This is a genomic window from Nocardia sp. NPDC020380, from assembly GCF_044386975.1.
Classification (GTDB): Bacteria; Actinomycetota; Actinomycetes; order Mycobacteriales; family Mycobacteriaceae; genus Nocardia.
The window spans coordinates 509,971-618,930 of sequence record NZ_JBIRVQ010000002.1 but is presented as its reverse complement, the minus strand read 5'-3'; the positions used below and the strand labels follow the sequence as shown (position 1 = coordinate 618,930).

Genomic DNA, 108,960 nt, shown 5'->3' with positions numbered 1-108,960 from the left:
GGCGCCTTCTTTTTCGAGGATGAGGACGGCCGCGTCCACTGTCCGCATGCGTGCCATGTCAGTTCTCCGTGTTTCGGTATTCGAGCGGGCGCTCGGCCCGGCCCAGCACTCGCGCCGGGCCGGGTGTGATCACCCAGCCCGCGGGTAGGTGGAGGGCACACTGCCCGTGCTCCTCCACCACCCGGAGTTCAGTGGTTGTCAAGCCTTGGAGCCCTTGCCGGACAGCGCTTCCGCGACCAGCAGCAGGGCGGAGTGGTCCAGCGAGCCGTGGCCCATGGCGCGGGCGGCGGCGATGAGCTGCGCGGTGAGCGCGCCCATCGGGATCGACACATCGGCGTCGCGGGCGGCATTCAGGATGATGCCCATGTCCTTGTGGTGCAGGTCGATCCGGAAGCCCGGCGCGAAGCTGCGCTCCAGCATGGACTTGCGCTTCAGCTCCAGGATGCGGCTGCCCGCGAGGCCACCGGCCAGCACGTCCAGGCCGGCCTCGGCGTCCGCGCCCAGGCCCTCCATGAGCAGGATCGCCTCGGCCACCAGGGCGTAGGTGCCGCCGACGACCAGCTGGTTGGCGGCCTTCACGACCTGACCGGCGCCGTTCGGGCCGACCAGCGCGACGACCTTGCCGACGGTCTCGAAGATCGGCAGCGCGGCGTCGAAGTCGGCCTGGCTGCCGCCGACCATGATGGACAGCACGGCGTTCACGGCGCCGGCCTCACCACCGGATACGGGGGCGTCGAGGACCTTGAGGCCCTTCTTGGCGCCCTCGGTGGCGGTCCACCGGGAGGTCTTGGGGGTGATGGTGGAGAAGTCGATGTACAGGGTGCCCTCGGCGGCGTGCTCGAGGACATCGGCGAAGACCGCCTCCACGTGCTCGTCCTGCGGGAGCATGGTGATCACGATGTCCTTGTCGCGCACCGCTTCCGCCGCGCTGCCCGCGGTGGCGCCGCCGGCGGCCTTCAGCTTCTCCAGGCTCGCCTCGGAGAGGTCGAATCCGGTGACCTCGTGGCCGGCCTTGACCAGGTGACCCGCCATGGGGCCGCCCATGATGCCGAGGCCGACGAAACCGATCTTGCGCCCACCCGTCGCCCGGCCGCCACCCCTCACGGAATCGCTGCGCGATGCTTCACTCATTTGATCCACTCCCAATCCAGTTCAGGGTCTTTGTATTCCAGGCCGATGTAGCCGTCGTAGCCGATGGCGTCAAGGGCGCCGAAGAGCTGCGCGAAGTCGAGCTCGCCGCTGCCCGGCCGGCCACGGTTCGGGGAATCGGCGATCTGCACGTGGCCGAACCAGCGGCCGTAGTTCTCGATCACCGAAGTCAGGTTCTCGTCCATGCGGGCGAGGTGGTAGAGGTCGCACAGGAAGCGCACGTTCGGCTCGCCGACCTGCTCGATGATGCGCACCGCATGCGCACTGGAGACCACCGGATAAGCCGGGGACTCAATGGCATTCAGCGCCTCGAGCAGCACGATGGCGTCGATGCCCTGCGCGGCCTTGGCGGCGAAACGCAGGTTCTCCAGGGCCAGCTCGTCCTGCTGCTCGGGGCTCTCGCCCTCGATCCGGTTGCCGTACAGCGCGTTCAGCGCCTTGCAACCGAGCCGCTCGGCAATGCCGACGGCGACCGGCACGTTATCGCGGAACTTGGTCTCTGCCCCCGGCACGGAGACCAAGCCCCGCCCCGCCGGAATCAGATCGATGAAATTCAATCCGACCAGCTGCACGCCGGCGTCGTCGATCGAACGCACGAAGGCGTCGATCTCCTTGTCGCCCGGCGTGGCGTCTTCACCGAAGGGCCACCAGAATTCGACCGCGTCGAATCCGGCCGCCTTGGCCGCCGCGGCGCGTTCCAGCAGCGGCAGGTCGGTGAAGAGGATCGAGCAGTTGACGTCGAATTTCCGGGGCACGCCCCCGGTGGTGAAACTCATCGGATTCCTTCGCGATAGGTCTGCCAGCTGCCGATCTCGGTGATATCGACCAGCTGCGTGTAGGAAACGGGCGACCGGCGCAGCAGCATGGACAGCACCGAGCGGTTGTCGTCGAGTTCGATCACGCCCAGTTCCAGCTCCGGCGGCTCGGCCGGCAGCAGGCTGGCGCGCAGCGTATCCATAGATACATCGAATAACTCACCGGCGATCGAGGCACCGCCGTCGGAGACCGGGTGCAGACCCGGGAACCGATCGCCGACCGAATAGAACCGGTAGCGGGCTGCGGTTTTCACCTCACCGGCGAAGGGCGCGCCTTCGAGCAGGTGGTTCAGCGGACCGCCACGCATGGCGCCGCCATTCAGGAAAATGAGGGGCATTGTAAGGTCCTTCCTCCCCCGTCGGTCGAAATTATGTCGGCGATCACGTGTGGTTCGAAAGCCGTGATCAACCCAATCGTGGAGATTGTTCCGGGGTCGAGTTCGTAGATTCGTCCAGCCGATCGCGTTCGTCATCCGCCGCGGCGAAGACGGAGGCGCCCGAACGATTCCCGATACGCAACTCGTTGAATAGCAAGTTGAGCAGGATCGCCGCGATCGCGGTGCCGGTGATACCGGCATTCATGATCGTCGCGAACCATTGCGGGAATGCGTCCCAAAATGTCGGCGCGGCAATCGGAATGAGCCCGAAGGCCATTGCCACCGCGACGATCACCATATTCAGGTTGTCGTGGAATTGGACCCGCGCCAGCGACCGGATACCGCTGGCCGCAACGGTTCCGAAGAGCACGACTCCCGCGCCGCCCAGTACCGGATACGGAATTCCGGCGACCACCGCGCCGAATATCGGGAAGAAGCCGAGCAGCAGCAGGATGCCACCGCCGGTGGCCACCACGAACCGGCTCTTGATTCCGGTCAGCGCGACCAGGCCGATGTTCTGCGCAAACGCGCTGCACGGGAAGGACCCGAACAGCGGGGCCACCGTCGAGGCGGCCATATCGGCGCGGATGCCGGCCGCGACCCGGCGGGTGTCGACCTTGGTCTCGATGATCTCACCGATGGTGATCACGTCGGCCACGGTCTCGGTCATGATCACCAGCACCACGATCGTCATCGAGACGATGGCGCCGATATCGTAGGTCGGCGAGCCGAAGGGCAGGATCGACGGCAGCGCAATCACTTTCGTCTGTCCCACCGCGGAGAAGTCGGTCTTCCCCATGAGGGCGGCGATGGCGGTGCCCGCGATCAGGCCGATCAGGATGGACAATCGCGAGATCGCGCCCTGGAACAGCCTGCTGACCACCAGGATGATCAGCAGCGTGATACCCGCCAGGCCGATATTGCTCATCGACCCGTACCCGGCGTGGTGCGAATCGTTGCCCAGCGCCCAGGTGAAGGCCACCGGCAGCAGCGACAGGCCGATCATGGTGATGATCGTTCCGGTCACCACCGCCGGGAAGTACCTGATCAGCTTCGCGACGAAGGTGGACAGCACCAGGCCGATCAGGCCGGCGACGATGATCGCGCCGTAGACCGAGCGCAGGCCACCCGTGTGCGAGATCGTCACCATCGTCGACACGGTGGCGAACGAAATGCCTTGCACGATGGGCAGTTTGCTGCCGACCGGGCCGAGGCCCAGCGTCTGCAGCAGGGTCGCCACGCCCGAGACGAACAGTCCGGCAGTGACCAGCAGGGCCATGTCGGGGCCGGAGAGTCCGGCCGCGCCGCCGACGATGAGCGGCGGCGCGATCACACCGCCGTACATCGTCAGAATGTGCTGGGCTCCGTAGGCGATGGTCTTACCGACCGAATAACGCTCGTCTTCGGGCCCGGTATGTCGTTCTCGCCCTTGCAGTTTCACGCCGAACACGGCTCTCTCCTCAGCAAAACCCGGGGACGCCGAGCCAGGCATTGCCGGCGGGGGTCGCATCGTCGCGATTCAGGCTGGCCTCGATCAGGCCGTAGGGGCGGTCGGCGGCGATGAACACCTCGCCCGGGTTCTCCACGTGGAAGGGGCTCAGGTCCACCAGGAAGTGGTGCTTGTTCGGGGCCGAGAACTTGATCTCGGCGACCTCGCGGTGCTGCTCGAGGACGGCGCGACCCATGCTGTAGAGGGTCTGCTGCAGGGCCAGCGAGTGCACCACGGCGAACTGCCGCAGCAGGGTGGCGCGGATGGCGGCGTAGGACTTGTCCCAGTCCACATCGGTGTGGTCGTAGCGCCACCGGGCCACCAGCGAGGTCGCCATGACGCGGTCCTTGGTCGGCTGCAGGGTGGTGTACTTGTCCTCGAAGTAGCCGTTGAACTCCGAGCCGGTGGACTTCAGCAGCACCAGATCCTTGATGCCGGTGACCACGTGCGCCTGGCGCTGCGCGCCGTAGCCGTCGATATTGACGACCGTGGTCCGGGTGCCGCCACCGGCCTTCACGAACGAATGATCGTGTCCCGCACCGTCTACCGGGATCCGGTCCCAGGCGTATTCCTCGATCTCGATGCGCGCGCCGTCGGCGCCGGGGCAGCGGGAGACGAAGTGGTCGGCCAGGTCCAGGCCGAATTCCTCGATGGTGCGGACACCCTTCTCCTTGGCGAAGGCGAAGGCGGTGTTCTTCTGGGTGTCGGTCGGGAGGATGTCCTTCTGATCACCGGTGATGTGCGCGTCCTCGAAGCGGCCGCGCAGCGCGGTGGAGACGTTCAGGTCGCGGATGGTGTGCCGATCGGTGTCGCGGTAGACGCGCACAACCCGGTTCTCGGCCTTGCCGTACTGGTTTTGTCCAAGCTGAATGGCCATGGAAACGAATCAACTCCCTCGGTAGGCAGAACAAGCGAATGGGGACAGCAGCAGCGGCACGTGATAGTGCGCGCGGTTGCCGGTGGGGGTGAAAGTGATGTCGACCTGGGACAGGAAGTAGTCCTGCCCGGTGCGGGCGGCATACGCGGCGACCTCGAAAACCAGCCGGTAGCGGCCGGATTCGAGGTGGTCGGGGCCGAGGTTCTCGATACGGCCGTCGGCATCGGTGACGCCGACGCCGAGCAGGGCCGGGGCATCGTGGCGATCGGGCTCGCCGATCAGTACCAGGCGGACCGGGACGCCTTCGGCCGGCAGGCCCCGGGCGGTGTCCAGCACGTGAGTCGTGATGGCGCTCATGCGGATTCTCCCGTCGTGGCCGATTCGGCGATCGTGGCGCGGCCGGCGGAGACCACCTTCTGCAGGCGCAGGCGCGCGATCTTGCGCAGCTCGGTGGCCACCACCTTGGCCTCGGTGTCCTCGTCGTTGCCCAGCCGCAGCAGCACCGCGTTGAGGATCTCCTGGGAGGTCAGCCCGGTGGCGCAGATGAGGAAGACGCGGCCGAAACGCTTCTCGTACAAGCGGTTCGCGGACGCCAGGGAGGCGATGGTCTCCACGTCGGCGGCCACGCCGGACTGTTCCTCGCGCGACCAGGCGGCGCCGCGGTCCTCGCCCTCGCGGCGTTCGCCGATGCGCGGGTGCGCGGCCAGGGCGCGGTCCACGTCCTCGCGGGTGAACGTGTCGGCGAGCAGATCCGAGGTGTCGAGCAGGCTGTCCAGGTCCGGGAACGGCCGGGCACCGAGCAGGGCGTCGGCCCAAGCGGGCACATCACAGCACTCGAGCAGAGCGGGCCGGATAGCGGCGCCCTCTACCTCGTTGAACTCGTCGACAGTGACCATATCCTGCTCTTTCTCGCATTGCGGAAGTTCTATTCCGACTGACGAAATAGTGTCACAGGTCACGCGCTCACGTCAACAGTTTGTTGAAATCTCTTGAAATGCAGTCAACCGCACAGTCCGGCAACTGTCCAGGAAACGCAGAAAACCCACTGCTGAGCAGTGGGTTTCCGGAAGCGTCGAACGGCCCGGGCGACCGGTCAGGCGCGGGTTCGGTTGAGATAGTTGTAGACGGTGAAGCGCGTGACGCCCAGCGCCTCGGCCACCGTCTCGGCGGACTTGCGGTAACTGAACGCACCACGTTCTTCGAGCAGGCGCACCGCCCGCTGCTTCTCGGCGCGCGGCAACTCCGCCAGCGAGGTCCCGAATTCGGCGGCCACCTCGCTCAGGATCCGGCCGATGCCCTCCGCGCTCTCGGCGGGTTCGGGATCGGCCGCGCCGAGCCGGACACAGGCCAGCGTCTCGCCCTCCCACACCAGCGGGACATCATCGGGCAAACGGTCCTCGGCACGAATCAGCGTGCCGCCCACGCGTTCCAGCAAGGGGGCGAGCAGCACCAGCACGGGGTGGGTGAGGTCCGGCCCGGCACGTTCGCTCATTGCGCCCGCTCCCCATCGCCGGCCTGCTCCACCTGCAGCGTCACCCGGGTCGCGCCATTGGCGAAGGCCACCGCGAGCATTTCCTGCAGGGCCGGCAGCAGAACCGTGCCGGGACCCGCGACCTCGGTGCCCAGCGGCCCGAATTCGCATGTCAGACCGAGCTTCTCGAGCGCGGCGAAGGTCTCGGTGGCATGGGGCGGCGGATCACCTTCGCCGTCGAAGGGTTCGGTGGTGAATTCAGCGCGCAACCGCATGGGCAACAGGCTACCTCCGGCAAGATCGGCGACACGTCGGTAAACTTCCGCTATCCGGAAATCTCGACGAGGCGGGACAGTGACTGAACAAGATTCGGCCAAGGGACGCGGCGGCGTCCAATCCATCGAGCGCGCGTTCGCGCTGCTGGAAACCATGGCCGACGCGGGCGGCATGATGGGTCTCTCACAACTCGCCACCGAATCGGGGTTACCGCTCCCCACCATTCACCGCCTGGTTCGTACGTTGGTCGATCTGGGATATCTGCATCAGGAGCCGTCGCGCCAGTATGCGCTGGGCCCCAAGCTCATCAAGCTGGGCGAGACCTCCGCGCGCATGCTGAGCCTCACCGCGCGGCCGCATCTGACCCGGCTGGTGGACGAACTCGGCGAGTCCGCCAATATGGCCATGCTGGACGGGGATCGGATCGTCTACGTCGCGCAGGTGCCCTCCCGGCACTCGGTGCGCATGTTCACCGAGGTGGGCCGGCGTGTACTCCCGCACTGCACCGCCGTGGGCAAGGCCATGCTGGCCGGAATGCCGCCCGAGCGGGTCCGGGAGCTGTTGCAGCGCACCGGGATGCCACGCTACACCGACCACACCGTCACCGACCCCGCGGAATTCGCCCGCCAGCTGGAGGTCACCGCGCGCACCGGCTTCGCCATGGACGACGGCGAGCAGGAGCTCGGAGTACGCTGCGTCGCGGTCGCCGTCCCCGAAGCCCCTGCCCGGCTTGCCATTTCGATCTCCGGACCGGCAGGCCGGATGACCGAGGAGCTCATCGATCGAGCGGTGCCGCTCCTGTCCGAAGTGGGCCGGAAGGTGTCGGCCGATCTTCGCTAGGCGCGATATCGGCGAATTCGAGCGTATCGGGCACTTCTAGATCCGGGATGGGCACGCTGTCGCGATGCAGCGCCCCCCGGCTCCCGGTGAGCGGCAGTCCCGATCCACCCTTGCGGACCGCGATGATCTCCGCGGCGATGGAGACCGCGGTCTCCTCCGCGGTGCGCCCGCCCAGGTCCAGCCCGATGGGCGAACGCAGGCGCGCCAGTTCGGCTTCCGTCACCCCCGCCTCGCGCAGGCGCGCGAGCCGGTCCTCGTGGGTACGGCGGGAGCCCATGGCCCCCACGAACGCCACCGGCAGGCGAAGGGCCACTTCCAGTAGCGGCACATCGAATTTGGCGTCATGGGTGAGCACGCACAATACGGTCCGGGAATCCACCCGGATACGTTCCAGATAGCGGTTCGGCCATTCCACGACCACCTCGTCGGCGTCCGGGAAACGCGCGCGGGTGGCGAAAACCGCCCGCGCGTCGCACACGGTGACGTGGTAGCCGAGGAACTTGCCGATGCGGGCGGTCGCCGCGGCGAAGTCGATCGCCCCGAAGACGATCATCCGCGGTGGCGGCACATGGGATTCGATGAAGACGGTGACTTCGGCGGCATCACAACCGATGGTGCGGAGTCCGGTGGTGCCGGCATCGAGCATGGCTCGCGCCTCGGCCAGTACGCGTTCGTCGAAATCGGCTCCGGTGGCCCACCAGGTGCCCAGCGCCAGCACGGCGCCGCTGTCGAGGTCGCGGACCAGTGCCACGGCCTCCCCCTCAGCTCTCAGGACCGCCGCCATCGCCTCGCGATTGCCCGCGCTCACCGGCTGGACGAACACCTCGATGGTTCCGCCGCAGGTCAATCCGACCGCGAAGGCGTCGGCATCGCTGTAGCCGAAGGTTTCCCGCGCCGCGGTACCGGATCGCAGCGACTCGCGGCACAACTCGTAGACCGAACCCTCCACACAGCCACCGGAAAGACTTCCGACGACCGTGCCGTCGGCGTCCACGGCCAGGGCCGCGCCGATCGGGCGGGGCGCACTCCCGCCAATCCCGATGATGGAGGCGACGGCGTAATCCTTGCCCGCCGCATGCCATGCCATGAGTTGTGCCGCGATGTCGCGCATCACTTATCTCCCGAATGCTGCTTCTATGCCGTTGATGCCGAAGTAGGCGACGAACACGACGCTGACCACGGCCACCAGCCAATGGATCTCGCGGAACTTGCCGCGCGCGAGCTTGATCACCGTGTAGGCGATGAGGCCCGCGCCGACGCCATTGGTGATCGAGTAGGTGAAGGGCATCAGCGCGATCGTGATGAAGGCCGGCACCGCGACCTCCAGATCGTTCCAATCGATCTTGCGGGCCTGGGTCATCATGAGCGCGCCGACCAGCACCAGGGCCGGGGAGGCCGCCTGGATCGGGACGACCGCGGCGATCGGGGTGAAGAACACCGCGACGCAGAACAATCCACCGGTGAACACGCTCGCCAGACCGGTACGGGCGCCCTCGCCGACACCCGTCGCGGACTCGACGTAGACCGTGGATCCCGCGCCACCGGTCAGACCGCCGATGATCTGGGCGACACCGTCGGTGGTCAGGATCTTGCCCATCCCGGGCACCTGCCCCTGCTCGTCGACCAGGCCGGCCTCGTCACAGACGCCGAAAACCGTTCCCATGGCGTCGAAGAAGCCGGTGAGCACCAGCGTGAACAGCACCACGGTGGCGGTCATGGCGCCCGCGGTGGCGAAGCCGCCGAACAGGTCGATATGGCCGAACAGCCCGAAGTTCGGCGTGGCGAACAGCGATTTCGGCTTCTCCGGCACGACCGTGCCCCAGGACTTCGGGTCGATCTTGACCATGGCGTTGACGACGATCGCCAGCACGGTCGAGAGCGCGATGCTGATCAGGATCGCGCCCGGCACCTTGCGGATGAACAGCCCCAGCATCAGCAGCAGGCCGAACGCGAAAATGAAGGTGGGCCAACCGGACAGGTGACCGTCCACGCCCAGCGTCACGGGCGGACCGGAGGCCGAACCGTGACCCACTACCCCGGAGGACACCAGCCCGATCATGGCGATGAACATGCCGATGCCGACCCCGATGGCGTTCTTCATCGCCAGCGGAATCGCATTGATGATCATCGTCCGCAGCCCGGTGGCGGCCAGCACCACGATGACGATGCCCATCAGCACCACCAGGCCCATCGCCTGCGGCCAGGTCATGTGCGGCGCCGCCTGATAGGCGACGACCGGGACCAGTCCGAGACCGGCGGCCAAGGCGAGGGGCACATTGCCGACCAGGCCCATGAGGATCGTGGTCAGACCGGCGGAGAAGGCGACGGTGGTGGTCAGCTGCGCAATGCTGAGTTTGTCACCGTTGATATCGGTGACGCCGCCGAGAATCAGCGGAACCAGCAATATGACATACGCCATGGCGACGAATGTGGTGATACCGCCGCGGATTTCACGGGTTATGGTTGTTCTGCGCTCGGACAGCCGGAAGAACTTGTCGAGTGCCGAACTCCGCGCTTCCGCTGTGGCGATCGGGGTTTGTGTCTGGGTCATGGCTGCCCTCCTTTGGGCGTAGCCGACCTGCGGCCCGGGTTACAGGGAATTCCCGGGCTGCGGATTCGAGCTGTTTGTTGTGGAGTCTCTACCGCGGAATTGCGGTCTGCCCCTGTTAATCAACGGTTCCGGATGATGTCTTCCGGAGACGACGACACACCTGTGCTGGTGCCGCCGGCGAACTGAATCTCCTCCATAACTGCATTGAGCTGCCGTACTCGGATCGGGTCCATATCGAGCACGTAGGCGAGTTTGTCCATCATCGACTCGTGCGCGGAACAGGCTTGCTTCGCATCGAATCCAGCCATCCCGCCGTCGTCGGTGCTGAGAACCTTTGCGTAGGTGAGCTTTCCGGTCGCGGTGGCGCCGTACTCGTAGCGCATGCCGAACTCGAAATCCTCGGCGATGTGCACGGTGGCGAGGATCCGGCCGATGGACACGTCGCCGCGGGAGGTCGTCATCTCAGCCTCGGTTCCCGGGATCCTGACGCATGATCCGCTTCCGCGCGGCGACGCCGTTGCGGGCGACCTGGTCGTGCGCAACGGTTTTCAGCTCGTCACGCTCCACGACCGTCTTGCCGCCCACCAGCAGGCGGGCCAGCGGCGGCTGCGGTCCGAAGACCAGCGCGCACACCGGATCCTGGATGGCGGCGCGGAAGCCGTCCACCTGCCAGATCGCGATATCGGCCAGCTTGCCCGGCTCCAGCGAGCCGATCTCGTTGTGGCGGCCCAGGTTCCGGGCGCCGCCGAGAGTGCCGACCTCGAGGGCCTGGCGCGCGGTCATGGCCTTGGGGCCGTGCACGGCGCGCTGGAAGAGCATGGCCTGGCGCATTTCCCCGGCCATGGAGGTCAGTTCGGAGGAAGCCGCGCCGTCCACGCCCAGGCCGACCGGCGCGCCGGCGGCGAGCAGATCCTTGACGCGCGCGATGCCCGCGCCCAGCCGGGCATTGGAGGTCGGACAGTGGGCGGAGCCGGTGCCGGTCTCGGCGAAACGGCGAATGTCCTTGTCGTGCAGGTGCACCGCGTGGGCGAACCACACGTCGTCGCCGAGCCAGCCCAGCTGCTCCATGTATTCGACCGGGGTGCAGCCCATCTGCTCGAGGCAGTGCTCCTCCTCGTCGAGGGTCTCGGCGAGGTGGGTGTGCAGGCGCACGCCGTGCCGGCGGGCCAGCGCGGCCGAATCGATCATCAGCTCCTTGCTCACCGAGAACGGCGAGCAGGGCGCGACCGCGACGCGCAGCATCGAGTCGAAGGACGGGTCGTGATACTTGTTCAGGATCTCCTCGGTATTGAGCAGGATCTCCTCGCGGTTCTCGACCACCTCGTCCGGCGGCAGGCCGCCCTGCGACTGCCCGCGATCCATGGACCCGCGGCACGGGTGGAAGCGCAGGCCCAGTTCGGCGGCGGCGCGCACCTCGGCCTCGAACAGATCGCCACGGCCCTTGGGGAACACGTAGTGGTGATCGGTGGAGGTGGTGGTGCCGGTCAGCGCCAGCCAGCCCAGACCGGCGGAGGCGGCGCCGTAGACGACATCGGCGTCCATGCTCGCCCACAGCCGGTAGAGCCCGGTCAGCCACTCGAACAGGGTGGCGTCCTGGAACAGGCCCTGGGTGGCCCATTGGTAGAGGTGGTGGTGGGTGTTCACCAGGCCCGGGGTCACCAGGCAGCCGGTGCCGGAGAGGCGTTCGGCGCCCACCACCGTCGGCGCCGGTCCCGCGCCGAGGGCTTCGATACGACCGTTCTCGCCGATGACGAGATACCCGTCCGGGATCTCGTCACCGACGACCGGTGCGAGGTAAGCGTTCTCGATGACGATCTTGCTCATGCGGCGGCCGCCTCACGCTCTGCCGCCAGCAGGACGGCATCCAGAAACCAGTAAATCAATCCCACGCCGGGCCGGCGGTCGGGACTTCGCGCACCACGGTGCCCTCGATCAGGCCGTACGGGCGATCCGCCGCCCAGAAGACCTCGTTGCCGTTGATCTGGCCGAACGCGGTCAGATCCACCTCGAAGTGGTGCTTGTTGGGCAGCTGCAGCTTGACTTCGACGATGTCCGGGCAGGTTTCGAGCACGCGCTCGCCCATCTCGAACAGGGTCTGCTGCAGCGACAGGCTGTGGGTCTCGGCGAAGGCCGAGAGCAGGCAACGCCGTACGACCTCGTAGGACTTGTCCCACTCGGCGTTGTCGCCGGTGTGCCGCCACTGCGCGTTGACCTCGGTCGCGAGCACGCGATCGGTGGTCGGCTGCAGGGTGGTGTACTTGTCCTTGATGTAGCCGTGGAACTCCGAACCGGTCGAGTTCAGCACCACCAGGTCCTTCAGACCCGAGACGACCCAGGCCTTGTCGCCGTCGTAATGCACCAGGGCGGTACGGGTTTCGCGGCCGGAACGCACGAACGAGTGCGGATGGGCGTTGAGGCCCACCACGTTCCGCTCCCAGGTGTACTCCTCCAGCTCCACGCGGGCGTGGTGGATGGTGGGCTGGGAATCCACGAAGTGGCGCGCCAGCAGCAGGCCGAACGCCTCCGGGGAGGCGATGCCGTGCTGCTTGGCGAAGGCGAAGACCGTGTTCTTCTGGGTGTCCGTGGGCAGCACATTGGCGTTGTCGCCGGTGTAGTGCACCGCTTCCATATCGCCGGACAGCGCCGAACTCACATTGAGGTCGCGGATCTCGTGCTTGGAACCGTTCTTCGTCACACGGACGACGCGGGTCTCCGCCTTTCCATAGCGGTTCGCACCGAGCTTGATCGTCATTGTTCAGCTACCTCGATAGGTGGAGAAGGAGTAGGGACTCAGCAGCAGCGGCACGTGGTAGTGCTCGGCCGCGTCTGTGACGGTGAAATCGATGGTCACCGTGGGATAGAAGGGGCTGATCTCTCCGGTCCGGAAGATCAGCCGGTACGCACCGGGCTCCAGCGAAGGCAGATCCTTGATCCGCCCGTCGGCGTCGGTGTGCTTGTCGGCGAGGATGGTGCCGTCGGCGCGTTCGAGACGCACCGCCAACCCTGCGGCCGGGCGGCCGGTCGCCGCGTTCAGCACGTGGGTGGAAAGACTCATATGTGCCCCAGCAGTTTTCGGATTCGGAGTGCGGTGATATCGGCCAGTTCGATCTTGACCTGAGCCTGCTCCGCGACGGGCGAATTACGCAACCGGCGGCGCAGCTCCGCGAGCATCTCGGCGGCATTGCGGCCGCTGGCGCGAATCAGGAAGACATGGCCGAAGTGGTTCTCGTACTCCACGTTTCCGGCGGCCAGCTCGGCCAGCACCTTGGGATCGGCATCGGCGGCGCCGGCCTGCTCCTGCTTGGACCACTTGTCCTCCTGCGCGGAGGTCTCGGCCTTGGCTTGCCGCTCACCGATCCGGGGATGCGCCGAGAGCGCCTCCTCCACGTCGGACCACTCCAGTTCGGCGACGCCCGTGGCGCCCGCCTCGATGAATGCCGACTCACTCGCATACGGCCGATTGGCCACCATCTTGCGCGCCCAGCGCCGCGAGGCACAGCAGGTGAGCAGCTGCGATTCGGCGTCTTCGAGGGACAGCGACCCGAGCCATTCCAGGCGACTCGACATCCGACCTCCATCCATTGGCGTTCTGCCGGTTAACTAAACCGGCCCGGTACCGGGTCCTGCAGCACCGAGACCTCCGAACCTGTGGCTTGCCTCACTGGCGCTCGTTTGTAGCTACATCCAAGTCCGGTAACCCACATGTCACCGATCGTTAGCGTACGACCCGGCTTGTGTAACGTAGGTCATGCTCCGGCGACCGACCGGTCGCCCCTCGATTGCTGGTCACAGCGATTCCGGCACCGAAACGACGGGATTTGATCTCTCCATCATGCGGTTACGTTCCCTGCTCGACATGACGGATCTGGGCCTCGGGCTCGTCACCGGTGAGGACGAGCTCGATCGCTTCGTGCGCTGGGTCGTCACCACCGACATGCTCGATCCGAGCCGCTACATGTCGGGCGGCGAATTCGTCCTCACCGGGCTGCAGTGGCTGACCCGGCCCGAGGACTGCGAAACCTTCATCGCGAACCTGGCCCAGGCCAAGGTCGCCGCCGTCGCGGCGGGTGACGCGCTGTTCGGGGAACCGCCGCCGGAACTCGCCGCGGCCTGTCGCAAGCATCGGATCCCGCTGTTCCGGGTCGACGCCAAGGTCGCCTTCGCCACCGTCACCGAGACCATCAACCGGCATCTCTCCGTCGGGCGGGCCGCCGATCTGGCCGCCATCCTGGACCGGCACCGGCAACTGGTCGCCGGCGGCGGGCTCGGGTCGGTGCTGGAATTGGTGCATCGCACGCTGGGCACACCGTGCTGGGTGGTCTCGTCCATCGGGCGTGTGGTCGCGGGCACATCGGACGAGCTGCCCGATGCGGTGCGCGCCGCTTTCCTGAGCGCGCGGCGGCTGCCGCACGTGTTTTCCTACGACGGCACCCGGTACTCGCTGTTCGCGGTCGACGCGGACGGCACCTCGCGGATCGCGGACTGGTTCCTGGTCTTCCAGAGCGATTACAAGGACTGGCCCGACGAGCGGCGGGCGCTCACCAGCGAGCTCGCGGCGGTGGTCGCGCTGGAACGCGCGCGGCTCGACGATCGGCAGAGCGCCGAAGGGCGCCTCGCCCAGGAACTCATCGACCTGATCATGTCCGAAGCCAAACCGGCCGAGATCATCTCGCGGCTCGAACTCACCGGGCTCGGGCTGTCCGAGCGCTACCTGGCCGTCGCCGCCACCGCCGACTCCGGGGCCGTGCGGCCCGGTGAGGTGCGCGCGGTGCTGCGCGAAATCCTGTGGGACAGAAGCCCTGCCGTCGGTGTCGTGGACGGCGAGGCCATCGCGCTGGTCTCGGTGGGCGGGGAGCAACTGCTCGATGACCGCATCCATCGCGCGATCGAGACCCTCGAACCCGGATTGCACTCGAGCCGGCTGGCCGTCGGTATCAGCGGCGCGGTCGACGGGGAGGGACTGCGCGGCGCGGTCGAGGAGGCCCGCTACGCGCGGCGCATGGCCGCCGAGCGCAATGAACCCACCAGCATCGTCCGCCACGACGAACTGGCCACGCACATGCTGTTGCTGGCCAGCGTGCCCGACGAGGTGCGGCGGATGTTCCGGGTGCGGCTGCTGGATCCGCTCAGCAGCTACGACAAGGACAACCGGTCGGATCTGGTGCACACGCTGGAGACCTTCCTCGAGGTGTCCGGGTCCTGGACCAAATGCGCCGATCTGCTGCACCTGCACGTGAATACGCTGCGCTACCGCATTCAGCGCATCGAGGAACTGACCCAGCGCGACCTGTCCCGGCTCGAGGACCGCGTCGACTTCTTCCTCGCGCTCGCACTGCGCTGACGGCTCACAGCAGCGTCGCCTTCACGTCATCGAGGAACATGACGTGTGACAGGACGGCATCCATCGGCACATCGAACACCATGCGCGCGACGAGGATCTTGCCCGCGGGCATCCCCGTATAGGTCGGATCGACCGCGTGATCGAGGTTGTAGGTCATGGTGGCCGAATCATCGACCGCGAATCGGCGGCCCTGCGTATCCACCAGTGTCACATCGGAATTCCGGAAATCCTGCGGACCGGTAGTGATGTTCTTGATCCAGAAGGTCGCGATCACGTACGTGCCCGCCGCGGTATTCTGCACGAATCCGCTGCGGCCCACCGACTTCAATCCGGTCTCGACGCCGTGCAGCGTGAATTCGAATCGCTTGTCCCGACCGGCCTGATCGACCCGTACCGTGACGATCGCGGGCGCGGCCGGGCCCGGCGAATGGCTCGCGCATCCGCTCAGGAGGGCGGCCGATGCGAGTACTGCACTGAGGACTGTCCTGCGCATAGGATTCGTCCTATCAGCACATGATCAAGGCCCGCAATCACGCCGATCATTCTCCGATAATTCCTTGATCATTCCTTGACACAACATATTTCAGCGTTCGGCAGCCGTCGCTTCGTCGTGCAGGCGCAAGGCGAGCAGGCCGTGCGCGGTCGCTCCGCCCGCACACACCGCGGCGGCCACGGCACATGCCTCCGCGATCTCGACGCGAGTGGCTCCGGCCGCGGCGGCGCCACGCACATGGGTATCGATGCAATAGGCGCATCGTGCCACAGCACCGCGTGCAGGCATTCGTCGACCGAGCGGACGACCGGACCGGCCGGGGTCTCCCCCGGCTGCCAGAAGGCCCGCCACAGCGGGTCGACGAGATCGGGTAGCCGGATCGACCGGGCGCCGCGAATATCGTTCAGCGACAAACGGTCTCGCCGCGCCAGCGGGTCCTGCGCGGGGACGGCGGCGAACAGCGGGTCCGTGCGCAGCGTCCACAGCCGCAGTCCGGTCTCGTCGAAGGGCGCGACGGTGAGGGCGACATCCACCTGCCCGCGCGCGACACCCAGGGTGGGATCACCGAAGTCGCCCTCGCACAGCCGCACCGCCACCGCGGGGTGCCGGTGCGCGAATTCCCGTGCGATACCGGCCGACACCGACATCTGCCCGGGGCCGAGCACGCCGATGCGCAGCGCGGTATCGCCGGCGGCCGCCAGTACCCGGGAGCGGATCCGCTCGACGCTGCCGAGCAGCCCGCGCGCCTCCTCGAGCAGCACCTCCCCCGCGGCGGTCAAGCGCATACCGGTTGCGCTGCACACGAACAGCGCACAGCCCATATCGGATTCCAGCTCGCGGACGCGCTGACTCAGTGGCGGCTGGGACATGCGCAATCGGCGCGCCGCCCGCCCGACATTGCCCTCCTCGGCCACCACCACGAAGTACTGCAGCCTGCGGAGATTCACAGCTCGACGATACCGCCGGGCGGGCGCGCATTCCGGGTGGATCCACCTGTGCGCGGGAGCCGTTACCGCCGTATGCTGACGGCCGCATGATCAGGATCTACGGGGAGTAGTAGTGCAGGCGAATATCAATGGCAGCACGATGCCGGTGCTGGAGATGCAGTTGGCGCCGGGGGAAGCGGTCATCACGCCGCACGGCGAATTGTCCTGGATGTCACCGAACATCACCATGACCCAGACCACCGGCGGTCCGAACGGTGGCGGGTTCATGAACTCGCTCAAGCGGGTCGCGGGCGGCGGTGGCTTGTTCATGACCCAGTACCAGGCCACCAACGGTCCCGGCCTGGTCGCGTTCGCGGCCAAGGTGCCCGGCCACATCGTGCCGGTCGACATCCACCCGCAGCGCAGCATGCTGGTACACCGCCACGGCTGGCTGGCCAGCACGCCCGGCGTGAATGTCAGTGTGGCGCTGCAGCAGTCGATCCGCAGCGGCCTGTTCGGCGGCGACGGTTTCCGGCTGCAGCGGCTGGAGGGACAGGGCCGCGCCTGGATCGAACTGTCCGGTGAGCTGACCCGCTACAACCTGGCCCCGGGCCAGACCATGCTGGTGCATCCCGGCCATGTCGGAATGTTCGACCAGACCGTGCAATTCAGCATCACCACGGTCCCCGGCATCCGCAACAAGATCTTCGGCGGTGACGGCTTCCTGCTGGTGGCGCTGACCGGGCCGGGCGAGATCGTGCTGCAGAGCATGCCGCTGCCCAACCTCGCCCACGCGCTGCTGCCCTACGTCGGCGCCGAAGCCGGTGGCGGCGCGGCCGCCAGCACCTTCGTCGGGTCCATGCTGCGCAGTTAGGTCAGCGTCGCGCAATCGCCGGCGGCCGCACGGCCCGCGAACAGGTCCGAGGTGAAACCGAAGGCCGCCGCCGCGAAGGGCAGGATCGCCTCGCTGTGATCCAGACCCGCGAATTCGCGGTACTGCACGGGAATTCCGCGGCGGCAGTAGTCGGCGGCGAGGCCGCGGACGTCGTTCACGATCATGATGCCGTCACCGGTGCCGTCGCTGTTGCCGACCCCGAGCAGCAGGGGTCCGCGCGACGTTCCGCTGGCGCCCATGCGCAGCCGCTCCAGCGCCGCCGCTGTCCTTCGTAATCGGAGAGGACGACGGTGAATCCCGCTGCGATATAAGCGGCTACGAGGTTCGCCTCCATGGCCGGCAGCGAGGTGCGCGAGCCACCGCCCTGCAGGGTGAAGGAGGGATCGCATTGCGCGCCCAAGGTGTCGTAGGCCATCTGATACGACACGATCCGCGTGGTCGCGGTCGCGCCCGGGGGCCGGATCACCGTGGCAATCGCGATATCCGGTTGGTCCAGCTGGCCGGTACTGCGGTACAGCAGCTGATCCGCGGCGACCGGTGCCGGAATACCGTCCAGTTGTATGGAGACGGGATGGGACTGCACAACGGTGCCCACGGCATCGTCGGCCTGTGCGGGTGCGGCCGGCACCGCCAGGGCGAGCGAGGCGCCCGCGAGCCACACTCGCAGCAGTAGCCGATATCCGGATCCGCGATCCGCCACAATTGCTCCCAACTCTCGTGCTCCGCCGGCCGAACCGGCTGAAAGGTAACCCGCGCGCCATACCGCCGGGTTCCGCCGCAGTTCCGATCGGCGTGTCCCGCTCGTTGACCGAACTCGAATTACGGCCGGTCAAATATGCTGCGCTCTGTTCAGTTCCGGAATCGAATCGGCACGGGGAAGGGTCGTCGAGAATGACATTGCGACGGTTGGATTATCGGCGCATTGCACTCAGCGGATGCGGCACCGCGGCGAGTTTCGCCATTGCCGCCGCGGTACTGCCGGCGCCGGTGGCGCAGGGCGCATCGGATGAATTCACCAAGCAGACTTTGCATTTCGCTACCATGGTCGGGCCCGATGACAATATTGCCTGTGATGTCGTAGGGGATCTGTACACGCCGTCGGACGCGAGTGCGGCGAACCCGGTGCCCGCCATTCTGACAACGAATGGGTGGGGTGGTTCGAAGAACTCGCAGGAATCCACCGGGACCTATTACGCCGCACACGGTTACACGGTGCTGGCCTATTCGGGTCTCGGATTCGGCGGATCCGGGTGCCGGACACGGCTCGACGATCCGCAATACGACGGGAAGGCCGCGAGTCAGCTGGTCGATTTCCTGGGCGGGCGCGACGGCATCGCATTCACCGATCAGGCGCATACCCAGCCGGTCGCGGGGTTGAATTACGTCGTGCACGACGCGGTCGATCACGCGGGACAGGCGGATCGCTACGATCCGCGGGTCGGAATGGTCGGCGGGTCCTATGGCGGCGGTATCCAATTCGCGGCGGCCTCGATCGATCCGCGGATCGACGCGCTGGTGCCGATGGCGACCTGGAACGATCTGTCGTATTCGCTCGCTCCCAACAGCACCGGGCAGCTGGAAGGGGTGTCGAGCGCGATTTCCGGCGCGGCGAAGTCGACCTTCGGGCTCGGATTGTTCACCGACGGAGCGATATTGAGTCCCCGCTCCGACGGCGCGTACCTGCAGGATCCGGCGCGACTATTGGGTTGCCCGAATTCCGCGGACGTCGCCTGCCAGGCGCTCGGCGCGGTCCTGTCCCCCACCGGGTTCATGCCGCCGGACCTGATCGATCGACTACGCACCACCTCGGTATCGAGTTACCTCGACCGCATCAAGGTGCCGGTGCTGTTGATCCAGGGCCAGCAGGACGCCCTGTTCGACCTCAACGAGGCCAAGGCCACCTATGACGGGCTACGGCAGCGCGGCGTACCGGCCTCGATGATCTGGATGTCCATGGGGCACACCACGACGAAACAGGAACCGGGCTCGAACTTCAAAGCGGTGGATCCGGTCGCGAACTATTGGGATGCCCGGACCTCGGCCTGGTTCGACCACTATCTGCGGGATCAACCGGTCGATCCCGGTCCGGGTTTCGCGTATTACCGGCCCTGGGTACCGTTCACCGGCGATCCGGCGGGCCCTTACGCCACCGCCTCGGAACCCCGCGTCGCCGAGTCGACGACGCTGTACCTGTCCGGTGATGAAACACTGACATCGGATGCCGCGGCCATCCGGCCCGGCACCGCCGCCTTCGACACTATTCCGCTGGGTATTCCCGCCGGCAACGATCTCGAGGCGGTCCGCAAGGCGCCGGGCGCCGATCTCCCCGGCACCTTCGCCTCGTGGACGACCGAGCCCGCCACCACACCCCTGGATGTCGCCGGAATGCCCCGGCTGACACTGCGATTGGCGACCGAACGGCCGCTGAACGGGACGGTGGAGGATTCGCTGGTGCTCTTCGCCAAGATGCTCGATGTGGCCCCGGACGGACAGCAGGCCGTGATCAACGGCCTCGTATCCCCCGTCCGCGTCCTCGACGCGAACCAGCCGGTCACCATCACAATGGAGGGACTGGTCCATCGGTTCGAACCGGGGCACCGCCTCCGGGTGACCGTCTCCGGCGGCGAATCCGCCTTCCGGGGCGGCACCGCACAGCATCGCACGGCGATCGCGGCAGGAACGGACCAGACTCTCGAACTTCCTGTCCTGCAAGGCAACTGAGACGGCTCGAGGAGGGGCGATGAACTGGCGCAGAGTCCTGCTGATCGGCTCGATCGTGGTGTGGGCGCTGGTGGTCGTGGGCGCATGCACGACAGTGCTGCTGCCGAAACTGCCGACGCCGGGCCTGCTGGTGTCGTTCATCGTCACCTCCTACTCGCTGTGGCTGCTGGTGTTCGCGCTGGCGGGTGCGCTGTTCGCGTGGGCGGCGTGGCGCCTGCGGTGGCGCTTGGCGACCGCGGGGGTGGCCGTCATCGCCGTCCTCGCGGCCGTCGGCGGGTTGCTGTCCTGGGCGATGTCGCTCGGCACCGCCAATGCGAACGGCGTGAACCTTTCGCTGCCAAGGTATTTCAGCTCCGGCCCGCATATCGCCGCGCCGACCGCGACCGAGGTCTACGCGACACCGGACGGGCAGCCGCTGCGGCTCGACGTGCGACGCAGCCCGCATCCGGCGCCCGGCCGGCCCGCGATCGTGGACGTGCACGGCGGCGCGTGGATCGAAGGCAGCCGCGGCGATGACGCCATGCTGGGCCAGTGGCTGGTCGATCAGGGCTACACGGTCTTCGACATCGACTATCGGCTCTCCCCGCCGCCGCGGTGGAAAGTGCAGGCCTCGGACGTGAAGTGCGCCATCGGCTGGGTCGCCCAGCACGCGCAGACCTACGACATCGATCCGGGCAATATCACCGTCACCGGCGGTTCGGCAGGCGGCAATCTCGCTCTGCTGGCCGCCTACACACCCGGAACCGGCGCCTATCCACCATCGTGCGCAGTACCCGAACAACCTGTGCGCGCCGTGATTTCATTCTTCGGCCCCACCGCCGTAGGACCGCTCATGCACGACTCCGGTGCACCCGCACTGGCCTCCGAGGTCGAAACAAAGGTCTTCGGCGGCACTCCACAGACCCTGCCCGCCGAATACAGCGCGATGTCACCCATCACCTACGTCCGCGCGGGCCTACCGCCGACCCTGCAACTCATCGGTTCCCGAGACCACCTGGTGCCACCCAAGCAGGCCACGACCCTCGACGACCGGCTCGCCACCGTCGGCGTCACACACCGGACGGTCGTATTGCCTTGGGCCGACCACGGTTTCAACGGTGTCTGGGGCAACTGGTCCACCCAGATCGCCTACGGCGTACTCACCCAATTCCTCGCCGCCCACACGCACTGAACCCCTGCGTGTTCCCCACCCCTCGACAGACTATGACACAAGTGTCATAGTCTAGGCAGGCCACGGAAGGAGAGCGCCCGCATGAAGGCGATCATGGTGATGTTCGACAGCCTCAATCGGCGGATGCTGCCGCCTTACGGCGCGGACTGGACCCACGCGCCGAACTTCACCCGTCTGGCCGAACGGTCGGTCACCTTCGACAATGCCTACGCCGGGTCCATGCCGTGCGTGCCCGCGCGGCGGGAGATCCATACCGGGCGCTACAACTTCCCGCATCGCAGTTGGGGGCCGCTGGAGCCGTTCGACGACTCCATGCCCGAATTGCTCAGGCAGCAAGGGGTTTACACGCATCTGGCCAGTGATCACCCGCATTATTGGGAGGACGGCGGCGCCACCTATCACGGCCGCTACAGCACCTGGGAATTCTTCCGCGGACAGGAAGGCGATGCCTGGAAAGGACAGGTACAACGAGCTGGTCCACCTGCCGCTGTTCGTCTGGGATCCACGCGTACGCACCGCCGGGGAACACCGCGAGGCACTGGTGCAGACCATCGATCTGGCACCGACCCTGCTCGAATACTTCGGCGTCGCACGGCCGGCCGATATGCAGGGCACTCTCCTGCCCGTAGGCACGGAGACGCCGATCCGGGAAGCCGGACTGTTCGGCATTCACGGTGGGCACGTCAATGTCATCGACGGACGGTATGTCTATATGCGCGCGCCGGTCTCACCGGAGAATGCGCCGTTGCACGAACACACGCTGATGCCGACGCATATGCGCGGGCGATTCTCACCCGCGGAACTCGCCGATCTGGAGCTGACGCCACCGTTCGGATTCACCAAAGGCGTTCGGACACTGCGGATGAACGGGCGCACGCTGATCAATCCGTATCCGCACGGGACGCTGCTGTTCGATCTGCTGAACGATCCGGAACAGCGGGACCCGATCGTCGACGACGCGGTCGAACTGCGAATGGCCAACCTGCTCGCTGGACTCATGCGCGCGAACGAGGCGCCCGCCTCACAATACGAGCGGCTGGGACTGCCTGCCACCGGGCCGGTCGAGGACAAGCATCTGCTGGTGCGCGCCCAGCGTGACCGGGCCGAGCTCACCGCGGCGCCGCTGCCGGATCCGGAAGACTTTCCGGCAGGACGGTTTTCGCTGCTGAACCCGGTGCACGAGCTGACCGCCGACCCGGCCGCACGCGAAGTGCTGAGCAAACACATCCCCGGCATTGTCGATACGGAGTTCCTGCAGTTCCTCGGTCCGCTGCGGCTGATCGATTTCGCCGCCACCGCGTCGGGACTGCTGCCCGCGCCGGCGCTGCGCGCGATCGCCGACGATCTCGCGGCGCTCTGAGGTGTCAGCGCAGCGTGCCGTCGAGCAGGTCCGAGCGCAGTTGTTCGAGTCGTTCGATGTGCAGGTCGATATCCGCCGTGCCCCATCGGTGCAGCCGCTCGGCCATGGCGGCGCCCAGCTCGAGATCGAACGGGAAATCGGCGCTGGGCGGGAAGGAGCGGTCCCGATCGCGGAAACGCGCGACCTGATCGCGGCGGGCCCGCAGTTCGATATCGACGAGGCGGAGGATCTGTTCCTCGGTCATGAAACCCGAAAAGCTCAGCCGGGTACCGAATTCCGGATCGGTGAACTTGGTGGGCGGCTGGTACGGGCCGGTGAGCCAGTCGAGGAACACGGTCATGCCCTCCGCGGTCGGCCGGTAGGTCTTGGCATCCTGCGGGCCCGGGCGGGCTTCGACCTCGAAGACGACCCAGCCCTCCTCGGTCATCCGGCCCAGCGCCCGATACACCTGACTCATCTGGGTATTCGAGCGCATGAACCGGCCGTGTTGGTCGAAGAACTTCTTCAGGTCGTAGCCGGTGGCCGGGCGCACGCCGAGAACGCCGAGCAGCAGGTGTTCCAGCTTCACAGTCGAGGCCCTTTCGGAAACACCGAGTGGCCGGTATGCCACTTGTCGGATAGCCTCGCTATGACATTAGTGTCATAGTCTGAGGAAGACAACCGCATGCGTTCAGAGGCGCCCGCCCCCGGGACTTCACCTCCCACCGGCGAGATCGCCACCGGTCCGGCCCGTACCCACAATCTGCGCCGGCTCTTCGTCACCGTGCCCTTCGCGAGCGCCTGCCCGCAGCTCGCCTACGGCATCGTCGGCTACTTCGCGGCCCTGCAGATCCAATCCTTCGACAGCGTGCACAAGATCGAGAAGCTGGCCCTCGTGCACGCGGCCGTCGCCACCGCCTCGATGATCGCGCAGCCACTGGTCGGCGTGCTCTCCGATCGCACCCGCACCCGATTCGGCGGCCATACCGGTTTCCGCTGCGCGACCGACCACGTGGCCTGAGCAACCCTTGCGACTAGACCGATCGATATACTACGTTCACGGAACTATACCGATCGGTTTACATATTGCCGGCCCACGCCAGGCAGAAAGCTGGAGGTCATGACCGAGCCCACCATCCTCACCGAGCGTGACGGCCACATCCTGACGATCACGCTGAACCGGCCCGACAAGCTCAATGCCTTCGACTTCCCCATGCTGCGCGCCCTCGCCGAGGCCTACACCGAACTCGCCCACGACAAGGACCTGCGCGTCGGCGTCCTGCGCGCGAACGGGCGCTACTTCAGCAGCGGCCTCGACCTGGGCGCACTCCTCCCCAAGCTGCACCTGGAAGTCCTGTCCCAGCTCAATCCGCTGCCCTTCGAACTGTTCAAGGGCCTGGTGCCCAAGGGCGGCGTCGACCCGTGGGGCATCGGCGCTCCCCTGTGCCCCAAGCCCGTGGTGACCGCAGTCGAAGGACGCTGCTTCACTCTGGGTATCGAACTGCTGCTGGCCGCCAGCATCAATGTGGCCGACACCGCCGCCACCTTCACCCAGTACGAAGTCAGCCGCGGACTGTTCCCGTTCGGCGGCGGCACCGTGCGCTGGCCCCTCGCCGTCGGCACCCACAATGCCAACCGCTGGACCCTCACCGGCGACGACTTCCCCGCCGCCGAGGCGCATCGAATCGGGTTGATCCAGGAGCTCACCGAGCCCGGCCAGGCCGCGGCCAAGGCGCACGAGATCGCGGAAACCATTGCCCGCCAAGCACCGCTGGGCGTGCAGACCATCCTGCGCAACGGCCGGCTGGCGCAGGAGAAGGGCACCGCCAAAGCGCTGGGCAAGGTCCGGATGGACTTCGCCCGCATTCTGCTCAGCAAGGATGTCCGTCGCGGTTTCCAGGCCTTCAAGAACCGCGAACAGGCCGAGTTCGAAGGGAATTGACGGCTGCCGTTCAAGCCGGCCGCCACCGTGCGGGTTGTGAATTCCTTTCTGCCACAGGAAGAATCATCGCGAGTTGCAGTCCATGGGTTGGGTGGTTTGCGCGATGAGAATTCCGATTTCCCGGAGCAGGTCCGAATCCGCACGCGGCGGCGCGGAGTTCAGTTCGGAGGAACTCGAGGATCGAGCGTCGGAGAGTCACGACGCCGATCTCGGATCCGTGCGGTTCGGCGCGGTGCTGCGGAGGTTACCGGGGCTGATCGCTCAGGTGGCCCGATTGTGCTGGCAGGCCAGCCGGGTGGACACCGCGGTCACCGTGCTGCTCGATATGGCCTCGGGCACGCTGGCCGCGTTCGGGCTGCTGGCGACGAATCGGGTGCTCAGCGCCTTGTTCCTGGACGGGCCCACGCCCTCGCGCCTGGTGGCGGCACTGCCGGCACTGCTGCTCGTCGGCGGCCTCGCGGTACTGCGGGTGGGGCTCACGGTCGGGGCGAGCTGGTCGCAGGCGCGACTCAAACCACTCGTGGAGGACACCGTGGAGCGGCGGCTGTTCGCTGCCGCCACGCGGGTCGAGCTGGTCGCGCTGGACGATCCGCAGTTCCACGTCATGCTGAACCGAGCGCGCGATCGGGGTCTGTCCGAGGCGTACCGGCTGGTCACCACCGTGACCGCCGTGCTCACCGCGAGCATCGGATTCCTTTCGGCGGCAACGGTACTCGGCCTGCTGAATCCGATACTGCTGCCGCTGCTGCTGGTTGCGGCGATCCCCGACGCACTGATCGCGCTGCGCATTGCCAAGACCAGATATCAGGTCGGATACCAGCTTTCGGCCACCCGGCGGCGCAAGCGGATCCTCACCGATCTGATGGCCGATCGGTCCTCGGCCGCCGAGATCCGGGCATTCAATATGCGCGGTTTCCTGCTGGACGCCTACGACCGGCTCGCCGGTCATTCGCGAACCGTGCAACTGCGGCTGGCTCGCCGGGAGACCATGATGACCGTCGGCGGCGACATGGTCGGCGGTCTCGGTCTCGGGCTCGTCTACACGGCCCTCGGATTGTTGCTGTACCTCGGCAGTATGCCGCTGGCGGTGGCGGGCACGGCGACCTTCGCCATCCGTTCCGGGCAGTCCTCGCTGTACAGCCTGCTGTACGCGGTGAACCAATGTTTCGAATCCGGACTGTATTTCGGCGATTACCTCGATTTCTGCGCCGAGGCGCAACGACGCGTCCCGACGCCCGGACGGTCGGCCGAGCCACCGGATTTCCACTCGATCACCGCCTCCGAGATCGGATTCACCTATCCCGGTTCGGTGGTGCCCGCGCTGCGGTCGGTGTCGGTGTACCTCCGCCGGGGTGAGGTGGTGGCGCTCGTCGGCGAGAACGGTTCCGGGAAGACCACTTTGGCGAAGATCCTCGCGGGCCTCTACCAGCCCGACGAAGGCCTTGTGCAATGGGACGACACACCCGTCGACGAGGTCGACCCCGACCGGCTGCGGGAGCGGATCGCGGTGATCATGCAGGACTACACGCGGTGGCCGATGAGCGCCCGGGACAACATCACCATGGGTCGGGTCCTCGACGAGGAGCGGATGACCGAGGCCGCCGGGGCGGCCGGCGTGGACCGGGTCGTGGATCGGCTCGGCAAGGGCTATGACACGCAACTGGATCGGCGCTTCCGGCACGGTGCGGAGTTGTCGGGCGGGCAGTGGCAGCGCATTGCCATCGCCCGCGGCTTCTATCGGGATGCGCCGCTGCTGATCTGCGACGAGCCGACCGCGGCCCTGGATCCCCGTGCCGAGCATGCCCTGTTCGACACGGTGCGGACGCATTCGCTCGGGCGGACCGTGCTGCTGATCACCCACCGCCTGGCCAGCGTCCGCTACGCCGACCGGATCTATGTGCTGGACAAGGGCGAAGTGGTGGAGCACGGCAGCCATCGGGAGCTGATGGCTGCCGACGGCCTGTACGCCGAGCTCTACGCCCTGCAGGCTTCGGCCTACGAACAGTCCGGCGGGGCCGGGCCGGGGCTATGAGATTCGTTCTGCCACAAGTGGATCCGCGAGGGCATCCGCGGCGGCCGGCCAGGCGACGGCGCCGTGGCGGGCGAGGGTGGCCTGCGCCCGCGCGAGCTGTTCGTAGACCAGGAGTACCGGTTCGCCGGGCGCCGCCATCGAAAGAGCCGTGGTGAAGGCATCTTCCAGACCCGCACAGGGCACGGCCCGGACGCCCGAGTCGGCCGCGCTCAGCGCCGCGGTGATCAGTTTGGTCATCTCGCCGGGCTCGCGGCCGCGCAGGTCGGTGTCCTCGTAGACCGCGACCCGGTCGGCCAGGCGGCCCACCGCATAGGCGGCGTCGGAGACCAGTTCGTCGGATCTGTCGCCGGGCAGTGTCAGCGCCACCACCGGGCTGCGGCCCCAGCGGCGCCGCAGACACCTCCGCTCACTGATGCACTCACCGATCGTGCAGGCGATGAGCGGCCATTTCCTGGACCAGTTCGTAGGATGTGGCGTTGCGGGCGAGGTAGCCCTGCCAGTGGAAGCTGGTGTCGGTGATGTTCGAGAAGTTCCACCGAACCGAACTACCGAGTTGAGTACTGCCTTCGAGGACGATGCCGGTGTCGGCAGAGCTTGCTTGCAGGGTGACGTGCAGCCCGGAATGCGGGTCGAGCCAGACCGCGTTCCAGCTGTCCGTGGCTGGGACGTAGCAACGGATCGTGGTGCCCGGGTAGCGATTCGGCGCGGTGGGGCAGTCGAGGACGTCCTGGATCGCCAGTCCGCCCAGCGTCCAGCCGAAGTCCCAGCGCCCGGGATAGCTCGTCCAGTCGCCGTCGGCGTCACGGAGGCGATTGGTTACTCGCCAAGAGCCGACAAACTGCCCGAACAGGGCGAGCTTCCCGACGTGATCAGGGTGAGGGCCTTGGGCGTGCAGGACGTGGGCCAACGCGTCGGCGGACCGGGAAGTCGTGTCCACAGCAACTCCATCTCAGTTATTACAATTGTTTAAGTACTGAGAATGCTAAGGTCGGTGCCGCTGGTCGTCAACGGTGAGGAGGTGAGTGGTGAACGATCTGGATCTGGTCGTGGATTTGGTCAACACTGTCTACGCGCTGGCTGATCCGCCCGATCGATTGACGACGGTCGACCATTTCCGGGTCATCCTGCGCGGCGCGGGTCAGTCGGGCCTGGCCGAGGAGCTCGCCGACGGTGATTTGGATCGGCTGCGCGAGCTGCGGGAGCAGTTGCGGCCCGCGTTCGGCTGCGATACCGACTCCGAGGCAATGAATCTGGTGAATGGACTGCTGCGTGAACACGCCGTGGTCCCGCAGTTGTCGCGGGACACCGCTGGCGCCATTCGGCTGGACGCGGGTGGCGTGTCACACGGGCTCGCGGCGTTGGCGGGCAGGCTGGTCGCGGCCCTCGCCGAACACCTTGTGCGCCACGGCGTTCGGCGGCTCGGGGTATGTGCCGCCACCCCGTGTGAGTGCGTGTTCGTCGACCGCACCCGTCCGGGCACCCGCAAGTATTGCTGTGACACCTGCAACGACCGCGTGGCCGCAGCCGCGCACTATCGCCGCAGGAGAGCGAACCGACGAGATTGACTGCGGCCCTGACCCTCCGGTGAGGAATCTCGCTCAGGCGGCGAAAACCGCGCGAATGAGGGCCTCGTCGCCGACGATCTCGACGGCCCCGAGTGCGCGAGCGTCGCTGAGAGTGAGAGCACCGGCGGCGAGTCCGAGGATGTAGGCGGGGTCGGCGCGGACGGTGGCGTCGAATTCGCGGCCGTCGTGCGGGGCGATCTCGAATCCGGATTCGCTGACGCGGAGCTGGAAGGATGAACCGCCGATGTCGAGGCCGACCGTCGCTGCGGGCCGGTGTTCGACCCGGGTGGTGAGCAGGGCAGGCACGGCGAGGGCGAGCCATTCGGGGCGGAAGGCATCGGCGCCGGGGCCGGGGATCATCAGTGGGGTGGACCAGCGGATCAGGCTCTCGATCGGCTCGCGCAACTGGGCACCCCAGGGGGTGAGCGCGTATTCGACGACGCTGCCCTCACCAGCCAACCGCCGCTCGATCACGCCGGAGGATTCCAGGTCGCGCAGCCGGTCGGCGAGGAGATTGGTGGCGATGCCGGGTAGGCCGTCGAGCAGGTCCCGGTAGCGGGCCGGTGCGAGGAGCAGCTGGCGGACGATGAGCAGGTTCCACCGATCACCCACGACTTCGAGGGATCGGGCGAGTCCGCAGTACTGGCCGTAGCTACGCATCAATTCCTTCAATCGCTTGAGATTCTCAAGTTGGCTTGAGAAGATCAATCATACCGTGATGTCGAGCGTAGGGGGTTCAACCATGGCCGAGGCCACCAGCACCACGCGACCAGACTGGGTCGACGACACTCTGTTTCCGTTCCAGAGCCGTTTCGTCGAAATCGACGGGCACACAGTGCATTACGTCGACGAGGGATCGGGTCCGACACTGCTGTTCCTGCACGGCAATCCGACCTGGTCGTTCTTGTGGCGCGATGTGATCAGCGCGCTCTGCGGCGAGTTCCGCTGTGTCGCAGTCGATTACCCGGGCTTTGGGCTGTCGACAGCGAAGCGTGGTTACCGTTTCCTGCCCGAACAGCACGCGGAGGTGGTGGCCGCGTTCGTCGATGCCCTCGGCCTGGACCAGGTCACATTGATCGGCCAGGACTGGGGTGGACTGATCGGGTTGGCGGTCGCGCAGCGGCGGCCGGGGATCTTCGAGCGGCTGGTGCTGGCCAATACGTGGGCGTGGCCGGTCAACGGAGTCCTGCACTTCGAAGCGTTCTCACGCGCCCTCGGCAATCCGGTGAGCCGCCTGCTGGTTCGCCAGCTCAACCTGCTGGTCATCGCGTTCATCCCCACCGGCCACCGTCGCCGCAAGCCGACCGAGGCCGAAATGACCCACTACCGCCTGGCACTGGACACTCCCGCACGGCGTCAGGCCAGTGCGGTGCTGCCCCACGCGGTACTCGCCAGCCGCGACTTCTTCGCCGAGATCGAGGCCCGCCTGCCCGATGTCGCGCAGTTGCCGACGTTGATCGTGTGGGGTGACGCCGATATCGCTTTCCGCCCCCAGGAGCGGCAACGATTGGAAGCGACCTTCACCAACCACACGACCGTGATCGTCGAAGGCGCCGGCACCTACGTCGAATCCGACGCGCCCGAGGAGTTCGTCACCGCAATCCGCAACTGGGCCAGGGCGTAGGACTCCCCAGCCGGAGGTGTCCGGAGCGGTTTGGTCAGTCGAGCAGGAATTTCAGGCGGTCGTCGGCTTGTCCGGCCGCGACCTCGATGATCTCGGCCGTTACGACGTCGGCCGCGACGAACGGGTCCTGCGCGACACGACGCTCGAGATCTTCCGGGGAGGTGTTGTGGGCCAGGACCGCGCCGCCGACACCAGGTTTGATGCTGCCGACCAGCAGGAACACCTCGTCGTCGAAGCCTTGCTGGATCCACTGCTGGTGGGCGGCCATGTGCTGGGGCGCGTCGGACTTGTGGGTGGAGAACTTCAGCAGAACTACGAACATGGTTGTCTCGCTTCTATTTTCGTGAGCCGTCGAGGTGGGTGTCGAGCCAGTCGTGCAGGCGCTGCACCTCCCGGCGCAGGAACCGCTCGTCATGGAAAGCGTTGGCCAGGGTGGCTACCCCCTGACTGGCGGCCAGCACGTGCATGGCCAACTCGTCGGCGTCATCGCGATGCCCGAGCTGGGTGAACTGCTCGGCGAGCCATTCCCGGAACAGGGTGAACAGCCCGCTGGCGGCATCGAGGGCGGTGTGGTCGAGTTTGGCCAGCTCGCTGGTCAAAGTGCCGACCGGGCACCCATAGTCCTGGATATCGGCGCGATTGACCAGCAGGATGTCGATGAACCTGCGAATACGACCGACTGGGTCGGGTGTCTGCGATTCCCATTGGGCCAGCATGGCGCGGGTCTCGGTGAGGCGGGTCGCGATAACCGCGTCGAGCAGGTCGTCCTTGGCTTTGAAGTGGTGATAGAAGTTGCCGCGCGACAGCTGCACGATCTCGGCGATCGACGCGAACGAGGTCTGCTCGAACCCCCGGTGATAAAACAACTCGTCCGCTGCGGCAACGATCTGCTCGCGAGTCGTCTTGCCACTCAACCGAACACCACCGCGCAGACCGCTTCCCGTGATCGCGGTCCGTACATTGTGCGCCTCCTGTGCCTCACGGGACGCCGCGTTAGGGCACACGTCCTAGACAGGAGGCTAGGACACGCGACCTAACATGGTCAAGGTCTCGGTCGCAAAGTTTCGTGACGCACCGCGGCTGGACTAGAAGACCGTCGCTGCGAGCCACCGATCGAAAATCTCGCGGTCCCCAGTGATTTCGAGGCGCGGGTCGGTGGCGGGAATGCGCCGCATCATGGCGAGGAACACCGAGGCCGACGTGCCGCGGACGGTAACCGTCGCCGCAGCAGGCTCGCCGCCGACGGTCCATCCGATGTTGTTTCCGCGCGGGCGGACCATCCAACACTGTTGCGCGCCATCATCGTCAGCGTCGATGCGCAGCGTTGCCCCCTCCGGTAGCGGTGGCTGCTCGCGGTTCGGGAATGCCAGCGCGGCCTGGAGGATGTCGAGCGACTCCGACAGGCCATCCGCCGCAAGGCCACTCGACAGGCTCACAGCGCGCCCGAGCGCCAGCGCGGCATCGGCGCCATGGACGGTCGCCTCGTGCAAACGCCGCCGAATCCACCAACGAGCCGGTAGCAACCCACCGACCGGTGTCCACACCCGGACCTCTCCGCCGGTCTTCTCGACCGCTTCCAGTACCAGCCGGGCACTGTCGCGCAACCAGACGTCCGCCTCGTCAGCATCGGTGGGGAGGAAACCTTCGGGAACCGCGTCCCAGGTCAAACGCTCGCTAGCGCGATCGGCGATCATCGCTGCCGCCCACCGATGCCCTCGACCGACATGGACGATCAGATCCGACAACGACCAACCAGGACAGGTCGGGACAGGGACGCTCGAGTCGACACCACGGACAACATCGGCCAGACGATCGGTTTCGCCTACAAGGCCCTCAGCCTGAAGTTCAAGGTCAAGATGCACCACGAGATCGACCGTAATTCAACACCATTCAACTCGGCGACCTGTAGCGCACCTCGACCTGACACGGATAGTCATGAGGCCGGAACTTAGGTCAAATCTCCGCCAAGACCAGCATTTCGTCCCGTGTGACCGATGTCCGATCTCCACGAGCGGCGCTCGAGAGGCGTCGAGGTACGCGGCCGCCCTAGCCGAATGCGTGGTAGCGAAGCCAGAGATAGGGGGTTGCGACTGCGACGGTGACGACGGTGACGACGGCTCCTTTGCGGGTGAATTCCCAGAAGGAGATGGGGTGGTCGGCGCGGCGGGCGATGCCGAGCATGACGACGTTGGCGCTGGCGCCGATGGCGGTGAGGTTGCCGCCGAAGTCGGCGCCCAATACCAGTGCCCACCACAATGACTGGGTGTTGTAGTGGTGGTCCATGCCGGCGGCGAGGTCGGCTACCAGGGGGCTCATGGTGGCGACGTAGGGAATGTTGTCGATGACGCCGGACAGCAGTGCCGAGACACCGAGAATGAGCAGGGTGGCCACGAGGGCGTTGCCGCCGATGGCGTGGGTGGCGAGGGCGGCGAGGTGTTCGATGACACCGGTTTTCACCAGTGCGCCGATCATGATGAACAGTCCGGCGAAGAACAGCAGGGTCTCCCACTCCACCGCGCCGAGGTAGTCGCTTTGGGGCAGTCCGGAAGTCAGGACGAGCACACCCGCGCCGAGCAGTGCGACCAGCGAGGGCTCGATGTGGATGACGGAGTGGCAGATGAATCCGGCGAATACCGCGGCCAGCACGAGCCCTGATTTGATCAGCAGTCCGCGGTCGCGGATGGCTTCGCGTTCGTCGAGTTCCATGATGTCGGCGATGCGTTCGGGATCGACGGTGAACGAACCTCGGAACAGCCGGGGCAGCAGCACCGTGAAGACCGCGAGTTCGATCGCGACGATCGGGGTCACGTTGAGCAGGAAGTCGTTGAACGACAAGCCAGCTCGGCTGCCGATGATGATGTTGGGCGGGTCGCCGATCAGGGTCGCCGCGCCGCCGATGTTGGAGGCGAGCACCTCGGCAATGAGGAACGGAATCGGGGAGATCTCGAGGCGTTCGCAGACCAGCAGCGTCACCGGGGCGATGAGCAGCACGGTGGTGACGTTGTCGAGGAATGCCGAGGCGATCGCGGTGATCAGCACCAGCAGGATCATGATGCGCAGTGCGGATCCCTTGGCGCGCTTGGCCGCCCAGATCGCGGTGTATTCGAAGACGCCGGTGTGGCGGAGGATGCCGACGATGATCATCATCCCGAACAGCAGGAAGATGACGTCCCAGTCGACGCCGGTCTCGCGCGAGTAGAAGACGTCCTCGGAGCCGAGGACACCCAGCGCCAGCACAACCGCCGCGCCCCCGAGCGCGGCGATGGTCTTGTGGACCCGTTCGGAGGCGATGAGTGCGTAGGCGACCGTGAAGATCGCGACGGCTATCACTGCCACTGCGACCACCCGTCGCGAGCGGTGCCTGCGGTGCGGGTCTGCGAGGGCCTCGTCAGCAGTCGGACAGTGTCGCGGCCAAAAGCCGTGACGCGGTGATGATTCCGATCAGGTGCTTGTCTTTCATGACCGCGATGAGCGGACTGCGCAGGCGTGCCATGAGCGTGGCGACCTCCACGACGGTGTCGTCGGCCGCCACCGCGGGCACGTTGCTCAGTCGCTCCGGAATGACGTCGCGGACCTTCTTGCCGCGCAGCTTGTGCGTGACCCGGTCGCACACGGACTCCGTCAACACACCCGCAAGTGCTGGATCGTCGAGCACATAGGTGGGGACGATGAACCGCACCACCTGCGAGGCGGGAAGCACGGCCACCGCAGTGCCCGAAGCGTCGGTCACGACAAGGCCCGGTAGGCGGTGTTCGGCCAGCAATCGAGCGGCGTCGAGAGCATCGGTATCGAGGCTGACCGCCGGGTAGTCCTCGGCCAGTTGAGCAGCTTGCACACCCGCAGAATACGTCGCCACCTGTGGCGGTTGCCCCGGGGGAACACACCAAGTTGAACGGGGTGGTCGTCACGCAAAACTCCATGGTCGAGCGACACGACCCGAGGCTTCGGGCCGTGTTTCGCCGACCAGACTTCCCGGCACACCAGCCCTAAAGATGCCGTAAAGGATGTCTATTGATCAAGTTGGGCACGGCAGGTTCGCGTATTGTGCGGCGCCGCCCAGGGACTCACCGTCGAGCGTTGGGCTCGGTGTGACAGCGGGGAACGACCACCGCGCGCGTGAAGATCACCGCGAGGACGATCGAGGTGATCAGTACCGCGACGCCAAGAACCGTGGTCATGGGGCCGTGCCCGGCGTACCGGTCGACAGCGAAGGACCCGAGCAGGCACAACATCCAGACGAGGGCGATCAACGGTGTCGTCACCAGCAGCACCGGGCCGCCGTCGAGCCCCAGTCGGCGATACCCGAAGAGCACCTCGTGCGGCTCCGATTGCGAGGTGCCGACATCGATTCCGGCTACGACCACGATCAGCCAATAGGCACCGACGATCACCAACGCCAGGGTCGGCACCACTGTCGGGAACAGCAGGGTGTCAGCGAAGAACTTGGTCATGACGGTCTACCTGTCGACGGAGATACTGCCGGGCGAGGACGAACACGCCACAAGAGTCTCCAAAGCTCGCACCACCGAAACCCCACGGCTTCGGGCCGACCAGACTTCCCGGCTCTCCAGAACGCCGTAACCATGCCGTAAAAATGGTGGCGGACGCAAGCCCGATCAGGGTGGGCCGCAGAGCGAACCCTTACACTGCACGAATGCCGAAGGCTGGGTTCGAACTCGCGTTGTTGGCGGGTGTGGTGTTGATAGTGGTGGCCCTCGTCGTCGATCGGCTGGGTCTGGCGCTGGGATTGCTGGCCGTCTGGATTGCTGCCGCCGTGATCGTCGATCTGCGCCGTCACCCTCTTCAGGCCGGGCGCGGCTATTTCGCGGACTTGGCGATCCGACTCGAGAGCGGCACTGGCGTCGACCGTTGAGAGCCTCCGACTGAGCCGCCTGATCCAACTGCCGTTCCGCAGATCTGCGCGGTGACGATCCTCGGGAAAGTGCAGCGAACACGCCCACGGAACCGGAATCTGTTGCCATCATGACGATATGGGAACTATCCCGTTCGACGCCCAGGAGCGCGAAGCCCTATGTGATCTCTTCGAGGAACTCGGAGGCGATGCGCCCACCCTGTTGAAGGGCTGGACGGCCCGGGACCTCGCCGCCCACCTGGTCCTGCGGGAGCGCGATATCCTGGCGGGCCCGTGCCTTGTGCTGCCGGGCCCCTTCGCGCGATTCGCCGACCGACGCAGAGTGAATCTGTTGGCGCACAACGAGTTCGGATGGCTCGTCGACCGACTCCGGTCGGGCCCGCCCGCGGGGTTCTTCCGCCTCGGATGGGTGCGCTCGTTTCCGAGTCTCAACGAGTTCTTCGTGCACCATGAGGATCTGCGCCGCGCCAACGGCCTCGGCCCACGGCACGAGCTGTCGCCCGCGCTGCAGGATGCGTTGTGGCGCAACGTTCGTCGCGGTGGTCGTTTTCTGAGCCGACAGCTCCGTGGAGTCCGACTCGAGCTCGAGCGCGTCGGCACCGGCGAATGCGTGATCGTTCGAGAGGACGGACCGTCGGTCCGGCTCCGGGGCGCGCCCGGTGAACTGCTGTTGTATCTGTTCGGGCGGCAAGATATCGCCGAGATCGAGGTCCTCGGGCCGGCACAAGCCGTGGACACAATCAGGCGTATCCGATTCGGCATGTAGCCTCGTGGAATTGCGTGCAGTACAGGGAGATTCGACGGCAGATAATCAACAGTCCGGGTCCGGAGGTACCGACTTCCTGAACCACATTCGGCCCGGGCGGGTACGCAGCCGATATGGCGTGGGTGATGTCGTGGGGCGTGGTGCGGCGGTGCAGCCGAACAGTTTCGCGATCTCGGTGATGGTGTCGGGTTCGGCGAGCACCAGGATCTCGTCGCCGGCGTGCAGAACGGTGTCGGCGGTGACGGTGACCAGCCGCCCCTGGCGGATGAGCACGCTCACCCACAGATCCTCCGACGGCAGCGCGGCGATGCTGGTGCCGTCGGCGGGCGCACCGGCACCGCTGTGAACCAACCGATTTCGAACGCGGTCGGCGAGGCGCGGCCCTGCACTGCACACCTCGGCATCTTCGTGCTCGCGCACTGCGCCCCGGACTACAGTTTCCCCTCCGACCACGTGGCGCTGGCGAGTGCGGCCGCTGCGGGCCTACCTCGGCTACACCATCTCGCCGCAGGCCGACGCAGGCTGGATCGGCGAAGCGGGCCCCGGCCCCTCCTACCTCGACGCGGGCTCCGGCGGCCCCGACAACGACTTCACCAACCGCAACACCACCTTCATGACCTGGAACCTGCTGCACCTGGCCCGAATGCTGAAGGACAACAACGGCATCCCCGTGCACGGCAACCAGCGCTCGGCCTGGGACGCGGGCTGTCGCTTCGACTTCGAGAACCCCGAATACCGCTGATCCCGTGCGCCGGGCGTGTCCGTGATGGGCTCGCCCGGCCGAGATATCCGTGCAGCCGGGATCAACCGACTCGCGCCTCGTAGTCGGCATACCCATCCTCGATGGCGGGGAGGATGAGCTCGACATGGAAATAAGGGACCGACCAGAGCGGAGAGTCGCGCAGTTCCTCCATCAAATCGGACCACGATTGCAGATCATCGGTCGTGGCGGTGAGCACATCGGACGGTCGCGCCGACAACGCCTCGGCATCGAACCAACGCACGCGGACACGGGACTGCTTGTCCAACAAGGGATCGATGTGCTCGGCGATCAACTGCCTGCGCCGCCCGCGAGGCAACGCCAGCCAGGCGGGCTGAGCGGTCAGATGGACGAAGATGGTGAAAACCGTACTCATGGGTGCTCCCGCAGAGATATTTCGAGCCATTCGGATCATCCAGTGGCAGTTAGTGTTTGCGGTAGTAGGCCCGCATGGTGAGAGGTGCGAAGACTGCGGCGACGGTTACCGCGGTGAGCAGTACGGTCGACACCTGACCGATGGTGACGGACCCGGCCATCGCCGCACGAACCGTGCTGACCAGGTGAGACACCGGATTGAGGTCGACGAGGGTATGCAGCCACCCGGGCATGGTGGCGGGATCGACGAAAGTGTTGCTGGCCAACGTGAGTGGGAAGAGCACCACGAAGGCTACGTTCATGATGGCGCTCGGGGTTCGCAGCAGCAGTCCGAGCAGGGTGAAGACCCATGACAGTGCCACCGCGAACACGACCACCAGTACGACAGCGAGGACGCAGCCGGACACTCCGCCGTGCGGACGGTAGCCGAGGGCCAAGCCCAGGCCGATGACCAGAGCCGCCGCGAGGGTGTAACGGAGGGTGTCGCCGAGCAGCGCACCGACGATCGGTGCGGGTCGCCAGATCGGCAAGGTGCGGAACCGGTCGTAAACGCCCTTGTCCAGGTCGGCGTTGAGGTTGACGCCGGTGTACATGGTCGCCAGCAGGACCGCCATAGTGAGGGTTCCGGGCAGCAGGTACTGCAGGTAGCGGTGCGGGGAACCTGCGAGGGCACCGCCGAACAGGTACGTGAACAGCAGCGTGAAGATGATCGGGACCGCGATCACGTCCGAGAGCTGTTCGGGGACACGGCGGATCTTCCACAGCGCGCGAAGCGCGAAAACCCGTGACGCGGTGAGTGCACCGGTCCGGGCCTGTGTGGTGGGGTCACCGATGAGGGCGATGAGCTCGGTGGTGGTCGGCGATGAATTCGTGTCGAGGGACATGGGATTCCTTGAATGGAGGAGGGGCGGTCAGGCCACGGACGGGTGGTGCGGGTTGCCCATCAGGGACAGAAACACCTCATCCAGACTGGGCCGGTCGAGCGCGAATTCACTGGCGGTGAGGCCGTTTCGGCTCAGCTCGGCGAGCACTGCGGCCGCTTGGGCGGCATCGATGTCGTGGACCTGGAGCCGGGCGGAGTCCCCAGCGGTGACCTGTGTGGCGAAACGCCGGGAGAGGATTTCGGCGGCCGTCGCGCGCAGCGCGGGGTCGGCGAGGCTGACGGTGAACACGCCGGAACCTGCTGCGGCTTTGAGCTCGTCGGGGGTGCCCTCGGCGATGAGCCGCCCGTGGTCGATGACGGCTATCCGATCGGCGAGACGGTCGGCCTCATCGAGATATTGGGTGGTCAGCAGGACCGTCGTCCCGCTGCCGGCCAGAGCGGCGACGATGCTCCAGACCTGATTGCGCCCCACCGGGTCCAGTCCGGTCGTGGGTTCGTCGAGGAACAGCAGCCTCGGCGGGGTGACGAGCCCGGCGGCGATATCGAGGCGGCGGCGCATCCCGCCGGAATACGTCTTCACCGTCCGGTCTGCGGCGGCGGTCAATTCGAAGGCTTCCAGCAGATCGGCCGCGCGCTGCCGCGCCGGTCGGGGCCCGTACCCACGCAAGCGCGCGACCACGAGCAGGTTCTCTCGCGCGGTGAGGTCGTCGTCGAGGGCCGCGAATTGTCCGGTGAGGCTGATGCATTCGCGGACCGCGCGCGCATCGCGCACCACATCGAGGCCGAAGATTCGAGCGCTGCCGGAGTCCGGCGGCAGCAGGGTGGCCAGCATTCCGATGGTGGTGGTCTTGCCCGCCCCGTTCGGTCCCAGTACCGCGTAGATGCACCCGGTGGGCACGTGCAACGAGATTCCAGCGACGGCGCGCGTCGTTCCGTAGCTTTTGGCCAATTCCTGTGCCTGGATGGCGAATTCGACTGTCTTGGTCATGGGCGATGCCAACTTTCCGACTTTAACTTGACAGTAGCGTCAAGGTTAAGAAGGAGAGTTAAGCTTGTCAACCGTGTCAAGCCTTCCACCGTCGGCGCAGCGCCGCCGCCGTATCGACGGCCAGCAGAACGCCGCGACCATCCTCGACGCGGCGGGCAAGGTGCTGGCGGTACGACCCGATGCCGGGCTGACCGAAGTGGCCAAGGCGGCCGGAGTCAGCCGCCAGACCGTCTACGCGCACTTCCCTTCCCGGGAGGCGCTGATCGATGCCCTCATCGCGCAGGCCACAGTGCGGGTCGTCACCGCCCTCGAAGCGGCCGACCTCGATCGCGGACCGGCCGATCAGGCGTTGGTCCGGCTGCTCGAGATCGGCTGGGAAGCCCTGGCCATGGACCCATTCCTGTTACAGCTGACCACCCGCGAACAGACCCCCGAGCAGGACCGGGAACGACACGCGCCGATCCTCGGGCACGTACACGCCGTCGTCGAGCGGGGCCAACGCGAGGGCGATATCGACCCGGAGTTGCCGATCTCCTGGGTACTGGCGTCGATCTTCGCCATCGGTCACGCCGCCGGTGAGGAAGTCCGCGCCGGACGGATGACCTCCGCCACGGCGATCGACGTGCTTCGCCGGACCATCCCTCGCCTGATCCGGCCGCACGACTGATCCGGCCGGGTACTCAGCCCAGGCCGCGGCCTCACCCCGGCCGACATCCGTCTGGCGTCCGATGGCTCAGGTCATCCGACCGGCGGAACTCGACAGCAAGTCGCAGGAATAAGACAACGGCTCCAGAACTCAGCAAGTCAGTGCTTCACAACCAATCGAGCCCCGATCCGCGTGCGTCGGTTCGGGGCTCGGTCGGGGGGGTAGTCGCCCACATTGATCGCATCAACGTGTTTGACGAAGGCACGCTACAGGACAACAGCGCATGCGGGCGACGCATTCCTACGCAGGGACCGGCACTGACTGGGAGGATCCAAGTCGCGGCACGCTCGTAATCGCAACGCTGACACGAGCAACACTCCGCAGAGCACCGAGCATCACCGGCAGCACAACGAGATCCCGCGGCGCCTCGGCAATGAGTACTAGCAGCGTGATTATCAGGGTCGCATCGATGAAACACCGCGACCGTTGCTGTAACCAGGAGCGCCTTGGAGGTCTATCGGGTTCGATTGCTGAGTCGCCGCCAGCAGATGAGTGCTGCGGCGAAGTCGAGGAATCCGTGGTGGATTTCGGTGCGGCGTTCCCACCGGATGGCCGGCCGCCGGTATTGGTGGAGCAGGGCGAAGGCTTGCTCGACGATCCAGCGGCCAGCGGTGACTTTGTCGCGGGTGCCGCGGCGGGCGATGTAGCCGGTGATATGTCGTTGCCGCAGTTCGGAATACACGCTCGGGTAGTCGTAGCCTTTGTCCGCGATCAGAGTGGTGATCCGCCGACGGGGTTGGCCGGCACGCCCGTGCAGCGGGCGAACCCGGTCGAGGAGCGTCGGCAACATCAGATGGTCGTTGACGTTGGCAGCCGACAACACGATGGCGAGCGAGAATCCGTTCGCGCAGGTCAGGATGTGGTGTTTGGAATCAGTCTTGGCGCGATCGACCGGGCTCGGACCTGTTGCGGCGCCCCTTTTTTCGCCCGCGCGTGCGAGCCGTCGACCATGACCCGGTCGAAGTCGATCAATCGGGCGGCATGAGCGCGGGCGAGCACGGCCTGATGGATCTGCTCGAACGTCCCGGCGGCGTGCCAGTCCCGTAACCTGCGCCAACAGGTCATCCCGGACCCGAACCCCAGCTCCTGGGGCAGGTCCTCCCAGCCGAAACCGGTGATCAACACGGAAAAGACCCCCTGCAGTACCAGACGGGAGTCCATCTGTGGCACGAACCTGCGCCGCTCCCGATGCCGTCGAGCCGCGATTGGACGTTGGACGATTCCCGCCACGTAGGACCAACTGGGTAGCCGCGGGTCCAACCAATTTTCTGGGCCGCGCTGGGGCCGTCTGGGGGCCGTCAGACGACCGCTACCAACAACCCACAGCAACCAGCAGCCACCCGAAACCCGCAGGTCGGCGGCGTGTTACCGAACACGACACGCCGTCCGAAGTACCATCGGACAATGCGGTCCATTTGGAAGGGCTCCATCGCGTTCGGGCTGGTCAATGTTCCTGTGAAGGTTTATACGGCCACGGAGGACCATGACATCAAGTTCCATCAGGTGCATGCGGCCGATGGAGGGCGGATCCGCTACGAACGGGTGTGCACGGTGGATGGGCAGCCGGTGCAGTATGCGGATATCGATCGGGCTTATGAATCGCCGGAGGGGGATCGGGTGATTCTCACGGACGAGGATTTCTCGAAACTGCCGGCGGCGGAGAAGCACGAGATTCCGGTGTTGCAGTTCGTGCCGTCGGATCAGATCGATCCGATTCTGTACGAGAAGAGTTATTACCTCGAGCCGGATTCGACCACGCCGAAAGCGTATGTGCTGCTTGCGAAGACGCTCGAAGAGGTGGATCGGGTGGCGCTGGTGCACTTCACGCTGCGGCAGAAGACGCGGCTGGCGGCATTGCGGGTGCGCGACGGGGTGCTGGTGTTGCAGACGCTGTTGTGGCCGGACGAGGTGCGGGCCGTCGCCTTCGACAAACTCGACGGGGTCGGCGAACCCAAGGCGCAGGAATTGAAGATGGCGGAGACCCTGGTCGATACGCTGTCCGACGATTTCGATCCCGGCCTCTACGTCGATGAATATCAGCTCGAATTGAAGCGGTTGCTCGACGAGGCCATTGCCAGCGGCAGCAGCAAGGTGACCCGGGCACCGGAAGCGGCCGCACCGGAAATGGACGCCGAGGTGGTGGACCTGGTCGCGGCCCTGCAGCGCAGCCTCGAGGCCTCCGGCCGCCGCGCGGCCAAGGCCACACCCGCCGCACCGGCCAAGGCCACCAAGGCGGCGAAGGCGACACCGGAGAAGGCCGCGGAGAAGAAGCCGGCCAAGAAGGCCGCGAAGAAGGCGCCCAGCAAACAGGCCCGCAAGGGCGCCTGATAGCACGACGGCCGCTCGGCGGGCGCACCCGGAGGGTCCACGCCCGAACAGCAGCTACCTGGCAAACTGTGCGTCATGGAATCCGACATATCCATCCATTCCGAGATCGCCATCGTCCCCATGGGGCTCGGGCATCTGCGCCAGGTCATCGACCTCGGCTACCAAGTGTTCGACACCTACGCCAAGCCCTACACCTCGTGGTCGCTGACCTCGGTGGCCGAGCACCTGGACAGTGCGGGCAAATCCTGCTGGGTGGCGGTGGATTCGGATCGAGTGGTCGGATTCGTGCTGGCCTCCATGGAATTCGAGCTGCGCGAGGACTGGGCCTATCTGGAGTGGATCGCGGTCTCCCCCGATATGCAGGGCCGCGGCGTCGCCGGCAAGCTCATGACCGCCTGCTGCGACACGCTTTTCAAGCACGGCGCGCGCCGCATCGTCACCGATGTGGAGAACCACAATGTGGCCTCGGCGTCGATGATGCGCAAGAACGGTTTCACCGAGGGCACCACGGTGACGCTGTTCGTGCGGCCGAACCCCGATGAGTCGGTCGCCGGTGACGAGCAGGTCACCCTGGGTCCCGGCACCAAACGCGATCTCATCCGCCGCGGCCGCATCGCCGGGGACGGCCGCCACGGCCGGGTGACCCGCTAAGCGTCCTCGGCGGCACGGATGCTAAGCGTCCTCTGCGGCTCTTATACGGCCCTCGCGGAAGAACTCCAGCAGGCTCTCCACCGTCGGCACCTCGGTGCGCGGGCGCATGGCGCCGAAGGGCGCGTTCCAGAATTCGCCGTGCCGCCGGGTCCACGGGCCCACATACGCGTAGGGTTGCGGATTCTCCCAATCCCCCGGGGAGACACCGTAATTCACCTCGTCGACGGCGACCGATAGGTCGAAGTGCTCCGGCCAGAGCACCGGCTGCTCCTCGGCGAAGCGGCGCAAAGCGGTGTCCCCCACCGCGAACCAGTCGTGCACGGTGGAGGCGGCGATATCGTCGACGGTGAACGGTTCGTCCGGATCCATATGGGTGCCCTCGGTGTACAGGCCGTCGGGCGGGCCGTCGGCGGCGAAACCGGCGGCCAGCGCGAGCTCACTGTAGGTGCCGTGCAGGCGGATGCGGCCCTGCGGCCACACCAGATCGGTGCCCGTCACCGACACCGGCCATTTGATACCGGAGAAGCCACCCAAAACGATCCGCATGCGGATGCTGCCGAACCTGCGGTACTGCGGGCCGGCGATCAGCAGCTCGGCCGCCGCGTGCAACGCGAATCGGGTGTCCTCGTAGGTGATGTCGTCCACTACGAAATCATCTCCGGCCGAGCGGCCATGTTGCTGGAAAATGGACGGTAGCAACCAGAAACACCGACCGACCGGCACCCACGGACACGAAAAATCCCGGCCGCTGCCGCGGGCACGGACTTCCGTTCCCACCACCTCGACCGGGATTCACGATCCCGCCGATCTCCGGCGTTCTAGTGTGCGTTGTCCGTGCAAGCGGACAGGATGACCTTGGCCTGGCGCGGCGAGGCCGAACCCGAATCCGGGAAGGACGGCGCGCTCTTGCCCAGCGCGTCGACGGCGGCCGACTCGGCCTCCACCTTGCTCGGCGCCCACGCCCACCCGAAGCGGGTGTCGGCGCCCTGGGCGACAGCACCGCAGGCATTGGCGAAATGCACCACGACCTGACAGTCACCGCCGCCGCATTTGCTGACGGCCGCGTCATCGGCGCCGTCATAACCGCCGTAATTGACCGCGTACGCGACATTCCCCGAGCTCCGGGACAGCGCCAGGGCGCCGTAGAGATCGCCCGAGGTGGCGACGAACACCGGTTCATTGTCCGCCGCGCTGGCGGAACCGGCGGACACCGCGCCCATCGCGGCCATCGATGTGACGGCGAGGCCGACACCGGCCTTGCGCAGCAACGACATTCGATACTCCCCGTGATGAAAGGTGATAACGGGACGAATCATGGTCGAGCGGAACCCGGTTGTCCAATCCGACCCGCCCTTTTGGTGGGGACGATATTCCGCTCACGCACCGATGTCGAATCGGACACCCGCGTCCAGCACCGCCGTCGCCGACGTTCCGAAGGTCTCCCGGAAGGTGTCACTGAAGTGAGAAGGGGACGCGAACCCCGCCTCGACGGCACTCCGGGTCAGGTCATGGCCTGCCGCCAGCCCGCCCACCACGTGCCGTAACCGCGCCCACTGCTGGTAGCGGCGGAAGGTGGTACCGGTCGACTGCGCGAACAACCGCAGGAAATGCGAGGTCGACAGACCCAGCTCGGCCGCGCTCGCGGGCGCCCGGTATTCCCGGCCGGGATCGGATCGAATCGCGAGCGCCAGCGCGGTGATCCGCGGATCCGCGGCCACCACGGCGCCCGCCGCGGCCCGCACCACCAGCGCCGGATCCGCACCCGCCAGGCACGCGATGCTCAGCGCCTGTTCACGCCGATGCCCGAGTCCGAACGGACCGGCGAATTCCCGCATGGCCGCCGCCGTATCCGCGGCCCGCGGCCCCGCCGGATCGAGGAACAACAGCAGAATCCTGCTCTCCGGCGCGATGATTCGATGCGAGGCCCGCGCCGGCGCGTACACACTGCGCGCGGTGGTGACCGCACAGCCGGGCGCCTCCAGCACGATCGGCCCGTCCACACCGACCGTGAGCACCGCGACCGAGGTCGAATGCAGCGCCACACCGAGATCGGGCCCGAAGTACCCGATGGAATCGGGCCGCACCCAGATCACCGGATCACCGCACGTTTCCGGAAGCGCCACACCCACCACCTCAACCAGGCTATTCATCCGACGCGCCCGCGTCGACCGGCCACCGCAGGCGCGAATACGCCACCGCGGCAGCACGAAAGGACTTCCCATGACCTCGCTGCGCAATGATGCCGAGCGGGACGTGCGCGCCCCCGGCAGCTCACCCGGACTGTATCGCGCCGGCACCGGCGAGCCGCTGGTGCTGCTGCACGCACCCAACCTGAGCTGGCACATCTGGCAGCCGGTGCTGCCCGAACTCGTCGCCCGCTACGAGGTGATCGCACCGAATCTGCCCGGCCACCCGCACGCGCCGGAATTCCGCGACCCCGAGCCGAGCATCGCGGGCATGGCCGATGTGTTCGAGAAATACCTGGAAGAGCTCGGGATCGAGGACGCCCATCTGGCCGGTATCTCCGGAGGCGGCACGCTCGCAATGGAATTGGCCAAGCGCGGGCGCGCCCGCAGCGTGGTGGCCATCGGCCCGGTCGGCGGCTGGCCCGCCGGCAGCCTGGACCCGGACCGCATCGCCGACGGATTCGTGAAGCAGCACAAGCTCATCGACCGCACCGCCGGGATCATGCCCGCGGTGGTGGCCCGGCCGTTGCTGCGCCGCTACGTGATGCGCAATTCGTTCCGCCGCGGCGAGCTGGTGCCCGCCCGCGAAGTGCTGCGAATGGCCGAGGTGATGTCCTCGGGCACCTTCTTCGCGACCGATATCGCCATGCTGCGCGGCGACCGGCTGACCGTCACCGACCTGCATCGGGTGGCGGCCCCGGTACTGCTGGCCTGGCCCGAATTCGATCACGTGATACCGAAGGAGACCTGCGCGCAACGCTTCCGGGCCGAGCTGCCGGACGCCGAGTACCGGGTGCTGCCCGGTCTCGGCCACATCGCCACCTGGGACGACGCTCAGCTCGTCGCCGGCACCATCATCGACTGGATCACACGCGCCGCATGACGGACACGACCTTGCCCAGCACCGTGGCCTTGTCACCGTCGATGACGGAGTAGGCGGGGTTGCGCGGTTCGAGGTAGACGTGGCCGTTGGCGCGGCGGTACACCTTCACGGTGGCCTCGCCGTCGATCATGGCGGCCACGATCTCGCCGTTGTGCGCCTCGTGTTCCTGGCGCACCACGACGATATCGCCGTCGCAGATGGCGGCGTCGACCATCGAGTCACCGCGCACCCGCAGGCCGAAAACCGTTCCCCGGCCGACCAGTTCGCGCGGCAGCGACAGCACATCGTCGGTGTGCTGCTCCGCCAGGATGGGCGTACCCGCGGCGATATCGCCGACCACGGGCACCGACACCGAATCCGGGTTCTGCTGCTGCGGCGCGCCCGCCTTGAGGAACAGCCGCACGTCCATGGGCCGGGTCACCGACTCGCTGCGCTTGAGGATGCCCTGATCCTCCAGCGCCTTCAGATGCCGCGACACCGTCGACGACGACTTCAGGCCCACGGCCTCGCCGATCTCCCGGGTGCTCGGCGAATACCCGTGCCGCTGCACCCAATCGCGGATGGTGCACAGAATCCGCTGCTGGCGCTCGGGCAGGGTGGAGGTGTCGAAATGTTCGAACCCGTCGAAGTCGTCGTATCCGGTCACCGGGGCATCCTAATGGCGTATGCGCGGATACTGCCGCAGCGCCGCCTTGAATAGGCTTGTGGCGTGCAAGATCACGAGAAGCTTTTCGACCGGGTACGCGGGGCCATGGTGGGCGGGGCGATCGGGGACGCCCTCGGGTGGCCCATCGAGTTCTTGACGCTGAAGCAGATTCGCGGGCGCTACGGGGCCGCCGGCGTCGTCGACTACCTGCCCAACGTGACGCCGGGGGCGCCGCAGCAGATCACCGACGACACCCAGATGACGCTGTTCACGGCCGAGGGGCTGCTGCGCAGTCCCGCCGACACCGATCCGGCGCCGGCCATGCGGCGGGCCTACCTGCGCTGGTATGCGACACAGCGGCAGGAGAAGCCGGATCCGGACGCCGACGGCTGGCTGGCCGGACTGCCGTTCCTGTACGCGGTGCGCGCGCCCGGCAATGCGTGCCTGGGCGGGCTGCGCCAACAGGTCGAGGAGTATCTGCCGCCGCTGGAGTTCGGCGAACCGGGCCCGGTGAATCCGAAATCGAAGGGCTGCGGCAGTGTCATGCGCGCCGCGCCGTTCGGCCTGACCGGCGCCGGCCCGGATCGCGCCTTCTACAACGCCATGCGCTGCGCGCAGATCACGCACGGTCATCCGACCGGATATCTGGCCGCGGGCGCCTTCGCGACCATTGTCGACAACGTGCTCGGCGGCACGGAACTGCCGATCGCGGTGCGCGACACCATCGATCGGCTCGCGGTGCTGCCGTCGAGCGCCGAAACCGTATCGGCGCTGAGCGGTGCGCTCGCCATTGCGCAGCTCGGCGCGGCCACGCCGGAACGGCTCGAAATGGTCGGTGCGGGCTGGTGCGCCGAGCAGTGCCTGGCCATTGCCGTCTACTGCGCGCTGCACACCTATCGAACCGGGGATATCCGCGGCGGATTACTGCTGTCGGTCAACCACTCCGGCGATTCCGACTCCACGGGCGCGGTCACCGGGAATCTGCTCGGCGCCATATACGGCGTCTCGGCCCTGCCGATGGAGTGGATAGCTCCCTTGGAGGGCCGAGACGAATTGTTCCGTATCGCAGACGATCTCGTCCTGAACTTCTTCTACCAGGACCGTTCCGGTTTCGGTGATCGCTATCCCCTGGACAGCGCGATCCGGAGTTAGACGGTGAAGCCGAGGGCGCGCAGCTGTTCGCGGCCGTCGTCGGTGATCTTGTCCGGGCCCCACGGCGGCATCCAGACCCAATTGATCTGCAGCTCCTCGGCCAGCCCGGAACGCACCAGGGCATTGCGCGACTGATCCTCGATGACATCGGTCAGCGGGCAGGCCGGGGAGGTCAGCGTCATGTCGAGCTTGGCGATGCCGTCCTCGAAGGCCATACCGTAGACGAGGCCGAGATCGACCACATTGATGCCGAGTTCGGGGTCGACGACGTCACGCATCGCCTCTTCCATGTCCTCGAGGTGCTGGATCTCCTCGGCGGTCAGTTCCACCGGCGCCGCTTCCTGGGCCTGCTGCTCGGTTTCGCTCATGATTCCCTACTCCCCGTTGCCTGTAGTGCCGTTGCCCATGGCCTGCTTGGATTCCTCCGCGGAGGCTATCCGCACCACGGCGTCCTTGAACGCCATCCAGCCCAGCAGCGCGCATTTCACGCGGGCCGGATACTTGGCGACGCCGGCGAAGGCCACACCGTCGCCGATCACCTCTTCGTCGCCCTCGAGGGTGCCACGGCTGGTGATCATCTCGTCGAAGGCCTCGACGGTCTTCAGCGCCTGCTGCAACGGCAGGCCGATCACCTGGTCGGCGAGCACCGAGGTGGAGGCCTGGCTGATCGAGCAGCCCTGCCCGTCGTAGGACACGTCCTTCACATCGCCGTTGTCGTCGATGTATACGCGCAGCGTTACCTCGTCACCGCAGGTCGGGTTGACGTGGTGCACCTCCGCACCGAAGGGCTCACGCAGTCCCCGGTGGTGCGGGTGCTTGTAGTGGTCCAGGATGACTTCCTGGTACATCTGCTCCATGCGCATGATCTATGCAACTCCGAAGAAGCTCTGAGCCTTCCGCACCGCGGCCACCAGTGCGTCCACCTCATCGAGGGTGTTGTACACGGCGAAGGAGGCGCGAGCGGTGGCGGCGACACCGAAGTGCCGGTGCAGCGGCCAGGCGCAGTGGTGGCCGACCCGGATCGCGACGCCCTCGTCATCCAGGATCTGCCCCACATCGTGCGCGTGAATCCCGTCCACGACGAAACTCACCGCGCCACCGCGGTTCACGTTCTCCGCCGGGCCGATGATGCGCACGCCGTCCAGCGCGCTCAGGCCCTCGATGGCCGCGCCGACGAGCCGGTGCTCGTGCGCCGCAACGGCATCCATGCCGATCGCTTCCAGATACCGCACGGCCGCGCCCAATCCGACCACCTGCGAGGTCATCGGCACGCCGGCCTCGAAACGCTGCGGCGGGGCGGCGTAGGTCGAGTGGTCCATGAACACGGTCTCGATCATGGAGCCACCGGTGATGAACGGCGGGGTCTGCTCCAGCAGCGCGTAGCGGCCGTACAGCACGCCCACGCCGGAGGGGCCGAGCATCTTGTGCCCGGAGAAGGCGGCGAAGTCCACGCCCAGCTCACGGAAGTCCACCGGCATGTGCGGCACCGACTGGCAGGCGTCCAGCACGACCAGCGCGCCGACTTCCTTTGCCCGGCGCACCAATTCGGCCACGGGGCCGATCGCACCGGTCACGTTGGACTGGTGCGAGAACGCGACCACCTTGGTGGCGGCCGATAGCTCGAGCGAATCCAGGTCGATGCGGCCGTCGGCGGTGATGCCGAACCACTTCAAGGTGGCGCCGGTGCGCCGCGCGAGTTCCTGCCACGGAACGAGATTCGCGTGATGCTCCAGCTCTGTGATGACGATCTCGTCGCCGGGACCGACATGGAACGGGAACCGGTCGTCGGCGAAGGCGTAGGTCACCAGGTTCAGCGACTCGGTCGCGTTCTTGGTGAACACGATCTCATTGGCCGAAACACCCACGAAGCGGGCGATATCGGCGCGCGCGCCCTCGTAGGCGTCGGTCGCCTCTTCGGCCAGCTGATGCGCACCGCGGTGCACCGCCGCATTGTTCCGGATCAGGAAGTTACGTTCCGCGTCCAAAACCTCCATCGGCCGCTGTGCGGTGGCACCCGAGTCCAGATAGACCAGGGGTTTGCCGTCGCGCACCGTACGACTGAGGATCGGGAAGTCGGCCCGGATCCGGGCGACATCCAGGGCGGGCTCCCCGGCGAGCCGGGAATTCTGCACCGTGGTGGTCATCGTGGGCTCCTAAACAGCAGCAGCGGAAGTGAAACGCACGTAGCCGTTCGCGTCGAGTTCCTCGGCCAGCTCGGGGCCGCCCTCGGCGACGATCCGGCCGTTCACGAAGACGTGCACGAAGTCCGGCTGGATGTAGCGCAGGATGCGGGTGTAGTGGGTGATCAGCAGCACGCCGCCGTTCTCCCGCTCCCGGTAGTTGTTGACGCCCTGGGAGACGATGCGCAGCGCATCCACGTCCAGACCCGAGTCGGTCTCGTCGAGGATGGCGATCTTCGGCTTGAGCAGGCCCAGCTGCAGGATCTCCTGGCGCTTCTTCTCACCGCCGGAGAAGCCCTCGTTGACCGAGCGCTCGACGAAGGCCGGATCGATCTCCAGCTCCGCCATGTTCTCCTTGACTTCCTTCACCCAGGTGCGCAGCTTGGGCGCCTCACCGCGGATGGCGGTGGCGGCGGTGCGCAGGAAGTTCGAGACCGAGACGCCGGGGACCTCGACCGGGTACTGCATGGCCAGGAACAGGCCCGCACGCGCACGCTCGTCCACGGACATCTCCAGGACGTCCTCACCGTCGAGGGTGATGGTGCCCTGCGTCACCGTGTACTTGGGGTGGCCGGCGATGGCGTACGACAGGGTCGACTTGCCGGAACCGTTGGGGCCCATGATCGCGTGGGTCTCACCCGACTTCACGGTCAGGTTCACGCCCTTCAGGATCTTGATGGGCTCACCGGTCTCGTCCGGGTTGGCGACCTCGACGTGCAGGTCCTTGATCTCCAGGGTGGTCATCGAATTCGGATTCCTTTGCGGGATGGGAAGTTTGGTTAGACGCCGACTGTGTCTATTTGTCAGACGCCGACAGCGGCGAGTTCGGCCTCGACGGCCGCCTCGAGCCGCTCCCGGACCTCGGGGACGGCGATCTTCTGAATGATCTCGTGGAAGAAGCCACGCACCACCAGGCGACGGGCGGCGTCCTCGGGGATGCCGCGCGAGCGCAGGTAGAACAGCTGCTCATCGTCGAAACGACCGGTGGCCGAGGCATGTCCGGCGCCCACGATCTCGCCGGTCTCGATCTCCAGGTTCGGCACCGAGTCGGCGCGCGCGCCGTCGGTGAGCACCAGGTTGCGGTTCAGCTCGAAGGTGTCGGTGCCCTGCGCGGCCGCACGGATGAGCACGTCACCCACCCACACGGTGCGGGCGTCCGGCTTGCTGGAGGTCGGATCACCCTGCAGCGCACCCTTGTACATGACGTTCGACTTGCAGTTCGGCACCGCGTGATCGACCAGCAGGCGCTGCTCGAAGTGCTGGCCGTCATCGGCGAAGTACAGGCCGAGCAGTTCGGCGTCACCGCCGGGACCGGCGTAGCGGACCGTGCCGGTCAGCCGCACCAGGTCGCCACCGAGGGTGACATTGGTGTGCCGCAGCGTGGCATCGCGGCCCAGCAGGGCGTGGTGCGCGGTGGCGTGCACGGCGTCGTCGGCCCAGTCCTGGACCACGACCGCGGTCAGCTTGGCGCTGTCGCCGAGCACGAATTCCACGTTCTCCGCGTAGGTTCCGCTGCCGCGCTGGTCGATGACCACGGTCGCGACGGCGAAGTTGCCCAGGCGGATCTGGGTGTGGCCGTAGGCGGTCTTACCCTCGCCGGGACCGGTGATGGTCACGGTGATCGGCTGGGCCGCTTCGACTTCCGCGCCGACCGTCACGACGGTGGCCTGCTCGAAACCCGAGTAGGCCTGTGCGGCAACGCGATCGGTCGGGGTACCGGCCTCGCCGAGGCGAGAGTCGGTGCGCTCCACCGTTTCCACGGTGACGCCCTCGACCGCGTTGACCTCGACCGCGGCCTGCCCGTCGCGCACCGCGGTGCCGTCGTGCAGGCCGCGCAGCCGGCGCAGCGGGGTGAAGCGCCACGCCTCGTCGTGCGCCGTGGGCACCTCGAAGGCGTTCACGTCGAACGAGGCGAAGACCTCACCCTTGTTGGCTGCCGGGCTCTGCGATTGGTTCGCTCCGCTCACGCGTGCCTCGGCCGCAACGGCTACATTCTCGACCGTCATCAGCCGACGGCTCCTTCCATCTGCAGTTCGATCAGGCGGTTCAGTTCCAGGGCGTACTCCATGGGGAGTTCCTTGGCGATCGGCTCCACGAAGCCGCGCACCACCATGGCCATGGCCTCGTCCTCGGTGAGGCCGCGGCTCATCAGGTAGAACAACTGGTCCTCGGACACCTTGGAGACCGTGGCCTCGTGGCCCATGGTCACGTCGTCCTCGCGGATGTCGACGTACGGGTAGGTGTCGGAGCGAGAGATGTTGTCCACCAGCAGGGCATCGCACTTCACGGTCGACTTCGACCCGTGCGCACCCTTGTTCACCTGCACCAGACCGCGGTACGAGGCCCGGCCGCCACCACGCGCCACCGACTTCGAGATGATCGTCGAAGAGGTGTGCGGCGCCAGGTGCAGCATCTTCGCACCGGTGTCCTGATGCTGACCCGCACCGGCGAACGCGATGGAGAGCACCTCACCCTTGGCGTACTCACCGGTCATCCACACGGCCGGGTACTTCATGGTGACCTTGGAGCCGATATTGCCGTCGACCCATTCCATGGTCGCGCCCGCCTCGGCCTTGGCCCGCTTGGTGACCAGGTTGTAGACGTTGTTCGACCAGTTCTGGATGGTGGTGTAGCGGCAGCGGCCGCCCTTCTTCACGATGATCTCCACGACCGCGGAGTGCAGCGAGTCCGAGCTGTAGATCGGCGCGGTGCAACCCTCGACGTAGTGCACGTAGGCATCCTCGTCGACGATGATCAGCGTGCGCTCGAACTGGCCCATGTTCTCGGTGTTGATCCGGAAGTAGGCCTGCAGCGGGATGTCCACGTGCACGCCCTTCGGCACGTAGATGAACGAACCGCCCGACCAGGTGGCCGAGTTCAGCGCGGAGAACTTGTTGTCGCCCGACGGGATGACCGAGCCGAAGTACTGCTGGAACAGCTCCGGGTGCTCCTTGAGCGCGGTATCGGTGTCCAGGAAGATGACGCCCTGCTTCTCGAGATCCTCACGGATCGAGTGGTAAACGACCTCGGACTCGTACTGCGCCGCGACACCGGACACCAGGCGCTGCTTCTCCGCCTCGGGGATGCCCAGCTTGTCGTAGGTGTTCTTGATGTCCTCGGGCAGGTCGTCCCAGGTGGCGGCCTGCTTCTCGCTGGACCGCACGAAGTACTTGATGTTGTCGAAGTCGATGCCGTCGAGGTTGGAACCCCAGCTCGGCATGGGCTTCTTGTCGAAGATGCGCAGCGCCTTCAGGCGGAAGTCGAGCATCCATTCGGGCTCGTTCTTCTTGGCCGAGATGTCGCGTACGACCTCCTCGGACAGGCCGCGTTTGGCACTGGCACCGGCGACATCAGAGTCGGCCCAGCCGTACCCGTAGTTACCCAGGGACGCAATCGTCTCCTCCTGGGACAGCGGCTGCACCTGGGCTACGCCATCTTCGCGGCTCGCCGCGGCGGTCGTCGTCATTCGGCACTCCTTCCGGAGTCATCTGTAGATGTCGTTGCGGGCTGTGCAACGGGGGTTTCTGCGGTATTCGATTGGGTGGGCTGCACCGGCATCAGCGGGACATGCGTGGTGCATGCGCAATCGCCGTTGGCGATGGTCGCCAACCGCTGCACATGCGTGCCGAGAATCTCCCGGAAGGCCTCCAGCTCGGCGGCACACAGCTCCGGGAACTCCTCGGCCACGTGCGATACCGGGCAGTGGTGCTGGCAGATCTGTACTCCCGCACCGACTTTCCGCGTGGAGGCGGCGAAACCGGCTTCGCTGAACGCGTCCGCGAGCTCCTCGGCCTTGGCTTCCGTCTCGGCCGGCGTGTGCCGGTCCAGGCGGTCGACCCCGGCGACGATGGCCCCGACCCGTTTCCGGGCGAAATCGGTGATGGCCTGGTCGCCGCCGATCTCGCGTAGCTGTCGCATGGCGGCACCGGCGAGGTCATCGTAGGCGTGGCCCAGGCGCCCGCGACCGGTGGAGGTCAGCTGGTACTGCTTGGCGGGACGCCCACGGCCCTGCTGCTGCCATTTCGCGGACCGGGTGGCCCACGCCTCGCCGGATTCGATGAGCGCCTCGAGATGCCTGCGCACTCCCGCCGGGCTCAGGCCGAGCCGCTCGCCGATGGCGGTCGCGGTGATCGGGCCCTCCTCCAGCAGCAGCTTGACCACGGCTTCGCGGGTGTGACCTTCGCCGGCGGGTGCAGACACGACAACAGCCCGGGCGCCTTGCCGGCGCCCGGACTCCGCCTTCGCGTTCCGCAAACCCACGGTTTTCACAACATCAGTGTGACGGAATTCCATTCCGCGTTCCAGTAAGGGTCCCCTGACCGACTGCGCCGCGACCAGCGACGACGCCGCGGACTGTGACCTGTCACACAGAATCGGCGAGAATATATCGCTGGAATCAGTCGTGGAAAGGGTCGGCGTCGGCGCCCGGCAGCCAGGATCGGCCCGCCTCGGTCCAGCCGTTCGCCTTGACCATCTTGCGGGCGGCCCGCTGATTGCGGCCGATCAGGCGATCCAGATAGAGGTGGCCGAGCAGGTGATCGGTCTCGTGCTGCAGGCAGCGGGACAGGTAGCCGGTGCCCTCGACCGAGACGGGCTCGCCGTGGACATCCACGCCGGTCACCTTCGCCCAGTCGGCGCGACCCGTCGGGAACCATTCGCCCGGCACCGAGAGGCAGCCTTCGACATCGTCGTCCGGATCGGGCATGGTCTCCGGGATCTCGGAGGTCTCGAGCACCGGGTTGACGACGTAGCCGCGGTGCCGCACCGACTGCTGCTGCAGGTCGTAGACGAAAACCGCTCGGGGATCACCGATCTGGTTCGCGGCCAGGCCCGCGCCGCGCGCGGCGGTATTGGTCTCGAAGAGATCCTCGACGAAAGCGGCCAGCTCGTCGTCGAATTCGGTGACGGGGACCGCAGGCGCGGTCAGGCGCGGGTCACCGCAGATGAGAATGGGTCGTACTGCCATTCCACACAGAATAAGGAGGCCCGCGCGGACCGGCGAAGCCAGGGCCTGCGGATATGACTCAGGGGCGTGCGGTAATGCGGCACCCGGACCCGGCGGGACGACGGTCCGGCGGGCGCAGCGCCCAGGACACCACGGTCAGCAGCACCAGCGCCGACAGCAGCGCCACCTCCCAGCGGTCGTAGCGCACGGTCAGATGCGAGGCGATGGCGCCGGTGTAGACGAAAACGGTTCCCGCATAGGCCCATTCCTTCACCAGCGGCCAGCCGGGCAGGACCAGCACGATCGCCGCCAGCATCTTCCACACGCCGAGGATCACCAGCAGATACGTCGGATACCCCAGGTGCACGACGATGTCGCGGACATAGGAGACCCGCGCGATATCCCACCAGCCGCCCACCGCGGCCTCGGCCACCACGGCGGCGGTGGCCGTCCGGTAGAGGATCCGGCGGACCCGAAGAGCGCGGGCAGGCTCCATGATCTGTGTAGTCATGCCCGGGAGACGTCCGGCGGGCGCAAGATATGTCTGTGAGCAATCGGACGTTCCCGGCGGCCCGGTTCGAAGAGCATCGCCCGCGGCTGCGCGCGATAGCCTTCCGCATGCTCGGCGCCTCCGGCGAGGCCGAGGACGCCGTCCAGGAAACCTGGCTGCGATTGCATCGCGCCGACCCCACCGAGATCGAACGCCCCGACGCCTGGCTGACCACGGTCCTCTCCCGCATCTGCCTCGATATGCTCCGCAAACGCCAGGTCCGCCGCGAATACCCGCTCGGCGAGCAGGTACCGGACGTCTTTCCGGACCCCGCCGACGCCGGCCCCGAGGAGCTGGCCGTCCGCAACGAATCCTTGGAACGCGCCGTACTGGTCCTCCTGCATCGTCTTTCAGCCGCCGAACGCATCGCCTTCGTCCTGCACGACATGTTCCAGCTGCCCTTCGACGACATCGCGGCCGTCCTCGAACGCTCCCCCAATGCGGTGCGCCTGCTCGCCAGCCGCGCCCGCCACCGGGTGCTGGAGGATCCGGCCACCACCACCCCGCAGGCCCTGCGCGAAAGACGAATAGTCCGGGCCTTTCTCGCCGCTGCCCGCGCCGGCGACCTGGAAACCCTGCTCACCCTCCTCGATCCCGAGATCACCATTGCCGCCGACCGCTTCGCCACCCCGGCGGGCACGGCCATCACGATCAGCGGCGCCCGCACCGTCGGGCAGCAGGCCGTGGTGTTCGCCGCCCTCTCCGACTTCGGCGAACTCGTCGTGGTGGACGGCCTGCCCGGGGCACTCGTCGCGGCCGGACCGCATCCGCCCTCGATCATGGGTTTCGTGGTGCACGGCGATCTGATCACCCGCATCGACGTGATCGCCGACCCGGATTCCCTTGCCCGCCTGCATGTCACACTCCCGGCCGCGGCGCGGGATGGAGCTAGTAGGTGAGAGCGGGCGACTCGGCGTCGATACGGGTGAGGGTCTCTCGCAACGACTGATCGGCCGCCGATACCGCGTCCGATGTCCGGCCGGCCTCGGATTCGTCCGAGCATTCGTCGCCGGCGGCGAGCGCCTGGGTGATGAACTGCTGCCAGGACGGCTGGATCCGCGGGTCGGGAATTCGGAAGAAGGCGGCGGAATCCTGGGCAATGCCAACCAGTTCCGTGCACAACGCGTGGATGTCGGCATCGGGTGCCGATCGGTCCGACAAGTACGCATCCGATCGACTCAACAGGTCGTCACCGCCGACCAGCAGCCACGCCAGGACTTGCGCCGTACGGGTGCGCGGCGAAATCGGTGCCGGTGCGTCGGCCGTGATCGGCGCGGCGGCGGTCACCACCGTATTCGTATCGGACTGCCGCGCAACAAGTTCGATCCGGAATGTCTGACCGACCGCCGCCAGGGCCACCACCGCCGCGCTGATGGTCAGTGCGGCCCGGTCGTAGGGCAGCAGAGCCGCCACCACGAAGCACCGCCACAGCGCGACGGTCAGATAGGTGATGGTGACATTGCCGCGCCATACTGCCGCTGGTGACCAGGAGAAGGACGATCAGGAGCACGAAACGGATCGTCGTGCCCTGCGGTAACTCTCGCAGGCGCGGCACGCCCCGAGCTCTGAGCATTGCGGGTCAGCCCCGGACCGCGGCCGTTCCCCGGCTGTCCGACTCCTCCGGCGGCGCGTCGATTCGTGCCAGACGAACGGCGAGCGCGTCGGCCAGGGCGGTGGCTTGCTCCGGCGCCAATCCGCGTTCACCGGCCAGCGCCAGCACGGTCGGGCGCGTCAGCGCGATCTCCTCGGTGCTCATGGCGGGCAGCTCCGATGCCCGGGCGCCGCGGTGAAATATCTTGCGCAGCAGTATCTTCGACTCCTTGGTCACGCCGTCTCCGGCGGCGGCGCCGAGGCGTTTGGCGGCCTCTTCGACCGCCAGCCACACCACCGGCGTCGCCAGCGCCGCGGCCTCCTCGACGCCGAATCCGAGCGGATCGTGACCTTGCCGGCGCCGGCGGAAGCGGCGCGACACCGCGGCGTCGCCGAGCCCGGCCAGGCTGTCCACGAGTACCAGTTCCGACGGTGCGGCGGCCGCGATCGTCTCCCGGACGATCATTCGCACCGAGTTCGTTTGCCGGGCACCGCCGCCCGCACCGACGGCCGGAATGTCACTGCACATCGACTACCCCCCGATAGTCCGAAGATTCAATTCGGCTCGGAGCTTACGATACGAATCCGCCGGCCGCCCGCTATTAAATTCCGATCAGTTTGTCGCGACGAGTTTGACCGGACCTTCCAGGAGCGCGTCGATCGAATCCGCCAGCGGGACCGTGCGGGTGGTGACCGGCGACGGGTCGAAACGGCCGCCGGCCACCAGGTCGAGGACGTGCGGAATGGCAGGGCGGGCGTGGGCACGGCCGGTGTGGAAAGTACAGCAGCGGGAATACATTTCGAGCATGGGGAGGGCGGTGTCCTGCATCTGGACGCTGACGCTGGTGCACCAGCCGTCATTGGCGGTGGCGCGGATGGCGGCGATCAGGGCCTCGGGACCGCCCGCGGCTTCGACGACGATCGGGAAGCGGCCCACACGTTCGACAGGGGCGCCTTCTCGAGGTTCGGCGCCCAATTTGGCTGCGATGCTCAGCCTTTCGGGGTCGGTGTCGAGGTAGACGGTGCGGGAGGCGCCCAGGGCGACGGCCAAGCCGGCCGCGTAGAGGCTGATGGAAGGGGCGGCCGGGCCGCCCAGGATCAGGACTTCGGCGGCGGGGTAGGCCTGCAGTTGCGGGGCGACCGCGCGGTAGGCGTCGGGGATATTGTCACTGGCGCTGGCCACGGCGACGGGGTCGACGCCGTCCGGGAGTTTGACCAGCATGGCGTCGGCGTGCGGGATGCGGGCCAGGTCGGCCCACAGGCCACCCCAGTCCAGGCCGCCGAGCGGGCCGAGGCCGAAACTGGACATCAGGGGGTGGGCGGCGCAGTTGCCGGTATTGCCGCGCAGGCAGGGTCCGCATGCGCCGCAGGAGATCTGGAAGGGGACGACGACCTTGTCGCCCGGCCGCACGGTGCGGACCTCCTCTCCCACGGCGACCACCTCGGCTACGCCCTCGTGGCCGAAGGGATAGGGGCCCGCCAGCGGGAACCGGCCCTGCAGCACTGCGGGGTCGAGGTCACAGGTGGCCAGGGCCACCGGGCGGACCAGGGCCTGGGCGGGCGTATCGAGGGTGGGTTCGGGGGTGTCTTCCCAGCGCAGCGCGCCGGGACCGTCCAGCATGAGTCGCTTCATTACTCCATAGTCGCTAGAACGTTCTTTCTAGACAAGCCCTTCTACGATGAATTCTGCTCGGCGGCAGCGGGTTCCACCTGGCCCGCGGCGGCTTCGGCGAGGCTGAGCCGGATCAGCCGGGCCATCGCGGCGGCGACGGTGTACAGCGGCTCGTCCGTGCGGCGCACCCGCGCGAGCAGGGTCGCGCCCTCGTAGGCCGCCACCACGGTGGTGGCCAGCTCGTACGCCTCCCCCTCCGGCAGGCCCATATCCGCCAAGAGTTCGGCGAAGCCCTGCCCCATGGCGTCGAACGCCGAAACACAGGCGGTACGGACCGATTCGACATCGCTGCCGCCGTCGAGCGCGGGCGTGCCCACCGGACAGCCCTCGGTCCATTCGGAGGCAGTGAGTTTCGCCGCCATGAAATCGAACAGACTTGCCGCCGTGCCGAACACGTCCGCGGGAGCCTGCCGGATCATGCGCCCCACCAGCACCCCCGTGCCCGCGATCGCGGAAACCGCGATCTCCTCCTTCCCACCCGGAAAGTGGTGATAGATCGAGCCGTACGGGAGACCCGCCGCCTCGCTCAGCTTCTTCAGGCCGAAACCGTGATAGCCGTGACGGGCGAGCAACCCGGCCGCGGCCACCTCGATTCGCCGTTTCGAATCGGACACCATTCATCCAGAGTATGAGCGGGGTACGACAGCGGCAGCGCGAATCGGCCATGCCCGGCAGATGAGAGGCTCAATACGATTGCCCCGTACGCCGTTTCACGCTCAGCGAACCGGCGTGGGCAGCGGCTCCAGGTGCGCGCGGCGGACCCGCTGCAGGAAATCCTCCAGCGGCGCCTCGTCGGCCTGCTCCGGCAGCACGGTGCGCGCGGTGTCGAATTTCGTTTCGTACTCGGCGATCAGCGCCCGTGCCGTCCGCGCCTCCGGATCCTCCTTGATGCGCCGCCCGAACTCGAAGTACCGGTCCGGATCCGGGACGCGGATCGGCAGCACGCCGGTGGTGTAGAGCTCATAGCCCTGCCACAGCAGCCGCATGGTGTGCCGGGCGTGCTTCTCGCGCCGCGTCTCCAGCGAACCCTGGAAGCGGCCGCGATCCACCAGCCGGTGGAACTGCGAAGTGGCATAACCGAAGAACGAGTCCCGCACCAGCCGCGCCGACAGGAAGCAGCCGCGCAGACCGATCAGCTCGTGGCCGAAATCCGTGGCGGCCGTATAGGTATCGAGCCACAGGATCTCCGAGGCGGTCGGATTACACTTCAGCATGAGCCCCATGGCCTTGCCGAGCTCGTGATACGTGGCGTCCGCTCCCCCGCGGCCCTGCCGGGTCGCATGCTCGCGCGCGGGCGGATGCAGGCCGAGCAGAGCGCTGGTCGGCTGCACGTAGATACCGGCGTAGTCGAGGTCGCTGACGGGGGTGTTCAGACCGTAGGCGGTCGAACCCACGACGCCTTCGAGGAGCAGATCGGTCATGGACGAGTCGGACATCGGTCCACAGTGCCGCATCGGGGGCCGCCGGGCCCAGCGATTTTCACCCGCCCGGCGGGGTACGCGCGGTTATGGCCACCGCGATGAGGGTCATCGGCACCGGGCCCGACTACGCTTCGGCAATGTGGCGGTAATGGAAGGCGCGCGGCGCGGAGTAATGGAGATAGGACGCCGGGCCCTGGGCCTGGACGTCCCGGCCGCCGACCACACCGTCGCCGTCCTGCACAGTGTAGATACCGACCGGCCTGGACTCGACCGGCGAGAAACCCTGCAGCTGATGCGGATCCGCCTGCTCGGCGCGACCGGCGTGGTCATCATGGCCATTTCCGCGCTCGGCGTGGGCGCGCAGCCCGTGCACCAGAACCCCACCTCCGGACTGCGGGTCCTCGGATTCTTCGCCCGCGCGCACACTTCCACGCTTGCCATGTGCCTGATCGGCACCGTGCTGGTGATCATGGCCTGGCTGCTGCTGGGCCGCTTCGCCGTCGGCGGCCTGGGCGGGAATCCGCAGCACCGGCTCAGCCGCTCGCAGATGGACCGCACGCTGCTGCTCTGGATCATCCCGCTCAGCGTCGCACCGCCCATGTTCAGCAACGACGTGTACTCCTATCTCGCGCAGAGCGAGATCGCGGCCCGCGGGCTCGACCCGTACCAGGTCGGACCGGTCGAGGGCCTCGGGCTCAGCAATGTGCTGACCAACAATGTGCCCAATATCTGGCGGGACACGCCCGCGCCCTACGGGCCGCTGTTCCTGTGGATGGGCCGCGGCATCGCGGAACTGACCGGGGACAACATCATTGTCGGCGTGTGGCTGCACCGGCTGCTCGCGCTGGCCGGCGTGGCGCTGATCGTATGGGCGCTGCCGCGGCTCTCGCGCCGCTGCGGGGTCGCGCCGGTGAGCGCCTTGTGGCTGGGCGCGGCCAATCCGCTGGTGCTGTTCCACCTGATCGGCGGCGTCCACAATGACGCGCTCATGCTGGGACTCATGCTCGCGGGCGTGGAGCTGTGCCTGCGCGCGCTGGAGGATTTCCCGAGCTTCGATCGGAAAGCCTGGGCGCTGCTCGTATTCGGCGCGGTGGTCATCACGCTGTCCTCCTCCATCAAGATCACCTCGATCATCGCGCTCGGCTTCATCGGCATGGCGCTGGCGCGGCGCTGGGGCAACGGTTTACGCGGAATACTCTGCGCCGCGGGCATACTCGGGGCGATAGCGATGGCCACCACCTTGTTCGTCAGTACCGCGAGCGGACTCGGATTCGGGTGGGTGAACACCCTCAATACCGCCAGTGCGGTGCGCAGCTATCTGTCGCTGCCCACGGCGATCGGGATCATCACCGGATTCGGCGGCGTCCTGCTCGGGCTCGGCGATCACACCACCGCCCTGCTCGACATCACCCGGCCGCTGGCCGAAGTGGTGGCGGCGCTGATCATTCTGCGCATGCTCATCGCCACCTGGACCGGGCGCCTGCATCCGGTCGGCGCGATGGGCGTCGGGCTCGGGGCACTGGTGCTGCTGTTCCCGGTCGTGCAGCCCTGGTATCTGCTGTGGGCGATCGTGCCGCTGGCGGCCTGGGCCAACCGGCCCGCGTTCCGGGTGCCGGCCGTGGTCATCTCGGTGGTCGTGAGCGTGCTGGTGATGCCGCGCGGCGCGGATTTCTATGTCTTCCAGATCGTCGAATCCGCCATCGCCACCGTGATCGTCGGGCTGCTGTTCATGTTCCTCACCCGAAATGTGCTCCCGTGGCGCAAACAGCCGGGGGTGTCGGCTCGGTCACAACGGGCCACGCCTTACGGTGTGTCTTCGTGACCGCAGCATCCGCACCCGCCGTACGCGTCGACGGCGTCGTGAAACGCTACGGCGAGATCACCGCGGTCGACGGCATCAGCTTCGAGATCGAACGCGCGCAGGTGCTCGCACTGCTCGGCCCCAATGGCGCCGGCAAGACCACCACCACCGAGATGTGCGAGGGCTTCGTCGCCCCCGACACCGGTCGCGTGCGGGTGCTGGGCCTGGACCCGGTCGCCGATTCCGACGCTCTCCGCCCGCGCATCGGCGTCATGCTGCAGGGCGGCGGCGCCTACCCGGGGTCGAAGGCCGGGGAGATGCTGGATCTCGTCGCCTCCTACTCCGCCGATCCGCTCGATCCGGCCTGGCTGCTCGACACTCTCGGTCTGAAGGACGCGCGCAAGACCCCGTACCGGCGGCTCTCCGGCGGGCAGCAGCAGCGGCTCGCGCTGGCGTGCGCGCTGGTCGGACGGCCCGAGATCGTGTTCCTCGACGAGCCGACCGCCGGATTGGACGCACAGGCCCGGCATCTGGTGTGGGAGCTCATCGACGCGCTGCGCCGCGACGGGGTCAGCGTGCTGCTCACCACGCACATGATGGACGAGGCCGAACAGCTCGCCGACCAGCTGGTCATCATCGACCACGGCCGGGTGGTGGCCCAGGGCACCCCGAGCGAGGTCACCTCGCAGGGCGCCGAGGGCCGGCTGGCCTTCACCGCGCCACCCAATCTCGACCTGACACTGCTGGAAGCCGCGCTGCCCGAAGGCTTCGCGCCCAGGGAGAACACGCCCGGCCAGTACCTGCTGCAGGGCGACATCACCCCGCAGGTGCTCTCCACCGTGACCTCCTGGTGCGTGCGAATCGACGTGCTGCCCAGCGATATCCGCATCGACCAGCGCAGACTGGAAGACGTGTTCCTCGAACTCACCGGACGGGAGCTACGCGGGTGACCGAGACGCTCAACCGATTCGCCACCGGCACCTTCGCGCCCGCGCCACGGCCCACCACCCGGGCCAGGATGCTGGCCGCGCAGACCCGCATGGAACTGATCCTGTTGCTGCGCAACGGCGAACAGCTGCTGCTCACCATGTTCATTCCGATCACACTGCTGATCGGGCTGACCCTGCTGCCCGTCAGCGGGCTGGGCGAGCATCGGGTGAACCGGGTGGTGCCGGCGGTCATGATGGTGGCCATCATGTCCACCGCGTTCACCGGGCAGGCCATCGCGGTGGGCTTCGACCGGCGGTACGGGGCGTTGAAACGCCTTGGCGCGACACCGCTTCCGCGCTGGGGCATCGTGGCGGGCAAGTGCGCCGCCGTACTCATCGTGGTGGTGTTGCAGTCGGTGCTGCTGGGCGCCATCGGCGTCGCGCTGGGCTGGCGGCCCTCGCTGACCGGGCTGCTGCTGGGCGCGGTCGTGATCGCGCTGGGCACCGCCACTTTCGCGGCGCTGGGACTGCTGCTGGGCGGGACCTTGAAAGCCGAAGTCGTGCTGGCGCTGGCGAACATTCTGTGGTTCATCATGCTCGGCACCGCCAGCCTCGTCTTCATGTCCAATGATGTGCCGCATGCGGTGAGCCTCATTGCCCGGATCATCCCCTCGGGTGCGCTGTCGGAATGCCTGGATCGGGCCATGCACAACAGCATCGATTGGTACGGGCTCGCGGTGCTCGCGGGCTGGGGCGGGCTCGGCGGCTGGCTCGCCACCCGGTTCTTCCGATTCGATTAACCCTGCTGTGCGCGCACGGTTTCGTCCCAGTCGATGACGAAGCGGTGCACCGGGCCGAACATCTTCTCGGCCTGCAGGAAGGTGCGCGTGGCGATCGGCATGACCAGGCCCATCATGGCCTTGGCCACCGGGCCGGAGGTCTTGCCGTTGTTGGTCTTCGCGGCATTGTCGGAAATGTCCTCCACGCGTGGGCGGCGCAGTCCCTCGTAGGTGGCGAAAGCTGCGGTGGGATCGGCGATATCGCGCAGGCAGCGGGCCAGTTCTATGGCCGATTCGATGGCCAGTGAGGCGCCCTGCCCGGAGCTGGACGAGGGGGCGTGCACGGCGTCGCCGACCAGTACCACCCGGCCGCGGTGCCAGGTGCGCACGTGCGGCATGCGCTCCATCGGGCCGGTGACGATCATCTTGTTCACGCTGGTCTGCGCAAACAGCGATTCGCCCGGCCGGTCGCCGATGTGGGCGGCGCGCAGCTTGTTCAGCCATTCCTGCGGCGGCACGGCCTTGGCCTCGGCGAGGGTCATGGGCTCGGCCTGCGGGAAGTTGCTGAAGAAGACCTTGCTGCCGTCGGGCTGACGCCAGTAGCCGTAGAAGGCGCGCTTGCCGAAGGCGAAGTGCATGGCGTCGATATCGCCCTGGCCGCCGTCGGAAAGGTTTCCCTCGCTGTCGAATTCGCCGAAGCCGAAGCTCATCAGGCCGGTGTATTCGGGCTCGGGAGCCTGCGGGTCGATGAGCCCGCGCACGGTGGAGTGGATGCCGTCGGCGCCGATGAGGATGTCGGCGGTGGCGGTGGTGCCGTCGGCGAAGCGGGCGCGGACGCCGGTCGCGGACTGTTCGAGATCGACCAGGCGCTTGCCGTGCTCGATGGTGATGCCGCCGGCCACGGCGTGATCGTGCAGCACCCGGAACAGGTCCGCGCGCAGCAGGGTGCAGCTCGGGGGCAGGCCGGGCAGGGTGTCGACCCGCATGAGCTGCTTCCCGCTCCCGGCCTCCATGACCATGCTGTGCAGCGGATGCCCGACGGCCTGTACGAGCTTGTCCGCGCCGATGATCTCCAGTGCCGCAAGGCCGTTGGGGGCGACCGTGAGCATGGCGCCCGCCTGGGTCGCGCTGCTGTCGTAAGCCTCGTACACCGTCGCCTGGATGCCCGCCTTCTGCAGGGCCAGTGCGGTGACGGGTCCGGCGATGCCGCCGCCGATCACGAGTGCCGTCCGAATGCCGTTCATGGTCTTCGCCTTTCGAGGAGGTTCGATCGAGTTCTCGACCGCGCACTCATAGTATTCATGAAACTAGTTTCTTGGCAACTAGTTCTTGGAACACCATGGCTCGTGCCGCGCATCACGACGGCGGGAGAATGAATAACGACACGACGTAGTAGGCCGGGTGACAGCGCGATTCACGCTCCCGTTACCATCTACGGGTGCTGAATCGCGCCTTCCAGCGACTTGCCGACCTGTTCCCGATGCCCTCCCTGCGGGTGCAGCGCATCATCGCCTTCCTGGTGGTCCTCTCCCAGGCGGGTATTTCGGTGACCGGCGCCATCGTGCGCGTCACCTCCTCGGGACTGGGTTGCCCCACCTGGCCGCAGTGCTTCCCCGGCAGCTTCACGCCGACCACCGTGGCCGAGGTGCCCGTCATCCATCAGGCCGTCGAATTCAGCAATCGCATGCTGACTTTCGTGGTCGTCGCGGCCGCGGCCGCGGTCGTGCTGGCGGTCACCCGGACCCGGCGGCGGCGCGAGGTGCTCGTCTACGCGTGGCTCATGCCGGGCGGCACCGTGCTGCAGGCCGTGATCGGCGGCATCACCGTGCGCACCGGACTGCTGTGGTGGACGGTGTCGGTGCACCTACTGGTGTCCATGCTCATGGTGTGGCTGGCCGTGCTGTTGTGGGCCGAGATCGGCGAACCGGACGAGGGCATCGACACCGTGCGCGCGCCCGCGCCGCTGCGGTTGCTCACCGGGCTGAGCGGGGTGGCGCTCACCGCGACCCTCGTCGCGGGCACCATGGTCACCGGCGCGGGCCCGCACGCCGGGGACAAGAGCGCCGAGAAGCCGGTCGAGCGTCTGCAGGTCGCGATCACCACGCTGGTGCACGCGCACGCCGAAATGGTCGTCGCCTATGTCGCGTTGCTGGTCGGCCTGGCCTGCGGGCTGGCCGCCGTGGGTATGAGCGGCACCATTCGCAAGCGGCTGATCATCGTCATCGCACTGGTTCTGGCGCAGGGTCTCGTGGGCATCGTGCAGTACTTCACCCATGTCCCGGCCGCATTGGTGGCCGTGCACGTGGGTGGCGCGGCCGCCTGCACCGCCGCCACCGCCGCGCTGTGGGCGGCCATGCGCACGCGGGAACCGGTGCCCGCCAACGTTTCCGAACCGATCCCGGCCTGAGCCTCAGGAGCGGTCGGCGACGACGATCCGGCCGCTGCCCAGGAAGGCGGCGCGATTGCCGTCCACCCCGGCCTCGGTCGCGACCGTGAGCAGGTTCCGGTCACTGGTCGCGGTGAAACCGCGCTCCCGCAGGACCGCGGCCAGCCGTTCGGGAGTCCAGCTGGAGCGCTGGGGTTCTCGTGCCATGGGGCTGGTGCGGCCGCTCACCGAGAGCAGGACGTCCATGGCCTTGCGGCCGTAGTGGTACACCAGGTTCGGGGTCGGGTAGGTGATGATCAACCGGCTGCCGGGCGCGCTGCGCCGGGCGATCTCGGCGATCGTCGCGGCGACCTCGCCGGAGGTCAGGTAGGGCACCACGCCCTCCCAGATCCAGGTGGTGGGTCGCGTTTCGTCGTGACCGGCTGCGGCGAGCGCGGCGCCGAGCACGTCCTTGCCGAAGTCCACCGGCACGAAGCGCACCGCGGTGAGGGCGGTCCGCTCCCCCATGCGTACGTGCTTGACCGCTTGCGAGGCAGGATGATCCACCTCGAACACGGTGACCTCGGCGAGTTCCGGCATGCGCCACGCCCGCGCGTCGAGGCCCGCACCGAGAATCACCAGTTGCGGGGCGCCGCGCTCGCGCACCGCGTCGTCGATGGCCACCGTGCGCGCGGCGAGCACTTCCGCTGTGGTGGACAACATTTCGTATTCCATGCGCGGGCCGAACGATTTCGGCCGCGCACCGGCGCGCACCTCGTCGACCAGTCGCTGTTCATCCGGTTCGAGTAGTTGCAGCGCAATGGGATCGGAGAACCGACCCACCGCCATCCGTCCATCCGCCACGGCGCGGGCCTGGCACACCAGCACCGCCGTCCGACTTGCCTCGCGTTCGGCCATGACCCCCAGTATGAGCGCGACGATCTCCGCGCGCCCGCCGTGCGGAGATCGAGGTTTCAGGCCGGCAGGACCTTCACACCCAGGCTGGTCGCGAGGACGATGGCCTGATGCTGGTCGACGATCGCGCGGCTGATCGTGGTGACCAGCGGATCGAGCGCGGAGATATCGCTGCCGCGCAGGTCCGCGTCGCTGAAATCGGCCTTGCTGAGCCACGCTCCGGATAGGTCGACGTCCCGGAAGCTGGCCTTGGCGCAGCGCGTGAAGGTGAAGTCGGCCTCGCGCATGCGCAGCTCGCTGAAGGAGGTGCCGCGCAGGTCGGCGCCCGGGAAGCCGGTGAACGACCAGTCGCCGCCGGTGGCCTTCAGCAGCGAATACGTGCAGCGGTCGAACATGCTGCCGGTGAGCTTGCACGCGGTGAACTCCGCCTCGAAGAACTGGCAGGCGGTGAAGGTGCAGTTCAGGAAGGCGGTATTGGTGTGCGAGGACTGGTTGAAGCTCACGTTCCGGAAGGCGCATTCGGTGAAAACCGCATTCCGCGTGACGCTTTCGCTCATGTCGACATCGAGGAATTCGACGCGTGTGTGCTTCTCGTCGACGAGTTCCCGTTGGTACCAGTCCCCGCCCCGAATCGTGCTCTCGGTCGGTGGCGCCTGCTCGCCATCTCTTCGATCAGCCACGGCACATCCCGGCATCCGATGTCATGCGGTCACCGTAGAGCAACCCTCCGACAAGTCCGGGTCCGAAGCGATTGCGAGGACGGCCTTCCCGCGCAACCGGCCGTGCGCCATCTCCTCCAGCAAGCGCGGGGTGTGACTCCAATCGTGGCGGTGGCCGATCTCCACCCGCAGCCGGCCGTCGGCGACCAGGGCGAACAGGCCCTCCAGGTCCCGGCCGGCGTGCGGGTTGTCGCCGAAGACGAACTGCCGCAGCGTCAGGGCCTGTCCCGCGCCGAGTACCTCGAAGAAGTCCAGGTGCAGCGGCTGTCCACTGGCCTGCCCGAACCACAGCAGCAGTCCGCCGGGCCGCAGCTTGCGCACGGCGGCCGAGCCCAGCGGACCGCCGACCGACTCCAGCACCAGGTCGGCGGATGCGTCCGGCACCTCGGCGAGGTCGTGGATCACTTCCGCGCCGGTCACGGTGAGGTGCTCGGCGGGTTGGTCCGGTTCGACGATCGCGATCACCCTCGCACCGGCGGCAATGGCGAGCTGGGTCACGAATTGCCCGACGCCGCCGCCCATTCCGGTCCCCAGCACCGTCGCCCCCGCGAGCGGTCCGGCCGCCTGTATTAGTTGTGCGGCAACCAGACCCGAGAGCGGTATCGCCGCCGCCGTGGCCGCGGGCACCGCATCGGGGATGCGTGCGAGCCGGTCCGCGGGCACCGCAGCGAATTCCGCCGCCGCGCCGCCGGACGGCAGGTGAAAGGCCACGCGCGTACCGGGTTCGGGCCCGCTGCCGTCGGCGGCCGCGGCGGTCACGATACCGGCGGCATCGACGCCCGGCCGGAATCCGGTTGTGCCGCTGCGCAGATACAGCAGATCCGCCCGGTTCAGCGAGAACTCGGTGACCTGGACGAGGGCCTCGTGGCCGCCGGGCTCCGGAACGTCGATGTCCTCGATCTCGGTGAGGTCGCCGGGGCGGTGAGCGGGAACCAGTGCACGCATAGGTGATCATCCTCCACAAAACGGTAGTGCTGCTACCGTTTCAACCTACAACACAAAACGGTAGTATTGCTACCGTTTCCTCCCGGAGGTGTGATGACCGAGCCCACCCGCGCACCGCGCAAGGATCAGCTACGCAATCGCCGCAAGCTGCTCGACGCCGCCCGTGCCGCCTTCACCGAGCAGGGCGCCGAGGTCGGCATCGAGGCCATCGCCCGGCGCGCGGGCGTCGGCGCGACCACCTTCTACCGGCACTTCCCCACCAAGGAAGCGATCGTCGAGCAACTGCTCGCCGAATTGACCGAGGGCGCACGCGAAGTCGCCGACCGCGCCGCCGCCATGCCCGACGACCGGCAGGCCTTCACCACCGTCTTCACCGAGGGCTGCGTGCTCGACCCCGCGGACCTGCGCCTGTTCGACGTCCTGTGCCGCACCGGAACCGCCGCGGCCGCACAGGGCCGGCGCGCCACCGTGGACCTCATCGCCCCGGTCGCGCACCGGGCACAGCGGGCGGGCCTGCTACGCGAGGATGTGACCGTCGACGATATCGCCGCGTTCATGCGCATGGCCGACTCCGCGGACACGCCCGAGCAGCGCCGTCTCGCCCACACCATCCTGCTGGCCGGTCTGGCACCGTGATTCGGTGGTGGGGCCCGATCCCGGCGAATAGTGTCGTCCTGCAACCGAAATGAAGTGAGGCATCATGAATACCTTCAGCAGCCTCGACGAGCTGAGCAAGCACGTCGGCGAAGTCCTCGGCGTCAGCGACTGGATCACCATCGAACAGGACCGCATCGACACCTTCGCCGGGGCGACCGAGGACCGGCAGTGGATCCACGTCGATCCCGAGCGCGCCGCGGAGGGGCCCTTCGGCGCGACCATCGCGCACGGGTATCTGACCCTGTCCATGCTGGCGCACTTCTCGTGGGATCAGTTCCAGCTCGAGGGCGCCAAGATGGCCGTCAACTACGGCCTCAACAAGGTCCGCTTCCCGTCGCCGGTCACCGTCGGATCCCGCGTGCGCGCGTCGGGCCGCCTCGACTCGATCCGCGAATTGCCCGAGGGCTGGGTGGAATTGACGGTCACGCAGACCGTCGAGATCGAAGGCGCCCCCAAACCGGCGTGTGTCGCCGAAACCGTGAGCCGAGTCCTCTGGTCCTGAGGGCGAATTCGGAGGTCAGTAGCGGCCGAAGGCCAGGGCTACGTTGTGGCCGCCGAAGGCGAAGCAGTTGTTGATGGCGTAGTCGATCGCCTGGTGGCGGGCGGCGCCGTGGACTACGTCGAGGTCGATTTCCGGGTCCTGGTTGTCCAAGTTGAGGGTGGGCGGGACGATTCCGTCGCGGATGGCGAGGATGGTCAGGACGGATTCGAGGGCGCCGACCGCACCGATCGAGTGGCCCAGCGCCGATTTGGGGGCGTAGACCGAGGCGTGGGCGATGCCGGCTTTGCGGATCGCGTTCGCTTCGGAGAGGTCGCCGATCGGGGTGGCGGTGGCGTGGGCGTTGACATGGGTGATGTCGGCGGTGGACAGCCCGGCGGTGTGGAGGGCGCGCTGGATGGCACGGGCCGCGCCGGCGCCTTCCGGATCCGAGGCGACCAGGTGGTAGCCGTCGGAGGTGACGCCCGCACCCAGGACGCGGGCGATGATGGTGGCGCCGCGGGCCTTGGCGTGGGCCTCGGTTTCGAGGGTCAGCAGAGCTCCGGCCTCGCCGAACACGAAACCGTCGCGGTCTCGGTCGAAGGGGCGGGAGGCGGCCTTGGGGTTGTCATTGCGGGTGGACATGGCACGCATCATGGAGAAGGCCGCGATGGGGACCGCGTCGATGTAGCCTTCGACACCGCCGGCGACGACCATGTCGGCGTCGCCCATGATGATCATGCGCCAGGCGGCGGCGATGGCTTCGGCGCCGGAGGAGCACGCCGAAACCGGCGTCAGCACACCGGCTTTCGCGCCGAGTTCCAGTCCGACCACCGCGGCGGGGCCGTTCGGCATGATCATCTGCACGGCCAGCGGTGAGATCTTGCGGTAGCCCGCGGCCTTCAGCTTCTCGTCCGCGTCGACGAGGGCGTCGACGCCGCCGACGCCGGTGCCGATGGCGACGCCGAGGCGCAGCGGATCGATCTCGGGAGCCCCGGCGTTCTGCCACACCTGCCGGCCGAGTACGAGCGCGAGGCGTTCGATATAGGCCATGCGGCGGATCTCGACCCGGGTGAGCAGGCTGTCCGGCGATACCTTCAGGTGCCCGCCGATGTGGACGGGCAGCTGGTACTTCTCGACGAAGTTGTCGCCGAGCAGCTCGATTCCGCTCTCCCCGGCGAGCAGCCCCTGCCAAGTCGCCTCGACGTCGCCCGCGAGCGAGGTGGTCGCCGCGAGGGCGGTGACCACGACATCGGGGAAGGTCCCGTCGGCGCTGAAGGGATTGGTGGCGGCCGGGCTCACTCGTGGTGGCCTTCCTGGTTCTTCGCCTCGAGTTCCGCGGCGAGTTCGGGGTGTTCGGCTTCCATCTTCTGGACGTAGGCGACCGCGTCGCCGACGGTGCGCAGCCCGGTGAGGTCCTCGTCGGGGATCTTGACGCTGTACTTGTCCTCGAGTTGCACGGCGATCTCCACCAGGGACAGCGAATCGATGTCGAGGTCCTCGACGAAGGCCTTCTCGATCGTCACCTCGGCGGCGTCGATGCCGGTCACTTCCTCGACGATCTCGGCGATTCCGGCGACGATCGTTTCCTGTGAAGTGGTCACAAAGCTCCCCTTGTTCCGACCGAAATGGTCTGTGGTGCAGGGAATTTCACCAGCCCTGCCGTCGTCAAACGTAGCCATGGGGATACCGCCGGGTAAGTGGCAGCGGCCGACAACCTTTGACCCCGATCTTGTGGGAAACCTCCAATGGTCTTGTAGCGCGAGATATCCGATCGTGATGTCCCCTACGTCTGTGACCAGCGTCGTTGCCAGATGGCCGGAATGTCTGGAGTATCGAGGGTGATCGACCGAGGTTGTTCGAGGAGTGTCGGGGTAGGGCTGTCGGGTGCGTGCGCGCCGAGACCCATGGAGTGCCACCGGGGTTCGCGCTTGTCACCGGAAAGGGATCGAAAAAATGACGGACAGCATGATTGACATTCCCACCGCCCGCCTGCGGATTGCGCAGCCGGTGCAGGGACCGCCGCCGCAGGCGTGGCAGGGACCCGTACCGAATCTGGTGCACAGCCGCGGCCAGGGCCCGGCGCAGGGCCCGAACCGGCAGGGCCCGAGCGCACAGGGGCCGGTGCCGAATCAAGGGCACGTGCCGAGCGGCTCGAGTGCCGCGGCGGCCATCTGGCGCGAGGCGAAAACCGTTCTGGTGACCCGGGTCACCGGCCCGCAGCAGTTGAAAACGGTGCCGCGGTTGGTGATTCCGGTCGGCGATACCCAACTCGCCTTCCGCACCTCGTCGTATTCGGTGGAGGCGGAGGAGCTGGCACAGGACGGCCGAGTACTGGTACAGCCCGGCGATTGGCGCGGTAATCCCTCGGTCGGCTCCCATCAGAAGGCGGGCCGGGCGCAGCTGGTGACGGCGGGCACGCTACTACCCCACGTGCACACCGAGATCGAGGCCAAGTACCGGTGGCGGCTGTCGTTCGCCCGTGCGGCCCACCGCATGTCCAACGGCTCGACGCCGTACGGCGATATCGTGGTGCTGGTGACAGTGTTCGAACCGGGCCCGATGGCCCTCATGCCGCCGCGCGGTTAGCGGGTCAGCCGATCCAATCTTTCAGCAGCTGGGTGGTTCGGCCGCTGCGGATCTGGAGTTCCAGCCACCCGTTCACCACGGTGTCGAAGGCGGTGTCGCCGCGCGGCAGCAGGTAGGCCTTGGTCGCGGAGTCGAAGGGCCGGTCCGGGTGCAGCACCTGCAGGTCCGGGTGGGTGCGCTGCCGGTACCGTCCCTCGATGGAATCGGTCACGAACACATCGGCATTGCCCTGTTCCAGCTGGTCGTAGATGGTGAGATTGTCCGGCCACACCGTGATCCGCGCATTCGGGAAGTTGGCGCGCGCGAACTTCTCGTTGGTGCCACCGGGATTCACGATGACCCGCACGCCCGGCTGGTCGATCTCGTCGATGGTGCCGAACGCGTCGCCGGAACTGCGGCGCGTGACCGGTGTCTTGCCGTCGGTGGTGAGCGCGACCGAATAGTCGGCCACCTGACGGCGGTCGGCGGTATCGGAGATCCCGCCGACCGCGATATCGCACTTGGCCGGGAAATCCGTGGTCAGCGTGCCCCACGTCGTCGGAACCCATTGCGGCACAGCGTGCAGGACCGTGGCCAGGTCGGTGGCGAGGGTGATGTCGACGCCCTGGTAGCCGCCGTCCGCGCCGCGCAGGGTGTAGGGCGGGTAGTCCCCCGTCGTGCACACCCGCAGCACTCCCGACTGCGGCACACTCAGCAATCGTGAGGGCGCCGCGTCCGCGGCGGCGGGACCGGTCGATGCGGCGGCGATCAGCCCGCCGACGAGCATCGTGTTCAGAATCGGCCACAGCCGCAGCGGTTTGCGCACGCGCCCCAGATTACTCGAGAGCCGCAACCGGCTCGAGAGCGTCAGAAACTCTGCCAGGACGGCTTGTTCGCCACCGCGAAGCGGTAGTACTCGACGGCCTGCAGTTTCGCGGCCGCCTCCGGGTCCACGATCACCGTGACGTGCGGGTGCATCTGCAGGATCGAGGCGGGGCAGAACGCGGACACCGGGCCTTCGACGGCCGCGGCCACCGCATCGGCCTTGCCGCTGCCGGTGGCGACCATGAGCAGATGATCAGCATCGCTGATGGTGCCGAGCCCCTGCGTGAGCACGTGCGTGGGCACCTGCGACAGGTCGTCCTCGAAGAACCGCGCATTGTCCGCACGGGTCTTCGGAGTCAGCGTCTTCACGCGGGTGCGGGAGCGCAGCGAGGACCCGGGCTCGTTGAACCCGATGTGCCCGTTGGCCCCGATCCCCAGGATCTGCACCGACACCGGTCCGTTCTTGGCGATGCCGCGCTCGTATTCGGCGGCGGCGGCCGGAATGTCGGTGGCATTGCCGTCCGGGCTGTGCACCGAGGCATCGTCGAAGTCCACGTGCGAGGTGAATTCGTCGCGGATGAACTGCCGGTAGGACTGCGGATGACCCACGGGCAGCCCGATGTACTCGTCGAGCAGATACGCCTGCACCCCGGCGAAACTCAGGCCCTCGTCGCGGTACTGCCGGATGAGTTCGCGGTAGGCCCCCAGCGGTGAGGAGCCGGTGGCCAGGCCGATGGCGCGGGCGCCGCGGCGCACATGGTCGGCCATGATGCGCCCGGCCAGCACACCGGCTTCGGCCGCATTGTCGGTGATCACGAGTTCCATGGGCGTCCGTCCTTGTACACGGTGATTGGGGTGAGCAGGGGGTTGGTGACGAGCACGTCGGCCTGCATACCGGCCTGCAGGGCGCCGACGCGATCGGCGAGCCCGAGCAGGCGGGCGGGAGTGGCGGCGGCGGCCGTGGCGGCGGCGGTGAGCGGCACCCCGGCGTGGAAGACGGTGCGGCGCAGCACGTCCGCGGCCGTCGCGGTGCCGCCCGCGATGGCGCCCTCGCCGTGCGGGTCGTAGAGCCGGGATACGCCGTCCTTCACCACGACATCCAAACTACCGAGCTGGTAGCGGCCGTCGGGTTCGCCGGCGGCGGCCATGGCATCGGTGATGAGCGCGAGGTTGTCGGGGCCGATGGTGTCGAACACCATGCGCACGGTGCCGTCGGCGAGATGCACGCCGTCACCGATCACCTCGGCCACCACGTCACCCCGCCCGGCGGCGGCCATGGCGGCGGTGAGGAAGTTGGCGTCGCGGTGCGCGAGTTCGGGCATGGCATTGAACAGGTGGGTGATGGAGACCCGCCGGCCGCGCCGGATGGCGTGTACCGAATGCTCGTAGCCGGCGACCGTATGCCCCAGCGACAGCACCACATTCGCGTCCGCGAGCACGTCGGCGAGTTCGTCGAAACGCTCGGTCTCCGGTGCGATGGTGACCGAGACGATCCGGCCGCCGGCGTGGTCGATGAGCCGTTCCAGCATGGCCGGGTCACCGGGTACGATGCGGTCCGGATTGTGGGCGCCGCGCCGATGTTCGCTGATGAACGGGCCTTCGAGGTGGATGCCCGCGAGCAGGCCGTCGTCGATGGCCTTGCCGAGGATGTCGATGCGTTCGCGCAGTTCGGTTTCCGTGGCCGAGACCAGGGACGCCACCAGGGTGGTGGTGCCGCGGCCGCGATGGAAGTTCGCGGCCGCGAGCACGCCGTCGGCGTCGGTTTCGGGAAAGCCGTATCCGCCGCCGCCGTGGCAGTGCACATCGATGAGGCCGGGCAGCACGATGGCCGGCTCGTCCGCGGGTTCGGGCAGGTCACCGCCGAATTCCGCGGCCGGGCCGACATAGTCGAGTCGCGGGCCGTCGAACGACACCACACCGTCGGCGAGTTCGCCCGCCTCGGTGAGAGTGACGACCCGGCCGCGCAGTGTCGTCCTCACCTATATCGCCCCGAGTGCGGTGCGGGCCGCCGTGGCGGCATCCTCGGCAGTGCGGGCGGAAAGGACCGCCGCGGCCGCGGCTTTGCATTGCTCCAGCGTCACGGCGGCGAGCTGCGCGCGGACCCCGGCCAATGACCGGGGCGCCATGGACAGCGTTTCGACGCCGAGACCGACCAGCACACAGGCGAATTCGGGATTCGATGCCGATTCGCCGCAGACGCCGACCTTCACGCCGTGCTTGTTCGCGCCCGCGACCACCATGGCGATGGTGGCCGCCAGGGCGGGCTGCCACGGATTGTGCAGCGGCGCCAGGCTCGAGGACATGCGGTCCGCGCCGAACAGGTACTGCGACAGGTCGTTGGTGCCGATGGAGAAGAAGTCCACCTCGGCGCCGAGCTGCTCGGAACGGATTGCGGCAGCGGGTATTTCGACCATGATGCCGCGGGAATCGATACCGGCCGCCGCGGCCTCGGCGGCGAAGTACCCCGCCTCCTCCGCGGTGGCGACCATGGGCGCCATCACCTTCACCGTGGCCCCGGTGGCCTTGCGCGCGGCCTCGATCGCTCCGAGCTGATCGAGCAGCGTCCCCTCATCGACGTTGCTCAATCGCAGTCCGCGGATGCCCAGGGCCGGGTTCTCTTCCGCCGGCAGGTTCAGGAACGGCAGCGGCTTGTCCGAGCCCGCATCGAGGGTGCGGACGGTGACGGGCCGGTCGCCCATGATGCGGAAGATTTCGGCGTACTGGTCCGTCTGCTCGGCCACGGTGGGCGCCGACTTGCGGTCCAGGAAAAGGAATTCCGTGCGGAACAGGCCCACACCCTCGGCGCCGAGATCGACGGCGAGTTGCGCGTCGGCAGCGCTGCCCACGTTGGCCAGCAGCGGCACCGCGTGCCCGTCGGAGGTGCGGCCGGGCCCGGTGGGGGCGTCGGCCTGGCGCGCGCGGGCGGCGCGGACTTCCTCGCGGCGCGGTGCGCTCGGGTCGAGTTCGACCGTGCCCGCGGTACCGTCGAGCACCACCTCGGCGCCCTCCGCGATCCCGGCCGCGCCCGGGCAGGCCACCACGGCCGGAATGCCCAGGGCCTTGGCCAGAATCGCGGTGTGCGAGGTCGGTCCACCGGCCACGGTGAGCAGGCCGACGACCTGCTCCGGATCCAGCGTCGCGGTGTCCGCGGGCGCGAGATCCTGGGCAGCGAGCACGAAAGGTGTTGCGCTGTCGGGGATTCCGGGCGGGTCCACGCCGAGCAGTTCGGCCACCACGCGCTGACCGACGTCGCGCAGGTCGGAGGCGCGTTCGGCCATCATGCCGCCGAGCGCGGCCAGCTGTTCACCGAAGTGCCCGACCGCCAGCGTCACCGCATGCGCCGTGGGCTGACCGGATCCGATGCCCGAGCGCACCTGATCCAGCAGCGCCGGATCCCCGGCCAGGGCCGAGGTCATGAACAGGATGTCGGCGGCCGGGCCCTTCGCCTCCAGCGCCTGGGCGGAATAGCGCCCGGACACGGTCTCGAAAGCCTTTTCGGCGCGGGCGATCTCGGCGTCGACGTCGGTGCCGGGCGCATCGTCGGCGCTGGTGACCGGCGCGGACGCCAGCCACTTCACCGGCCCGACAGCCAAGCCCGGGGCGGCAGCAACGCCCCGGATCACCCCGGCCGCCTTGCTCCCACCGACATCCTCGGCGTCACCGGTGCTCGCGCTCTGGCCGACATCTCGGGTATCGCCGACTCCGGTGCTCTGGCCGACGATCTGGCTGCGACCGGCCGCCTGGGTATTGCCGGCGCCGCTGGTATCAGCGGCGCCGCCTTTCTCACCCGTCAAGATCGGTCTCCAGCATCCCGGCCAGCTTGTCCAGCGCCGCGTCGGCGCCGTCCTCGGCGTGCAGGGTGACGGTGTCGCCCTGCTTGACGCCGAGGGTCATGACCTGCAGCATGCTGTTGGCGGCGACGGGATCCTTGCCGTCCTTCGAGATCTGCACGGGCACACCGGCTGCACCGGCGGCCTTCACGAAAAGCGCGGCGGGCCGGGCGTGCAGCCCGCTCTTGGACGCAACGACAGCGGTGCGCGTGATCATTGGGCGATGTTCTCCTTTTCGGTTTCGGCCTCGTCGTCTTCACGGCCGGGGGTGCGCAGGTTCCAGCGCTTGATGATGAAGCTGAAGGTGACGTAGTACAGCGCCGCGTAGCCCAGGCCGATGGGGATGAGCAGCAGCGGATGGGTGGCCTTGCCGAAGTTCAGCAGGAAGTCGATGCCGCCCGCGGAGAAGTTGAATCCGTCGTGGATGCCGAGCCAATTGCACAGCGCCAGTGAGGTTCCGGTGAAGATCGCGTGGATCAGCAGCAGCGGCCAGGCCACGAAGATGAACGAGAACTCCAGCGGCTCGGTGATACCGGTGACGAAGGAGGTCAGCGCGGTCGAGAGCATGATGCCGCCGACCAGTTTCTTGTTCTCCGGCTTGGCGGTACGCCAGATGGCCAGGGCCGCGGCGGGCAGGCCGAACATCATGATCGGGAAGAAGCCGGTCATGAAGGTGCCCGCGTGCGGATCGCCCGCCAGGAAGCGCGGGATATCGCCGTGCACGCCGTGGTAGTCGCCGATGGTGAACCAGACCACCAGGTTGATGATGTGGTGCAGGCCCAGCGGCAGCAGCAGCCGGTTGACGAATCCGAAGATGCCACCACCCACGACGGCATTGTCGGCGACGGTATTGCCGAGCCAGGTCAGGCCGGAGTGGAAGGCGGGGTAGATGAACGACATGAGCACGCCGATGACCACGGCCGCGCAGGCGGTCAGGATGGGCACCAGGCGGCGGCCGGCGAAGAAGCCGAGATAGTCCGGCAATTGGGTGCGGTGATACCGCTGCCACAGGATCGCGGCGGTGAGGCCCATGACGATGCCGCCGAGGACGCCGAAGTCCACCAGTTCCTGTGCGCCCTTGGTGTCGGTCTTGCCCGAAAGCACCACCGGCGACATGGCTTTGAGCACGCCGTTGAAGGCGAGGTATCCGACGACCGCCGCGAGCGCGGTGGAGCCGTCGGCCTTCTTGGCCCAGCCGATGGCGATGCCGACCGCGAACAGCAGGGGGAGGTTGTCGATGAGTGCGCCGCCCGCGCCGGCGAGGACGGCGGCGACAGTCTTCAGGGCCGACCAGCGGCCCAGCATGTCGTCTTGTCCGAGCCGTAGCAACAGGCCGGCAGCGGGTAGCGTGGCGATCGGCAGCATCAGGCTGCGGCCGAGTTTCTGCAGTCCGGATAGATCGAGCTTCTTGCGAACGCTCTGGGCGGCATCGGCCATGGCGGTGGTCCTCGGTCTGTGAATAGGGTCACGCAGTGAATTGGTGACTGGTTATAACCAGAGATATACTGGTTATAACCAGTTTTGTCTACTCGACACGCACGGAGGAACGATGTCCAAAGCTGATCAGATCGTCGCAGGCCTGGGTGGCGCAGACAACATTGTGGAGGTGGAGGGCTGTATCACCCGCCTGCGCTGCGAAATCAAGGACGCCAACCTGGTCGACGAGAAAGCACTCAAGACCGCCGGCGCGCACGGCGTTGTCAAGATGGGTAACGCCGTACAGGTCGTGGTCGGACCGACGGCCGACGCCCTCGCCGAAGACATCAACGACCTGATCTGACCACCGTGAGCATCGATATCCTGGCGCCCCTGGACGGCACCGCCATTCCCCTGTCCGAAGTCCCCGATCCGGTCTTCGCCGCGGAGATGGTCGGGGCGGGCCTCGCCATCGAACCCGCGGATACGGATGACCAGGTCACCGTGGTCGCCCCCATCTCGGGATCGATCGTGAAACTGCACCCGCACGCCGCCGTCATCGTATCCGATTCCGGTACGGGCGTGCTGCTCCACGTCGGCATCGACACCGTCGGCAAGCCCGAGCTCTTCGAGGTCAAGGCCGCCGAGGGCACGCGGGTCGAGGCCGGCGATCCGCTGGTCGTGTTCTCCCCCAATGCCGTCCGCCGCCTCGGCCTCAGCGCCGCGGTACCGGTGGTCGTGATGGACTCGGCGCCGGGCTCGATCCCGGCCGCCGTCACCGGGCCCGTCACCACGGGCGCGGTGCTCTACTCGGTCTGAGCGCCACCCCGAACCGCATATGGGCAAACGGCGGGCCACCTCCCTCTGGAGGTGGCCCGCCGTTTTGTCAATGAACAGTGGTCACCGGAACCGTTGCGGCTCAGGCGTTCTGACTGTCCTCCGCGGAGACGGTCATGTACACCTGGTAGCGGTCGGAGCGATACCAGGACTGCGCATGCTCCACCGGCCGGTCCCGCGAATACGAGATGCGATCGAAAGCCAGTAGCGGAGAACCGGTTTCGGTGCCCAGCCAACCGGCATTGCGCTCATCGGCCGCCACCGCGCGCACACTCTGCTCGGCGCGATCGATGGGGCAGTCGTATTCCTTGGCGAACAGCGCGTACAGCGACTGCGTCAGATCGCGTTCCAGCAGACCCGGCACCAATTCGGCGCGGTACCAGCCGTCGTCGATGGACATCGGCAGGCCGTCGGCGAGCCGCAATCGCACCAGATGGAAGGCCATCTCATTGGTCGCCAGGCCCAGCGCGGACACCGTGGCCTGCGGCGGCACCGCATGATCCGAATGCAGCACAACGGTGCTCGGCGTGCGGCCCAGGCGGCGCATATCGTCCGAGAACGAGGCCATGTGCAGGCGTGAACGCGCCACCCGCTCCGCCACGAAGGTGCCCTTGCCCGGGACCCGGGTGATGACACCGTCGGCTTCCAGCTGGCCCAGCACTTCCCGCACGGTCATGCGGCTGACCTGATAGTCGTCGCACAGCTGGCGTTCGCTCGGCAACATCTCCCCCGGGCGCAGCGTCGCGCACAGAGTGGTGAGTGCCGAGCGCAGCTGCGCCTGTTTGGTCACGCGGCCGGCCACGGTAATCCTTCGATCCTTATCGACCCCACTTGCGGGCGCGGTCACTTCTCGTTGCGCGCCTTGGGGAATCGGCGCTGATGCGCGACCCACCCGGCCATCTTGGCCCAGTGCCCCTTGCGCGGGGTGACCTTGGAAACCAGCTCGCGGTTCCACTCCTCGGTCTCGGTCAGCCCGTCGACGGCCTCGACCAGCGCCTTGGCGGCCTCGAGATCACCGACGACGCGGTCGCCGAGAATGCCGTCCTCGCCGATCAGGGTGACGCGGACGCCGATACGGCCGATGGGCTGCAGCACCGCGGTGGCCGATCCGCCGTGCTCGGCGACGAAGCCCTTCACGGAATCGACAACGGACGGCGACAACTTCGCTGGTGCCGGGGCGGTGGTAGCGCTCATGAGGTGGAGTTTACCCATCGGTAAAACGGAGTCCATGAGCCGCCGCGTATCTCACACTCCGCAGGCGAAGTGGAAGACTCGGATCCATGCGCGCAATCGAGGTTTCCGAGCACGGCGGTCCCGAAGTCCTGCGGCTCGTGGAGGTCCCGGATCCGACGGTCGGGCCCGGTCAGCTACTGGTCGAGACCGAGGCCATCGGGATCAACTTCATCGACACCTACATTCGCACCGGGCGCTATCCGACGCCGGTGCCCTACATCCCCGGGGCGGAGGGCTCGGGCGTGGTGACCGCCGTGGCGCCGAGCGTCACCGACTTCCAGCCGGGCGATCGGGTCGCGTGGGCGGCCGCGCCGGGCAGCTATGCCGAAAAGGTGCTGGTCTCCGCAGCGGTCGCGATTCCGGTGCCGGACGGGGTGCAGCCGGCGGTGGCGGCTTCGGCGCTGCTGCAGGGCATGACGGCGCACTACCTCATCGAATCCATCTACCGGCCCGAACCGGGCGAGGCGGTGCTGGTGCACGCGGGCGCGGGCGGTGTGGGGCTGATCCTGACCCAGCTGCTGTCCGCGCGCGGAGTCCGCGTCATCACCACGGTCTCCACCGACGAGAAGGAGAAGCTGTCGCGGGACGCGGGGGCCTCCGAGGTGCTGCGCTACGACGACGAGATCGCCACGCGCGTGCGGGAACTCACCGGCGGAGTGGGCGTGGCGGCAGCCTACGACGGCGTCGGCAAGGACACCTTCGAGGCGAGCCTGGCCTCGCTGCGGATCCGCGGAATGCTGGCCTTGTTCGGCGGGGCCAGCGGGCCGGTGCCGCCGTTCGATCTGCAGCGGCTCAATGCCGCGGGATCGCTGTTCGTGACGAGGCCGACGCTGGCGCACTACACCCGCGATCGGGCCGAATTGCTGTGGCGCTCCGGCGATATCATGAACGCCATCGCCGACGGCACGCTGCGCATCCGGGTCGGGGCCAGCTATCCGCTGGCGCAGGCCGAGCAGGCGCACCGGGATCTGGAGGGGCGCAAGACGACCGGCTCCATCGTGCTGCTGCCCTGAGCGGTTCGATCGCGCCGCTGCCCGGGCGCTCCATCGTGGCGCTGCCCCGGGCCGCGGCGAGTCCGCGCCGGCTACGGCGCGGACTCGATATCGCGGCCGGTCAGGCCGCGGTACATGAAACGAGTGAGGGTGTCCACGGCTTCGTCGTCAGTCAGGTCGAGGGCGCCCGCCTCCACCGCCTGCAGCAGTGCGGAGGCCGCCAGGTAGCCGATGGCGTCCACGGAACTGGCCGATTTCACCACCGACGCGGGCGGGGTGTCCGGGCCGGCGATCGGGCGCCCGATGCACCGCTGGCCGACCGGAACGACCGGTCTGTCCGGTTGTTCGATGCGTTCCGCGGACCACATGCCACCCTGCTCGTGTTCGGACCCGATGCGAGCGCCGGCGGGATCGAACTGCCGGGTACCGAGACGCGGGCGGTCCGGGTGCTCACCCCGGAAACCACCTCTGACAACGGCGAACTCATCGATTTCGAAGGTCATGCCCGGCGCGCGTACGATGCTGCGGACGGCACTCGGATCCTTGTCCGACCCGACGGATATGTCGGTTTCGTGGCCCGGTGACCGGCCGGTAGCACGCCCCGGGCGCGGCATCCTCCCGGACCATGCAGAATGATCTTGCTGCCGCGCAAGACGATTCGCCGCGACCTGTCACCGGGACACCGTAAGGTGGTCGCGGCGAAGGGTTGGGCGGCCGGCAGGTAGAAGCATCGGTCAGAGGTGGTCCGGTATGTTGGTGAAGGTTCGTAACGACGACCCATCGCGGCTGTCGAACACCGAGCGCACCGTGGTGAACTGGCTCAAATCGTGGAGCGGGCCGCACGCGGTGCCCGGTATCGCGGTGGTGCAGTGCCAGGATGCCGACGTCGTGGTGTGGACGCCGCAGACCTGCGTGGTCGTCGGGGTGCACGGTTTCACCGAACGTGTCACCGGGACCCTCACCTGCGCTCAGGACGAACCCTGGACCGTCGACGGTAAACCCGCCCCCATCGATGGCGATGCCGACCCGCTCGAACGGGTCCGGCGCCAAACCGTCGATCTGGCCCACCAATTGCGTTCCGCGCCTGGACGCGAGCATGTCCCGGTCAGTGGGCTGGTGCTGCTGGTGCCGCAGCTGGGCAGCCGGGTGAAGCTCGAAAAGGGGCCGCTGCCAGCGGGTATCGATGTTCTGATCGGTGACGGGCCGTCCTCGTTGCGGGCCTACTTCACCAAACTCGCCGAGGGCGCGGACCCGTCCTGGGATGCCGCACAGGTCGGGCAGGCGCTGGGCGCGCTCGGATTCGCCGCCGCGGCAACCTATTCCGATCTGGTCTCGGAGGGCTTCCCGGCGCCGGAGACGGCACGTTCCTCGGCTCCGCCGCTCGCCGCGGCGCCGACCGTGGTGGTGCCGTCGGTTCCGGTGCAACCGGTGCGGCCCGCGACACCGCCTGTCGTGCCGGGTAGTCCGGGCTCGCAGGGAGTACCGGTCGAGAGCACCGGGCGTGATGTTCCTGCCGGACAGCAGGGTTCGTCCCCGGGACGGGCCGCGGCGGCGGGAGCGGTCGCTGGAATCACGGGCGCGGCGGCGGCCGCGGCGGCCTTGCGGGCCGTGGCGGGCACCTCCGAATCACGAGAACACCAGGGCACTCCCCCATCCGGTGCGCCTGTGCCACTGGGTGGATACCAGCAGCCTGCCGCCGCTCCGACAGGGTCCGGCGCTCCGGCGGCCGCACAGCCCGCGGGTCCCGGCCAACCCCCGCAGGGCCGTCTCGGCGGCTACGCGCAATCCCCACAGGGCGGAAGTCCCGCCGGATACGGCCGGCCCGCACCGGGCGGGCCACCGCCCGGCTATGCCCAGGCCCCGCAAGGCGGTTACAGCCAATCGCCCGGCGCAGCCCCGGCCGGGTACGGACAGCCCGCGCAACCCGCTGCGCAGCAAGGCTATTCCGCAGCGCCCGGTCCTGGCTTCCCCACCTGGCAGGAGCGGGAGTCCCCCCGAGGTGGAGGCTCCCGTCGCCGGCGTCGCGATCTGCCGGTCGTACTGGGCCTGGTGGTGGCGGTCCTCGTCCTCATCATCGCGGTGGCCTGCACCGGTCACAGCAGCAGTGGTGGCGGCAACAAGCAGAAGCCCGCGAATCAGACTTCTGTCGAACAGGTCACGACGACCACCTCCGCCGACCCGACCATCCCCTCCACCACCGAAGCCCCCGCCTGCTTCCCGCTACAGCCCTGCAACTGAACAAGATTCGGCCGACGGTCAGCCCCCGCACAGCCCAAATCGCCATCCTGGCCGAAGAACTCTCCCGCCCCCTCACCGTCCTCGCCATGACCGACGAAGAAACCTACGCCGACTACCTGACCCAAATGCCCCAGCCCTACGCCGACGCCTTCATGGACTTCTACTCCCGAGGCACCCTCGACGAATCCACAGTCCCCCCACAATCACCAACCTGACCGGCCGCCCACCCACCACCTACCGCAACTGGATCCGAGCCCACAAGCCCGACCTCGAGTCGTAAACCGGCAAGCCCCCTACCCGTCCCCGACAGCACCCGCGCCCGCTAGGCGAAAGGTTCGGGCCCCCTCACGAATCCGTTGGGAGGGGGCAGGTGGGGAGGGAGTCGGGGTTGGCGCGGAGGTAGCGGAGGCCTTGTTTCATGTAGACGCGGGGGTTGGTGTCGAGGTGTTTGGACCAGTGGGGTTTGGGGTCGCCTCGGAGGTGGGTCCAGCAGGCCAGGGCGTAGCCGAACATGGGGGGTGAGAGGTAGCCGAGGCGGTGGGAGCGCCAGCCTCGGGAGTTTTGGGAGAATTGGAAGGCCGCGTTGGCGTTGAAGACGCCCAGGCCCAGGTAGACGGTTACCAGGTCGGTCAGTTGTTCGCCGTCGTGGCGGTCTCGGGTGATGCGGGCTTCGCCGAGGAGGCGCTCGTGGGCCAACTCGTGGGCGACGGTGGCTATCAGGGTGATGGGTGAGCGCATCTGGTCCATGTCGAGCGACACGACGGCGCGGCCTTGTTCGAGGCGGTAGTGGCCGGCTTCGGCGTGCGAGGTTCCTTCCGGGAACAGGGCGTCGGGCAGAATTGCGCCGTTCGAATGCACTTCCACCACAATGCGATCGCGGCGCACCCCCATGTATCCGCACACCCGGTCGACGAGTGCGCGAATTTCGGGCAAGGTCTCGGGATAGGTGCCGGGGAAGAAATCCGAAGTCGGCATGATCACCGGCGACCGCAGGGTCCTGGGCCCGAACTGCGTGACACACCAGCTCGACATCTCTTCCACCCAGAGCCGCTCCAACTCCCCCACGGGGCAGGACGGCCTGAAAATACCCATGCCGCATTATGTCCGGCGCCGGGCTTCGAGGCGCGCCCTGATTTCGGACGGCGTGGCTGCCCCCAGAAGTCGTGGCAGATTTCCGCGACCGGATCCTCCTAGAGTTCTGTGCGTCATCGACGCTAGGAGATTCCGATGAAATCGCTGCTGCGAACGCAAATTCCACCAGTTCTGGCCGGTTTCCTGATCGCGGGTGCGCTCGCGGTCGGCACCGCACAGGCCGCGCCTGTCGCCCTCGACCCGGGTCAGCCCGCGACGACCGCCGTCGATACCGCTGATTCCGGTTCGGGCGCAACAGGTTCGCTCAGTTCGTCCAACCTCGCGATTCTGCGAGTGCTGATTCTGTGCCCGCTCGGCCTGCTGTCCGGCCAGTCCTGCAATCTGATGCCTTAGGCGCGGAGCGGGACACCGACCTCGTGCAGGTGTCGCAGCGCTTCGCGGTAGGACGTGAGCAACCCGGTTTCGTGGTAGGCCACGCCGATTTCCGCGCAATAGTCGCGGACGATCACTCGGGCGTGGCGCAGGTTCGGGGTCGGCATGCTCGGGAACAGATGGTGTTCGATCTGGTAGTTGAGGCCGCCGAGGGCGAGGTCGGTCAATACACCGCCGCGCACATTGCGGGAGGTCAGCACCTGGCGGCGGAGGTAGTCGGGGCGGTCGTCGCCGGTCAGGGTCGGCATGCCTTTGTGATTCGGGGCGAAGATGCAACCCATGTACAAACCGAACAGGCCCTGGTGAACGGCGAGGAATACCAAGGCTTTATCGGCCGGCAGCACCGCGAACAGCGCGGTCAGGTACATCGCGAAGTGGCCGAACAGCAGTGCGCCCTCCAGGCCACGATGTTTCACTGATCGATTCTTCAGTGCACGCGCGCCGGCCACATGGAGATTCAGCCCCTCCAGCAACAGCAGCGGGAAGAACAGGAACGCCTGCGCCCGCCCGATGAGCCGCGCCACCCCGCGGCTGGCCCGCGCCTGCCGTTGCGACCAGACCAGAATGTCCGGCGCGACATCGGGATCGAGTTCCTCATGGTTCGGATTGGCGTGATGCCGGGTGTGTTTGTCCTGCCACCACCCGTACCCCAGCCCGATACCGGCATTGCCGACGATCCGCCCCACCAGCTCGGTCGGCTGCCGCAGCCGGAAGACCTGCCGGTGCGCGACATCGTGCATGACCAGCGCGACCTGCGCGAACGCCACTGCCATGAACGCCGCCACCAGCAACGTCCACCACGAGTCCCCGATGAGGAAGAACGCCGCCCACCCGGCGACGAACGCGATCCCGACCAGACTGAGCCGGATCGCGTAGTAGACGGGCCGCCGCTCCATCAGTCCCGCCGCGGAGATGCGGCGTAGCAGCCGGGTGTAATCACCGTCGGAATCGCGCCGCGGCGGCCGTGGAGTTGACCCTGATACCAGGGCAGGTGTCGTCATGAACCCGAAGTTATCGGCCGGATTCTAGTTCCCTGTAACCCTTTGGTATGGCATGGAATAGGACTACGGAGTGAGATCCCGGCCGGTCAGATCAGACCGTCTCGCACGCGGGCAGTGAAGGCCCGCCACTGCACCGCGGTAAACACCAGAACGCCGCCGTCCGGCTTCTTGGAGTCGCGGACACCCACCGCATCACCATCGAGAAAGGCGACTTCCACACACTGGCCGCCGGATTCGCTGTAGGTGCTCTTGAACCACCGTGCCCGGGACAGGTCACTGGTCATTCGAACTCCTTTGCCGCCTGCCGGAGCAGGTCTCGTGTTTCGTTCTCGCCCAGGGCGGTACCGCGAATGGCGCACGCCAGCTCATCGTAACGCTGTACATCGTCGGGCTTTTCGAGGTAGACGTCACTGCTGGGCCCGCCCTCGAGATAGACGATCGGCGGTTCGACGATGCGGCCCTTCGCATCCGAGCCGAAGCCGAGCAACACGAACTGGCCGTGCAGGATGCCCCAGGTGATGCCCGCACTGTAAGGGCTGATCCGTATCGTGACGTTGGGCAGCTTGCCGATCTCCGCCAGCTGGCGGAGTTGCACCGCCATGATCCGGCGATCGCCGACGACCCGATACAGCGCGGATTCGTGCAGCAGCACCTCGAGTTCGAGTGGTTCGCTGCGGCGAGTGACCATGCGCTGCCGCTTCATTCGCAGTTCAACCCGCCGGTCGATCGCGTCGGCCGCGTCGTCCCGGTAGAACGCGCTGATGAGAGCACGTGCGTAGTCCCGAGTTTGCACGAGTCCGGGAACCTGCTCGTGGTAGACGATCAGTTGCCGCGCGGCGGATTCCAGTCCGATGTACATATTGAATTCGTCGCTGAACAACCCGCCGAAGGCGTGATACCAGCTTCGTGCCCGAGCCTGCTCCGCCAGTTCCACGGCCTGTCGGGTGTTGGCGGCATCCACGCCGTACACCTCGCACAGCGCACGGACATCCGTCTTCCGGATGCGCTGATTGCGCCCGGCCTCCAGCCGCTGCAGCGCTGACTTCGACAGATCCACGAGCTTGGCCGCGGCGTCGATCGTGAGGCCGTTGGTCTCGCGCTCCTCGCGCAGAAACCGGCCCAATTGCCGCCGGGGCAGGGTGGAGGCGGAGATCTCTTGTTCTTCGGTGCCGTTCATCGGTCCGGTCCTCGTCAGCGAACTCGAATCAAGCGCGTACGTGAGATGGATCCGTTGTAACGCGAACATGGGTCGCGCCGTGGCGAAATGGGTCGATTCGAATCGGGATCCCATTTTCGCTGCGGCCGCGCTCACCGTGCTGCTGTGCTTTCCGCATGGACGATATGCGGGACCTCGAAATCCGCGTCCTGCGCGAGGTTATCGAGGCGGTCGAGGGGATGCTCGATGAGGTGGAGGCGGCGGGTGGGGTGGTCGGTATGCCGCGGAGTGAGGTGTACGCGATCGTCATTCAGGCCGTGATCGCGAGCGCGCGGGCGGGCGGGCACTATGGGTTCGGGAGTTTGGTGCGGGCGCCGTTGCTGGATGCGATTCTGGCGGGCGTCGACGTGGAACCCTGGGATGAGGCGGTTTTCACCGTGCTGATGGGTCAGCTCACCAGCCGGTGAGGTGTCAGCCGAAGAAGGTGTGCCCGAGGGTGTGCCAGCCGAGCACCGAGTCCACCGCGAGCCCGCAGAAGACGACGGCCAGATAGTTGTTGGACTGCAGGAACAGTCGCAGCGGCTTGACCGATTCGCCCTTGCGGACACCGGAATACAGCTGGTGGGCCATGAGCAGGAACCAGGCGCCGGCCACGAGGGCGGTCGCGGCGTAGATGGGTCCGGCGGCGGGAACCAGGGCCAGGGTGGCGAGCACGGTGGCCCAGGTGTAGATGACGATCTGCTTGGTGACCACCTCCTCGGTGGCCACGACCGGGAGCATGGGCACGCCCGCGGCCTTGTAGTCCTCCTTGTACCGCATGGCGAGCGCCCAGGTGTGCGGCGGCGTCCAGAAGAAGATCACCAGGAACAGCACGATGGCGGGCCAGCCGATATTGCCGGTGACCGCCGACCACCCGACCAGTGCGGGCATACAGCCGGCCGCGCCACCCCACACCACGTTCTGCGAGGTGCGGCGCTTGAGACCGAGCGTGTAGACGAAGACGTAGAAAAGAATGGTCACCACGACCAGCGCGCCGGACAGCAGATTGGCCTGCCACCACAGCCACGCGAACGACGCGAGCCCCAGCGTCACGCCGAAGATGAACGCGTTCCGCGTGGGAACCGCCTCGCGGGCCAGCGGCCGCTTGGAGGTCCGCTTCATCACCTTGTCGATATCGGCGTCGGCGACGCAGTTCAAGGTGTTGGCGCTCGCCGCGCCCATCCACCCGCCGAACAGCGTGGCCAGGATCAGCCGGATGTCGATGTGCCCGCGATCGGCCAGCAACATCGTCGGGATGGTGGCGACGAGCAGCAGCTCGATCACCCGGGGTTTGGTGAGCGCGATGTAGGCGAGCACGCGCCGAGCGGCCACGGAAAGCGGTCCGGTGCCCGTGACGCGGTCAGCCAGCATCGTCCCGGAGGAGCCGTGAGCGCCACCCGGCTGTTGCCCAATCCCCACTGTTTCTCCTCGCACGCCGTGCATTATCCGATCCGGTCTGGATAGCAGCGTGCTCTGCCGTTCCCCAGACACAGCCCAGTGCGGCGCGGCGCTACTACTACAGAGCATGGTAGACCCCCGATGAGCGTGCTCCCGACCACGTCCCCTCATGGCGCGCAGCGAGACCGGTTCGCGATGCGTTCTCCGGGTAGTCACGAAGCGGTCAGTGGGAAGCTACGAACAACGACACGGCGACCGGTGAATCCGGGTTCCCGCGTGGGCATGAATCGCCCACCTTTAGGGTGGTGTGTGTATCGGTGCGCCGTGTCGCACCGGGATCAACCGCAGCGAACAACCCGCCGCCCACAACCGCATCGTTTGACGAGAAGGTCAGGAGAACCTCGGTCGTGTCAGTTACCGACGACATCCGCGCGCTCACTCAGCCGAACCACCCCACCGACTGGACCGATCTCGACACCAGAGCCGTTGACACGGCCCGGGTGCTCGCGGCCGATGCCGTGCAGAAGGTGGGTAATGGTCACCCGGGCACCGCAATGAGCTTGGCGCCCTTGGCCTACACCCTCTACCAGCGGGTCATGCGGTTCGATCCGAGTGACCCGGAGTGGGTGGGCCGCGACCGTTTCGTCCTGTCCTGCGGGCATTCCAGCCTGACCCAGTACATCGAGCTGTACCTGGCGGGTATCGGCTTGGAGCTGTCCGACCTCGAGGCCCTGCGCACCTGGGGTTCGCTGACCCCGGGTCACCCGGAGTACCGGCACACCCCGGGCGTGGAGATCACCACCGGCCCGCTGGGTCAGGGTCTGGCCTCGGCGGTCGGTATGGCGATGGCGGCGCGGCGTGAGCGTGGGCTGTTCGATCCCGAAGCGGCACAGGGCGAGTCGGCGTTCGATCACTTCATCTATGTGATCGCGTCCGACGGTGACATCGAGGAGGGCGTCACCTCCGAGGCGTCCTCGCTGGCGGGCACCCAGCAGCTGGGCAACCTGATCCTGTTCTACGACGACAACAAGATCTCCATCGAGGACGACACCCGCATCGCCCTCACCGAGGACACCGCCGCGCGCTACCGCGCCTACGGCTGGCACGTGCAGTACGTCGAGGGCGGCGAGAACGTGACCGGCATCGAAGAGGCCATCGCGGCGGCCCAGGCGGTCACCGACAAGCCGTCGATCATCGTGTTGCGCACCATCATCGGCTACCCGGCCCCGAACAAGATGAACAGCGGCAGCGCGCACGGCGCGGCGCTGGGCGCGGACGAGGTCGCGGCCACCAAGAAGATCCTGGGCTTCGACCCGGAGAAGTCGTTCGATGTCGCCCCCGAGGTGATCGAGCACACCCGCCGGAACGCCGCCGATCGTGGCGCGGCCGCCCGCAAGACCTGGAACGACCGGTTCGACGCGTGGGCCCAGGCCAACCCGGAGAACAAGGCGCTGTTCGACCGCCTGCAGGAGCGTCGCCTGCCGTCCGGCTGGGCCGAGGTGCTGCCGGCCCACGAGAAGGCCACCTCCACCCGTAAGGCGTCCGGCGCCGTGCTGGCCGCGCTCGCGCCGGTGCTGCCGGAGCTGTGGGGCGGTTCGGCCGACCTGGCCGAGTCCAACAACACCACCATGCCGAACCAGCCGTCCTTCGGCCCGGAGTCCATCTCCACGGGCATGTGGAAGGCGAACCCGTACGGCCGCACCCTGCACTTCGGTGTGCGTGAACACGCCATGGGCGCGATCCTGAACGGCATCGCCCTGCACGGCCCGACCCGTCCGTACGGCGGCACCTTCCTGGTGTTCTCCGATTACATGCGTGGTTCGGTGCGACTGGGCGCGGTCATGCGCACCCCGGTCGTCTACGTGTGGACGCACGACTCCATCGGCCTCGGCGAGGACGGCCCGACGCATCAGCCGATCGAGCACCTGGCCGCGCTGCGCGCGATCCCGGGCCTGAACGTGGTGCGCCCGGGTGACGCCAACGAGACCACCTACGCGTGGCGCACGATCCTGGAACGCGATTCGGCCGAACGGCATTCGCATTTCCTGGTGTCGGAGCCCGCGCATCAGGACGGTCCGTCGGCGCTGGCGCTGACCCGTCAGGATCTGCCGATCCAGGAGGGCACCAGCTACGAGGGTGTCGCCAAGGGCGGTTACGTCCTGGCCGAATCCTCCACGGCCACACCGCAGGTGATCTTGATTGCCACCGGTTCGGAACTCCAGCTCGCGACCGAGGCCCGCGCTACGCTCGAGGCACAGGGCGTCGGCACCCGCGTGGTGTCCATGCCGTGTGTGGAGTGGTTCGACGCTCAGGAGCAGTCCTACCGTGAGTCCGTGCTGCCGCCGTCGGTGAAGGCGCGAGTTTCGGTGGAAGCCGGAATTTCGATGCCGTGGCACCGGTTCGTCGGTGATGCGGGTGAAACCGTGTCCATCGAGCACTTCGGTGCCTCGGCCGACTACAAGACGCTGTTCCGCGAGTTCGGTATCACCGCCGATGCCGTCGTCACTGCTGCCACCCGCTCGCTTAACAAGGTGAAGGGATAGCCTCCATGACCCAGAACACGAACACCGCGGCACTGTCCGCCGCAGGGGTTTCGGTGTGGCTGGACGACCTGTCGCGGGATCGCATCAAGTCCGGAAATCTCCAGGGCCTGATCGATACTCGCAATGTCGTCGGTGTCACCACCAACCCGACCATTTTCCAGGGCGCTCTCTCGCAGGGCCACTCCTACGACGAGCAGCTGCGTGAGCTGTCCGCTCGCGGCGCGGACGCCGATGCGGCCGTACGCACCATCACCACCGATGACGTGCGCGCGGCGTGCGATGTCTTCGCCCCGGTCTTCGAGGCCAGCGGCGGCACCGACGGCCGCGTGTCCATCGAGGTGGATCCGCGCCTGGCCTTCGACGAGGACGGCACGGTCAAGCAGGCGATCGAACTGTGGAAGATCGTCGACCGCCCCAACCTGTTCATCAAGATTCCCGCCACCGAGGCCGGCCTGCCCGCCATCTCGCGGGTGATCGCCGAGGGCATCAGCGTGAACGTCACCCTGATCTTCTCGGTGGAACGCCACATCGCGGTCATGGGCGCCTACCTGGACGGCCTGCGCAGCGCGCACACCGCCGGGCACGATCTGGCCAAGATCCATTCCGTCGCTTCGTTCTTCGTGTCCCGGGTGGACACCGAGATCGACAAGCGGCTGGAGGCCATCGGCACCGACGCGGCGCTGGCGCTGCGTGGTAAGGCCGGAGTCGCCAACGCGCACTTGGCCTATGCGGCCTACCAGGACGTATTCGACGGCGGCAAGCACACTTCCACGTACGCGCTGTTGTTCTCGCAGGGCAGCGCCAACCGGCAGCGGCCGCTGTGGGCGTCGACCGGTGTGAAGAACCCGGACTACTCCGACACCATGTACGTCACCGAGCTGGTGGCGCCGAACACGGTGAACACGCTGCCGGAGAAGACCCTGCAGGCCGTCGCGGATCACGGCGTGATCGTGCCGGACGCGGCGGTGGGCAAGGGAGCCGAGGCGCAGGCGATCTTCGATCAGCTGACCGCCGTGGGCATCGACCTGGCCGACGTGTTCGGTGTGCTCGAGACCGAGGGCGTCGACAAGTTCGTGAAGTCCTGGGAAGAGCTGCTCGTCGCCACCACGGAGTCGCTGAAGGCGGCGGGAGGCAACTGACAGTGACCGGCGAGGCGAAAATGGTCACGACGGGGAACCCGCTCCGCGATGGGCGGGACAGCCGGGTTCCCCGCATCGCGGGACCGTGCAGCTTGGTGATATTCGGCGTAACCGGTGACCTGTCGCGGCGCAAAGTGCTGCCGGCCATCTACGATCTGGCGAATCGGGGGCTGCTGCCTCCGGGATTCTCGCTGGTCGGTTTCGCCCGCCGGGATATGAGCGACGACGAATTCGCGGCCCTCGTGCACGAGTCCGTGAGTTCGTCGGCGCGCACCCCGTTCCGGGACGAGGTGTGGCAGCAGCTGAAGGAGGGATTGCGTTTCGTCCGCGGCACGTTCGAGGACGACGAATCCTTCCACAAGCTCGCGACCACGCTGAAGGATCTGGATCGGGATCGCGGGACGGGCGGCAATACCGCCTTCTACCTGTCGATTCCGCCCGGCGAGTTCCCGACCGTGCTGGAGCAGTTGTCCGAGAACGGTCTGGCGCAGCCCGCGGATTCGCCTGCGGGACAGCCGAAGTCGTGGCGGCGCGTGGTGATCGAGAAGCCCTTCGGGCATGATCTGCAGAGCGCGCAGGAGCTGAACGCCCTGGTGAACACGGTGTTCCCGGAACGTTCGGTCTTCCGGATCGACCACTACCTGGGTAAGGAGACGGTCCAGAACATTCTGGCGCTGCGCTTCGCCAACCAGCTGTGGGATCCGATCTGGAACGCCAACTATGTCGACCATGTGCAGATCACCATGGCCGAGGACATCGGATTGGGCGGCCGCGCAGGCTATTACGACGGCATCGGCGCGGCCCGCGACGTCATCCAGAACCACCTGATCCAGCTGCTCGCGCTGACGGCGATGGAAGAACCGGTCAGCTTCCAGCCCAAGCAGCTGCAAATCGAGAAGATCAAGGTGCTCTCGGCGACGAAACTCGTTGCGCCCCTTGACGAGACGACGGCGCGCGGGCAATACACCGCGGGCTGGCAGGGCAGCGAGCCGGTGGTGGGCCTCGCACAGGAAGAGGGTTTCGACCCGAATTCCCGCACCGAGACCTACGCCGCCATCACCCTCGCCGTGGAGACGCGGCGCTGGGCCGGTGTCCCGTTCTATCTGCGCACCGGAAAACGCCTGGGCCGCCGCGTCACCGAGATCGCGGTCGTGTTCAAGCGCGCCCCGCACCTGCCGTTCGACCAGACCATGACCGAGGAACTCGGGCAGAACGCGCTGGTCATCCGGGTGCAGCCGGACGAGGGCATCACCATGCGATTCGGGTCCAAGGTGCCCGGATCGTCCATGGAGGTCCGCGACGTGAACATGGACTTCAGCTACGGCGAGGCGTTCACCGAGGACTCCCCCGAGGCGTACGAGCGGCTCATCCTGGACGTGCTGCTGGGTATGCCGTCGTTGTTCCCGGTCAACGAGGAGGTCGAATTGGCCTGGCGCATCCTCGATCCCGCGCTCGAGCGCTGGGCGGAGACCGGTAAGCCGGATCCGTACGAGGCGGGCACCTGGGGCCCGGAATCCGCCGATGAGATGCTCGCGCGCAGCGGGCGGGAATGGCGGCGACCATGACCACACCCACCCAGGAGCCCACCCGATGATCATCGACATGCCCGACACCCACACCAACGAGGTGTCGAAACGCCTGGTGCAGTTGCGCGAGAGCAATGGCGTGGTCACCGTGGGCCGGGTGCTCACGCTGGTGGTGTGCACCCTGGACAGCTCCGAGGCGGAGGAGGCCATCGACGCGGCCAACGACGCCAGCCGCGAACATCCCTGCCGTGTCATAGTGCTCGCGCGCGGTGACCGCAATGCCGAAACCCGGCTGGACGCGCAGATCCGCGTCGGCGGGGACGCGGGCGCGGCCGAGGTGATAGTGCTCCGGCTGCAGGGTGACCTGGTGCTGCACGAGAGCAGCGTGGTGATCCCGTTCCTGCTGCCCGACACCCCCGTGGTGGCGTGGTGGCCGCGGGGCGCCCCGGAGTTCCCGTCCAAGGATGCGGTGGGGCGCTTGGCGACCCGCCGCATCACCGATGCGACCTTCGCGCCGAATCCGCAGGACACCATCAAGGGCCGGCGGCATTCGTACGCGCCCGGCGATACGGATCTGGCGTGGAGCCGGGTCACGTACTGGCGGGCCCTGCTGGCCGCCGCGCTCGACGAGGCGCCCTTCGAAGGCGTTGAGTCCGTGACGGTTTCGGGTCTGCGGGACGAGCCGGCCCTCGATATGCTGGCGGGATGGCTGGCCGCGCGACTGGAGTGCCCGGTGGTGCGCCGGACCGGTGAACTGAAGGTGGAGATGGTGCGCCCCACGGTGTCCATCGCCATCTCCCGCCCGCAGCACGGCCGCACCGCGACCCTGAAGCGCAGCGGTGAACCGGATCAGCGCTTCGCCCTGGCTCGCCGGGAGACCAAGGACTGCCTGGCCGAAGAGCTGCGCCACTTGGACGCCGACGATATCTACGCCGAGGCGCTGACCGGAATCGAAAGGGTCACCTATGAGTAAGTCCGCCGTCGAAACCTTCTCCGGCACCGAGGAACTCGTGCGCGCGGCCGCCGCGCGGTTCGTCACCGAGGTGGTGGAGGCGCAGCGCTTACGCGGGTCCGCATCGGTCGTGCTGACCGGCGGCGGCACCGGCATCGGGCTGCTCGAATGGGTGCGCAAGGCGCCGGGCGACATCGACTGGGCGAACCTCGACGTGTTCTGGGGTGACGAGCGGTTCCTGCCGGTCGGCGACCCGGAACGCAATGAACTGCAGGCGCGTCAGGCGCTGCTCGATCATGTGCCGGTCGATCCGGCGCGGGTGCATCCGGCCGAGCCGTCCAGCGGCGACTACCCGGATCCGCTGGAGGCCGCGGGCGAGTACTCGGCGACCGTGCACGCGTACCTGGCCGAGCACGGCGCGTTCGACCTGCACCTGCTGGGCATGGGCGGTGAGGGGCATATCAATTCGCTGTTCCCGCACACGGATGCCACCCGCGAAGAGCACGAACTCGTGGTGGCGGAGACGCATTCGCCCAAGCCGCCGGCCGTGCGTGTCACGCTGACGCTGCCGGCGATCCGGAAGTCGCGGCATGTGGTGCTGGTGGTCTCGGGTGAGGCCAAGGCCGCCGCGGTGGCGGCTGCGCTGAATGGTGCGTCGCCGCTGGATATTCCGGCCGCGGGCGCCATCGGCAGTGAATCCACCACGTGGCTGCTGGACGAGTCCGCGGCGGCGGATCTGCCGCACTGATTCACCTCTTTGTAAAGGGCGGGCTGTTCGTATGAACAGCCCGCCCTTTGCATTTCGCCCGGGACCGGATCGGCTCTGTGGTCTACGGGGCCAGTCCGCGACGCAATAGCTCCCAGGCGCGGGCCGCGAGTTCCGGGCGGGTGGCGGCGTCGGCGTGGGCGAGCAGCGAGGCGAGCAGGGCCAGGGCGAGGACGAGTTCGTCGGCGGTGAGATCGGCGCGCCAGCGGGTCGTGGGGCGATCGGCGTCGAGTGTGGCCGCGAGCAGGGCGCGGAGGCGATCGGCGAGGCTCAGCATTCTCGGGTCGGTCACCGAGGGGTCGAGGTCGGCGATCACCGCCGTGACCGCGGTCAGTTGCTCGATGACTCGGGTGAGGATGTCCTCGAGGGTGATCTCCGGGTTCGCGGCGAAGGCTTCCAGGCCGGTGATGTTGTCCTCGAAGACGGCCAGCGCCAGGCTTTCCCGGTCCGGGAAGTGGCGGTAGAGGCTGCCCTGTCCGACGCCGGCGCGGCGGGCGACCAGGCTCAGCGGGGCGTGGAAGCCGATCTCGGTGAAGGTGTCGCGGGCGGCGGCGATGAGTGCCGCGCGGTTGTCGGCGGCCGCTCCCGGGCCACGATTCACTCGACGTTCTTCACTCATGGGACTACCGTAGCAACCGGACAGTATTGTCCGGTTGGTTTGCGAAATTCACGGTTCGAGGAGTTGAGATCGATTGAGTACTGACACGTTCGAGGGCAGAGTCGCCCTCGTCAGGAGGTGTGCAAGCTACTGGACCCGGACAGGTTCACCTGCCTCGAGCCGGATTGGCCGACATCCATTGGCCCGGAGCCGAATATGTGGGGTTCCTCGATGGACTTCGCGCTGCGCCGCGGAGTCGCCGCTGCGGTGAAGGCATTACAGGATTCGCCGAATACCTGTGGGTTGCTGAGTTATTCGCTGGGCGGGATCGTGGCGAGCCTGATTCTGGAGGGTGCGCGAGCCGGGGTCTACACGAACATCGACGATTCACCGCTGGACATCGCGTTCGCGGTGAACATCGCCAACCCGCTGCGGCAGGCCGGGGAATCGGTCGGGAATCTCTGCCCGGCAAAGAGTTTCGGGCTGCACGGGCAGCGCGGACACTGGCCGGTCGCGGTCGATGTGCGCGAGTACGCCAACCCGCACGACATCATCACCTGCACCCCCGCCGATTCACCCTTGCGCGTACTCGATCCCGCGCTCTCGCCGTTCGCCCTGCTGGAGGGCGCGCGGATCGGCACGCTCGCACCGCAACCGGACAGTCAGCACATGCTGTACGCCAGTCACACCATGCCGGGCGCCGACGTGCCCTGGACCACGCACGCCGCCGACTACCTCAATACGAATTACTGACCGCCGGAACGGTTTCCGACCAGATATCCGGCGGCACCACCGACACGGCCCGGCCGTGCCCGTCCAGGATGCGGCCGAGCATCTTCTCGTGCCGCAGGGTGATCACCCGCTCGGAGACGGTGAACTCGGGATGCATGGTGGCGAGCTCGTTCTCGAAGCGCGTCACCTCGGCCACCGAATGCAGGTTGGCCTGCACGGCGAGATTGTGGGTGCCACTGACGGCGGCGCAATTACGGGTCTGCGGTAGGCGGATGAGGGCATAGCCGATCTCCGGCAGGGCGGCGGTCGGGGCGGTCGCCCAGAAGGTGACGGCGACCGGCCAGCCACCGAGGGGGCGCGCGAAATCGCAGCGGAATCCGAGCACGCCCAGGCGGGTGAGTTCGTCGATGCGGCGTTTGACCGTGGAACCGCTGATGTCCAGGGCGGCGGCGAGGGTGCGGTGGGCGGCGCGGCCGTCGAAGTAGAGCTGTTCGAACATGGCCCGGTCCAGGGCGGTGACGCGGCGCCGGCCCGCATCGGCGGGTGCGGCGGTAGCCGGGGTGCGCAGCCGGTCGCGCTGGCCGGGGGCGAGCGCGTCGATGCGCCAGCTGCCGCCCTCGGCGAACCAGTGCGTGACGATATGGGCGCGCACGGCGGTGATGTGCGGGACGGCCGGCAGTACGTCGAGGGTGTAGCGGGACATCTGGTCGAAATCGCGGGTCGCCACGGTGGCGAGGATTCGGTTGCTGCCGCCCGCGCGTTCCAGGGTCAGCATGTGCGGATGCGCGGCGAGGGCGCGCACGACGGCGGCGGTTTCGCCTGCGGCACAGTCGATATCGACGTAGGCGGCGCAGACGTGATCGAACAGGGCGGGGCCCGGGGAGACGCAGACCCAGGCCTCGCCGCGCTGTTCCAGGCGTTGCCAGCGGCGGGCGACGGTGACCGGGTCGACGTCGAGGACGCGGCCGAGTTCGGTCCAGGAGGCGCGGGGGCGGAGTTGCAGCGCATTGATGAGGGCGAGGTCGTCCTCGCCGAGCATCTTGGCATCATCCTGCATGTGCATCTATCTCCGTGACGATATCCTGCGATCCGGCAGGTCCGGATGCCAAGTCTCGCACAATGGAGTGGGCGCCGACAGGGGCGCGACGAACGGAGGACGGTCATGGCATTCGGGGATTTCCAGAACGAGATCTATTTCCAGGGGCTGCGCGGTGTGGTCCCGGCGTTCCCGGTGAATCACGCCGAACTGGTCGAGCGGGCGCAGTCGGCGATGCCGCCGTCGGTGTGGTCGTATGTCGCGGGCGGTGCGGGTGATGAGCGCACCCAGAACGCGAACCGGACCGCCTTCGACCAGTGGGGGCTGGTGCCGCGCATGTTCGTGGGCGCGGCGCAGCGGGATCTAACGGTGGATCTGTTCGGAATGACTTTGCCCGCACCGGTTTTCATGGCTCCGGTCGGCGTGATCGGCCTGTGCGCGCAGGACGGTCACGGCGATCTCGCGACCGCGCGCGCCGCAGCACGTACGGGCGTCCCGATGGTGGCTTCGACGCTGACGGTGGACCCCCTCGAAGATGTCGCCGCCGAATTCGGTGACACCCCAGGCTTTTTCCAGCTCTACACCCCCACCGACCGCGACCTGGCCGCCAGCCTCGTCGCCCGCGCCGAACAGGCCGGCTTCAAGGGCATCGTCGTCACCCTCGACACCTGGGTCACCGGTTGGCGCCCCCGCGACCTGGCCACCGCCAACTTCCCCCAACTCCGCGGCCACTGCCTCACCAACTACTTCACCGACCCCGTCTTCCGCGCGAGCCTCGCGAAATCCCCCGAAGAAGACCCCCAGTCCGCGATCCTCCGCTGGATCCAGGTCTTCGGCAACCCCCTCACCTGGGCCGACCTCCCCTGGCTCCGCTCCCTCACCAAGCTCCCCCTCATCGTGAAGGGCATCGGCCACCCCGACGACGCCCGCCGCGCCCGCGACGCCGGCGTAGACGGCATCTACTGCTCCAACCATGGTGGCCGCCAAGCCAACGGCGGCCTCCCCGCCCTCGACATGCTCCCCGACGTAGTAGCCGCCGCCGAAGGCCTCCCAGTCCTCTTCGACTCCGGCATCCGCACCGGCGCCGACATCATCAAGGCCTTGGCCCTAGGCGCCACAGCCGTAGGCATCGGCCGCCCTTACGCGTACGGCTGCGCCCTAGGCGGCACAGACGGCATCGTCCACGTCCTCCGCACCCTCCTGGCCGAAGCCGACCTCATCATGGCGGTAGACGGCTACCCCACCCTCAAAGACCTGACCCCCGAATCCCTCCGCCGCGTGTCGGCCTGACACCCGGCAAATTCCTCCCCGGAAAATAAGTTGCAGCCCCCTCGCCATTCCTGCGAATGTTGTTTCACCGCAAGCTCACCAGAGCAGCGGGAATGGAAGGTTCCAGCCCGAGGGGGCCAGCCGGTCTTGAAAACCGGAGGGACGTATCAGCGTTGGGGTTCGAATCCGACCACCGCCACGGTGATCGAGGCCGAATAGGACGAGGCACCGGATCGTGATTCCGGAGAAAGCGGGTTCAAGCCCCGCCGATCACCCCAATGGCTTGTAGCTCAACGGCAGAGCAGCGCCCTGTTAAGGCGTCGGTTCCAGGTTCGAATCCCGGCAAGCCAGCAAGATTATGTAATTCGAGGACCACTGGCGGCGCAGTAGAGTACCCGTGTGAGCGTGCTGGTTGTGATTCGCGGTAACTCCGGCTCGGGTAAATCGACGGCGGCTCGCGGCGTGCAAGAGCGGTTTCCTCGCGCCAAATGCCTTGTTGTGTCGCAGGATGCGGTCAGGCGGCACATGTTGAGGGAGAGCGATATCCCGGCTGGGGTAAACATTGATCTCATCGAGCACATCGCCGCATTCGGGCTGGCTCGCGGTTCGACTGTGATCGTGGAGGGCATCCTCGACGCTGATCGCTATGGCGAAATGCTCGAACGGATCAGTGGGATGGCGGCGCACGCACTGTTTTACAGCTTTGACCTGGCGTTCGAGGAGACCCTGCTGCGGCATGCTGGGCGGCCGCAGGCGGAGGAGTTCTCGTCGGAGCAGATGGCGGAGTGGTATCACGGGTGGCAGGGGCTGGGGTTTGTGGATGAGGTTCGTATCGGGGGCGATTGGGGAATGGGCGCCGTTGTCGAGCGTATTTACGGCGATGTCGTTGGGTGTTCAGGGGTGGCCCAGTAGGCCGGTTACTAGGGCGCGGATTCCGGGGGTGGGGTTGTAATCGGGGTCTGGCCAGGTTATTTGGTGGAGGATGGCGCCGTCTGTGTGGTCGAGGAGGATGTGGCAGTGGGCGGCGGGGGCTGGGGAGCCTAGGGATTGGAGCCAGGGGGTTATCCAGGTGGTGATGGTTTGGCGGGCTGCGGTGAGGGGGGCTCGGAGGTCTGGGTTGGTGGCTGCTTCCAGGAAGAGGGCGTAGCGGGCTGTGGTGCGGCTGCGGCCTGGGCCCAGGGCGTGGCGGATTACGCCGGACATCGTTTCGATGAGGGCTTCGGGGGTGGTGGGTTGGAGGATGCCGCCTACTGCTCGCCAGTCGCGCTCGTCCAGGTCTACGAGGTGGGTGACTATGCCCAGGAGGAGGGCGTTGCGGGTGCGGAAGGAGTTGGAGGCGGTGCCGGCGGGGACTGAGGCTGCCTTGTCGACAGCTTGGAAGGTCAGGCCGCGTAGGCCTTCGGTGGCCATGACTTCTATGGCCGCGTCCAGGACTTGCTCGCGCCTGCGGGGCATTTCGACTCCTTCACTACATCTCTAGTGTTTTTTACTACGTTTATAGTGTTAGCATGGCGCGTGGCAGCAGGGTCAGCTGCCACGCGTTCAGGAGTCTTCATGTCGGTGTCATCCGTTGCCAGTTTGCCGAGGGGGCACAAGACGATGCTCCTCACGCATCGCGCTATGGTGCGCGACCTCGATCGGGTCGAGCGCACTGCGCGGGAGTTGGCGGGGGCGCCGAATCCGGTGCGGGCCAACGCACTCAGCCGCTATCTGGACAAGCTCGGGTTCGTGATCCAGCGAATGCTCGTCGATGGCGGCCGGATTGCGGGCCTGGCGAGTGAACAACCAGTCGATCAGCAGTCGGATGCGGCCGTCGCCGAGCAGGAGTTCCGGCAGTTCCTGCACCTGATTGAAGGCGAACCACCACAGGAACGAGCGGTCACCGGCCTCGATCACCGAATCCACGTGCTGGTCGGCTTCGGGCAGCAGGCCGAACCGTGGCCAGCCTTCATCGGGGTGCGGAACATCCAGCAGCGCAATCTTTTCCGTGGCGCCGGGGTAGTTGGCCGCGTACGCGTAGGCCACCATGGCGCCGATATCGTGGCCGGCGATGCTCACCGACGCCAATCCCAGATGCGTGACCAGGGCGCGAATATCGGCGGCCATGGTCTTCTTGTCGTAGCCAGCGGCCGGCTTGCCCGAGCCGCCCATCCCCCGCAGGTCGACCGCGATCACCCGATACCGTTGCGCCAGAGCGGGCATCACCTTGTGCCACTGCCACCACGTCTGCGGCCAGCCGCCCAGCAGGAGCAGCGGCGCGCCCGCACCCCCGTCGACGTAGTGCAGACGGACACCGCCGACCTCGGCGAGACGGCTGGTGAACCCGCCCGGCAAGGATGCGGCAAGGCTTGCGTCGGACAGCATTTCGGGCACGCTCGTGCTGGTCATGCGGTCTCCTCACACTATCGCTGAACCGAGCTGTACCACCCGGAGACGAGCGCTATCCGGCTCGTCGACGTGCTCGCCGCACTCGGGCATCCGATACGCCTGGAAATCGTCCACGCCCTGGCGAGCGGTGACGAACGCTTCTGCGGCGAAATCCTGCCTGCCGAACCGAAATCCAGCATGACCCATCAGTGGCGGGCCTTGCGCGAGGCCGGGGTCATTCGGCAACGGCGCGACGGGCGCAAGTTCTACCTCACGCTCCGCCGCGCCGATCTCGATGCGCGCTTCCCCGGCCTGCTCGACCTGACTTTCGCCGAAGTGGCGCGGTTATCGGACGGGTGACACCGCGGGCTCCTCGGCCGGCGCGGCGCGGCGACCCAGCGCCGAATGTGTTCGGCCGTAGGCGAAGTAGACGATTGCGCCCAGCACCATCCAGATGATGAATCGCAGCCAGGTTTCCAGGGACAGGTTGAGCATCAGCCAGAAGCAGGCCAGGGCGGCCAGGATCGGGACGAAGGGGACGAGGGGGACTCGGAAGCCACGTTTCAGGTCGGGGCGGGTGCGGCGGAGGATGGGGACGCCGATGGAGACCAGGACGAAGGCGACCAGGGTGCCGATGTTGACCATCTCTTCGAGGGTGCCGAAGTCGACGAAGGCCGCGAGGACCGCGCAGATCGAGCCGACGATGACCGTCAGGCGGATGGGGGTGCCGTTCTTGCCGGTGTGGGCCAGGCCGCGGGGCAGCAATCCGTCTCGGGACATGGCGAAGAGGACTCGGGTCTGGCCGAGGAACATGACCATGACCACGGTCGAGAGGCCCGCGAGGGCGCCGATGGAGATGATGTTCTTCACCCAGGTGGCGCCGTGGATGGCGAAAGCGGTTGCCAGGGTGGCGTTTCCGCTCTGCAGGTCCTTGTAGGAGACCATGCCGGTCAGCACCAGCGAAACCGCCACGTACAGCACCGTCACGATGGCCAGCGACCCGAAGATGCCGCGCGGGACATCGCGCTGCGGGTTACGAGTCTCCTCGGCGGTCGTTGCCACCACGTCGAATCCGACGAAGGCGAAGAACACCAGGCTCGCCGCCGACAGCAGCCCGAACCATCCGAAGCTGGTGCCACCGGACCCGGTCAGCCACGCGAACAGCGACTGGTGCACCCCGTCCGCCTTGGCCGACGGCTGCGACGGCGGAATGTACGGCGAGAGATTGGAAGCCTTGAAGTAGGTGATACCCACGATCAAGACGAGAGCGATCACGATCAGTTTGATGGCGACCGCGATGGCCGACACCCGCGACGACAGTTTCGTCCCCGTCGCCAGCAGTGTCCCGACGATCGCGATGATCAGCACCGCGCCCCAGTCGAATTGAATCGACCCGATGTGCGCGATCGGCGTCAAGGTGCCGCCCAATACCTCACCGAGGTATTGCGACCACCCCTTGGCCACCACCGATACCGCCAGCGCGAATTCCAGGATGAGATCCCAGCCGATGATCCACGCGATGAGCTCACCGAAGGTGGCGTACGCGAACGTGTACGCGCTCCCCGCGACCGGCACGGTCGAGGCGAATTCGGCGTAACAGAGCGCGGTCAGCCCGCAGGCGATCGCCGCGAAGACGAAGGCCAGCGAAACCGCCGGTCCGGCGACCGTTCCCGCGGTACGCGCGGTGAGGGTGAAGATGCCGGCGCCGATCACGACCGCGACACCGAATATGGTGAGATCTCTGGCTGTCAGATCCTTACGTAGCTTGGAATCCGGTTCATCGGTGTCCCGGATGGACTGTTCAACTGATTTGGTGCGGAACAAACCGCTCGTGATCGCCACTCTGGCCTCTCCTTTGAAACTCCGGCGGCGCGATCAGATGGATCGGGGAATGGCGTCGAGACGCCGTTCCGCGAACCGGTTCGCCGCCGCGCCGGTTCCGATACCTTCGGCCTTCGCCGCCGTGATGATGTCGCGGCAGCGGTCGAAGATGCCCCTCACGTCACCCTCGACCGTTGCCCTGTCCGCGCCCTTCAGTTCACCGGCGACCTGAATCAGGCCACCGGCATTGGCGACGAAGTCCGGTACCCACGTGATCCCGCGTTCGGTGAGCGCCTGCTCCACCGCGGGATTCGCGAGCTGATTGTTGGCCGCACCGCAGACGAGCTTGGCCTCGATGGCCTCGGCGCTGGCCGCGGTGAGCGTGCCGCCGAGGGCGCAGGGCGCGTACACGTCGACGGGTGCGGTGGCGACCGAGCCGAGCAGTCGCACGCCCGGGGTCTCCTGCGAAACACGCTGCAGGGCAGCCTCATTCACGTCGGTGGCGCATACCTCGGCGCCGTCGGCGAGCAGCAGCGCGATGAGCTGCCGGCCCACCTTGCCGACACCTTCGACACCGACCGTGCGGCCCGCCAATGACGCTGTGCCCCAGACGGATTCGGCGCCCGCGCGCATGGCATTGAACACGCCGAGCGCGGTCAGCCCGGCGCTGTCGCCGGATCCGCCGGCCACGGCGCTGCGGCCGGTCACGTGCGAGGTGTAGCGGCCGATCGCGTCCAGGTCGTCGGTGTTGGTGCCCACGTCACCGGCGGTGATGTACCGTCCGCCCAGGGTTTCCACGAACCGCGCGTAGGAGGCGAACAGCTCCTCGCTCTTGTCGTGGGCCGGATCGCCGATGATGACGGCCTTGCCGCCGCCCAGGTCGACGCCGGCGGCCGCCGACTTGTAGGTCATGCCCCACGACAGCCGCAGCACATCGTCGAGCGCCTGGGATTCGCTGGCGTACGGGTACATCCGGGTGCCGCCCAGGGCGGGTCCCAGCACGGTCGAATGGATGGCGATGATCGCCTTCAGCCCGGTCTTGTCGTCCTCGCAGAACACCACCTGCTCATGACCCCGGCGGCTCAGCTCGTGCGAGCGGCCGAAAACTCCTGCCTCGGTGTGCATTGCGGTCACGGTGGATTCCTTCCTGGACGCCGCGGGTCGCGGCGGGGTGCGGTGCCGCTTGTGGCGGCGGGGGTCCGTCGCATGGTTGCGACGGGTCGGGCGCCGCGCGGTGGCGGCAGGTTCGGATTGCCGTGCCGCGGTGGGCACGGCGGCGCCGAGCTTCGCCGCGCGGCACAGCGCGGGATTGCGCTCGTCCAGCGCGGCAAGGCTTTCCGGCAGGAGCGGGCACGCGCCCCGGCAGGCGCGTGCCGGCGGTCAGCAGTCGATGCCGAGCTCCCGCAGACGCGACCAGTACAGCTCGACATTGCCGAGCTTGACGCCCTCGTAGCCGCGGACCAGATCGGTCAGTCCGGCGAGCTCGAGCGCGGTGTCGTAGTTCTCGGCGTTCAGTTCGCGGGCGAGCCGCAGCACCATCTCGGTGTACTGGGCCAGCAGCACCCGCTCGACCTTGCGCACGTGGGCGTAGCCGAAGGGATCCAGCTTGGTGCCGCGCAGCACCTTACCCTTGGCGAGAACCTTCAGCGCCACATGCGATTTCGGTCCGAGACCGATCTTCTTCTTGCGGCCGAGGGCACGCAGGATCGGCGGGTGCAGCTTGTAGGTGAGCTTCTCGCCACCGGGCACCTGGGACTCGATCTGCGACAGGAAGGCCGGGTCGACGAGCAGGCGAGCGACCTCGTACTCGTCCTTGTAAGCGGTGAACTTGTAGAGCCCGCGCGCCACGGCGGCACTGAACTCGGTCCGATCGGTGACGGCACGCTCGGCGGCCCACACGGCCCGCACCGAATCGATGTACCGCCGCGCGATTTTCACGCTCTGGAAGGCGATCAGCTCGCCCGCGCGCAGCTCCACGAGCCGCCGGGTCTCATCGTCGAAGCCGGTGCCCGCCAGCAGTTCCGCGGGTACGGCAATCCGATCGCGCTGTGGCTGTGTCGATCCCACGGCCGCTTCGAACGCCGCCGGCTCCGCGAACGCCACGCGTCCCCAGCGGAAGGCCGCGATATTGGCGGCGACCGCGACCCCGTTGATCCCGATGGCCTCTTCGATCGAGGCCGCGGGCAGTCGCAATCCCCCGGCCTGGAAGGCCGCACCGACCACCAGGAAGTTGGCGGCCGCGGTATTCCCGAACAGCACCTGTGCCGCCGCGAGCGCGTCGAAGTGGGTCAGCGTGCGCGAGACCGCCGCGAGCCGATCCAGCAGCGACTGCGTCTCCGGATACGCGACGGACTTGTCGTACACCATGTCCCCGGTCGGGGTCTGACTGGTCGACGCGACCGAGATCGTGCTGTTGGGACTCCCGTAGGGCAGATTCTTGGTGTCCGTGGCGGTGAGCAGGTCGATGGCGATGACGCAGTCGGCACTACCCGGGGTGAGCCGGTTGGAGGGCTCCAGCGCGGTGGTGGAGAACCGCAGATGCGAGATCACCGGACCGGCCTTCTGGCTCAAGCCGATCTGATCGAGACTCTCGACCGCGTAGCCGGCCCGCAGCGCGGCGGTGGCCAGCACCTGGTTGACGGTGACGATGCCCGTGCCGCCGATACCGGCGAGCAGCACGTTCTGCGTTCCCAGCGGCGCACCGAGACCCGGATCGGCCACGGCGGGCGGCTCGGCGGTCTTCCGCGTCTTGCGGGATCCCTTGGCCTGCTTCGCATCCGGCAGCTGGACGGTCACGAACGACGGGCAGTCGCCGTCCAGGCAGCTGTAGTCGGTATTGCAGGAGGTCTGATCGATGCGGGTCTTGCGCCCGAATTCGGTGTCCACGGGCTGCACGGACAGGCAGTTGGACTTCACGCCGCAATCGCCGCAGCCTTCGCAGACGGCTTCATTGATCACCACACGGGTATTGCGGGTGGGCAGGGTGCCGCGCTTGCGCTGGCGGCGCGCATCGGCCGCGCAATGCTGGTCGTAGATGAGCACGGTGACGCCGGGGACATCCCGCAGCGCCCGCTGGGCTTCGTCCAGCCGGTCGCGATGCCACAGCAGCGTGCCCTTGGCCAGCGCTTTCCTATTGTGCCGCTTGGGTTCATCGGCGCAGATGATGATCTGCTTGACGCCCTCGGTGGTGAGCTTGTGCGTCAGTTCCGCGACCCCGAGCCCGCCCTCCACGTCCTGCGCGCCGGTCATGGCTACGACCTCGTTGTAGAGCAGCTTGTAGGTGATGTTCACCCCGGCCGCGACGCACGCCTGCACGGCCAGCTGCCCGGAGTGGAAGAAGGTCCCGTCGCCGATGTTCTGGAACAGGTGCGGCACATCGGTGAACGGCGCCTGCCCGATCCACTGACTGCCCTCGCCACCCATCTGGGTCAGCCCGGTCACCGCGGAATCCGCGCGCCCGGACATGGTCACCAGCGTGTGGCAGCCGATGCCGCCGCCGCCGATCGAGCCCTCCGGGATGGCGGTGGAGCGGTTGTGCGGGCAGCCGCTGCAGAAGTAGGCGGTGCGCTTGGCGGACAGCACTTCCAGCGAAAGTGGCGGCGGCGGAGCCTTTTTCAGCTCGACATGGTCCCGCAATACCCGGCGCAGCGGCCCGAGTAGTCGGCCCGCGGTGAGTTCGCCGTCGAGCGGGAACAGCAGCGCTCCCTTGGCATCGTGCTTGCCCAGCAGCTGCGGCGCATCGGCGGTCCCGTAGAGGATTTCGCGGATCTGCGTTTCGATGAACGCGGTCTTGTCCTCGACCACGATCACCTCGTCGAGCCCGTGCGCGAACTCGGTGATCGCCTGCGGGCCAACGGGATACGGCATCCCGATGCGCAGCAATCGGATCCCGGCGCGATGCATGACCGCGTCGTCGACGCCGAGGTCGAGCAGCGCCTGCCGGACCGCGTCGAAGGTGGTGCCGGTGGCCGCGATCCCGATCTTCGCCGCGGCCGGATTCACCTCGAGCACATCGAGACCGTTGGCCGCACCGTAGGCGCGCACGGTCGCCCAGCGCGGCCCGTACAGGTCGGCCTCGGCGAGCAGGCTGTCCGCCGGCGCCGCCATGGGCCGCTGCCGGTAGACGAAAGGCTTGCCCTCCCATTCGATCTCGGGCACGGTGATGCCGAGCTCCGATACCGAGGCGTCCACGGTCCAGGCGCCATCGGCCACGTCCGCGACGATCTTCATCGCCACCACGCAGCCGGAGGCCCGCGACAGCGCGACGCCCTGCATACCCAGGGTGATGATCTCTTCGGCATTGCGCGGGAACAGCACGGGAATCCCCATGGCCGCCAAGGACCGTTCGCTCACCGCGGGCACCGTCGACGATTTCGAGGCGGGATCGTCACCCACCAGCAGCAGCACCCCGCCGCGCGGATTCACCCCGTACATATTGGCGTGCCGCAGCGCATCGGTGGCGCGGTCGACGCCGGGTCCCTTCCCGTACCAGACGCCGACGACCCCGTCGTGGGTCGGTTTCCCGGCCGGCAGATCGGCCTGGCTGCCCCACACCGAGGTGGCGGCGAGTTCCTCGTTCATCCCCGGCACGAACACGATGTCGTGTTCGGCCAGCACGCTCGGCATGCCGAGCAGCATCTTGTCGACCCCGCCGAGCGGGCTGCCCTGATATCCGGAAACAAAAGTCGCGACACGGCGACCCGCGCGAATATCGCGCACATGCTGCTCGACCATCATCCGGGCGATGGCCTGGACACCGGTGAGCAGGACCGGCCCCGCACCCGCGCGATAGCGGTCGGCGAGGTCATAGGGCGTGGCTGTCGCCGACGGTTGTAGGTCGGACGGGCAGGCAACGCTGGTCATGAAGAGTCACCACACTTTCCACCAGCCCAGGTCGTGAGCTGCAGACGAAGTAGCAATCGGTGCAGCGAAATCTGCCGTGGTGTGTGATCTGTGTCAACCGAGGCGCGAAAAGTTGATCAGACTGATCAAAAGTGACCTGGCGCACTGTGACGCACGCAGCATTCTGCTCGAGGCCGCGCCGTCAAGGCCCCGTTAAGACCGGTCAGTAGCTTTCGTCAGGTGTTCGACGAGCGGCAGCGACCGATATTCGATCGGCGTCGCCATCGCCAGCATGGTCTCGGTATGCCGCACCCCGCCGATGGAATGCACCTGCTGGATGATCCCGAGCAGATCCTGCTGCGACTGCGCCGCGATCCGGACCAGCAGATCCGCCCGCCCGGTCGTCGCGTGCACCTCGAGCACATTGGGGAAGGACTGCAGCGCCTCGATGATGTCGTCCATCTTGTTCTGATCGGTCTCGATCCCCACGAACGCGTGCACCACGAACCCCAGCGCCTGCAGATTCACATTCGGCGGATACCCCCGCACCGCTCCCGAAGCCTCCAGCCGCTTCATCCGGGCCTGCACCGTGTTCCGCGCGATGTTCAACCGCTGCGCCAAGTCCAGAATCGGCGCGCGCGGGTCGGACGCCAGCTCCGCCAACAACGCGGAATCCAATGCGTCGATCTTGATGGTCATGACGCATTTTCCCACAGTGCGTCCGGCCGGCCGCGCGGCCCGAACCCCGCAGCCGGACTTGACGGATCGGTCAGGCGCCCGGTTCCAGGCTCTTCACGGCCGTGGTGATGAAGGTGCTGACGACCTCCGGACGCTCGAGTTGCACGAGGTGGCCCGCGGACGGAACCTCGATGACCTGACGCAGGTCGGCGACATTGGCACGGAGGGTAACCAGGGGGTCGCGGCCGCTGAAACCTTCCATGTCCGGGTCGTTTTCGCCGTAGAGGAAGAAGGTGGGCACCTCCACCTTGGCGTCGGCGTAGGCGGCGGTGAGCTCCCAGTTGCGGTCCAGATTGCGATACCAGTTGAGACCGCCGGTGAAGCCGGTGCGCTCGAAATCCTGTGCGAGAGTGTCGAAATCGGCCTCGCTCAGCCACGGCCAGGGCAGCGCCGGAGCCTGCGGGAGGGCCTCGAGATAGCCGATGCCGGGCGGGTTCTTCCAGGTGTCGAGGTAGTGGTAGTCGCCGGAGAGCGAGTAGTAGACGCGGGCCAGGAATTCCCTTGGGCGAGCCGCCAATTCGGCATCGGCGACGCCGG

At 67.3% G+C, this 108,960-nt stretch carries 127 protein-coding genes, 2 tRNA genes and 3 pseudogenes (2 of these 132 cut by a window edge); 46 read left to right on the top strand and 86 right to left on the bottom strand.

Translation table 11 applies throughout. The annotated features are described in order from the left end of the window. The 11 genes from gcl to ACH438_RS06630 form a co-directional block, all read right to left on the bottom strand. Positions 1-57: the beginning of a glyoxylate carboligase gene (gene gcl / locus ACH438_RS06680; protein WP_397001969.1), read on the bottom strand. It extends 1,749 nt beyond the left edge of the window; the window shows 57 of its 1,806 coding nt (coding positions 1-57); the start codon lies at positions 55-57; its stop codon lies beyond the left edge, outside the window. 1 nt (position 58) lies between these two features. Then, positions 59-202 (bottom strand): hypothetical protein, encoded by a 144-nt coding sequence (locus ACH438_RS06675; RefSeq protein WP_397001967.1) that lies wholly within the window; start codon positions 200-202, stop codon positions 59-61. After that, on the bottom strand, positions 199-1,131 hold the full coding sequence (locus ACH438_RS06670) for an NAD(P)-dependent oxidoreductase (protein ID WP_397001965.1): 933 nt from the start codon (positions 1,129-1,131) through the stop codon (positions 199-201). The genes ACH438_RS06675 and ACH438_RS06670 overlap by 4 nt, the downstream gene beginning before the upstream one ends. Continuing rightward, positions 1,128-1,925, bottom strand: a complete 798-nt coding sequence (locus ACH438_RS06665; protein ID WP_397001963.1) for a hydroxypyruvate isomerase family protein — start codon at positions 1,923-1,925, stop codon at positions 1,128-1,130. Before ACH438_RS06665 ends, ACH438_RS06670 begins: the two co-directional genes overlap by 4 nt. After that, positions 1,922-2,302, bottom strand: a complete 381-nt coding sequence (locus ACH438_RS06660; protein ID WP_397001961.1) for a gamma-glutamylcyclotransferase — start codon at positions 2,300-2,302, stop codon at positions 1,922-1,924. Before ACH438_RS06660 ends, ACH438_RS06665 begins: the two co-directional genes overlap by 4 nt. Before the next feature lie 67 nt (positions 2,303-2,369). Beyond that, positions 2,370-3,791 carry a nucleobase:cation symporter-2 family protein gene (locus tag ACH438_RS06655; protein ID WP_397001959.1) on the bottom strand — a complete coding sequence of 474 codons (1,422 nt, stop codon included), beginning with the start codon at positions 3,789-3,791 and terminating at the stop codon, positions 2,370-2,372. A gap of 10 nt (positions 3,792-3,801) precedes the next feature. Next, entirely contained in the window at positions 3,802-4,707 is a 906-nt protein-coding gene (pucL, locus tag ACH438_RS06650) for a factor-independent urate hydroxylase (protein ID WP_397001957.1), read from the bottom strand. A 9-nt stretch (positions 4,708-4,716) separates the two neighbouring features. Beyond that, positions 4,717-5,064 carry a hydroxyisourate hydrolase gene (gene uraH / locus ACH438_RS06645; RefSeq protein WP_397001955.1) on the bottom strand — a complete coding sequence of 116 codons (348 nt, stop codon included), beginning with the start codon at positions 5,062-5,064 and terminating at the stop codon, positions 4,717-4,719. After that, complete coding sequence (uraD, locus tag ACH438_RS06640; protein WP_397001953.1) at positions 5,061-5,603, bottom strand: 2-oxo-4-hydroxy-4-carboxy-5-ureidoimidazoline decarboxylase; 543 nt, start codon at positions 5,601-5,603, stop codon at positions 5,061-5,063. The genes uraH (ACH438_RS06645) and uraD (ACH438_RS06640) overlap by 4 nt, the downstream gene beginning before the upstream one ends. Before the next feature lie 197 nt (positions 5,604-5,800). Then, positions 5,801-6,199 carry a helix-turn-helix domain-containing protein gene (locus ACH438_RS06635; protein ID WP_397001951.1) on the bottom strand — a complete coding sequence of 133 codons (399 nt, stop codon included), beginning with the start codon at positions 6,197-6,199 and terminating at the stop codon, positions 5,801-5,803. Continuing rightward, on the bottom strand, positions 6,196-6,453 hold the full coding sequence (locus ACH438_RS06630; RefSeq protein WP_397001949.1) for a thiamine-binding protein: 258 nt from the start codon (positions 6,451-6,453) through the stop codon (positions 6,196-6,198). The genes ACH438_RS06635 and ACH438_RS06630 overlap by 4 nt, the downstream gene beginning before the upstream one ends. A gap of 79 nt (positions 6,454-6,532) precedes the next feature. Between ACH438_RS06630 and ACH438_RS06625 the strand changes: the two genes are divergently transcribed. After that, positions 6,533-7,294, top strand: a complete 762-nt coding sequence (locus ACH438_RS06625; protein WP_397001947.1) for an IclR family transcriptional regulator — start codon at positions 6,533-6,535, stop codon at positions 7,292-7,294. Here the strand turns inward: ACH438_RS06625 and ACH438_RS06620 are convergent. From ACH438_RS06620 to uraD (ACH438_RS06590), 7 genes are all read right to left on the bottom strand, one after another. Next, entirely contained in the window at positions 7,230-8,405 is a 1,176-nt protein-coding gene (locus ACH438_RS06620; RefSeq protein ID WP_397001945.1) for an XdhC family protein, read from the bottom strand. The two genes, ACH438_RS06625 and ACH438_RS06620, sit on opposite strands and share 65 nt — an antisense overlap. 3 nt (positions 8,406-8,408) lie before the next feature. After that, complete coding sequence (locus tag ACH438_RS06615) at positions 8,409-9,845, bottom strand: NCS2 family permease (RefSeq protein WP_397001943.1); 1,437 nt, start codon at positions 9,843-9,845, stop codon at positions 8,409-8,411. A gap of 119 nt (positions 9,846-9,964) precedes the next feature. Next, entirely contained in the window at positions 9,965-10,306 is a 342-nt protein-coding gene (locus tag ACH438_RS06610; protein WP_397001941.1) for a hypothetical protein, read from the bottom strand. Between the two features lies 1 nt (position 10,307). Next, a complete protein-coding gene (locus ACH438_RS06605; protein WP_397001939.1) occupies positions 10,308-11,669 on the bottom strand; it encodes an 8-oxoguanine deaminase in 1,362 nt (453 codons plus the stop codon). A 55-nt stretch (positions 11,670-11,724) separates the two neighbouring features. Continuing rightward, on the bottom strand, positions 11,725-12,597 hold the full coding sequence (gene pucL / locus ACH438_RS06600) for a factor-independent urate hydroxylase (protein WP_397001937.1): 873 nt from the start codon (positions 12,595-12,597) through the stop codon (positions 11,725-11,727). Positions 12,598-12,600: 3 nt separating this feature from the next. After that, a complete protein-coding gene (gene uraH, locus ACH438_RS06595) occupies positions 12,601-12,900 on the bottom strand; it encodes a hydroxyisourate hydrolase (RefSeq protein WP_397001935.1) in 300 nt (99 codons plus the stop codon). After that, a complete protein-coding gene (uraD, locus tag ACH438_RS06590; RefSeq protein WP_397001933.1) occupies positions 12,897-13,412 on the bottom strand; it encodes a 2-oxo-4-hydroxy-4-carboxy-5-ureidoimidazoline decarboxylase in 516 nt (171 codons plus the stop codon). Before uraD (ACH438_RS06590) ends, uraH (ACH438_RS06595) begins: the two co-directional genes overlap by 4 nt. A gap of 265 nt (positions 13,413-13,677) precedes the next feature. Here uraD (ACH438_RS06590) and ACH438_RS06585 point away from each other — a divergent pair, with 265 nt between their 5' ends. Then, the gene (locus ACH438_RS06585; RefSeq protein ID WP_397001931.1) at positions 13,678-15,186 is read left to right on the top strand and encodes a PucR family transcriptional regulator; all 1,509 of its coding nucleotides are present in this window, start codon (positions 13,678-13,680) and stop codon (positions 15,184-15,186) included. A gap of 4 nt (positions 15,187-15,190) precedes the next feature. Here the strand turns inward: ACH438_RS06585 and ACH438_RS06580 are convergent, their stop codons facing one another. The 3 genes and pseudogenes from ACH438_RS06580 to ACH438_RS06570 all read right to left on the bottom strand — a co-directional run. Continuing rightward, the gene (locus ACH438_RS06580) at positions 15,191-15,679 is read right to left on the bottom strand and encodes a DUF4352 domain-containing protein (protein WP_397001929.1); all 489 of its coding nucleotides are present in this window, start codon (positions 15,677-15,679) and stop codon (positions 15,191-15,193) included. Between the two features lie 90 nt (positions 15,680-15,769). Further along, the gene (locus ACH438_RS06575; RefSeq protein ID WP_397002322.1) at positions 15,770-15,967 is read right to left on the bottom strand and encodes a carboxymuconolactone decarboxylase family protein; all 198 of its coding nucleotides are present in this window, start codon (positions 15,965-15,967) and stop codon (positions 15,770-15,772) included. Beyond that, positions 15,961-16,626 (bottom strand): annotated as a pseudogene (locus ACH438_RS06570) (LysR family transcriptional regulator); the annotation flags it as partial. The pseudogene ACH438_RS06570 and the gene ACH438_RS06575, both read right to left, overlap by 7 nt. Before the next feature lie 112 nt (positions 16,627-16,738). Here ACH438_RS06570 and ACH438_RS06565 point away from each other — a divergent pair. After that, positions 16,739-17,479: a TIGR00266 family protein gene (locus tag ACH438_RS06565; protein WP_397001927.1), complete on the top strand. Its 741-nt coding sequence runs from the start codon at positions 16,739-16,741 to the stop codon at positions 17,477-17,479. On the opposite strand, the gene ACH438_RS06560 is transcribed toward ACH438_RS06565, so the two are convergent. Continuing rightward, a complete protein-coding gene (locus ACH438_RS06560) occupies positions 17,476-17,664 on the bottom strand; it encodes a hypothetical protein (protein WP_397001925.1) in 189 nt (62 codons plus the stop codon). The two genes, ACH438_RS06565 and ACH438_RS06560, sit on opposite strands and share 4 nt — an antisense overlap. Further along, the gene (locus tag ACH438_RS06555; RefSeq protein ID WP_397001923.1) at positions 17,661-18,200 is read right to left on the bottom strand and encodes a hypothetical protein; all 540 of its coding nucleotides are present in this window, start codon (positions 18,198-18,200) and stop codon (positions 17,661-17,663) included. The genes ACH438_RS06560 and ACH438_RS06555 overlap by 4 nt, the downstream gene beginning before the upstream one ends. A 191-nt stretch (positions 18,201-18,391) precedes the next feature. On the opposite strand from ACH438_RS06555, the gene ACH438_RS06550 reads away from it, so the two are divergent. The 4 genes and pseudogenes from ACH438_RS06550 to ACH438_RS06535 all read left to right on the top strand — a co-directional run bounded on the left by ACH438_RS06550 (position 18,392) and on the right by ACH438_RS06535 (position 22,752). Beyond that, positions 18,392-20,221, top strand: coding sequence for an alpha/beta fold hydrolase (locus ACH438_RS06550; protein ID WP_397001921.1), 1,830 nt, complete (start codon positions 18,392-18,394; stop codon positions 20,219-20,221). Between the two features lie 19 nt (positions 20,222-20,240). Continuing rightward, positions 20,241-21,392 carry an alpha/beta hydrolase fold domain-containing protein gene (locus ACH438_RS06545; protein ID WP_397001919.1) on the top strand — a complete coding sequence of 384 codons (1,152 nt, stop codon included), beginning with the start codon at positions 20,241-20,243 and terminating at the stop codon, positions 21,390-21,392. An 81-nt stretch (positions 21,393-21,473) separates the two neighbouring features. Further along, positions 21,474-21,764 (top strand): annotated as a pseudogene (locus ACH438_RS06540) (sulfatase-like hydrolase/transferase); the annotation flags it as partial. Between the two features lie 73 nt (positions 21,765-21,837). Next, positions 21,838-22,752 (top strand): sulfatase/phosphatase domain-containing protein, encoded by a 915-nt coding sequence (locus ACH438_RS06535; RefSeq protein WP_397001917.1) that lies wholly within the window; start codon positions 21,838-21,840, stop codon positions 22,750-22,752. 4 nt (positions 22,753-22,756) lie between these two features. Here ACH438_RS06535 and ACH438_RS06530 read toward each other — a convergent pair whose 3' ends face one another. Further along, complete coding sequence (locus ACH438_RS06530; RefSeq protein ID WP_397001915.1) at positions 22,757-23,320, bottom strand: PadR family transcriptional regulator; 564 nt, start codon at positions 23,318-23,320, stop codon at positions 22,757-22,759. A 96-nt stretch (positions 23,321-23,416) separates the two neighbouring features. Here ACH438_RS06530 and ACH438_RS06525 point away from each other — a divergent pair, with 96 nt between their 5' ends. From ACH438_RS06525 to ACH438_RS06515, 3 genes are all read left to right on the top strand, one after another. Then, the gene (locus tag ACH438_RS06525; protein ID WP_397001913.1) at positions 23,417-23,752 is read left to right on the top strand and encodes a hypothetical protein; all 336 of its coding nucleotides are present in this window, start codon (positions 23,417-23,419) and stop codon (positions 23,750-23,752) included. Between the two features lie 99 nt (positions 23,753-23,851). After that, complete coding sequence (locus tag ACH438_RS06520) at positions 23,852-24,673, top strand: crotonase/enoyl-CoA hydratase family protein (protein WP_397001911.1); 822 nt, start codon at positions 23,852-23,854, stop codon at positions 24,671-24,673. 103 nt (positions 24,674-24,776) lie between these two features. Further along, positions 24,777-26,705 (top strand): ABC transporter ATP-binding protein, encoded by a 1,929-nt coding sequence (locus ACH438_RS06515; protein WP_397001909.1) that lies wholly within the window; start codon positions 24,777-24,779, stop codon positions 26,703-26,705. On the opposite strand, the gene ACH438_RS06510 is transcribed toward ACH438_RS06515, so the two are convergent. Both ACH438_RS06510 and ACH438_RS06505 read right to left on the bottom strand, forming a co-directional pair. After that, on the bottom strand, positions 26,700-27,071 hold the full coding sequence (locus ACH438_RS06510; protein WP_397001907.1) for a hypothetical protein: 372 nt from the start codon (positions 27,069-27,071) through the stop codon (positions 26,700-26,702). The genes ACH438_RS06515 and ACH438_RS06510 overlap by 6 nt on opposite strands. Before the next feature lie 52 nt (positions 27,072-27,123). Next, positions 27,124-27,642 carry a hypothetical protein gene (locus tag ACH438_RS06505; RefSeq protein ID WP_397001905.1) on the bottom strand — a complete coding sequence of 173 codons (519 nt, stop codon included), beginning with the start codon at positions 27,640-27,642 and terminating at the stop codon, positions 27,124-27,126. Between the two features lie 88 nt (positions 27,643-27,730). On the opposite strand from ACH438_RS06505, the gene ACH438_RS06500 reads away from it, so the two are divergent. Next, a complete protein-coding gene (locus ACH438_RS06500) occupies positions 27,731-28,270 on the top strand; it encodes a CGNR zinc finger domain-containing protein (RefSeq protein ID WP_397001903.1) in 540 nt (179 codons plus the stop codon). Between the two features lie 33 nt (positions 28,271-28,303). On the opposite strand, the gene ACH438_RS06495 is transcribed toward ACH438_RS06500, so the two are convergent. Further along, positions 28,304-28,930 (bottom strand): winged helix-turn-helix transcriptional regulator, encoded by a 627-nt coding sequence (locus tag ACH438_RS06495; protein WP_397001901.1) that lies wholly within the window; start codon positions 28,928-28,930, stop codon positions 28,304-28,306. Between the two features lie 82 nt (positions 28,931-29,012). Between ACH438_RS06495 and ACH438_RS06490 the strand changes: the two genes are divergently transcribed. Further along, positions 29,013-29,894 carry an alpha/beta fold hydrolase gene (locus ACH438_RS06490; RefSeq protein ID WP_397001899.1) on the top strand — a complete coding sequence of 294 codons (882 nt, stop codon included), beginning with the start codon at positions 29,013-29,015 and terminating at the stop codon, positions 29,892-29,894. Positions 29,895-29,928: 34 nt separating this feature from the next. Here the strand turns inward: ACH438_RS06490 and ACH438_RS06485 are convergent, their stop codons facing one another. The 6 genes from ACH438_RS06485 to ACH438_RS06460 all read right to left on the bottom strand — a co-directional run bounded on the left by ACH438_RS06485 (position 29,929) and on the right by ACH438_RS06460 (position 34,345). After that, positions 29,929-30,216, bottom strand: a complete 288-nt coding sequence (locus ACH438_RS06485) for a YciI family protein (protein WP_397001897.1) — start codon at positions 30,214-30,216, stop codon at positions 29,929-29,931. Between the two features lie 13 nt (positions 30,217-30,229). Beyond that, on the bottom strand, positions 30,230-30,808 hold the full coding sequence (locus tag ACH438_RS06480) for a TetR/AcrR family transcriptional regulator (protein WP_397001895.1): 579 nt from the start codon (positions 30,806-30,808) through the stop codon (positions 30,230-30,232). A gap of 171 nt (positions 30,809-30,979) precedes the next feature. After that, positions 30,980-31,759 carry a maleylpyruvate isomerase family mycothiol-dependent enzyme gene (locus tag ACH438_RS06475; RefSeq protein ID WP_397001893.1) on the bottom strand — a complete coding sequence of 260 codons (780 nt, stop codon included), beginning with the start codon at positions 31,757-31,759 and terminating at the stop codon, positions 30,980-30,982. A gap of 181 nt (positions 31,760-31,940) precedes the next feature. After that, positions 31,941-33,230, bottom strand: coding sequence for an SLC13 family permease (locus ACH438_RS06470; RefSeq protein ID WP_397001891.1), 1,290 nt, complete (start codon positions 33,228-33,230; stop codon positions 31,941-31,943). A 52-nt stretch (positions 33,231-33,282) separates the two neighbouring features. Next, positions 33,283-33,729, bottom strand: a complete 447-nt coding sequence (locus tag ACH438_RS06465; protein ID WP_397001889.1) for a CBS domain-containing protein — start codon at positions 33,727-33,729, stop codon at positions 33,283-33,285. Positions 33,730-33,958: 229 nt separating this feature from the next. Continuing rightward, positions 33,959-34,345, bottom strand: a complete 387-nt coding sequence (locus tag ACH438_RS06460; protein WP_397001887.1) for a hypothetical protein — start codon at positions 34,343-34,345, stop codon at positions 33,959-33,961. 203 nt (positions 34,346-34,548) lie between these two features. Between ACH438_RS06460 and ACH438_RS06455 the strand changes: the two genes are divergently transcribed. Together ACH438_RS06455 and ACH438_RS06450 are read left to right on the top strand one after the other, a co-directional pair. Next, a complete protein-coding gene (locus ACH438_RS06455) occupies positions 34,549-34,767 on the top strand; it encodes a hypothetical protein (RefSeq protein WP_397001885.1) in 219 nt (72 codons plus the stop codon). Positions 34,768-34,885: 118 nt separating this feature from the next. After that, positions 34,886-35,533: a TIGR03085 family metal-binding protein gene (locus tag ACH438_RS06450; RefSeq protein WP_397001883.1), complete on the top strand. Its 648-nt coding sequence runs from the start codon at positions 34,886-34,888 to the stop codon at positions 35,531-35,533. A 45-nt stretch (positions 35,534-35,578) separates the two neighbouring features. Here ACH438_RS06450 and ACH438_RS06445 read toward each other — a convergent pair whose 3' ends face one another. Further along, positions 35,579-35,884, bottom strand: coding sequence for a TrkA C-terminal domain-containing protein (locus ACH438_RS06445; protein WP_397001881.1), 306 nt, complete (start codon positions 35,882-35,884; stop codon positions 35,579-35,581). Between the two features lie 133 nt (positions 35,885-36,017). Between ACH438_RS06445 and ACH438_RS06440 the strand changes: the two are divergent. Further along, positions 36,018-36,275 (top strand): annotated as a pseudogene (locus tag ACH438_RS06440) (flavodoxin family protein); the annotation flags it as partial. A gap of 61 nt (positions 36,276-36,336) precedes the next feature. Here the strand turns inward: ACH438_RS06440 and ACH438_RS06435 are convergent. The 3 genes from ACH438_RS06435 to ACH438_RS06425 are packed head-to-tail and all read right to left on the bottom strand — an operon-like array spanning position 36,337 to position 38,539. After that, positions 36,337-36,669 carry a darcynin family protein gene (locus ACH438_RS06435; protein WP_397001879.1) on the bottom strand — a complete coding sequence of 111 codons (333 nt, stop codon included), beginning with the start codon at positions 36,667-36,669 and terminating at the stop codon, positions 36,337-36,339. A 49-nt stretch (positions 36,670-36,718) separates the two neighbouring features. Then, a complete protein-coding gene (locus ACH438_RS06430; protein ID WP_397001877.1) occupies positions 36,719-37,552 on the bottom strand; it encodes an ABC transporter permease in 834 nt (277 codons plus the stop codon). 27 nt (positions 37,553-37,579) lie between these two features. Next, entirely contained in the window at positions 37,580-38,539 is a 960-nt protein-coding gene (locus tag ACH438_RS06425) for an ATP-binding cassette domain-containing protein (protein WP_397001875.1), read from the bottom strand. 73 nt (positions 38,540-38,612) lie between these two features. On the opposite strand from ACH438_RS06425, the gene ACH438_RS06420 reads away from it, so the two are divergent. Beyond that, positions 38,613-39,206 (top strand): TetR/AcrR family transcriptional regulator, encoded by a 594-nt coding sequence (locus ACH438_RS06420; RefSeq protein WP_397001873.1) that lies wholly within the window; start codon positions 38,613-38,615, stop codon positions 39,204-39,206. A 493-nt stretch (positions 39,207-39,699) separates the two neighbouring features. Here ACH438_RS06420 and ACH438_RS06415 read toward each other — a convergent pair whose 3' ends face one another. Both ACH438_RS06415 and ACH438_RS06410 read right to left on the bottom strand, forming a co-directional pair. Next, positions 39,700-40,101 carry a transposase gene (locus tag ACH438_RS06415; protein ID WP_397002320.1) on the bottom strand — a complete coding sequence of 134 codons (402 nt, stop codon included), beginning with the start codon at positions 40,099-40,101 and terminating at the stop codon, positions 39,700-39,702. Then, entirely contained in the window at positions 40,098-40,415 is a 318-nt protein-coding gene (locus ACH438_RS06410) for a transposase (protein WP_397002318.1), read from the bottom strand. Before ACH438_RS06410 ends, ACH438_RS06415 begins: the two co-directional genes overlap by 4 nt. 234 nt (positions 40,416-40,649) lie before the next feature. On the opposite strand from ACH438_RS06410, the gene ACH438_RS06405 reads away from it, so the two are divergent. Then, positions 40,650-41,573 carry a Ku protein gene (locus ACH438_RS06405; protein ID WP_397001871.1) on the top strand — a complete coding sequence of 308 codons (924 nt, stop codon included), beginning with the start codon at positions 40,650-40,652 and terminating at the stop codon, positions 41,571-41,573. 75 nt (positions 41,574-41,648) lie between these two features. Next, positions 41,649-42,224: a GNAT family N-acetyltransferase gene (locus ACH438_RS06400; protein WP_397001869.1), complete on the top strand. Its 576-nt coding sequence runs from the start codon at positions 41,649-41,651 to the stop codon at positions 42,222-42,224. Positions 42,225-42,245: 21 nt separating this feature from the next. Here the strand turns inward: ACH438_RS06400 and ACH438_RS06395 are convergent, their stop codons facing one another. The 3 genes from ACH438_RS06395 to ACH438_RS06385 form a co-directional block, all read right to left on the bottom strand. Beyond that, positions 42,246-42,869, bottom strand: a complete 624-nt coding sequence (locus ACH438_RS06395; protein ID WP_397001867.1) for a hypothetical protein — start codon at positions 42,867-42,869, stop codon at positions 42,246-42,248. A gap of 173 nt (positions 42,870-43,042) precedes the next feature. Beyond that, positions 43,043-43,498 carry a DUF4189 domain-containing protein gene (locus ACH438_RS06390; protein WP_397001865.1) on the bottom strand — a complete coding sequence of 152 codons (456 nt, stop codon included), beginning with the start codon at positions 43,496-43,498 and terminating at the stop codon, positions 43,043-43,045. A gap of 102 nt (positions 43,499-43,600) precedes the next feature. Next, positions 43,601-44,374 carry a helix-turn-helix transcriptional regulator gene (locus tag ACH438_RS06385; protein ID WP_397001863.1) on the bottom strand — a complete coding sequence of 258 codons (774 nt, stop codon included), beginning with the start codon at positions 44,372-44,374 and terminating at the stop codon, positions 43,601-43,603. Positions 44,375-44,444: 70 nt separating this feature from the next. On the opposite strand from ACH438_RS06385, the gene ACH438_RS06380 reads away from it, so the two are divergent. After that, positions 44,445-45,293 carry an alpha/beta fold hydrolase gene (locus ACH438_RS06380; protein WP_397001860.1) on the top strand — a complete coding sequence of 283 codons (849 nt, stop codon included), beginning with the start codon at positions 44,445-44,447 and terminating at the stop codon, positions 45,291-45,293. Here the strand turns inward: ACH438_RS06380 and lexA are convergent. Then, the gene (lexA, locus tag ACH438_RS06375; RefSeq protein ID WP_397001858.1) at positions 45,277-45,939 is read right to left on the bottom strand and encodes a transcriptional repressor LexA; all 663 of its coding nucleotides are present in this window, start codon (positions 45,937-45,939) and stop codon (positions 45,277-45,279) included. The two genes, ACH438_RS06380 and lexA, sit on opposite strands and share 17 nt — an antisense overlap. Positions 45,940-46,002: 63 nt before the next feature. On the opposite strand from lexA, the gene ACH438_RS06370 reads away from it, so the two are divergent. Further along, a complete protein-coding gene (locus tag ACH438_RS06370; RefSeq protein ID WP_397001855.1) occupies positions 46,003-47,091 on the top strand; it encodes an ADP-ribosylglycohydrolase family protein in 1,089 nt (362 codons plus the stop codon). Here the strand turns inward: ACH438_RS06370 and ACH438_RS06365 are convergent. The 9 genes from ACH438_RS06365 to ACH438_RS06325 form a co-directional block, all read right to left on the bottom strand. After that, positions 47,088-47,459 carry a metal-sulfur cluster assembly factor gene (locus ACH438_RS06365; RefSeq protein WP_397001853.1) on the bottom strand — a complete coding sequence of 124 codons (372 nt, stop codon included), beginning with the start codon at positions 47,457-47,459 and terminating at the stop codon, positions 47,088-47,090. The genes ACH438_RS06370 and ACH438_RS06365 overlap by 4 nt on opposite strands. 6 nt (positions 47,460-47,465) lie before the next feature. Next, positions 47,466-47,954 carry a Fe-S cluster assembly sulfur transfer protein SufU gene (sufU, locus tag ACH438_RS06360; protein WP_397001851.1) on the bottom strand — a complete coding sequence of 163 codons (489 nt, stop codon included), beginning with the start codon at positions 47,952-47,954 and terminating at the stop codon, positions 47,466-47,468. Positions 47,955-47,957: 3 nt separating this feature from the next. Continuing rightward, positions 47,958-49,235 (bottom strand): cysteine desulfurase, encoded by a 1,278-nt coding sequence (locus tag ACH438_RS06355; protein ID WP_397001849.1) that lies wholly within the window; start codon positions 49,233-49,235, stop codon positions 47,958-47,960. A gap of 9 nt (positions 49,236-49,244) precedes the next feature. Then, positions 49,245-50,015, bottom strand: a complete 771-nt coding sequence (sufC, locus tag ACH438_RS06350) for a Fe-S cluster assembly ATPase SufC (RefSeq protein WP_397001847.1) — start codon at positions 50,013-50,015, stop codon at positions 49,245-49,247. A 59-nt stretch (positions 50,016-50,074) separates the two neighbouring features. Next, on the bottom strand, positions 50,075-51,277 hold the full coding sequence (sufD, locus tag ACH438_RS06345) for a Fe-S cluster assembly protein SufD (RefSeq protein ID WP_397001845.1): 1,203 nt from the start codon (positions 51,275-51,277) through the stop codon (positions 50,075-50,077). Beyond that, complete coding sequence (gene sufB, locus ACH438_RS06340) at positions 51,277-52,737, bottom strand: Fe-S cluster assembly protein SufB (protein ID WP_397001843.1); 1,461 nt, start codon at positions 52,735-52,737, stop codon at positions 51,277-51,279. The genes sufD and sufB overlap by 1 nt, the downstream gene beginning before the upstream one ends. After that, positions 52,734-53,564, bottom strand: coding sequence for a helix-turn-helix transcriptional regulator (locus ACH438_RS06335; protein ID WP_397001841.1), 831 nt, complete (start codon positions 53,562-53,564; stop codon positions 52,734-52,736). Before ACH438_RS06335 ends, sufB begins: the two co-directional genes overlap by 4 nt. Before the next feature lie 103 nt (positions 53,565-53,667). Further along, positions 53,668-54,237, bottom strand: a complete 570-nt coding sequence (locus ACH438_RS06330; RefSeq protein WP_397001839.1) for a peptide deformylase — start codon at positions 54,235-54,237, stop codon at positions 53,668-53,670. Positions 54,238-54,295: 58 nt separating this feature from the next. After that, positions 54,296-54,727, bottom strand: a complete 432-nt coding sequence (locus tag ACH438_RS06325) for a DoxX family protein (RefSeq protein ID WP_397001837.1) — start codon at positions 54,725-54,727, stop codon at positions 54,296-54,298. 35 nt (positions 54,728-54,762) lie between these two features. On the opposite strand from ACH438_RS06325, the gene ACH438_RS06320 reads away from it, so the two are divergent. Beyond that, positions 54,763-55,665, top strand: coding sequence for a sigma-70 family RNA polymerase sigma factor (locus ACH438_RS06320; RefSeq protein WP_397001835.1), 903 nt, complete (start codon positions 54,763-54,765; stop codon positions 55,663-55,665). Here the strand turns inward: ACH438_RS06320 and ACH438_RS06315 are convergent. The 5 genes from ACH438_RS06315 to ACH438_RS06295 all read right to left on the bottom strand — a co-directional run bounded on the left by ACH438_RS06315 (position 55,655) and on the right by ACH438_RS06295 (position 59,464). Beyond that, complete coding sequence (locus ACH438_RS06315) at positions 55,655-56,179, bottom strand: hypothetical protein (protein ID WP_397001833.1); 525 nt, start codon at positions 56,177-56,179, stop codon at positions 55,655-55,657. The genes ACH438_RS06320 and ACH438_RS06315 overlap by 11 nt on opposite strands. Before the next feature lie 166 nt (positions 56,180-56,345). Then, positions 56,346-56,828 carry a hypothetical protein gene (locus ACH438_RS06310; RefSeq protein WP_397001831.1) on the bottom strand — a complete coding sequence of 161 codons (483 nt, stop codon included), beginning with the start codon at positions 56,826-56,828 and terminating at the stop codon, positions 56,346-56,348. 141 nt (positions 56,829-56,969) lie between these two features. Beyond that, positions 56,970-57,989 (bottom strand): zinc-binding dehydrogenase, encoded by a 1,020-nt coding sequence (locus ACH438_RS06305; protein WP_397001829.1) that lies wholly within the window; start codon positions 57,987-57,989, stop codon positions 56,970-56,972. Positions 57,990-58,030: 41 nt separating this feature from the next. Then, entirely contained in the window at positions 58,031-58,645 is a 615-nt protein-coding gene (locus tag ACH438_RS06300; RefSeq protein ID WP_397001827.1) for a TetR/AcrR family transcriptional regulator, read from the bottom strand. A gap of 99 nt (positions 58,646-58,744) precedes the next feature. Beyond that, a complete protein-coding gene (locus ACH438_RS06295; protein ID WP_397001825.1) occupies positions 58,745-59,464 on the bottom strand; it encodes a DNA polymerase beta superfamily protein in 720 nt (239 codons plus the stop codon). Positions 59,465-59,597: 133 nt separating this feature from the next. Here ACH438_RS06295 and mptB point away from each other — a divergent pair, with 133 nt between their 5' ends. The 3 genes from mptB to ACH438_RS06280 are packed head-to-tail and all read left to right on the top strand — an operon-like array spanning position 59,598 to position 62,979. Continuing rightward, positions 59,598-61,271, top strand: a complete 1,674-nt coding sequence (gene mptB / locus ACH438_RS06290) for a polyprenol phosphomannose-dependent alpha 1,6 mannosyltransferase MptB (protein ID WP_397002316.1) — start codon at positions 59,598-59,600, stop codon at positions 61,269-61,271. After that, positions 61,268-62,200, top strand: a complete 933-nt coding sequence (locus tag ACH438_RS06285; protein ID WP_397001823.1) for an ABC transporter ATP-binding protein — start codon at positions 61,268-61,270, stop codon at positions 62,198-62,200. The genes mptB and ACH438_RS06285 overlap by 4 nt, the downstream gene beginning before the upstream one ends. Continuing rightward, a complete protein-coding gene (locus ACH438_RS06280) occupies positions 62,197-62,979 on the top strand; it encodes an ABC transporter permease (RefSeq protein ID WP_397001821.1) in 783 nt (260 codons plus the stop codon). The genes ACH438_RS06285 and ACH438_RS06280 overlap by 4 nt, the downstream gene beginning before the upstream one ends. On the opposite strand, the gene ACH438_RS06275 is transcribed toward ACH438_RS06280, so the two are convergent. Then, positions 62,976-64,202, bottom strand: coding sequence for an FAD-dependent monooxygenase (locus tag ACH438_RS06275; protein WP_397001819.1), 1,227 nt, complete (start codon positions 64,200-64,202; stop codon positions 62,976-62,978). The two genes, ACH438_RS06280 and ACH438_RS06275, sit on opposite strands and share 4 nt — an antisense overlap. A gap of 194 nt (positions 64,203-64,396) precedes the next feature. Between ACH438_RS06275 and ACH438_RS06270 the strand changes: the two genes are divergently transcribed. Continuing rightward, entirely contained in the window at positions 64,397-65,365 is a 969-nt protein-coding gene (locus tag ACH438_RS06270) for a heme A synthase (RefSeq protein ID WP_397001817.1), read from the top strand. Between the two features lie 3 nt (positions 65,366-65,368). On the opposite strand, the gene ACH438_RS06265 is transcribed toward ACH438_RS06270, so the two are convergent. Genes ACH438_RS06265 through ACH438_RS06255 form a run of 3 tightly spaced genes read right to left on the bottom strand, consistent with a single transcriptional unit; the run spans position 65,369 to position 67,902 of the window. Further along, a complete protein-coding gene (locus tag ACH438_RS06265; RefSeq protein ID WP_397001815.1) occupies positions 65,369-66,241 on the bottom strand; it encodes a class I SAM-dependent methyltransferase in 873 nt (290 codons plus the stop codon). Positions 66,242-66,297: 56 nt separating this feature from the next. Next, positions 66,298-66,918 carry a pentapeptide repeat-containing protein gene (locus ACH438_RS06260; protein ID WP_397001813.1) on the bottom strand — a complete coding sequence of 207 codons (621 nt, stop codon included), beginning with the start codon at positions 66,916-66,918 and terminating at the stop codon, positions 66,298-66,300. A gap of 21 nt (positions 66,919-66,939) precedes the next feature. Next, entirely contained in the window at positions 66,940-67,902 is a 963-nt protein-coding gene (locus tag ACH438_RS06255; protein WP_397001811.1) for a zinc-binding dehydrogenase, read from the bottom strand. Positions 67,903-67,995: 93 nt separating this feature from the next. Between ACH438_RS06255 and ACH438_RS06250 the strand changes: the two genes are divergently transcribed. Together ACH438_RS06250 and ACH438_RS06245 are read left to right on the top strand one after the other, a co-directional pair. Then, entirely contained in the window at positions 67,996-68,538 is a 543-nt protein-coding gene (locus ACH438_RS06250; protein ID WP_397001809.1) for a TetR/AcrR family transcriptional regulator, read from the top strand. 64 nt (positions 68,539-68,602) lie between these two features. Next, positions 68,603-69,061, top strand: coding sequence for a MaoC family dehydratase (locus ACH438_RS06245; RefSeq protein ID WP_397001807.1), 459 nt, complete (start codon positions 68,603-68,605; stop codon positions 69,059-69,061). Between the two features lie 15 nt (positions 69,062-69,076). On the opposite strand, the gene ACH438_RS06240 is transcribed toward ACH438_RS06245, so the two are convergent. Together ACH438_RS06240 and acpM are read right to left on the bottom strand one after the other, a co-directional pair. After that, entirely contained in the window at positions 69,077-70,339 is a 1,263-nt protein-coding gene (locus ACH438_RS06240) for a KasA/KasB family beta-ketoacyl-ACP synthase (protein ID WP_397001805.1), read from the bottom strand. Continuing rightward, positions 70,336-70,641 (bottom strand): meromycolate extension acyl carrier protein AcpM, encoded by a 306-nt coding sequence (gene acpM, locus ACH438_RS06235; protein ID WP_397001803.1) that lies wholly within the window; start codon positions 70,639-70,641, stop codon positions 70,336-70,338. Before acpM ends, ACH438_RS06240 begins: the two co-directional genes overlap by 4 nt. A 352-nt stretch (positions 70,642-70,993) precedes the next feature. Here acpM and ACH438_RS06230 point away from each other — a divergent pair, with 352 nt between their 5' ends. Next, positions 70,994-71,626 carry a hypothetical protein gene (locus ACH438_RS06230; RefSeq protein ID WP_397001801.1) on the top strand — a complete coding sequence of 211 codons (633 nt, stop codon included), beginning with the start codon at positions 70,994-70,996 and terminating at the stop codon, positions 71,624-71,626. A 4-nt stretch (positions 71,627-71,630) separates the two neighbouring features. Here ACH438_RS06230 and ACH438_RS06225 read toward each other — a convergent pair whose 3' ends face one another. The 6 genes from ACH438_RS06225 to ACH438_RS06200 are packed head-to-tail and all read right to left on the bottom strand — an operon-like array spanning position 71,631 to position 77,697. After that, positions 71,631-72,431 carry a transporter substrate-binding domain-containing protein gene (locus tag ACH438_RS06225; protein ID WP_397001799.1) on the bottom strand — a complete coding sequence of 267 codons (801 nt, stop codon included), beginning with the start codon at positions 72,429-72,431 and terminating at the stop codon, positions 71,631-71,633. Between the two features lie 41 nt (positions 72,432-72,472). After that, entirely contained in the window at positions 72,473-73,255 is a 783-nt protein-coding gene (gene nagB / locus ACH438_RS06220) for a glucosamine-6-phosphate deaminase (protein WP_397001797.1), read from the bottom strand. Continuing rightward, on the bottom strand, positions 73,243-74,409 hold the full coding sequence (nagA, locus tag ACH438_RS06215; RefSeq protein ID WP_397001795.1) for an N-acetylglucosamine-6-phosphate deacetylase: 1,167 nt from the start codon (positions 74,407-74,409) through the stop codon (positions 73,243-73,245). Before nagA ends, nagB begins: the two co-directional genes overlap by 13 nt. Next, on the bottom strand, positions 74,410-76,224 hold the full coding sequence (gene ptsP, locus ACH438_RS06210; protein ID WP_397001793.1) for a phosphoenolpyruvate--protein phosphotransferase: 1,815 nt from the start codon (positions 76,222-76,224) through the stop codon (positions 74,410-74,412). It abuts the gene before it with no gap. Continuing rightward, entirely contained in the window at positions 76,214-76,477 is a 264-nt protein-coding gene (locus ACH438_RS06205; protein WP_397001791.1) for an HPr family phosphocarrier protein, read from the bottom strand. The genes ptsP and ACH438_RS06205 overlap by 11 nt, the downstream gene beginning before the upstream one ends. Further along, positions 76,474-77,697, bottom strand: coding sequence for a PTS transporter subunit EIIC (locus tag ACH438_RS06200; RefSeq protein WP_397001789.1), 1,224 nt, complete (start codon positions 77,695-77,697; stop codon positions 76,474-76,476). Before ACH438_RS06200 ends, ACH438_RS06205 begins: the two co-directional genes overlap by 4 nt. 112 nt (positions 77,698-77,809) lie before the next feature. Between ACH438_RS06200 and ACH438_RS06195 the strand changes: the two genes are divergently transcribed. Continuing rightward, complete coding sequence (locus tag ACH438_RS06195) at positions 77,810-78,040, top strand: glucose PTS transporter subunit EIIB (RefSeq protein ID WP_397001787.1); 231 nt, start codon at positions 77,810-77,812, stop codon at positions 78,038-78,040. Between the two features lie 5 nt (positions 78,041-78,045). Next, complete coding sequence (locus tag ACH438_RS06190; RefSeq protein ID WP_397001785.1) at positions 78,046-78,495, top strand: PTS glucose transporter subunit IIA; 450 nt, start codon at positions 78,046-78,048, stop codon at positions 78,493-78,495. Between the two features lie 100 nt (positions 78,496-78,595). Here ACH438_RS06190 and ACH438_RS06185 read toward each other — a convergent pair whose 3' ends face one another. Beyond that, a complete protein-coding gene (locus ACH438_RS06185) occupies positions 78,596-79,315 on the bottom strand; it encodes a GntR family transcriptional regulator (protein WP_397001783.1) in 720 nt (239 codons plus the stop codon). A gap of 41 nt (positions 79,316-79,356) precedes the next feature. Continuing rightward, complete coding sequence (locus ACH438_RS06180; RefSeq protein ID WP_397001781.1) at positions 79,357-79,707, bottom strand: hypothetical protein; 351 nt, start codon at positions 79,705-79,707, stop codon at positions 79,357-79,359. Between the two features lie 86 nt (positions 79,708-79,793). On the opposite strand from ACH438_RS06180, the gene ACH438_RS06175 reads away from it, so the two are divergent. After that, entirely contained in the window at positions 79,794-80,759 is a 966-nt protein-coding gene (locus tag ACH438_RS06175) for a quinone oxidoreductase family protein (protein WP_397001779.1), read from the top strand. 71 nt (positions 80,760-80,830) lie between these two features. Here ACH438_RS06175 and ACH438_RS06170 read toward each other — a convergent pair whose 3' ends face one another. Continuing rightward, positions 80,831-81,241, bottom strand: a complete 411-nt coding sequence (locus ACH438_RS06170) for a hypothetical protein (protein ID WP_397001777.1) — start codon at positions 81,239-81,241, stop codon at positions 80,831-80,833. A 247-nt stretch (positions 81,242-81,488) separates the two neighbouring features. On the opposite strand from ACH438_RS06170, the gene ACH438_RS06165 reads away from it, so the two are divergent. Together ACH438_RS06165 and ACH438_RS06160 are read left to right on the top strand one after the other, a co-directional pair. Beyond that, a complete protein-coding gene (locus ACH438_RS06165; protein WP_397001775.1) occupies positions 81,489-82,976 on the top strand; it encodes a hypothetical protein in 1,488 nt (495 codons plus the stop codon). Between the two features lie 86 nt (positions 82,977-83,062). Then, entirely contained in the window at positions 83,063-83,191 is a 129-nt protein-coding gene (locus tag ACH438_RS06160; RefSeq protein WP_397001773.1) for a hypothetical protein, read from the top strand. Between the two features lie 130 nt (positions 83,192-83,321). Here ACH438_RS06160 and ACH438_RS06155 read toward each other — a convergent pair whose 3' ends face one another. After that, positions 83,322-84,068, bottom strand: a complete 747-nt coding sequence (locus tag ACH438_RS06155; RefSeq protein ID WP_397001771.1) for a hypothetical protein — start codon at positions 84,066-84,068, stop codon at positions 83,322-83,324. A 135-nt stretch (positions 84,069-84,203) separates the two neighbouring features. Between ACH438_RS06155 and ACH438_RS06150 the strand changes: the two genes are divergently transcribed. Further along, positions 84,204-84,461: a hypothetical protein gene (locus ACH438_RS06150; protein WP_397001769.1), complete on the top strand. Its 258-nt coding sequence runs from the start codon at positions 84,204-84,206 to the stop codon at positions 84,459-84,461. Here ACH438_RS06150 and ACH438_RS06145 read toward each other — a convergent pair. From ACH438_RS06145 to ACH438_RS06135, 3 genes are all read right to left on the bottom strand, one after another. Further along, positions 84,458-85,501, bottom strand: coding sequence for a fatty acid desaturase family protein (locus ACH438_RS06145; RefSeq protein ID WP_397001767.1), 1,044 nt, complete (start codon positions 85,499-85,501; stop codon positions 84,458-84,460). The two genes, ACH438_RS06150 and ACH438_RS06145, sit on opposite strands and share 4 nt — an antisense overlap. A gap of 86 nt (positions 85,502-85,587) precedes the next feature. Continuing rightward, entirely contained in the window at positions 85,588-85,785 is a 198-nt protein-coding gene (locus ACH438_RS06140) for a DUF397 domain-containing protein (protein ID WP_397001765.1), read from the bottom strand. Then, positions 85,782-86,678, bottom strand: a complete 897-nt coding sequence (locus ACH438_RS06135; protein WP_397001763.1) for a helix-turn-helix domain-containing protein — start codon at positions 86,676-86,678, stop codon at positions 85,782-85,784. Before ACH438_RS06135 ends, ACH438_RS06140 begins: the two co-directional genes overlap by 4 nt. Before the next feature lie 155 nt (positions 86,679-86,833). Between ACH438_RS06135 and ACH438_RS06130 the strand changes: the two genes are divergently transcribed. Next, positions 86,834-87,124 (top strand): hypothetical protein, encoded by a 291-nt coding sequence (locus ACH438_RS06130; protein WP_397001760.1) that lies wholly within the window; start codon positions 86,834-86,836, stop codon positions 87,122-87,124. A 4-nt stretch (positions 87,125-87,128) separates the two neighbouring features. Here ACH438_RS06130 and ACH438_RS06125 read toward each other — a convergent pair whose 3' ends face one another. Continuing rightward, entirely contained in the window at positions 87,129-88,067 is a 939-nt protein-coding gene (locus tag ACH438_RS06125) for a heme o synthase (RefSeq protein WP_397002314.1), read from the bottom strand. 434 nt (positions 88,068-88,501) lie between these two features. Here ACH438_RS06125 and tkt point away from each other — a divergent pair, with 434 nt between their 5' ends. From tkt to pgl, 5 genes are read left to right on the top strand one after another with little or no spacing between them, the layout of a single operon-like run. After that, the gene (gene tkt, locus ACH438_RS06120) at positions 88,502-90,637 is read left to right on the top strand and encodes a transketolase (RefSeq protein WP_397001758.1); all 2,136 of its coding nucleotides are present in this window, start codon (positions 88,502-88,504) and stop codon (positions 90,635-90,637) included. Between the two features lie 5 nt (positions 90,638-90,642). After that, positions 90,643-91,776 carry a transaldolase gene (tal, locus tag ACH438_RS06115; RefSeq protein WP_397001756.1) on the top strand — a complete coding sequence of 378 codons (1,134 nt, stop codon included), beginning with the start codon at positions 90,643-90,645 and terminating at the stop codon, positions 91,774-91,776. A 20-nt stretch (positions 91,777-91,796) separates the two neighbouring features. Next, complete coding sequence (gene zwf / locus ACH438_RS06110) at positions 91,797-93,341, top strand: glucose-6-phosphate dehydrogenase (protein WP_397001754.1); 1,545 nt, start codon at positions 91,797-91,799, stop codon at positions 93,339-93,341. Between the two features lie 25 nt (positions 93,342-93,366). Further along, on the top strand, positions 93,367-94,275 hold the full coding sequence (opcA, locus tag ACH438_RS06105; protein WP_397001752.1) for a glucose-6-phosphate dehydrogenase assembly protein OpcA: 909 nt from the start codon (positions 93,367-93,369) through the stop codon (positions 94,273-94,275). Next, a complete protein-coding gene (gene pgl, locus ACH438_RS06100; RefSeq protein ID WP_397001750.1) occupies positions 94,268-95,002 on the top strand; it encodes a 6-phosphogluconolactonase in 735 nt (244 codons plus the stop codon). Before opcA ends, pgl begins: the two co-directional genes overlap by 8 nt. Before the next feature lie 82 nt (positions 95,003-95,084). On the opposite strand, the gene ACH438_RS06095 is transcribed toward pgl, so the two are convergent. Further along, positions 95,085-95,639, bottom strand: a complete 555-nt coding sequence (locus ACH438_RS06095) for a helix-turn-helix domain-containing protein (protein ID WP_397001748.1) — start codon at positions 95,637-95,639, stop codon at positions 95,085-95,087. Positions 95,640-95,849: 210 nt separating this feature from the next. Between ACH438_RS06095 and ACH438_RS06090 the strand changes: the two genes are divergently transcribed. After that, a complete protein-coding gene (locus ACH438_RS06090; protein ID WP_397001746.1) occupies positions 95,850-96,371 on the top strand; it encodes a hypothetical protein in 522 nt (173 codons plus the stop codon). Here ACH438_RS06090 and ACH438_RS06085 read toward each other — a convergent pair. Beyond that, a complete protein-coding gene (locus ACH438_RS06085) occupies positions 96,355-97,413 on the bottom strand; it encodes an Lrp/AsnC family transcriptional regulator (RefSeq protein ID WP_397001744.1) in 1,059 nt (352 codons plus the stop codon). The two genes, ACH438_RS06090 and ACH438_RS06085, sit on opposite strands and share 17 nt — an antisense overlap. Positions 97,414-97,512: 99 nt before the next feature. Between ACH438_RS06085 and ACH438_RS06080 the strand changes: the two genes are divergently transcribed. The 4 genes from ACH438_RS06080 (at position 97,513) to ACH438_RS06065 (ending at position 99,567) form a co-directional block, all read left to right on the top strand. After that, positions 97,513-98,676, top strand: coding sequence for an alpha-hydroxy-acid oxidizing protein (locus tag ACH438_RS06080; protein WP_397001742.1), 1,164 nt, complete (start codon positions 97,513-97,515; stop codon positions 98,674-98,676). A 180-nt stretch (positions 98,677-98,856) separates the two neighbouring features. Then, positions 98,857-98,933, top strand: a tRNA-His gene (locus ACH438_RS06075). Between the two features lies 1 nt (position 98,934). Further along, positions 98,935-99,006, top strand: a tRNA-Asn gene (locus tag ACH438_RS06070). Positions 99,007-99,054: 48 nt separating this feature from the next. Then, positions 99,055-99,567, top strand: a complete 513-nt coding sequence (locus ACH438_RS06065) for an AAA family ATPase (protein WP_397001740.1) — start codon at positions 99,055-99,057, stop codon at positions 99,565-99,567. Here ACH438_RS06065 and ACH438_RS06060 read toward each other — a convergent pair. Both ACH438_RS06060 and ACH438_RS06055 read right to left on the bottom strand, forming a co-directional pair. Continuing rightward, complete coding sequence (locus tag ACH438_RS06060) at positions 99,550-100,110, bottom strand: TetR/AcrR family transcriptional regulator (protein WP_397001738.1); 561 nt, start codon at positions 100,108-100,110, stop codon at positions 99,550-99,552. The genes ACH438_RS06065 and ACH438_RS06060 overlap by 18 nt on opposite strands. A gap of 108 nt (positions 100,111-100,218) precedes the next feature. Beyond that, a complete protein-coding gene (locus tag ACH438_RS06055) occupies positions 100,219-101,043 on the bottom strand; it encodes an alpha/beta fold hydrolase (RefSeq protein ID WP_397001736.1) in 825 nt (274 codons plus the stop codon). A gap of 69 nt (positions 101,044-101,112) precedes the next feature. Here ACH438_RS06055 and ACH438_RS06050 point away from each other — a divergent pair, with 69 nt between their 5' ends. Then, positions 101,113-101,382: an ArsR/SmtB family transcription factor gene (locus ACH438_RS06050; protein ID WP_397001734.1), complete on the top strand. Its 270-nt coding sequence runs from the start codon at positions 101,113-101,115 to the stop codon at positions 101,380-101,382. On the opposite strand, the gene ACH438_RS06045 is transcribed toward ACH438_RS06050, so the two are convergent. The 5 genes from ACH438_RS06045 to ACH438_RS06025 form a co-directional block, all read right to left on the bottom strand. After that, positions 101,368-102,864 (bottom strand): amino acid permease, encoded by a 1,497-nt coding sequence (locus ACH438_RS06045; RefSeq protein ID WP_397001732.1) that lies wholly within the window; start codon positions 102,862-102,864, stop codon positions 101,368-101,370. The genes ACH438_RS06050 and ACH438_RS06045 overlap by 15 nt on opposite strands. 33 nt (positions 102,865-102,897) lie before the next feature. Beyond that, positions 102,898-103,968: a Glu/Leu/Phe/Val dehydrogenase gene (locus tag ACH438_RS06040; RefSeq protein WP_397002312.1), complete on the bottom strand. Its 1,071-nt coding sequence runs from the start codon at positions 103,966-103,968 to the stop codon at positions 102,898-102,900. Positions 103,969-104,223: 255 nt separating this feature from the next. Next, positions 104,224-107,706 carry an indolepyruvate ferredoxin oxidoreductase family protein gene (locus tag ACH438_RS06035; RefSeq protein WP_397001730.1) on the bottom strand — a complete coding sequence of 1,161 codons (3,483 nt, stop codon included), beginning with the start codon at positions 107,704-107,706 and terminating at the stop codon, positions 104,224-104,226. 192 nt (positions 107,707-107,898) lie between these two features. After that, positions 107,899-108,384 (bottom strand): Lrp/AsnC family transcriptional regulator, encoded by a 486-nt coding sequence (locus ACH438_RS06030; protein ID WP_397001728.1) that lies wholly within the window; start codon positions 108,382-108,384, stop codon positions 107,899-107,901. A gap of 70 nt (positions 108,385-108,454) precedes the next feature. After that, a protein-coding gene (locus ACH438_RS06025) for an alpha/beta fold hydrolase (RefSeq protein ID WP_397001726.1) crosses the window boundary here: on the bottom strand, positions 108,455-108,960 show its 3' portion. 466 nt of this gene lie beyond the right edge of the window; the window shows 506 of its 972 coding nt (coding positions 467-972); the start codon falls outside the window, past its right edge; its stop codon occupies positions 108,455-108,457.

Excerpts from the sequence above, each read along its gene's own strand:
- ACH438_RS06535 (WP_397001917.1), top strand. The coding sequence starts at position 21,838 with ATGCCTGGAAAGGACAGGTACAACGAGCTGGTCCACCTGCCGCTGTTC.
- ACH438_RS06040 (WP_397002312.1), bottom strand. The coding sequence starts at position 103,968 with ATGCACACCGAGGCAGGAGTTTTCGGCCGCTCGCACGAGCTGAGCCGC.
- ACH438_RS06620 (WP_397001945.1), bottom strand. The coding sequence starts at position 8,405 with ATGCGCGACATCGCGGCACAACTCATGGCATGGCATGCGGCGGGCAAG.
- ACH438_RS06330 (WP_397001839.1), bottom strand. The coding sequence starts at position 54,237 with ATGGCAGTACGACCCATTCTCATCTGCGGTGACCCGCGCCTGACCGCG.
- ACH438_RS06390 (WP_397001865.1), bottom strand. The coding sequence starts at position 43,498 with ATGTCGTTGCTGCGCAAGGCCGGTGTCGGCCTCGCCGTCACATCGATG.
- ACH438_RS06030 (WP_397001728.1), bottom strand. The coding sequence starts at position 108,384 with ATGACCATCAAGATCGACGCATTGGATTCCGCGTTGTTGGCGGAGCTG.
- ACH438_RS06155 (WP_397001771.1), bottom strand. The coding sequence starts at position 84,068 with ATGGGTATTTTCAGGCCGTCCTGCCCCGTGGGGGAGTTGGAGCGGCTC.
- ACH438_RS06380 (WP_397001860.1), top strand. The coding sequence starts at position 44,445 with ATGACCTCGCTGCGCAATGATGCCGAGCGGGACGTGCGCGCCCCCGGC.
- ACH438_RS06605 (WP_397001939.1), bottom strand. The coding sequence starts at position 11,669 with ATGAGCAAGATCGTCATCGAGAACGCTTACCTCGCACCGGTCGTCGGT.
- ACH438_RS06140 (WP_397001765.1), bottom strand. The coding sequence starts at position 85,785 with ATGACCAGTGACCTGTCCCGGGCACGGTGGTTCAAGAGCACCTACAGC.
- ACH438_RS06305 (WP_397001829.1), bottom strand. The coding sequence starts at position 57,989 with ATGAAGCGACTCATGCTGGACGGTCCCGGCGCGCTGCGCTGGGAAGAC.
- ACH438_RS06430 (WP_397001877.1), bottom strand. The coding sequence starts at position 37,552 with ATGTCCCTCGACACGAATTCATCGCCGACCACCACCGAGCTCATCGCC.
- ACH438_RS06125 (WP_397002314.1), bottom strand. The coding sequence starts at position 88,067 with ATGCTGGCTGACCGCGTCACGGGCACCGGACCGCTTTCCGTGGCCGCT.
- ACH438_RS06665 (WP_397001963.1), bottom strand. The coding sequence starts at position 1,925 with ATGAGTTTCACCACCGGGGGCGTGCCCCGGAAATTCGACGTCAACTGC.
- ACH438_RS06550 (WP_397001921.1), top strand. The coding sequence starts at position 18,392 with ATGACATTGCGACGGTTGGATTATCGGCGCATTGCACTCAGCGGATGC.
- ACH438_RS06515 (WP_397001909.1), top strand. The coding sequence starts at position 24,777 with ATGAGAATTCCGATTTCCCGGAGCAGGTCCGAATCCGCACGCGGCGGC.
- ACH438_RS06035 (WP_397001730.1), bottom strand. The coding sequence starts at position 107,706 with ATGACCAGCGTTGCCTGCCCGTCCGACCTACAACCGTCGGCGACAGCC.
- ACH438_RS06585 (WP_397001931.1), top strand. The coding sequence starts at position 13,678 with ATGCGGTTACGTTCCCTGCTCGACATGACGGATCTGGGCCTCGGGCTC.
- ACH438_RS06455 (WP_397001885.1), top strand. The coding sequence starts at position 34,549 with ATGCCGAAGGCTGGGTTCGAACTCGCGTTGTTGGCGGGTGTGGTGTTG.
- ACH438_RS06265 (WP_397001815.1), bottom strand. The coding sequence starts at position 66,241 with ATGGCCGAACGCGAGGCAAGTCGGACGGCGGTGCTGGTGTGCCAGGCC.
- ACH438_RS06545 (WP_397001919.1), top strand. The coding sequence starts at position 20,241 with ATGAACTGGCGCAGAGTCCTGCTGATCGGCTCGATCGTGGTGTGGGCG.
- ACH438_RS06485 (WP_397001897.1), bottom strand. The coding sequence starts at position 30,216 with ATGTTCGTAGTTCTGCTGAAGTTCTCCACCCACAAGTCCGACGCGCCC.
- ACH438_RS06160 (WP_397001773.1), top strand. The coding sequence starts at position 83,063 with ATGACCGACGAAGAAACCTACGCCGACTACCTGACCCAAATGCCCCAG.
- pucL (WP_397001937.1), bottom strand. The coding sequence starts at position 12,597 with ATGACGATCAAGCTCGGTGCGAACCGCTATGGAAAGGCGGAGACCCGC.
- ACH438_RS06450 (WP_397001883.1), top strand. The coding sequence starts at position 34,886 with ATGGGAACTATCCCGTTCGACGCCCAGGAGCGCGAAGCCCTATGTGAT.
- ACH438_RS06085 (WP_397001744.1), bottom strand. The coding sequence starts at position 97,413 with ATGCACATGCAGGATGATGCCAAGATGCTCGGCGAGGACGACCTCGCC.
- pgl (WP_397001750.1), top strand. The coding sequence starts at position 94,268 with ATGAGTAAGTCCGCCGTCGAAACCTTCTCCGGCACCGAGGAACTCGTG.
- ACH438_RS06060 (WP_397001738.1), bottom strand. The coding sequence starts at position 100,110 with ATGCCCCGCAGGCGCGAGCAAGTCCTGGACGCGGCCATAGAAGTCATG.
- ACH438_RS06660 (WP_397001961.1), bottom strand. The coding sequence starts at position 2,302 with ATGCCCCTCATTTTCCTGAATGGCGGCGCCATGCGTGGCGGTCCGCTG.
- ACH438_RS06150 (WP_397001769.1), top strand. The coding sequence starts at position 84,204 with ATGAAATCGCTGCTGCGAACGCAAATTCCACCAGTTCTGGCCGGTTTC.
- ACH438_RS06580 (WP_397001929.1), bottom strand. The coding sequence starts at position 15,679 with ATGCGCAGGACAGTCCTCAGTGCAGTACTCGCATCGGCCGCCCTCCTG.
- ACH438_RS06200 (WP_397001789.1), bottom strand. The coding sequence starts at position 77,697 with ATGGCCGATGCCGCCCAGAGCGTTCGCAAGAAGCTCGATCTATCCGGA.
- ACH438_RS06080 (WP_397001742.1), top strand. The coding sequence starts at position 97,513 with ATGGCATTCGGGGATTTCCAGAACGAGATCTATTTCCAGGGGCTGCGC.
- ACH438_RS06245 (WP_397001807.1), top strand. The coding sequence starts at position 68,603 with ATGAATACCTTCAGCAGCCTCGACGAGCTGAGCAAGCACGTCGGCGAA.
- ACH438_RS06255 (WP_397001811.1), bottom strand. The coding sequence starts at position 67,902 with ATGCGTGCACTGGTTCCCGCTCACCGCCCCGGCGACCTCACCGAGATC.
- ACH438_RS06130 (WP_397001760.1), top strand. The coding sequence starts at position 86,834 with ATGGACGATATGCGGGACCTCGAAATCCGCGTCCTGCGCGAGGTTATC.
- ACH438_RS06145 (WP_397001767.1), bottom strand. The coding sequence starts at position 85,501 with ATGACGACACCTGCCCTGGTATCAGGGTCAACTCCACGGCCGCCGCGG.
- sufD (WP_397001845.1), bottom strand. The coding sequence starts at position 51,277 with ATGACGGTCGAGAATGTAGCCGTTGCGGCCGAGGCACGCGTGAGCGGA.
- uraD (WP_397001953.1), bottom strand. The coding sequence starts at position 5,603 with ATGGTCACTGTCGACGAGTTCAACGAGGTAGAGGGCGCCGCTATCCGG.
- ACH438_RS06170 (WP_397001777.1), bottom strand. The coding sequence starts at position 81,241 with ATGACCTTCGAAATCGATGAGTTCGCCGTTGTCAGAGGTGGTTTCCGG.
- ACH438_RS06615 (WP_397001943.1), bottom strand. The coding sequence starts at position 9,845 with ATGACCCAGACACAAACCCCGATCGCCACAGCGGAAGCGCGGAGTTCG.
- ACH438_RS06300 (WP_397001827.1), bottom strand. The coding sequence starts at position 58,645 with ATGGTGTCCGATTCGAAACGGCGAATCGAGGTGGCCGCGGCCGGGTTG.
- ACH438_RS06275 (WP_397001819.1), bottom strand. The coding sequence starts at position 64,202 with ATGAACGGCATTCGGACGGCACTCGTGATCGGCGGCGGCATCGCCGGA.
- sufC (WP_397001847.1), bottom strand. The coding sequence starts at position 50,015 with ATGACCACCCTGGAGATCAAGGACCTGCACGTCGAGGTCGCCAACCCG.
- ACH438_RS06635 (WP_397001951.1), bottom strand. The coding sequence starts at position 6,199 with ATGAGCGAACGTGCCGGGCCGGACCTCACCCACCCCGTGCTGGTGCTG.
- tal (WP_397001756.1), top strand. The coding sequence starts at position 90,643 with ATGACCCAGAACACGAACACCGCGGCACTGTCCGCCGCAGGGGTTTCG.
- sufU (WP_397001851.1), bottom strand. The coding sequence starts at position 47,954 with ATGCGCATGGAGCAGATGTACCAGGAAGTCATCCTGGACCACTACAAG.
- ACH438_RS06325 (WP_397001837.1), bottom strand. The coding sequence starts at position 54,727 with ATGACTACACAGATCATGGAGCCTGCCCGCGCTCTTCGGGTCCGCCGG.
- ACH438_RS06495 (WP_397001901.1), bottom strand. The coding sequence starts at position 28,930 with ATGCGTAGCTACGGCCAGTACTGCGGACTCGCCCGATCCCTCGAAGTC.
- ACH438_RS06180 (WP_397001781.1), bottom strand. The coding sequence starts at position 79,707 with ATGAGCGCTACCACCGCCCCGGCACCAGCGAAGTTGTCGCCGTCCGTT.
- ACH438_RS06165 (WP_397001775.1), top strand. The coding sequence starts at position 81,489 with ATGTTGGTGAAGGTTCGTAACGACGACCCATCGCGGCTGTCGAACACC.
- ACH438_RS06295 (WP_397001825.1), bottom strand. The coding sequence starts at position 59,464 with ATGTCCGACTCGTCCATGACCGATCTGCTCCTCGAAGGCGTCGTGGGT.
- mptB (WP_397002316.1), top strand. The coding sequence starts at position 59,598 with ATGGAAGGCGCGCGGCGCGGAGTAATGGAGATAGGACGCCGGGCCCTG.
- ACH438_RS06435 (WP_397001879.1), bottom strand. The coding sequence starts at position 36,669 with ATGAGTACGGTTTTCACCATCTTCGTCCATCTGACCGCTCAGCCCGCC.
- ACH438_RS06610 (WP_397001941.1), bottom strand. The coding sequence starts at position 10,306 with ATGACGACCTCCCGCGGCGACGTGTCCATCGGCCGGATCCTCGCCACC.
- uraH (WP_397001935.1), bottom strand. The coding sequence starts at position 12,900 with ATGAGTCTTTCCACCCACGTGCTGAACGCGGCGACCGGCCGCCCGGCC.
- ACH438_RS06195 (WP_397001787.1), top strand. The coding sequence starts at position 77,810 with ATGTCCAAAGCTGATCAGATCGTCGCAGGCCTGGGTGGCGCAGACAAC.
- ACH438_RS06400 (WP_397001869.1), top strand. The coding sequence starts at position 41,649 with ATGGAATCCGACATATCCATCCATTCCGAGATCGCCATCGTCCCCATG.
- ACH438_RS06135 (WP_397001763.1), bottom strand. The coding sequence starts at position 86,678 with ATGAACGGCACCGAAGAACAAGAGATCTCCGCCTCCACCCTGCCCCGG.
- ACH438_RS06335 (WP_397001841.1), bottom strand. The coding sequence starts at position 53,564 with ATGGAATTCCGTCACACTGATGTTGTGAAAACCGTGGGTTTGCGGAAC.
- ACH438_RS06670 (WP_397001965.1), bottom strand. The coding sequence starts at position 1,131 with ATGAGTGAAGCATCGCGCAGCGATTCCGTGAGGGGTGGCGGCCGGGCG.
- ACH438_RS06575 (WP_397002322.1), bottom strand. The coding sequence starts at position 15,967 with ATGCCTGCACGCGGTGCTGTGGCACGATGCGCCTATTGCATCGATACC.
- ACH438_RS06175 (WP_397001779.1), top strand. The coding sequence starts at position 79,794 with ATGCGCGCAATCGAGGTTTCCGAGCACGGCGGTCCCGAAGTCCTGCGG.
- ACH438_RS06250 (WP_397001809.1), top strand. The coding sequence starts at position 67,996 with ATGACCGAGCCCACCCGCGCACCGCGCAAGGATCAGCTACGCAATCGC.
- ACH438_RS06520 (WP_397001911.1), top strand. The coding sequence starts at position 23,852 with ATGACCGAGCCCACCATCCTCACCGAGCGTGACGGCCACATCCTGACG.
- sufB (WP_397001843.1), bottom strand. The coding sequence starts at position 52,737 with ATGACGACGACCGCCGCGGCGAGCCGCGAAGATGGCGTAGCCCAGGTG.
- ACH438_RS06355 (WP_397001849.1), bottom strand. The coding sequence starts at position 49,235 with ATGACCACCACGGTGCAGAATTCCCGGCTCGCCGGGGAGCCCGCCCTG.
- ACH438_RS06230 (WP_397001801.1), top strand. The coding sequence starts at position 70,994 with ATGACGGACAGCATGATTGACATTCCCACCGCCCGCCTGCGGATTGCG.
- opcA (WP_397001752.1), top strand. The coding sequence starts at position 93,367 with ATGATCATCGACATGCCCGACACCCACACCAACGAGGTGTCGAAACGC.
- ACH438_RS06095 (WP_397001748.1), bottom strand. The coding sequence starts at position 95,639 with ATGAGTGAAGAACGTCGAGTGAATCGTGGCCCGGGAGCGGCCGCCGAC.
- ACH438_RS06205 (WP_397001791.1), bottom strand. The coding sequence starts at position 76,477 with ATGATCACGCGCACCGCTGTCGTTGCGTCCAAGAGCGGGCTGCACGCC.
- ACH438_RS06460 (WP_397001887.1), bottom strand. The coding sequence starts at position 34,345 with ATGACCAAGTTCTTCGCTGACACCCTGCTGTTCCCGACAGTGGTGCCG.
- ACH438_RS06090 (WP_397001746.1), top strand. The coding sequence starts at position 95,850 with ATGGACTTCGCGCTGCGCCGCGGAGTCGCCGCTGCGGTGAAGGCATTA.
- ACH438_RS06490 (WP_397001899.1), top strand. The coding sequence starts at position 29,013 with ATGGCCGAGGCCACCAGCACCACGCGACCAGACTGGGTCGACGACACT.
- zwf (WP_397001754.1), top strand. The coding sequence starts at position 91,797 with ATGGTCACGACGGGGAACCCGCTCCGCGATGGGCGGGACAGCCGGGTT.
- ACH438_RS06385 (WP_397001863.1), bottom strand. The coding sequence starts at position 44,374 with ATGAATAGCCTGGTTGAGGTGGTGGGTGTGGCGCTTCCGGAAACGTGC.
- ACH438_RS06560 (WP_397001925.1), bottom strand. The coding sequence starts at position 17,664 with ATGATCGTGAACGACGTCCGCGGCCTCGCCGCCGACTACTGCCGCCGC.
- ACH438_RS06405 (WP_397001871.1), top strand. The coding sequence starts at position 40,650 with ATGCGGTCCATTTGGAAGGGCTCCATCGCGTTCGGGCTGGTCAATGTT.
- ACH438_RS06630 (WP_397001949.1), bottom strand. The coding sequence starts at position 6,453 with ATGCGGTTGCGCGCTGAATTCACCACCGAACCCTTCGACGGCGAAGGT.
- uraH (WP_397001955.1), bottom strand. The coding sequence starts at position 5,064 with ATGAGCGCCATCACGACTCACGTGCTGGACACCGCCCGGGGCCTGCCG.
- ACH438_RS06525 (WP_397001913.1), top strand. The coding sequence starts at position 23,417 with ATGCGTTCAGAGGCGCCCGCCCCCGGGACTTCACCTCCCACCGGCGAG.
- ACH438_RS06365 (WP_397001853.1), bottom strand. The coding sequence starts at position 47,459 with ATGAGCGAAACCGAGCAGCAGGCCCAGGAAGCGGCGCCGGTGGAACTG.
- nagB (WP_397001797.1), bottom strand. The coding sequence starts at position 73,255 with ATGGAACTCGTGATCACCGACAATGCGGCCGAAGCCGGTGTGCTGGCC.
- ACH438_RS06425 (WP_397001875.1), bottom strand. The coding sequence starts at position 38,539 with ATGACCAAGACAGTCGAATTCGCCATCCAGGCACAGGAATTGGCCAAA.
- uraD (WP_397001933.1), bottom strand. The coding sequence starts at position 13,412 with ATGTCGAGTCGCCTGGAATGGCTCGGGTCGCTGTCCCTCGAAGACGCC.
- pucL (WP_397001957.1), bottom strand. The coding sequence starts at position 4,707 with ATGGCCATTCAGCTTGGACAAAACCAGTACGGCAAGGCCGAGAACCGG.
- ACH438_RS06055 (WP_397001736.1), bottom strand. The coding sequence starts at position 101,043 with ATGACCAGCACGAGCGTGCCCGAAATGCTGTCCGACGCAAGCCTTGCC.